A 112,279-nucleotide genomic window follows, 5' to 3' on the forward strand; every position below is an offset into this window, starting at 1 on the left:
TTCCGCGCTCTGTGGATCGCTCGTATCAACGCTGGTGCGCGTATCAACGGTCTGTCCTACAGCCGTCTGATCGCTGGCCTGAAAAAAGCGTCGATCGAAATCGACCGTAAGGTTCTGGCTGATCTGGCAGTGAACGAAAAAGCGGCGTTTGCTGCGATTGTCGAGAAAGCTAAAGCCTCGCTGGCTTAAGTACCCCGACAATCATCCGGCGTCATTTCCGGCGCCGGGTGTTAACGTCTTAATAGGGGAAGAGCCTGCGCTCTTCCCCTATTTTGTATCTGGAGTCTGTACATGGAAAACCTGGACGCGCTGGTCTCCCAAGCCCTGGAGGCCGTGGAACGCGCTGAAGACATCAATGCCCTGGAACAGATCCGGGTTCAATTCCTTGGCAAGAAAGGCGAACTGACCCAGGTGATGAAGACCCTGGGCAACCTGCCTGCCGAAGAGCGGCCAAAAGTTGGCGCGCTGATCAACGACGCCAAGGAACGCGTCACCGAGGTGCTCAACGCGCGCAAAGCGGCTTTTGAAGAAGCCGAGCTCAGCGCCCGTCTGGCTGCCGAGTGCATTGATGTGACCCTGCCGGGCCGTGGCCAGACCTCCGGTGGTCTGCATCCGATCACCCGCACCCTGGAGCGCATCGAGCAGTTCTTCACCCATATCGGCTACGGCATTGCCGAAGGCCCAGAGGTCGAAGACGACTACCACAACTTCGAAGCCCTCAACATTCCCGGCCACCACCCGGCCCGGGCAATGCATGACACCTTCTACTTCAATGCCAACATGCTGCTGCGTACCCACACCTCGCCGGTGCAGGTACGGACCATGGAGTCCAGCCAGCCGCCGATCCGCATTGTTTGCCCGGGCCGCGTGTATCGCTGCGACTCGGACTTGACCCACTCGCCGATGTTCCACCAGGTCGAAGGCCTGCTGATCGATCGCGACATTAATTTCGCCGACCTCAAAGGCACCATCGAAGAATTCCTGCGGGTGTTCTTCGAAAAGGAACTGGCGGTACGTTTCCGTCCGTCCTTCTTCCCCTTCACCGAGCCATCGGCTGAAGTCGACATCCAGTGCGTGATGTGCAGCGGCAAAGGCTGCCGCGTGTGCAAGCAAACGGGCTGGCTGGAAGTCATGGGTTGCGGCATGGTTCACCCGAACGTGCTGCGCATGTCTGGTATCGACCCTGAAGAGTTCCAGGGCTTTGCCTTCGGCATGGGCGCCGAGCGCCTGGCCATGCTGCGTTACGGCGTCAACGATTTGCGCCTGTTCTTCGACAACGACTTGCGGTTCCTTGCGCAATTTCGCTAGGTCGCGCACCCGTAACGAATCTTTCAGGAGAGCAGGATGAAATTCAGTGAAAAATGGCTGCGCGGTTGGGTCAACCCGCAGGTATCCCGAGATGAGCTGGTTGCTCGTCTTTCCATGGCCGGCCTTGAAGTCGACAGCGTCACCCCAGCTGCCGGTCAGTTCAGTGGCATCGTCGTGGGCGAAGTGCTGAGCACCGAACAACACCCAGACGCCGACAAGCTGCGTGTGTGCCAGGTCAGCAACGGCAGCGAGACCTTCCAGGTAGTGTGCGGCGCACCTAACGTGCGCCCTGGCCTGAAGATCCCGTTCGCGATGATCGGCGCCGAACTGCCGGGCGACTTCAAAATCAAGAAGGCCAAGCTGCGTGGCGTTGAATCCAACGGCATGCTGTGCTCGGCTGCCGAGCTGCAAATCAGCGAAGAAAACGATGGTCTGCTGGAACTGGCCGCCGATGCGCCAGTGGGCGAAGACATTCGCGTGTATCTGGATCTGGACGACGCCAGCATCGAGGTCGACCTGACCCCGAACCGTGGTGACTGCCTGTCGCTGGCTGGCCTGGCGCGCGAAGTGGGTGCCCTGTACGCAGAACCCGTGACTCGCCCTCAGGTGCCTGCCATCGCTGCCGTACACGATGAAGTGCGCCCGGTTGAAGTACTGGCGCCGGCGGCTTGCCCACGTTACTTGGGTCGTGTTATCCGCAACGTCGACCTGTCGCGCCCAACCCCGCTGTGGATGGTTGAGCGCCTGCGCCGTGCTGACGTGCGCAGCATCGACGCTGCCGTCGACATCACCAACTACGTGATGCTCGAGCTGGGTCAGCCGCTGCACGCTTTTGACCTCGCGGAAATCAACGGCGGCATCCGCGTGCGCATGGCCGAGGAGGGCGAGAAGCTCGTTCTGCTCGACGGTCAGGAAGTGGCGCTGCGCAGCGACACCCTGGTCATCGCCGACCACACTCGTGCCCTGGCGATTGCCGGCGTCATGGGTGGTGAGCACAGTGGTGTGTCGACCAAGACCCGCGACATCTTCCTCGAAAGCGCCTTCTTCGAGCCGATTTCCGTGGCTGGCAAGGCCCGTTCCTACGGCCTGCACACCGATGCCTCGCACCGCTATGAGCGTGGCGTAGACTCGCAGCTGGCCCGCGAAGCCATGGAGCGCGCCACTGGCCTGCTGCTGGACATCGTCGGCGGCGAAGCTGGCCCGGTGATTGAAACCGTCAGCGAGCAGCACCTGCCTAAGGTCGCGCCGGTCACCCTGCGTTCCGAGCGTATCAACCAGATGCTCGGCATGGACATGGACACCGCCGAAGTCGAGCGCCTGCTCAACGCCCTGGGTCTGAAAACCAGCGGTGAAGCCGGACAATGGCAGGTCGAAGTACCAAGCCATCGCTTCGACATCAGCCTGGAAGTCGACCTGATCGAAGAGCTGGCCCGTCTGTACGGCTATAACCGCTTGCCTGTGCGTTACCCGCAAGCACGCCTGGCCCCACAGGCCAAGGCCGAAGCGCGCGGCGAACTGCCAGCACTGCGTCGTCTGCTGGTTGCCCGCGGTTACCAGGAAGCGATCACCTACAGCTTCATCGACCCGAAACTGTTCGAACTGTTCAGCCCGGGCGTCGAGCCGCTGTTGCTGGCCAACCCGATCTCCAGCGACATGGCCGCGATGCGCGCCTCGCTGTGGCCGGGCTTGGTCAAGTCGCTGCAGCACAACCTCAACCGTCAGCAAGACCGCGTACGCCTGTTCGAAAGCGGCCTGCGTTTTGTTGGTCAGCTTGAAGGCCTCAAGCAGCAGCCGATGCTCGCGGGTGTAGTGTGTGGCAGCCGTCTGCCGGAAGGCTGGGCCAATGGCCGCGACACCATCGACTTCTTCGATGTCAAAGCCGACGTCGAAGCGCTGTTGGGCTTCTCCGGCTCCCTGGCCGAATTCAGCTTCGTCCCAGGTCAACACCCGGCGCTGCATCCGGGCCAAACCGCGCGCATCGAGCGTGACGGCCGTGAAGTCGGCTTCCTGGGTGCCATCCATCCAGAGCTGGCCAAGACCCTCGGCCTTGATCGTCCGGTATTCGTCTTCGAGCTGGTACTGGGTGAAGTGGCTGAAGGCCGCCTGCCGAAATTCAGCGAACTGTCGAAATTCCCGGAAGTGCGTCGTGACCTGGCTTTGGTCGCAGGACGTGATGTTGCTTCGAGTTCGGTGCTTGAAGTAATTCGTGACAATGCAGGCGAATGGCTTACAGACCTCAGGCTGTTTGATGTTTATCAGGGTAAAGGTATTGATCCTGATAGAAAAAGCCTTGCCGTAGGCTTGACCTGGCAGCATCCGTCGCGCACTCTTAATGACGAAGAGGTGAATACTGCAACGCAAAATATCCTCACCTCGCTTGAACAAAGGTTGAACACCACGTTAAGGAAATAGCGTATGGGTGCTCTGACGAAAGCTGAGATGGCCGAACGGCTGTACGAGGAGCTGGGCCTGAACAAGCGTGAAGCCAAGGAATTGGTTGAGCTGTTCTTTGAGGAAATCAGGCACGCTCTCGAAGACAACGAGCAGGTCAAATTGTCCGGATTCGGCAATTTTGACTTGCGAGACAAACGCCAGCGGCCGGGCCGCAACCCCAAAACCGGGGAAGAGATCCCGATCACGGCGCGTCGAGTCGTCACCTTTCGTCCAGGGCAAAAGTTGAAAGCCCGAGTTGAGGCCTATGCTGGAACCAAGTCATAACGACGAGCTTCCGCCGATTCCAGGCAAACGCTACTTCACCATCGGTGAAGTGAGTGAGCTTTGCGCGGTAAAACCGCACGTGCTTCGCTACTGGGAGCAGGAATTTCCGCAACTCAACCCGGTGAAGCGCCGCGGTAACCGGCGGTACTATCAGCGCCAGGACGTGCTGATGATCCGCCAGATCCGCGCGCTGCTATACGACCAAGGCTTCACCATCGGCGGGGCGCGATTGCGCCTCTCTGGCGATGAAGCCAAGGACGACACTACCCAGTACAAACAACTGATCCGGCAGATGATTGTCGAGTTGGAAGACGTGCTGGTGGTGCTGAAGAAGTAACCCATATCGGGCCGGGAATTCTGGAAAAAATGCTTCCATAATTCAAAAGGTTAGGGTACATTCTTCAACGTTCTCAGTAACTAGGAGAACATGCTTCAAGCCCAGTCGGGGCGTAGCGCAGCCCGGTAGCGCACTTGCATGGGGTGCAAGGGGTCGAGTGTTCGAATCACTCCGTCCCGACCATTATTTACTGAGTAAAATCAGGCACTTAAGCCGGTTATCTAAACCGGCTTTTTTGTGAGTGCGCAAAACTTGCGCAAAACTATCCGGCGAAATCGCCAATATCCAGGTCGGCTTCGACCTCGGACCACACCACATCCTCGTGCCCTTTTTGGTAGTTTCTGGTCATCCCCTCCGTGGTATGTCCGGTAATCTTCTGCCCGTCTTTGCCTGCTCGTTTGTACAGTGCAGGGAGAGGGCGCGCACTTCATGAAACCCCAGCATCCCTCGCATCAACGCCCATGACAGCCAGAAAAGTCCGGCACAGCAGGCCGAGGAATACGCACGCCAGCGCCAGGAGCGGCTGCTGGAGATCCAGCAGGTTCGCACTCTACAAGCGCATCTCTGAGATGACGCAGATCGGCGATCTCGCAAGTATGAATCATGGGGAACCAGTGAGCACAACGCTGGACTGCTTGCCAATCACGGCAAGGGCTATTCCTGCTGGATGTACGGAAATCCGCGCCGATCTGGCGAACTAACTATGCAAGAAAAGCGGGCGAACTTACTCCATATCGAATGGCAATCCAGAACCCGGCCATTGAGCCGGGCTTTTGCTTTGTGAATTGACAATCATCCTTCAACTGCAGGTTGCTTGTGGATTTTTTTGCACGTGGAAGAGTTGTAGATTTCCACCATGAGTTCGTGAGCCTCTTGGCTGTCGAGCTTATCAAGTCCCAACTTCTCTCTTCCTTCTAGAGCTATTTTTTTGATCTCTTCAGCATTCGGTAAAAAACCGGTGCTACGAGTAAATTCCTGCGCATAACTGGTAATTTCGTAGAGCGCCTGGCTTTGCGAGAGCCTTTGCGCAGATAGGTTGCACTTAATGATTTCCAGGTAGTCGTCTTCGTTATTGGAGCAGCCCGAGATTACTGCTGCCATAACCCCTAACATGAATGGCTTTTTCAATCTGCGTCCTTGATTCGAATTGCTGCTTGAGATACGAATGATCTCAGAGTGCTATCGGGCTTGTGAAGGTCTTGCCGTGGTGAACTGACCTCCTCGGCGTGCTCCGGTGCACATGGAAGATGCGATTCTCGGAAGGAGGGAAAGACTGCGTACCTATTCAGGATCTAGGCATTGATCGGGGCTTTTCTGTTTTCGGCTCTGGACTGCCTCGGAAAGGTAGACATCCCCGGCCTTTGATTTGAGCATAGGAGGAAGTCTATGAGTACCCAGCGATACACACCGGAATTCAGGCGGAAGCCGTCATGCAGGTGGTTGAACGCGGCTATTCAGTCGCGGAAATTGCCGCACGCCTCGGCGTCTCGACTCACAGCCTCTACAAATGGGTGAGCGCCGTCACCCCTGATAAATCAGAAAAGCAGGCAAGTGAATTGCTCGAGGCCAAGAGTGAATTCCCGCGATTATGGGCCCAAATGCGCCGCCTTGAAGAAGATCGGGATATCTAAAAAAAGCCGCGCAGTACTTTGCCAGCGAGCCCGAGTGAAGTGCCACTTCATGAACGAGCATCATCATCAGTATGCAATTATCACGATCTGCAGGGTATTGCGGATCGCTCGTGCCGGGTTCTACAAATGGCTGCACAAGCCCGTTTCTGAGCACGATCAGGAAAACGACCGCTTGCTGAAACTGATCCGCGATTCCTATGCGGCTAGCCGAGGGGTTTACGGTGCTCTGTGCGTCTATGCCTACAGGCAGTCGATTGCTGCGAGCGCCGAGTTAGGCACCGTATCTACAGGGGCTCCAAGGCTCATACACGCATGGGGTGTTGGTACGCTGTAAGGGATTCCAATCGCGTACCGAATTACGTACGGCTGAACAGGCTCTGTTCAAATAGACTTCATTGTGCCGCCGCATTTGCATGGTGACTCGTGCCGATCTGTTGCGAGTCCTGCGAATGGAAGGCATCAGAGAACATCGGAATCAAAACGTCTCCACCGTGCTCATTCAGGTGGTCGTCATCGACATAGATTGGTGTGCCATTGTGATCTCCATAGCACTTCCCATCGTTGCAGAGATAAGGGAGCGGGTTTAGAATTTTAGCGCCACATTTTTTGCTTGCAGCATCTTGCGCCTCCCACACAAAGTGGTTCCGTTGCATGTACTCTTCCATGCTTATGAACACACGCTTGTTATTGCCGGGGATGAAGGCTCTCCTAGCCATGGTTTTAGGTACGCTTATTTTAAGCTCCGGAAACGGCCGAACCAGGTACACAGGTCTTGTTTTCGCAAATTCGCACGCTGTAGTAATAATACCTTCTCGCATCTTGGCGAGTAGCTCTGGCGCACTTGGAGGGTAAGGTTTGTCTATATAAAATGTGGGGGTAGACACCTCGGACTTGCGGTCTGGCTCATTTGGACCGAACAGATAGCTCGACCAGCGATTGACGATGATGATTGGCACGTTGGTTGGCAGGGTTTTTTGCTTTGCTACAGCCAAGCTCAGGAATTCGCTGCACGTATTTTTGGGGTCGGTAATAAGCTTTAGACCAAGGATTGTCGCGCAGCTATGTAGCTCCCAATCCAATACATTCAAGCTTTTGCTGGGGAGTGATCGCTCCACTGCACGCACGATAGATGCTGCATGACTATCACCAATTACAATTGCACCTAGCTCATTGCCCCCATATGTGCATTGGGAGTTTATAATTTTATTTTTGCTGGCGTTCACAAAGCACTCTCTAAGTCTCGGGTTTCTTAGAGAACTATCTTGAAAGATTCGGCTGCTATTGATGGCGACTGGGCGGCTAGGTACACCGTCATTGTTTTTGACTAGCTGACTCGGGGTCAAGATGAGGACGGTAGCGGCTACGATCGTTAAGTAGGCAATTTTTGTGGTGCTGATTTCTAGGATGTTTTTGGATTTTAACTCTATTGCGCTGTAAGAGATATGGCCAAGTAAAAGGGTGATGAGCAAGCCTGCGGTGGTGGCTCCTACATCTTGACGAAGCTCGAGGTATACGAGCGCAGCAGCTATTGGCCAATGCCAAAGGTAGAGGGAATAGGAACGATCTCCGAGCCATTGGAGTACCGTGAGGTTGGTTAGGGGCGAGGCTTGATTTGCGGCTGCAATTACACAGGACGTACCTAGCGCTGGAATAAGTGCATACCAACCGGGCCACACATCGCTAGGAGAGATAAAGGCGATCGAATATGTAATCAGGGCGAAGCCAAGAAATGCAGTGCATTTGGTTGCAGTGCTAGACGTGGGGAGTCGCGTTGAAACTAGGAACACCAAGCCGCCGAGCAACATTTCCCACGCGCGCATTGGTAGTAGGTAGAAGGAGGCAGACGGGTAGGTGGAGGAGAGGGTTATAGAAGCGAGCAGCGAAGCGATGGCCACGGTAGATAGCACAACCAATGCGCTCAATCGGCCAGGTCTAAACTTCCATACAACCATCAAGATCAAGGGTAGAACTAAGTAAAATTGCCACTCGACAGAAAGTGACCAAGTGTGAAGTAACCATTTGTCGTAAGATGAAATGTCGAAGTATCCCGACTCCTTCCAGAATGTTGAGTTGGAGCTGAAGGTGAGTGCAGATATTACATGGTGTGCTAGGGTTTTGTATTCGCTTTGGGCTAGCGTAAACCAGCCGATAACCAATAGCGTTGTGCATAAGGCTAAAAGTGCCGGTAAGATTCTTTTGGCTCGAGCTAGGTAGAATTTGACTAGAGAAAGGCTGCGGCTTTCGAGTCCGGTGACGATGATAGAAGTCATCAAAAAACCAGATATCACGAAAAACACATCAACACCGACAAAGCCGCCTGTGAAACCTGGCACTCCGAAGTGGTAGAGAATTACAGCTACAACAGCCCAAGCTCTTAGACCGTTGATGTCAGTTCGGAACGCGCGTACATCGCGATTATTATGCGTCTGGCTCACAGATACCAATCCAAATAGGTGACGTGCGCTACGGTGCCCGCCAAGAAGGCGAAAAATTCTACAGGTAATGCTGCCATTCGGGCAGTGCGCGGGCCCGTGATGGTGAGCCACTTAGGCTTGGATAGGTCTCACTTGGTCGGTTAGTGAGCGGGTGGGCTAGGGAAGGTTGGCAGCACCACTCTCGGTTGTTTGGGGTAGCGATCAGTGCCGCTCAGGCGCAGATTTTTCAGGGAGATGAACTGTAGTAATTGGAATCACCAAAGTCGGCAGAGCGCCGGAGGAGGGGTGGTAACGCCGCGTGAGATTTGCGTGACTCTGCGTGACATTTGAGAGCGCCTATAGGCAGTCGATTGCAGCGAGCGCCAAGTTAGACACCGTATTTACAGGGGCTCCAAGGCTCCTGCACGCATGGGGTGCAAGGGGTCGAGTGTTCGAATCACTCCGTCCCGACCATATATTTCAACGACTTAGCCACCTTTGGGTGGCTTTTTCGTTTCTGCGTGTACCAACACGGCGAGTGACTTGGACGCACAGTTCAGGATCCCTATAGAGGAATACGCTGAAGTGGGAGCATGGGCACATTCCGTCGCCCCGTAAGAACTTTAGTGCTGATATTGAATCATATGGCTCATCAACCATCGCCCTCGGAGGCGTTCGAATAATGAGCAAACCCTTTGTAGCTGTCTTTGCATGTGCGCTTGCGCTAGGAGCAACGGCGCTCCTGCCTGCGGACTTTTCTCCTATAGGTTCAGCCTATGCGAAAGACGGTGGCCATGGTGGCGGTCATGGCGGCGGGCACGGAGGAGGACGGGGCGGTCAGGGCGGCAAAGGGGATGGTTTTGGCGGAGATCATGCGGGTAAGGCATCTCGAGACCATGGAGTAAGCGGTAATCACTACGGTAGCGCTCGGAATAACGATAGTGGTCATGGCTCCGCCACGTCTGGTATCGCCCACTCCAAGGACACTCGCGGCCTGTCAAAATCGACTGCCATTTCTCGAACTACGCCAGGCGATCATAATTCCAAAGGGTTGAGCAATGCAGTTAGCTCGTCCTCAAAGAATGACCGTTGATACGCCTATTTCTATTGTCCACCGGATGTAGAGTAATCCAGCCCAGCCCCGCGCTGGGCTTTTTGCTTCAGGCTAGTCTGATCTCCCTGCCTGACTTTGGCCGTAGTGTTCGAAGCAGTCCCTCCCGATTATTCCTCTGCTGCTGATGAGCGGAACTTTCCTCGTCAATACCGTCTACATTGCAGGACATACCCTTTTCTGAGAGAACGGAAATGATCAGATCCAAGTCGGTGATCGCTGTGTTCACCAGCCTTGTACTCCTTACGGGTTCTACTGCTGCGCTGGCTGATCCAGGTAATAGCAACGGCAAGGGTAACTCACAGAAAGCTCAAGCTCACGGGGGGCAAGCAAAAGCCAAGGGCCCGGATCGAAGTGACTGGAGCCATGGCCCCAGTGTTGATCGCGGCAATGTTCTGGGTGTGCTGTCGAGCTACCGTGACTATTGGAGCCCAGGCGCGGCACTGCCTCCAGGTATTCAGAAAAACCTGGCCCGAGGCAAGCCGCTACCACCCGGCATTGCGAAGAAGCTCGACGGGCGGTTGCTGGGGCATTTACCGCATTACGAAGGCTATGAGTGGCAGCAAGCTGGGGTGGATTTGATTCTGGTCGCTATTGCTACCGGCATCATTTATGAAGTGCTCAGTGGGGCGCTGGATTAAGGTGAGCGTGCCATTGTGTTTATGCTGGCGGTAGGAGCGGGCTTGACCCGCGATACAACGACGCCGGTAGACCGCAATCACGGTCAGGCCCGCTCCTAGCGTATTGTCGGTGAGGCATGTACCTGTATCGCTGGGCGCCTACGGGCTGACTTAGCCGCCTGTTTCGCCTAGGCAAGGGCTTTTGCCAAGCGCGACCGCCGCACTAATAGCCGCTCGGGCTTGAGGGCTGTTCTTCCAGCAAGTAGACCCCAATGCAGCTGAGGCTTGAGCCAGGATGTCACTGACATCTGCCCTACCAAGCTCAGCCAGCGAGTCGATACCCATTTGCTCAAGTCGGGTAATCACGGTTGGGCCCACCCCCTTGAGGGCGAGCAGTGCGGCGCGTTCTTGCGGTGGAAATGGCATTGTTGGAATCCTTTTCTGGCCAATAAGCCTGTGCAAGGTTGCCTCAAACTGGCAAGCACCTCAACACAGGCGGTAGGGGCCACCTCCGGTTTAGCGGGAATTCTGCGCAGACTTAAGCAAGGCCTGAAACTTCTCGGCGAATTCATTACGCCCTTCCTGCGCATAGGTGTTGAGGTGGCTCCGGTCATTATTGAAGTCAGCGGTGCAGCGTTGGAAGGTCTGATTGACCCAGTACTTCATTTGTTCGGGGTGTTGTTGCATCTGTACGCTGTTGCTGTAGAGCAGTGTTTGATACAGCCGCATGGCCTTGTCAGCGTCGGAATAGATGATAGAGGCGATGATGAACGAGGTTTCCATTTCGCTGCTACCAGCCTCGTCATATTTCACGCCTTTAGCCGTCGAAAATTCGCGAAGCGCGCCGACCACAGCTGCGCAATTGGCGTATTGGTCCGCCTTGGCGCCGACACGAGGACGCTGGGGTGCTACGGGTAGGTGTTCGATCATGGGTTGTTTTGGTTGGGCAGCCAGGTTGGCGGGAATGTTCTTGCCGTTGACCCGTTCGATCGACATCAGAAAACTGGCGCTGTCACTGCGCACCAGGGAGAGAAGGTTATCGAGGCCTTGTATTGCCGGCTGCAACTGCACGGTGTTGCACATCGACTGCAGCAGGTTGCGGTCGTTGCGCAGGTCTTGCTGGGCTGCCTGGCGTAAGGCAGTTACGCGGGCAGGTGTGGCTTGTGGTTCGATGTATTGCGGCTTTATGTCTTGCAGTGTCGAGGCTACAAGTGTGGGGTAGAGAAACACCATCGAGGCGCCGCAGGTTTCGTTGTTGGGCTCAAGCTCGTGGTTCATCAACGCAGCGGTGGTGCGCGTTCGAAAATCCTTGATGTCTTTGTAGCCGAGGCTGTTGGAGGAGTACGCAGGCAGGTTGGGGAAGCCAATCTCTTTGACGGCATTGATATAGGTGTCGCTGAGCCGGGACAAGTCGTTGAAGTTGTCGTTGGCAGATCCTGGTTGAACAGAACCAAGGGACTGAAAGTTCTTGATGTCACTCAACTGCTCGATCAGTGCGTTGTAAGAGGCCAGTTCGCTGCCATCAGTCACTTCCTCCCCGAACGATCCGTATTCATTGTCCGCAAAAGCCCCAGCAATAGTGCATGAAGCGGCGAGCAACAACGCACCAACTACCTGTTTTGTCACCACGAAGCGTCCCTTAGTGCCAGCCTTGGCACGTTGAAAAGTCAGTGTCTCGCTCAGTCACCAAGGCCAACAAAGAGGCTGGCCTTGGTGCCTCCCCACAGTAGGGATCGACGTGGGGCAGAGAAACTTGAGTACTGACCTTCAACAAACCCTGTAACCGAAGTGCATCAGAACTTGCTGCGAACGGTCAGCATGAAATTGCGCGGATCGCCATAGAAGTTGTTGTAAGCCGAGGTACCCACTGTCGAGTAATACTTCTTGTCGAACAGGTTGTTGGCGTTGAGCGTGGCTGACCAGTTTTTATCGATCTGGTAATCCAAGCTCGCGCTCCAGAGGGTGTAGCCCGACTGCAGGAACTTGTAGTTGACCGGGTCGCCGTCGAACTGGCCGGTGCTGGGGTTGAACGGCGACACCGTGCCTTGCTTGGAGGTGGCGCTCTGGCTGATCGCACCGAGGCCCAGTTTCCAGTCGTGCAGTTCGCCTGGCAGTTGATAAGTGCCCCAGACTTTGAGCAGGTGCTTGGGGGTGACGCCTTCGAAGGTGCTGCGGCCTTCGTCGGCGTTTTTGGCTTCGAGGCGGTTGTAGGTGTAGCCGGCCATCAGCTGTAGGCCCCTGGCAACTTCTCCGCTGATTTCAGCATCGAAGCCCTTGCTCACCACCTGGCCGGCGTTGAAGTAGCAACAGGTGGCCTCGCTGCCGATCGGACCAGTACCCAGCTCGTCATACACGGCGTTGTTTTCCTGCTCGATGCGGTAGACCGCGAACGAGGTGTCCATGCGTCCATCGAGCAGTTGGCCCTTGAGGCCGATCTCGTAGTTTTTCGACGTGGCGGGGTCGAGCTGGGTGCCGGTGGTGTCGGTGAAACCTGCCTGCGGGGTGAAGGTTTCGGCGTAGCTGGTGTAGGCGGTCCACGCGTTGTTCAGGTCGTAGGTCAGGCCAGCATAGGGGGTGAACACGCCGCGTTTGTGTTCGGTAGACGGGCGCGACGACGGCGCGTTGGCGAAGTCTTGTTTGTTCTGGTAGCTATAGTCGGAAAGACGGCCGCCAAGGATCAGTTTCAGCTCGTCGCTCAGCGCCAGGCGGGTCATGCCATAGGCTGAACGGCGGATCTCGGGCAGGTCCTGGCGTTTGGTCGGTGTGCTTCCCAGATCATCCGGCGGGTTGCGATCGCTCAGGTCCACCGGGATGCCCTGAATCCGCCCGGTGCGCTGGATGACGGTGCCGACAGTGTGGCTGTAGTCGACGCCAAACAGCACATCGTGGTGTAAGTCGAACGCGTCAAAGCCGCCTTTGACGTAGCTGTTGGCGGTTTTGCGCACGCTGCCGCCCTTGTTCGGAAACTGGTGCCAGTTCGGCCCGGTGCCGGTCAGCGGGTCGACGCCACCAAAGTAGTACAGGCCAGCGGAGTCGCGGTCGATATCGACGTAATTCAGGTCGGTGCTCAACGACCAGTCGGCGTTGAAGGTGTGCTCAACCCTGGTGTACAGCTGGGTGGTTTTTTCCCGCACCGTGTTCCAGTCGGCGGTATAGGCGGTGTGACGCGGCAGGTTCAAGTCGTCGCCATTGGTGTAGCGCGGCAAACCGGCGAAGTAGGGCACGCCATCATTGTCCTGGTAACTGCCGCCCACGCTTAAGGTTGTGTCGGCCGCCAGGTCGAACTCCAACGATCCGTAGGTCAGCGAGTTCTGCGTATCGACGTAGTCCATGAACGACTTGCTGTCCTGGTAGGCCATGCCCAGCCGCCCGCGAATGTCGCCGCTGGCAACCAACGGGCCGGTCAGGTCGAACTCGGTACGGTAGTTGTCCCAGCTGCCGGCCGAGGCCGAGAACGTCAACTGGTTATCGCGCAAGGCGCGTTTGCGCACCAGGTTGATGGTACCGCCGGGGTCGCCAGTGCTGGAATACAAGCCATCGACGCCGCGCAGGAATTCAACGCGATCGTACTGAGCCATATCGAGCTGGCTCAGCGAGCCGTAACCGGCGATCGAGGTGGTCAAGGGCGCGCCACCGTCGATGGTGGTGTTGGAGACGGCGAAACCGCGGGAGAAAAAGTTGCTTTCGTTGCCCATGGCCGCTTGGGATATGCCGCCTTTTTGTAGCGAGACGCCGGTCATTTTGCTCATGACATCGGTCAGGTTGTTGAGGTTCTGATCCTCGATGCGCTGGCGGGTGATGACCGACACCGAATGCGGCACTTCGCGTAGCGACGTCGCCACTTTGCTACCGACGGTCGTGGCGTTGACGCTGTAGCTTTTGGCGTCGGCTTGCAGGCTCTGGCTCTGGATGGTGGTTGCGCCCAGCTCAACTGAACCCCGGCTGTGCTGATTACCGATCAGCAGGTAGACGCCGTTGGCCTGGCGTACCGCCTGCAGTCCACTGCCGGCGAGCAGCAGTGCAAAGCCCTGATCGACGCTGTAATTGCCTTGCAGGCCTTGCGAGCGCAGCCCTTGGGTACTGGCACCATCGAACGACAGTGTCACCCCGGAGCGGCTGGCAAACTGGCTCAGGGTTTCGGTCAAGGTACCGGCGGCGATGTTATAGGTCCGCGCCTGGCTGCTTACCTGCTCGGCAAGCGAAACTCCAGGCCAGATGATGGCCGCACCTAACGAGAGGTGAACTGTCAGGGCGAATGCTCTGTGCGCCCGCTGCTTGTTGCTCATGTTTCCCTTCCCTAAAACATTCAGTTGCTCAGATGGAAGGGAGAGCCGAATGGGCCTGCACAAAAGTGCACATTCATGCGAAAAATAATCAGTCGCGCGCAGCCACCGTCACCCAGTAGCGGCTGCGGCGGTGCACGTCGAGGGGGAAAGCGCTTTGCAGCGCAGTCAGGGCCAGGTCGGTATCGGTGATCGAGAAGGCACCGGAAACCTTCAGCGCCGCCACGGCGGGATCGCAGAACAGCAAGCCCGGGCGATAACGCGACAGCTGAGCAAGCAGTGTGTCCAGGCGCTGGTTGATGGCGATCAGGCTGCCTTCCTGCCAGGCCCCCACCGAAGCGTCATTGCTGCGCACGTTGCCGATGCCCGTCGGCCCTACGCTGACCCGTTGACCGGCTTGCAGATGCACAGGCTGCGATAAGCCTGCCGACACCCGCACGGCCTTTTCCTGCACCGCCACTTCGCTGCCCTGATCATCGACGCTGACGATGAAGCGAGTACCCAGAGCAAGGACCCGACCAAAACGGGTGTCGACCATGAAGGGACGGGCAGAGGGATCGGCGGCGGTGCTGATTGCCAGCTGGCCGCGGTGTAACACCAACAGTCGTTGCTGCTCGTCGATGTGCACGTCAACAGCACTGTCGGTATCGAGCATCATCCGGCTACCATCCGCCAGTGTGAAGCTACGGCGCTCGCCTACGGAGGTGCGGTGGCTTGCCGTCCATACCTGGCGCATTTCACTGCGCCAGCCCAGCGTTGCAAAGGCACCGCCACCGAGCAGCATGGCCAGGCCGTAGAGGACTTGTCGGCGCGCGCGTCCGGCGCCCAACAGTGTCGAGGAGGCCAGCTGTCGGGGCAGGTGGCCGAGGGTGTTGCTCACCGCCTGCATGCGTTGCCAGGCCTGTTGGTGCAAGGGGTTGCTGTCGTACCAGCGCTGCCATTGGACCTGTTCGTCATCGCTGGCGGTGCCCGAAGATAGCTGCGCGTACCACCGGGCAGCGGCGCGGATGGCCTCGCGTTGAGCGGCTGAAGGCGTCTGGCTCACTCGCTCAATTCCCACTGCAACAGGCAGATATGCTCCATGGCTTTGGCCATGTGGTTGTTCACCGTACGCAGGGAAATGCCAAGCTGGTTGGCGATCTGCGGGTAGGTCAGGCCATCGAGTTGCGACAGGATGAACACTTGTCGAACCCGGGCACCGAGGCCAGCGAGCAAGCGGTCCAGTTCAACCAGTGTTTCGAACAGCATCGCTTGCGCTTCGGCGCTGGGTACTTGTGATACGGGCAGGCTGGCCAGGGTTTCGAGATAAGCCTGTTCCAGTGAGCGGCGGCGGAACAGGTCGATCATCAGGCCTTTGGCAACGGTGGTCAGGTACACGCGCGGCTCGCGGATATCCAAGGCGTTACGCGCCTTGATGATTTTGACGAAGGTATCTTGTACCAGGTCGGCGGCATCGCAGTGATTGGCCATGCGCTTGCGCAACCAGCCGCGCAGCCATGAGCTGTGTTCAGCATAAAGATCGCCGACAGCGGCGGGCAGGGCGGAGGACTCGGCCGACATGATGCAGGGCTCAAATGGGAATTGATCGCATTATTATTTATTCATGCGGACCTTGGCAACGGGTAGGAGCGGGCTTGCCCCGCGATTACGGTTTTCGCTCAGATCACATCGCGGGGCAAGCCCGCTCCCACAGATGATGCAAGACAGCCTTTACCGGGGGCGCTAGTTGTTAACGCGCTTGGCTATGTCGATTAGGCGCAACGGTTCTCTTGAAGGCCTGTAAGCGTACTAGCCTGAATGGATGGAAAAGAGTCTGTATCCATGAACACCATCCTAGCGACGGATTATCTGGTAATCGGCGCAGGGGCCACTGCGATGGCCTTTGTCGATACTTTGCTTGATGAATCCGATGCCCATGTCCTGATGGTCGATCGCCACGCCCAGCCTGGCGGGCACTGGAACGATACGTACGCGTTTGTCCGCTTGCATCAGCCGTCTGCTTTCTACGGGGTTAACTCGCGCGAACTTGGCTCAGGCCGAAAGGACGACTCCGAATGGGGCGGCGGCTTGTATGAGTTGGCGACGGGTGCCGAAATTGTCAGTTACTTCGACCAGTTGATGCACCAGCGCTTCTTGCCGTCTGGGCGGGTGCATTATTTGCCGATGCACAACTACCAGGGGGATCGTACGGAGAGCCATTGTGTTAGCTCGATGCTTTCCGGCCAAAGCAATGCAGTGCAGGTGCGCAAAAAAGTAGTGGATGCAACGATCGCCCAGACCGCCGTACCTTCCACCCACCCACCGCGTTACCAGGTAGCGCCGGGCGTGCGCTGCATTCCGTTGAACGACCTGATCAGAGTAGGGCAGCCCTATCCGAAATACGTAGTGGTAGGGGGCGGCAAGACCGGCATCGATGCCTGTTTGTGGCTGCTGCACAATGGCGTGCCACCGACACAGATTCAATGGATCATCCCCAACGATTGCTGGTTTCTCGACCGCGCCAATATTCAGCCGGGTCTGGAAAATGTAGTGCGCACAATCGGCAGCCTTGCCAACCAGTTCGAGGCAATTGGCGCTGCCGACTCGATTGCCGACCTGTTCCTCAGGCTTGAACGTGCGGGTGAACTGCTGCGCCTCGACGAATCTGTGGTTCCCACAGCCTTTCGTGCGGCGACCATCACCCAGGCTGAATTGAATGCACTGCGGCGCATACATGATGTTGTGCGTTTGGGCCGGGTAGTCGCTATTGAGGCCGGTAGCATATCCCTCGAGCACGGCAGCATCGGCGCAAATCCCGATGCCCTCTACGTTGACTGCAGCGCCAGCGCGGTACCGGTGATTGCTGAAGGCAGTCTGAAAGCCTTTGATGGCAAGCGCATCAATTTATTGACGGTCAGCAGTTACCAGATCTTGTTCAGCGCCGCGCTTATCGCTTATGTGGAATGTCACCTCACTGATGAAGTGCAGATGAACCAACTGTGCGGGTTTGTCCCTCCGCCTCGCTCACCGCAAGACTGGCTGAAAATGTGGGCCGCGTACCTCGATAATCAACGGCAATGGAAACACCATGCCGGGTTGTCCAGTTGGCTGGCGCGGTGCCATTTGCATCTGTTACCCACCGTCATGAAAGCCCTGCAAGAGGGCGATCCGCAAAAACTGGCGGTTTTGAATCGATTCGCTCAAACCCGCCGACAAGCCTTGGACAATCTACCCAGGCTCTTGCAGGCGGTGGCGGATTCAGCGCACAGGCCTTGAGCAATCATTTTGCTGCTACGCTTTGCTCACTAATCATTACTCGTGCGTTCACTTTTGTTTAAAGGTAGATGCCAGCATGTTGACTTTTGTATGTTGCGTCGAATACGGCCGTCTCGAACAACAAACACTGCTAATGGTGGAGTCGCTGAGGGCATTTGGCGGCAACCTCTCATCGTCGAGAGTGCTAGCGGTCAAAGGACGGCGGGGACCGGCGCTGGCACCCTCGACGCTTCGAGCATTCGAGCGACTGAATGTAGAGTTTGTTGACGCCAAAGACGGCGAGAATCTGCATCCCTGGCTCAACTACACAAACAAGGTAGTTGCCGTTCAAATCGCCGAGCGGCTGGCTAAAACAGACACTATTGCATGGATAGACAGCGATATTTTCGTACTGGGCGAGCCCAATGGCCTGTTGTTGAACGGTGAAGAGGCGTTCAGCGCCAGGCGCGAATGGTTGCCGCCGGCAATGTTCAAAGGTGACGCGCACTATGAGCCCTATTGGCGCGGCGTCTGCCAGGTGCTCGGCACTTCTCTGGACGATGTACCATGGCTCGCCACCGATGGCCGACGCGCAGAGCAGCTGGCTTACTTTAATTCCGGCCTGTTCTCGTGGAAACGCGGCAGTGGTCTCGCTGATGCCTATTATTCAGCTTTTTCGACGCTGCTGCGGAGCAAACTGGCGACACCAGAAGGACAGTTTTTTACCGCAGACCAAGTGATCCTAAGCCCGATTGTCGCCCGTCTGGGCCTGAAGTGGCGTGAGTTGACGCCTGATCAGCACAACATGGTGTTTCAAGGCTTGATCAGCGGTCCTGCTGCTGCGCCCTCCATGGCTAAATCATCCATCGTGCACTATTCCCGATCCATGGAGCATCCACATCGCGAGGAGTTTTTGCAAAGACTGGTTATCGAGCGTCCAGAATTTGCGAACTGGCTGACAAACTACTTGGCGGCTCATGAACAAAATGACTCCGGTTCCATGAGTACGAACAAGATAGTTGCAAAAATATTGCGTTTAGCACGAGGAATGCAATACCGGCTCTATGATCGATCAACGATCCGCTCAGCCTCCGGGAAAGCCCAATGACGCCGGGCACCTGACAGAGGGAGAGGCAGCCATCATGGCGCTGAACGAAAGTCAGGCGCTGTTAAAGCAGTTCGCTATGACGTTTAGACGCAACTGTTCTCTTGAACGACCCCAAACGCACTAGCCTGATTGGATAAAGCGCTGAGTCCATCGTGGTCAGCGCATATTCATGATCACTACTCCAACGCTGTTGCAAGCCATGGCAGGTTCAACGTAATCGCCTTTAGCAATCGCGCTGGTTTGCTCTCTTGATATCCATTTTTGCAGGGGGACATCGGAGGGTTCTTGCATGAAACGTTCAGCAGAAGTAGTGGCGTTCAAGTCGATCTTAAGCGGTTTTATCCCCTCGTTATTCATTGGCCTTTTCCTAATCGGTTGTGCACACAATCCTGATATCCGCATGGGGCAAGACAACACCTCGGGCACCACCGTGAACAATCCTTCCAGTTATCTGGGGTGTGTGCAGAGTGAGCTACCCAAAGGCGCCAAGGTCTATACGCAGCAGGAAAACAACGCGCTTCAACTCTTCGTCGATAGCACCGACCCCAACCAGGCCACGGGGCTTGTTGAAATCAAAAGCAGTGGTGTAGAGCACCACTATTCGGCTTATCAACGCGATGCCTGGTACGACCACGGTCGCCTGCTGGATGCGGCGCTCATGTGCTCCAGAGCCTAGGGAGGACCGGCAGTAAAGCACGACGATATCGGCCAACCGCGTGCTTCCAGCCCAGCCTTGCGCTGGGCTTTTTATGCCCACAGATTCGGGGCTGAGCAATCTGTGCGGCAGGGTGGCAGATTGTGACTATAGTCATTTCTTAAATAAGGCCAGAGAGGGTGCTATGCCTTCGATTGAGTTGTCGTCACCGCAGAGCCTGCGTAAGCGGGTGATCGGGGCAGGAGCGTTAAATATCGTAGCTATTCTGGCCTCCCAGCTGATACGGCTGGGTGGCAATCTGGTCATTACCCGATTGCTGGTGCCGGAAATGTTTGGGGTAATGGCGATTGCCACCACTGTTTCGGTGCTGCTGCTGTTGCTGTCTGATGTTGGACTACGGCAAAACATTATCCAGAGCCCACGGGGCGACGATCCGCTGTTTCTCAATACCGTGTGGTCTGTGCAGATCATTCGCGGGTTTGGCTTGTTTTTCATCATGCAGTTGCTGGCGCTCGGTAGCTGGTTCACCCAGCACATTGGCTTGTGGCCGGCGCATTCCACCTATGCGGTTCCAGAGTTGCCGCTGGTGTTGGCGATCACCGGCTTATTCGCGATTTTTCACGGCTTTCAGTCGACCAAAGTCGATGTCGCCGTTCGCGCCTTCCAACAAAAGCGAGTGGTGCTTGCGGAACTGATCGTGCAGCTTGTTGGCCTGGTGGTAATGCTGGTGGCGGGCTATCTGACGCGCTCCATCTGGGCGCTGGTGGCATCGGGGCTGGTCAGCACATTCGTGTTTACCATTCTCAGCCATGCCATGTTCCAGGGCCCCAACAACCGCTTGCAATGGGACCCGGCAGCTTGGCGCGAGATGCTCGCTTATGGCCGCTGGATCCTGTTGTCGTCCGCCGTCGGTGTGCTAGCCATGCAGGGCGACCGGATCTGGTTCGGCGGCAGCATGACGGTGGCGGAGCTTGGGGTTTATTCCATTGCCGTGAGTATGCTGGCCACGTTCCAGTCAAGTTTGCAGCGCCTGGCGGGGGCTGTGGTGTTGCCCGCCTTCAGTGAAGCAACCCGGGCAGACGACAAAGAACGTTTGCGCACGCTGTACTTCAATTTCAGGTTGGTGTTCGACTTTCTGTCGCTGTTTACCTGTGGGTTTCTGCTTGCCGCCAGCCCGTTGATCATCGGTTGGCTGTACGACGCACGCTATGCCGGCGCGGGCAACATGATGGCGATCCTTTCGCTGTCGTTCTTTACCTTGCGCTACAGCCTGGCACATCAGGTCTGGCTGGCTCTTGGCCTGACCAAGTACGTGGCCATCGACAACATCATTCGGGTGGTGTCGCTGTTCACCTTAATGCCGTTGCTGTTGGCGATCGGTGGGGTGACCTGGGCGTTGTGGGGCGTTGCCTTGCATACCTACACAACGCTGTTCCTTATTTTCAAGGTCAATCGCCAGTTGGGGCTATTGGACTGGAAGCGCGAACTGGTGGTGTTGCCTTCGCTGGCGATTGGTGCCTGCGCTGGGTGGGTGATAACCAGGCTGTTTGCCTGACCACGTTCAAGGAATGATTCCTATACTGCAACCAAACTGCTCTTAACGCCTGCGCAGAGGACCTGACGGATGAATGTGATCGACTACTTCGATCGAGCAAGAATCATCAATATCTCGTCAAGAAAGGACCGTCGTATAGAAACAACCGAGGATTTCACTCGCAACGGCTTTCACATTGATAACGACAAAACCGCTTTTTTTGAGGCCGTCACCCCTACTGAGTTGGAGGGCTTTCCGAGTCTTGGCGCCAGAGGCTGCTTTATGAGCCATCTCGGCATCATGGAAGAGGCCGTCCGTTCAAACCTGAACAACATCCTGATCATGGAAGACGACATTCAGTTTTCCAAGTGCATCGCCACTTATGGAAAACAGGCCGTCGCCGCGCTGGAAGGGATGGACTGGGACATCGTCTACTTCGGCCACCCGTTCGACGGCGATTCAAGCTCACCCGCCTGGAAAGTGGTCGATCAGCCGGTGCACCTGAGCCATTTCTATGCAGTAAACGGCCGGTGCATCGAGCGGCTGAGGGACTTTCTGCTGCAACTGCTGCAACGCCCGCCTGGGCATCCTGATGGCGGGCCGATGCATTACGATGCGGCGCTCAATACCCTAATCCACAGTCAAAAAGACGTGCGGGCGTATTACTTTACCTGGAACCTTGGTTATCAACGGCCTTCGCGGACGGACCTGCATGACCTGTCGTTCATGGACAGGTCGGCGTTGCTGCGACCGCTGATGACCCTGCTACGAAGGTTAAAGGCCAGAGGCCTGCGGGCTATCCGCTAGCGTGTAATCTGCGCCCTCGATGAGCAAGTGCAGCGGCAGGTGGGGCGGCGTATCAATCGATGAAACCTCGATAGCACCCACCACGAGAGGCTGGCGTGGGTGCACGGTGATCGATTCCTCCGCCAGCCTTTTGACCATTCTCGCGTGGTTCATTGCGATTTCATTGAGCGTTGACACGTTACATCTCCGATGACTGAGCAGGCGCTTGGTAAGTGCCCTTAAACGTTAATTTTGTTCGCGGCTGCGTCAGAATTACGTCTTTTCGGGCTGCTGGGGGCCGCTTGTGCAAGCGTCACGCCAGAAGAGATGGAAATTTGACTGTCGAGGATGAAAATGCGACGAGTGGACACTGACCCCCTTAGCTACTGGCAAAAAGCCGGTGTGCGTTAAGTGTTCGAATGATCAGAGTAGACGGCTGCGAAAAATCCATAAGTTGCATTGGCTTATCACAATTTTTTGAGTGTTTATTTCTACAGCGCCTGAATTCGAGCGTCTGGTATTAATAAATATCGTCGTTTGGCTCTATTTTTGTATGGCTGATATTTTTGTCAGTAGACAGCATTCCTGATTGATGCATCCAACATCGGAAGTGTGTTTTCTGTTCTCGCGACCTGATAAAAATGCCAGTAGAAAACAGCGTTCGGTAAGTATTCAATCAGTGCCACCTGTATGTTCAATGAAGAGGGTGGTAATCATGACGTTATCAGAAAAAGATGTAGCAAAGGATATGCGTGCGACGGCCAGCCCCAAGGCGTTGAAAGTCCTTGGCGCCCGTTCTGATCGCAGTACCTACGCAACATCGAGATCGCCTCGTCACCTGAGTGCTTTTAATGCAAAAGGCGAACCGTTGAAAGCTCAGTGGCAATACATCGGAGACAATACCTGGGAAAACGAAGAACGTTTTCTGGACAGTAAACCGCATTTGATCTTGGAAGTACGCTTTGGTGAAGACAGGTTGTACCTCAATCCAGCCAATATCATTGGCAACGGTACTGCTGGTGAGAGTGACGACAAAATGGGCAATGGTGCTTTCGTTGCGCTTCGCGATGATGGCCGCGTGGTTGGGTGGGGCACCCCAAGCTTTGGCGGTCAGGTGAGTGATGCGGTGAAGGCGCTGTCTGATGTTGTCGAGGTGAGTAGTACCACCAGTGCTTTTGCCGTACGTAGGCGTACTGGCCAGGTACATGCCTGGGGTAAGTGGGGCAATGAAGAATTTGGCGGCGATATGCGCGACGTACCGTCACAACAGTCTTTTACCTCGGTGATTGGCGGCGGCGATGTATTTATTGCTCTGAATGAAGCAAGCATGGTCGCTTGGGGTCATCCAAATTGGGGAGGTCAGATTCCCTCAGAGTATGCGGATCTGACTAACATCAAAAAGGTGGCGCTCGGCTCTACCTCCGTGACGGTTTTATATTCGCCGGACGAGAAAAAAGGGTCGGTTGTGGGTTGGGGGGAGTACGTTGACTTACCGGACGCGATCAAAGGTCTGATTAACATTGTTGATATCAAAAGCAGCTCAAAGGGCTTTGCTGCACTGTGTCGCGACCTCACGGTTGATGGAAAGGTCGTCGCTTGGGGGGACGAGAGTGCCGGTGGTGTGGTCAGCAAAGAGGTCGACCAGCTAACAGACATCGACGAGATCTTCTGCGCCAACCCCCAGGCTTTTGTGGTCAAACAGAAGAAGGAGGAATCCACACGTTTCTATGCGTGGGGTGATCAGTATTTTGGTGGGGAGATTCCGGAGGAGATAAAGCCCCTGGAGAATGTTGTTGAGATGGCCTCCACCGAGGGCGCATTCGCTGCGGTCAAATCCGATGGCTCGGTAGTTGCCTGGGGTAATAGCGGGGTGAACGGCTTCAAGGATGGGGGAAAAGTGCCGGCTGATATTGCTGCGCTCACCGACATTGTGCAGGTGACAGGCTCAGCGCATGCATTCGCCGTGTTGCGCCGCAACGGCCAGGTAAGGGTTTGGGGCGACTGGAGGTTAGGTGGCGATACCAAAGACGTTGATACTGAGCTTTACAACATTCAGGCGATTTACCGCAACGCCCATGGCTTCGTTGCCTTGAGGGAAGATCGCCGGGTGATTGCCTGGGGGTATCCGGACGCTGGCGGTGATCTTTCGGCAGTGCGTGGGGAGTTGGATGGCTGTGTGAGCTACCTTGCGACAGAGGAAGCGGTGAAAGAAGCGATTCGGAACAGTAAAGAAGTGGCTCGAGCATGATGAGCTGACAGTAGCTGTCCAGGTAACCCACGCTGAACGGCAATACCTTTCAGCGTGGGTGGGTATCGCTGGAGGGTTGCGTTAGAACGCCAGGGTGAAACCGGCGTAGAAGGTCCGGCTCAGCTCGATGTAGTCGCTGTCACGCGCGGCCGAGTCGCGTTTGGTGTCGCCGAGGTTTTTCACGCCGCCGTTCAGGCTCAATTGCGGGGTCAGTTGATACTGGCTGCCGAGGTTGACCAGGTGATAGGCGGCGCTGTCGACGTCGGTGTTGTTGATGGTGTTACGCAACACCTGGCTGCCGATGTACTGGTAGCCCAGTTGCGCCTGCCAGCGTTGGTTCACTTGCCAGTTAAGGTCGGCGTTGCCGGTATGTTTCGGCACCTGGCGCAGCTCTTCACCGGTGTCGCGGTCTTCGGCTTCGGTGTAGGTGTAGTTGGCGGTCAGCTTCAGGCTGTCGCTCAGTTGCGTGGTGGAGAACAGTTCGACACCCTGGGTGCGGGCGCTGCTGACGTTGTAGTAGGTCAGCACCGAAGGCGTGTGGCCACGTCGCCAGCCGTCGGCGAGGATCATGTCCTTGATGTCGTTGTAGAACAGGTTGGCACCCAGTTCGAGCGTTTCGCTCTGGTACATCGTGCCGATTTCGTAGGACGTTGCAGTTTCCGGCTTCAGGTCCGGGTTACCGGCCACCACACAGCGCCCGCGGCAGGCGGCAATCGCATAGCTGGGGTCGGACTGGCTGATGCTCGGGGCCTTGAACGCCTTGCCGACACCGCCTTTGACCACCCATTCATCGGTCAGTGAATACACCGCGTAGGCCCGTGGGCTGAACTCGGAGCCGAACGACTTGTGATCATCCAGGCGCCCGCCGAGGGTCAGGCGCAGGTCGCCGAGACCGATCTCGTCTTGCAGGTAGAGGGCGCGCTGGAAGTCAGTGCTCTCGCCATTGTTGAGGTTCTGGTTGTGCTCCAGCACGGTGTGGCGATACTCGGCGCCAGCCGTCAACAGGTGGTTATCGAGTTCGCCGCTGATCTGACCGTCGACAGTCTGGTTACGCTGACGGACATCACCGACCATGCCGCGCAGGCTGGTGGTCAGTTGCGAGTCGTCGTTGAGGTTGACCTGTTCGTGGTAGTAGCGCAGGCGGGTGTTGCCACCTTCCAGCTGGGCGTTGTGGGTCAGGCCAAAAGTGAAGCGTTCCATTTCCTGCTGGTTACGCGGGAAGTTGACGCCGGAGTTGTTCCACACACCGTCGCGCTGGTCGTTGCGGGCGCTGAAGTCCATCTCCAGGTCCTGGCTGTCGTCGATCAACCAGATCAGGTTGGACATCAGCGCCCAGTTCTGCCGCTGCTCGCGGGCGTGGGCGCGGTCGTCCGAGGTCATGCTCGACTTCCACGCGGCTTGGTCACTGCCATCGAGCAACAGGTTGGCGAGCAGGCGGTCCTTGATCAGCGGCCCGGCGGTGTAGATCGTGCTGTTGTGCACATCACCGCCCTCGCCAGACGGGGTGTGATGGTAGCTGTAGCTCAGCGAGCCCTCGGCCTCGTTGCCCGGGCGGCGCAGGATCACGTTGATCACCCCACCCATGGCGTCAGCGCCATACAGCGATGACATCGGGCCACGGATGACTTCAATACGCTCCACCGCATTCAGGGGAATGGCTGAGAGGTCGAAGTCGTTGGCGTAGTTGCTGGTCAGGGCGTCACGCGAGTTGATGCGCCGGCCATTGACCAGCAGCAGGGTGTAGTCGGAGTCGAGGCCGCGCATCTTGATCTTGTGGCGACCGTAGGTGGACGACGCAGCGATGCTCACACCGGGGACCTTGGCCACGGCTTCAGACAGGTCCAGCGCCTGCATCTGCTGCAGTTGCTCGCGATTGATCACACTGACGCTGGCCGGCGCGGTGAGTTCACTGTGCGCGGTCTGGGTGGCGGTGATCACCATGTTGTCCAGGTTCAGGGCGGTGCTGTTGGCGGGCTCCAGCGCCCAGATCTGCGTGCCGACCTGACGGGCCTTCAGCCCGCTGTCTTGCAGCAGGCGATCGAGTGCCTGTTTGACTTCGTATTCACCACTGAGGGCGGGTGCCTGCTTGCCTGCCAGCAGCGAAGGATCGAGGGGCAGGGTGATGCCGGCTTGCTGGGCGAACTGGCTGAGTGCGTCTTCCAGCGTTGCCGCCTGAACGTTGTAGGTTGATGCAGTGCTGGCAGCCAACGTGCTGGTACCTGGCAGACACAGTGCCCCTGCGGCCAGGGCAGCGTTGAGCACGAGCGCGAGGCGGTGTTTGCGATGTTGCATGAACGTGAAGCTCCTTCGAAAACGGTGTGTTTTTCTCGTTTGTCGAAGGACGCGCGCAAACCCGTAATCGTCGACGTAAAAAAATTCAGGCGGGCACGATTCGCGCCCACAGGCGGGTCAGGCGCTGGGTTTTTACTGGCAGCGAGGCGCTGAGCACATCCAGCGTGCGCTCGATATCGTCGAGCTGGAAAACGCCCGACACTGGCAGGTTGGCAATCTCGGCGGCGCACTGCAGCCAACCGTGGCGATAGCGCGCCAATTCCTCGACCAACTGCGCCAGGGCCATGCGCTTGACCACCAAGCGTCCCTGCACCCAGGTGCCAGGGGTCATGTGGGTGTCCGTCAGGGCCTGCAAGCCGTGTGCATTGGCCAGCCATTGCTGCCCCGCGCTCACGCGGGTCACAGCATGGTCGGCAATGCGCACATCGGCATGGCCTTCCAGCAGTGCCAGGCGCTGCTGTTGGCCCAGGCGCTGCAGGTCGAAACGGGCAGCACGGGTGTGCAGCAACAGTTCACCACTGCGCACCTGCAAGGGCGCAAGCCCTGGTGCGCGATGGGCGATTTGGATCTGGCCGTGCTGCAGGCCGACATCAAAGCCTGAGCGATCAATAGCGCTGTCGGTGTTGAGCCACAGCTGGGTGTGTTCGCTCAGGTTGATATGGCGGCGCTGGCCGACAGCGGTAGCAAAAGCGGCGGGTGCTGGGGGTGGAGTATCGAGCAACAGCCAGCTGGCACCGAACAGACCAAGCAGTTTCAGGGCATTGCGTCGGGAAACCGGCGAGCGCTGCGCATCGTTCAAGGCCTGGCTAACAATGCGGGCCTGGGCCGTCGGTAACTCGAACGCGCCCTCACTGGCCTGCAATGCCTGCCAGGCGGCTTCATGTTCGGGGCTTGCGCTACGCCAGTGGCAACAGGCCTGCCACAAATCGTGTGGCGCTTCACCAGAGCGCAGGCGCACCATCCAGGTGATGGCTTGTTCCAGCGCATCGTCATTCACTTGGCTGGCGCTCATGGCAGTTGCGCCTGGTAGCAGTGGCGGATGGCGGTTGCCATGTATTTTTCCACCGAACTCAAACACACCCCAAGCTGCGCGGCGATATCACGGTAGGCCATGCCCTCCAGACGCGAGAGCAAATACGCCGTGCGTACTTTACGCGGTAAGCCATCGAGCAGGGCATCGATGCGCACCAGGGTTTCAAGCAACAGCAGACGCTCTTCAGGGGAGATTTCGAATGCTTCCGGTTGGCTGGCGAGCACCTGCAAGTAAGCCTGTTCCAGGCGTTGGCGGCGCAAGCGATCGACCATCAAGCCCTTGGCCACCGTGGTCAACCAGGCTCTGGGCTGTTGCAGATCATCGCCCGCGCCTGGGCGGCCAAGCAGTTGCACGAAGGTGTCCTGCATCAGGTCTGCCGCGGTTTCGCGATGCTGCAGACGCTTACGCAGCCAGTTCAGCAGCCAGGCGTGATGATCGGTGTAGAGGTCGTGTAGTTGCTGACGACGCGCAGAGGACAAGGCTAGGGGCACCGAAACTCCTTGGTGCAGGCATGCTAATGAAAACGAGTCTCATTATGAATGTTATCGCCCTGCTTTGTCCAAGCCTTGATGGCACTGTCGCTCCTACAGCCGGACGATTTTGAACGTGGCGGTGGCCGTTGCCAGGATATTGTCGTTAGTGTCTTTGAGCATGCCGCAGGTGTACCAGTACTTACGCCCGCGCTTGACCAGTTTGCCAACGCCGATGATAGGGCCCGGCTTGGCGGGTTGCTTGAAGCAGGTGTTCAGCTTGACGGTCAGCGCTACCTGATTTTGTTCCAGGTTGGCATACACCGCAGGGCCCATGGTGTCGTCCAGCATGGCGGTAATCATACCGCCTTGAATCATCCCCAATGGGTTGGTGAGGGCGGCAGGTGCGTTGAACGAAACTTCGATTTGCCGGTGTTTATCTTCGTATTCGATGAACGACCATCCGAGCAAGTCGGCCGCGTTGGGTAGCGGGAGCTTGCCCTCTAGCATCCGCCAGAACAGATTTTCCCGGTCCATGTGTAGCCCCTCTGTTGTTCATGGGTGATGCCCGGTAAGCAGGGCCAAGACAAAGCCCGCAATCGTCAGCAGCGCTACCAGTACCCCAGCCAGCCACGGTGTTTTGGCACCGGTTTGCCGGTGCACGTGGGCACTGACAGCAATGACCGGCGCTATCATCAGCAGACAGAATCCTTGAAACCCCAGTAGTTGCAGGAGTCCGGGGGACTCAAAGAACACCAGGTAAAGAAACATCAGCGCCGCGCAGGTTGCCGCCAGCCAGGCCCAGCCGACGATTCTCATGAATGCCAGCATGAGCAGCTGGACGCGAGGGTCCAGCTCACTCCAGGGACGGGCTACGGCTTGGCTGTGATAAGGCATGAACTGCGCGCGGGTCAGGTAGATCGTCGCGAAGGCTGCGACGACTGAAAAGGCCAACAGGTAGGCGCTTAAAGCGAGCCAGGTTAACAGGGTCATCGCCAGACTCCGGTTAGGGTTGAGCGTGCTGGCCTATAGTGGTTCGTGCGGGCAGGGCGGTCTACTGGCAGAAATATCAGGTGCAGTAGGAGCAGGCTTGTTGTGGGAGCGGGCTTGCCCCGCGAGGCAGTGTGACTGGTACACCGCAATCGCGGGGCAAGCCCGCTCCCACAGGCGGTGCAAGACAATTCCCCCCCACCGGTCGTCAGTAAACGCCACCTCCCGTGGTGGGCAGCGGTGCGTCTTTGAAGGCGCTGACGAGCGTCTGCAAACCGCGCATCAGTACGGTGGTGTCTACGCCAACGGCGACAAAGCGCGCGCCCAGCTCGATATAGCGACGCGCCAGCGCTTGGTCGGCACTGAGAATCCCGGCCGCCTTGCCAGCCTTCTGAATGCGCACGATGGCATCTTCAATGGCCGCTTGCACTTCAGGATGCCCGGGGTTACCCCGATGGCCCATGGCGGCGCTGAGGTCGGCCGGGCCGATGAACACGCCATCAACCCCATCAACCGCGGCAATCTCATCGAGGCTGGCCAAGCCTGCAAGGTTTTCGATTTGCACCAGCAGGCACATCTGCTCGTCCGCCTGGTCCAGGTAGCCAGGGATGCTGTTCCAGCGCGAGGCGCGGGCCAGGGCGCTGCCGACGCCACGGACACCGTTGGGCGGGTAATGAATGGCGCGCACCAGCTCACGGGCTTGCTCGGCGCTTTCGACCATCGGCACCAGCAAGGTCTGCGCACCGATATCGAGGATCTGCTTGATCAGCGCCGTATCACCGACTACCGGGCGAATGATGGCTTGCGCGGCGTAAGGCGCTACGGCCTGCAGTTGGCCGAGCATACCGCGCAAGTCATTGGGCGCGTGTTCGCCGTCGATCAGCAGCCAGTCGAAACCGGCATTGGCCGCCAGTTCCGCACAGTAGGGGTCGGCCAGGCCTAGCCACAATCCGATCTGCGCCTCGCCGGACTGCAAGCGTTGTTTGAAGGTGTTGAGGGGCATTTGCATAACGGCACTTCTCGCAGGGTGGCTCAGACGAAGCGGCAGGCGATGCTGCCGAGCATGTCGTAGTCGACGTGGAAGGTGTCGCCGGGGCTGGCCGCGACCGGACGGGTGAAGGAGCCGCCGAGAATGATCTGCCCAGGCTCGAGGGTGACGTCGTAAGGCGCCAGTTTGTTCGCCAGCCACGCCACCCCTTTAGCCGGGTGGTTGAGCACCGCAGCGGACACCCCGGACTCTTCGATCACGCCGTTGCGATAGAGCACCGCCGGTACCTTGCGCAGGTCGATCTCGGTCGGGCGTACCGCACGGCCACCCATGACCACACCGGCATTGGCGGCGTTGTCGGAGATGGTGTCGAAGACTTTGCGTGTGGCTTTGCTCTGCGGGTCGATCTGCTGGATGCGCGCGTCGATGATTTCCAGCGCCGGGATCACCCACTCGGTGGCGTCGAGCACGTCAAACACGGTGACGTTCGGCCCTTTCAGCGGCTTGCCGAGAATGAACGCCAGCTCGACTTCTACGCGCGGCACGATGAAGCGCTCGAACGGAATGTCGCTGCCTTCATCGAACAGCATGTCATCGAGCAGGGCGCCGTAGTCCGGCTCGGTGATGTTCGACGACACCTGCATGGCGCGCGAAGTCAGGCCGATCTTGTGGCCGACCAGCTTGCGCCCGCCCTTGATCTTCGCGGCAACCCAGGCGCGCTGGATGGCGTAGGCATCGTCAATGGTGATCTCGGGGTAGTCGAGGGAGAACTGGCGTACCTGTTCCCGCGAGCGTTCGGCGGTGTCGAGGCGGGCAGCGGCCTGTTGGATGAGCGTGGCGTCAAGCATGGGAAACCTCAAAGCGTCTTGTTGAACAGGGGATGCAGGCTGCTGTGTTTACCGTCGTAGACCTGGCCTGGGCTTTCATCGATCTGCAGGGTGATGCCCAGCGGGCGTTGCTGCAGGAGGGTGTCGAGGTGGGCGCGCAGCACTGCCAACAGGCTGTCGCCCACCGCCTGGTGCACGGCGGACGTGCGTCCGGCGCCCATGCGCAGGTTGGCGTAGAGAAATCCGTAGTCGCCCTTGCCGTCGGCCACCGCGCAGTGCGTCGCCGGGTAGGCCAGGACACGGGTGCCGCCAGTGGGGAATACGGCTTTGCCACTTTCGTCACGCTGTTGCAGCATGCTGTCGGCCAGGGCCTGGCACAGGCCGGGCATATCGACCTGCTGTTCGAGATCAGGGGTGTAGAGCAGTACCAAGTGGGGCATGGTGACTATCCTGCGAAATGATCAGCCGGCTCACCGTTCGCCAGTGCGCGAACGGTGATCCTGTAGGGCTTGGGTCAGAGACGGCTGGCGGAGGCCACACCGCTCGGGTTGGAGGCCTGCGCCGGCGGCAGGCTGCTGCCGTCTTGCGGGGTGACCGGGAACACCGCGTTGATTTGCCCGGTGCCGGAAGCGGCGAAGTACGGGGTCAGCACTTCGGCTTTGGCGTCGTACTGCGACCAGCCCAGCGCCCCCAGGAGCATGGCGGTGTCATGCATGAAGCCTTCGCCGTGACCTTTGGCGGCGTATTCCGGCAGCATCGCGCAGAATGCCTCCCACTCAGCGTTTTCCCACATCTGAATGACGCGTTCGTCGAGGTTCTGCAGAAACGGGCTCCAGATCTTCGTGGCGAATTCCGGCGCCTGGCCGTTCTGGGCAAAACGGTGAGACAACGAGCCGCTAGCCAGAAACGCCACGGTGCCGTCGTACTGATCTTCGACCGCCTTGCGCATGGCCCAGCCGAGGCGTGCGCTGTCGTTCAGGTAGTGCGACGTGCACAGCGACGACACCGAGACCACCTTGAAGTGCTGGTCGGCGTTCATGTAGCGCATCGGCACCAGGGTGCCGTACTCCGGTGCCAGAGTGGTGGCATCGTGGGCCATGGTTTCGACGCCAAACTGGTTACAGGCCTCGGCGAGAATCTTGCCCAGTTGCGGATTGCCGGGGAACTCGTACTCCATGTTGCTGATGAAGTGCGGCAACTCGTTGCTGGTGTACAGGCCCTTGAAGTGCGGGGCGCAGTTGATGTGGTAATTGGCGTTCACCAGCCAGTGGGTGTCGAACACCACAAGGGTATCGACGCCCAGCTCACGGCAACGCCGGCTGATTTCGATATGGCCGTCGATGGCCGCCTTGCGAAAGCCCTGGCGCGGGCCGGGCAATTCGGACAGGTACATCGAGGGGACGTGGGTGACTTTGGCTGCCAGAGCAAGCTTGCCCATGGTACTTCTCCTAGCGTGGCCCCACAGGGCCTGGTTCTTGTGATTGGTCTGCACGCAGGAAACTGGCGACCCTTACCGGGTTATAAACCTGGTCGGGTCACTCTTGCGAGTGCAACCTCACACGCCCCAACGCGGAATGTGGTGGCTGCCCATGGAAATGCACACGTTCTTGATTTCGGCGAACACTTCAAAGCTGTATTCGCCGCCTTCACGACCGGTACCCGAACCTTTCACGCCCCCGAATGGCTGACGCAGGTCGCGCACGTTCTGGCTGTTGATGAACACCATGCCGGCTTCGATACCGCGGGCCAGGCGGTGGGCCTTGCCGATGTCCTGGGTCCAGATGTACGAGGCCAGGCCGTATTCGGTGTCGTTGGCCAGGCGCAGGGCTTCGGCTTCGTCCTTGAACTTGATCAGGCACACCACCGGGCCGAAGATTTCCTCCTGGGCGATGCGCATGCGGTTGTCGACATCGGCGAACACGGTCGGCTGAATGAACTGACCTTTGGCCAGGTGCGCGGGCAAGTTGGCCGGGCGTTCCAGGCCACCGGCGAGCAGGTTGGCGCCTTCCTCGATACCGATCTTGATGTAGCCGGTGACCTTGTCGTAGTGGGCCTGGGTGATCATCGAACCGACCTGGGTTTTCGGGTCGGTCGGGTCGCCGACAATCAGGCGTTTGGCGCGGGCGGCAAACTCGGCGACGAATTGGTCGTAGACCGTTTCCTGAATGAAGATGCGGCTGCCCGCCGTGCAACGCTCGCCGTTCAGCGAGAAGATCGTGAACAGCGCGGCGTCGAGGGCGCGATCAAGGTCGGCGTCGTCGAAAATCAGCACCGGCGACTTACCGCCCAGTTCCATCGAGTATTTTTTCAGGCCGGCAGACTGCATGATCTTGCGGCCGGTGGCGGTGCCGCCAGTGAACGAGATGGCGCGTACGTCAGGGTGGCGCACCAGCGCGTCACCGGCCGTTGCGCCGTAGCCTTGCACCACGTTCAGCACCCCCGGCGGGATACCGGCTTCAAGTGCCAGGCGGCCCAGCTCATTGGCGGTCAGCGGCGACAGCTCACTCATCTTCAACACGGCGGTGTTGCCCAGCGCCAGGCATGGCGCGGTTTTCCAGGTGGCGGTCATGAACGGTACGTTCCACGGCGACACCAGGCCACACACACCCACTGGCTGATACAGGGTGTAGTTGAGCATCTGGTCGTCGACCGGGTAGCTGTGGCCGTCCATGCGTGTGCAGACTTCAGCGAAGAAATCGAAGTTGTGCGACGCACGCGGGATCAGCACGTTGCGGGTCTGGTGGATCGGCAAGCCGGTGTCGAGGGTTTCCAGTTCGGCCAGTTGCGGCACGTTCTGGTCTATCAGTTCACCGAGTTTGCGCATCAATTTTGCGCGTTCCTTGGCCGGGGTGTTGGCCCACTTCGGGAAGGCTTCCTTGGCAGCGGCCACTGCCAGGTTGATCTCCTCGGCCGTGCCGCTGGCCACTTCACCAATGGCTTCGCCGGTGGCCGGGTTGTAGTTGGTGAAGGTGTCTTTGCTCTCGACTTCGCGGCCGTTGATCCAATGCTTGATCATGCTGTGTGTCTCTCGTGTTCTGGGGTTAGCCGCGCGCGGCAAAGAATTGGCTTTCACTGACGATGCGGTTGACCAGACGGCCCACGCCTTCGACTTCCACCACCACTTCATCGCCAGGCACGACATCGGCCAGGCCTTCGGGCGTACCGGTGGCGATCATGTCGCCCGGCTGCAGGGTCATGAAGCTGGAGAAGTATTCGATCAGGTAGGGGATGTCGAAGATCATGTCGGCAGTGCTGCCTTGCTGTTTCAACTCGCCGTTGATCCAGGTGCGCAGGGTGAGCTTCGACGGATCGGGTACGTCGGCGGCATCGACGATCCACGGGCCGACCGGGGTGGTGCAGTCACGGTTCTTAACCCGCAGGTTGGGCCGGTAGTAGTTTTCCAGATAGTCGCGAATGGCGTAGTCGTTGCACACGGTGTAACCGGCCAGGTAGTTCAGGGCATCCTCGCGCTTGACGTTGCGCGCCGGCTTGCCGATCACCGCCACCAGTTCGCACTCGTAGTGCATGTACTTGACGTCGTCCGGGCGCCAGGTGACCTGGTTGTGGCCGGTGTAGGTGCCGGGTGACTTGATGAATGCCAGAGGCTCGGTCGGTGCCTTGAATGCAAGTTCTGCGGCATGGTCGGCGTAGTTCAGGCCCAGAGCGAACATGCTGCCTTCGGCCGGCGGCAGCCATTGCACCTGGTCTTCGCCGAGCAGACGGCCGTCGGGCAGGCGAACGGCGTTGTCGGCTTCAACGGTGACGGCATACACCTGGTTTTCGTAGCGGATGCGGGCGTGTTTCATCGGTTTCTCCTTATTCCGCGACGATGGTGTTGGTCAGGCGGCCGAGGCCACTGATGTCGACGACCACCTGGTCGCCGGGTTGCACATCGACCCGGCCTTCCGGGGTGCCAGTGATCAGCACATCGCCGGCGTGCAGGGTCATGAACTCGCTGAGCTCGGCAATTAATTGGGGAATGCTGCGCACGAAGTTGGCGGTGGTGTTCTCCTGACGCACCTGGCCGTTGACCAGCAGGCTCAGGGTCAGGTTGTGCGCATCGGCCACGTCGCTCACTGGGATGACTTCGTCGCTCAAGGCGCAGAAACCATCACGGCACTTGGCTTTCACCGCCGGGCGGTAGTAGCTGTCTTCCGGCAGGCTGAATTCGTTGACGATCAGGTAGCCGGCTACATGGTCGAAGGCCTGCTCGACGCTGACGCGGCTGGCGTCTTTGCCGATCACCACACCGAGCGCCGGGCCGGGCTGCAAGCGCTCGCCGCTGGGCGCAACCACCGCCTGGCCATCGCCATTGCGGGTGTTGGGGGTTTTGATGAACAGCACCGGTTTGACCGGTGGTTGCTGGTACGGCGGCTGATTGAACTCGGGCAAACGGCTTTGCAGCAGGCCCTGGTAGTTCAAGGCAATGCCAAACAGGCTGCCGTTGGCGATTTCGCTGGTGGCGCGACGCATGCTTCACTCCTGGATCGGGCGGGGCAGACCCCGTTGATAGCGTTGGGCGATGCTCTGCGGGGAGGGCAGTCGCCGGGAGATTGTTAACATGCTAATGTTATAATTAATATGTTAACGATGGTCAAGCCATGGATGACATCGCAGCTCGCAATTGCCGGTTTGCGTCGCTTCAAGGTTGTTGTTTAAATCATTCACTGTTTCCTTTATTTGGCCGGAGAGCCGATCCCGTTATGCCTGTACCTCGTCCCTCACTGACATTGACCCTGTTGCAAGCGCGTGAAGCGGCCATGGGGTTCTTTCGCCCCTCGCTCAACCAGCACGGCCTGACCGAGCAGCAATGGCGAATCATTCGCATCCTGCGCCAGAACGGAGAGCTGGAGAGCTATCAGCTGGCCGAGCAGGCCTGCATCCTCAAACCGAGCATGACCGGCGTGCTGACGCGCATGGAGCGTGATGGCCTGGTGCGCCGCTGGCGATCGCCGCAGGATCAGCGCCGCGTGCATGTGGGGCTGACGGAGAAGGGCCAGCAGTGCTTTGTGTCCATGAGTGAAGACATGGAACGCAATTACCAGCGCATCCTTGAGCAATTCGGCGAAGACAAGCTGCAGTTGCTGCTTGGCCTGCTCGATGAGTTGAAGCAGATCAAGTACTGATGGCAGCCCGGCCGCCCATCCCCAACATCCACATCGGCCAGGCCTACGACCAGCGCTACGCCGATGCCCAGGTGCACTACGAGGCACTGGGTAAGCTGGCGGACTTTTTCGGCCGGAACATGCCGGTGCACCGGCACGACCGTTTTTTCCAGGTGCATTACGTCAAGAGTGGCACGGTCAGGGTGTACCTCGACGACCAACGTTACCTGCAGGAAGGGCCGATGTTCTTCCTGACGCCGCCGACCGTTGCCCATGCCTTTGTCACCGATGCGCAAAGTGATGGTCATGTGCTGACGGTCAGCCAGCAGTTGGTCTGGCCGCTGCTGGAAGAGAGCGTTGGCCTGGCAGCGGGGGCGCGCATTGCGCCGATCTGTGTGGCCGTGGGCGATCTTGATGAGGCGTATGCCGATGAGGTGGCGCGGCTGAACCTGTTGTTCGATCAATTGCGCAGTGAGTTCGCCGCCAGCCAGCCTGGGCGGGCGTTGAGCCTGGAGGCGCTGACGCGGTTGATTTTCATCAGCCTGCTGCGCCTGTCAGCGCGGTCGTTGACGGCGCAAGCGTCGCGCAGCGAAGACTTGCAGATTTTTCAGCGTTTCAATTTGCAGATCGAGGCGCACTACCTTGAGCATTTACCGCTCAGCCAGTACGCACAATTGCTGGGGGTGACCGAGGCGCGGCTCAATGATGTCTGTCGGCGCATCGCCGATATGCCTTCCAAGCGCCTGGTGTTCGAACGGCTGATGCAGGAGGCCAAGCGCCTGCTGCTGTTTACCGGCAGCACGGTAAACGAAATCTGCTATCAACTTGGCTTCAAAGACCCGGCGTACTTCAGCCGGTTTTTCACCCGCCATGCTGGCGTGACACCCGGCGAGTACCGCTTGCGCAGCCGAACCCTGTGAAATTGCTGTCCGGTGGGAGCGGGCTTGCCCCGCGATAGCGATTTGTCAGTCACATCGCATCGCGGGGCAAGCCCGCTCCTACACATCACATCAGCGGCAGGGTATAGCCGATGATGATGCGGTTCTCATCGATATCCGAGGTCAAACCGGCGCTGGAGCGGAAGGTGGCGTTGCGCAGGCGGATGTTGAGGTTTTTGAAGGTGCCGGACTGAAAGGCGTAGACCAGGTCGGTGTCACGTTCCCATTCTTTACCGCCACTGACTCTCGCTGTTTCAATGTTGCGGCCGTTGACGTAGCGGGTCATGAAAGACAGTCCGGGTACGCCAAGCGCAGCGAAGTCGTAGTCGTAACGGGCTTGCCAGGCATCGGTCTCGGCTTTGGTGAAGGTGTTGACCGTCACCAGGTTGACCGAGTACGGGTCAAGGCCCGGAAAGGCAAAGTCGCCATCACCGGACAGGCTCTGGTAACCCGCGCCGAACTTGTGCGCGCCGATGCCCAGGGTCAGCATGCCGTTGAAGAAGCGGTTGTCGATACGGCCGGCATCCACGCGCCCGGCGCTGCGATAGCGATGGTCGCCGCTTTCACCGGTGTCGAAGTAGCGCAGGTCGGTTTTCAGGGTAACGCCCTCGGCCAGGGTGGCGCTGTGCACCAGACCGGCAAAGTGCTGCTGATAGATGTTGTCCATCTGCGCGTAGTAATAGCTGACGATCAGGCTCGGGTTGAGCGCGTAGCTGCCGCCCGCCAGGTCAAGGTGCGCGCTTTCGACGCCGTTGTAGTTCATCTCGTCATTGCTCGACGAGTCGCGCTGGTTGATCTTTTCCAGGCGCCCGGCGTTGAGAGTCAGGCCGCCGATTTCCTGTGAGTTGAGCAGGGTCCCGGCGTAAGTGGAGGAGAGCAGGCGCGTGTCGTTGTAGGCCGCTACCGGCAGTTGCGGCTGCAAGGTGCCGACTTTCAATACGCTTTTCGACAGCCGCACTTTGGCGGTCAACCCCAGTTCACTGTAGGTGTCTTCCGGTTCCAGGCTCTCGGCGCCGTAGGCCAGCAGGCCGGTGCCGCGACGGTCACGGCTGGAGTCCAGCTTGATCGCCGTTTCACCGATAGCGTCCAGGCCAAAGCCAAGGGTGCCTTCGGTGAACCCTGACTCAACCCGCGCGGTAAAGCCTTGCGCCCATTCCTCGGCCTTGGCCTGGGGCGCGTTGCTTTGGCGAAAATCGCGGTTCATGTACATGTTGCGGGCTTCGAGGCTGGCTTTGGTGTCGCTGAAGAAGTCGGCAGTTGCCACCTGGCTGAAGCCGCAGGCGGTACCGAACAGGCAGACGAGTGCCGGGGTAGTGCGGGGCATCCTGATCATTGTTCTTGTCTCTAGGATTGGTGTTGGCGTGTCGAAACGGCATTGGGTCCTTGGGCCGTGCCCATATCATGTAGCCATATTGTTAAGTTATTAACAATAGTATTTTTCATGAGACGAAAAGATCTAAAAGGCCTTTTTTTGCCTTTTTTAATCGATAAATCATTGAAATTAAACGACTAAGAAGATTTTTTTGACGCAGCGTAGCGAGCGCTGAATCCCGCAGCCTGCTCGCATAGTGGTTGACAATCTCAGCCAAAAAATTAACTTATTAACGTATTGCGCTTCCTCAGAGCTATCGCGCCAGCGTGGCCACAACAACAACACGGAGCTAACACCATGAAAACAATGACAATTGCTGCCCTGTGCCTGGCCATGGCGGGCGCGGCGTCGGCTCAGGCTGAAACCGTCACCCTCAAGATTGCCCACTTCCTGCCTTCGACCTCCAACGCTCAGGCCAACATCATTGAACCGTGGTGCGAGCAGTTGCGTCAGGAGTCCAACGACCGCATCAAGTGCCAGCTGTACCCTTCGATGCAGTTGGGCGGGACTCCGGCCAAGCTGGCCGACATGGCGCGCAACGGTGTGGCGGATATCGTCTGGACGGCGCCTGCCTATTCGGCCGGTAAATTCCCACGTGTCGAGGCGCTGGAGCTGCCTTTCGTCCTGCCTTATGGCGGCAAGGCCGGTAACGAGATCATCTGGAAGTTCTACGAGCAGTACGCCCAAGACGACTTCAAGGGCTACAAGGTGCTGGTGGTACACGGCGATGGCGGTATGAGCCTGCACACCCGTGGCAAAGCCGTGCAGACCCTGGCCGACCTCAAGGGCCTGAAACTGCGGGCGTCGAGCCGTACCGCAGCGAAAACCGTCGAGAGCCTTGAGGCTACCCCGGTGAGCATGCCGCCGGCACAGATGACCGAAGCGATTTCCAAAGGTGTGGTCGACGGCGCCCTGGCCGCCTGGGAAGTGGTGCCGGCAACCAAGCTGGACGAAGTTACCCAGTATCACAGCGTCACCCCGGCCGGGCAGCCGGCCTTCGGTTACACCGTGCTGGCCATGCTGATGAACCAGCGCAAATTCGACAGCCTGCCGGCCGATTTGCAGGCAATCATCGAGCGCAACAGCGGTAAGGCGTTGTCGGAGCGTTTTGCCACGGCCTGGGACAAAGCTTCGGATGCAGCCTATGCCGCCACGCCGGCAGCGGGGCTGGTGAACATCGATGCCAAGGCCTACAGCGAAATGCAGGCGTCTTCGGCAGGGGCGGTGCAGCAGTGGATCAAGGAAGCTAACGACAAAGGCCTGGATGGCAACGCGCTGGTGCAGGATGTACGCAGCCTTTCCGGCCTGGCGCAGTAATCGCCATGCAAGAATCTTTGACCATAGAGTTTGATGCTGAACAGCATCGTGGCTGGGCGCGCCGCACCTTGTTGTGGCTGACCCAGGGTTTTGCCATGGCCGGTGGCGTGCTGTTGATCGGCTTGATTGCCATGTCGATGGTGTCGATTGTCGGGCGCAAGCTGTTCTCCGTGCCGGTGCGCGGTGACATGGAGCTGGTCGAGGTCGGGGCGGCGATTGCCATCGCCGCGTTCCTGCCCCTGTGCGAGCTGCGCGGCACCCACATCAAGGTCGACGCGCTGACCTCCTGGCTGCCTGCACGGGTGCGCGACACCCTGGATTGCATCGGCCACCTGCTGTGCTGCGCCGCCGCCTGGATTCTGGCCTGGCGCACCTGGCTGCAGATGCTGGAAAGCCGTGAGTTCGGTGACAGCACCACGCTGTTGTCGTTTCCGCTGTGGATTCCCTTGTTGCTCATCGTACCGAGCCTGGTGCTGTTGGGTTTGTGCGCCCTGGCGCGGGTGCAGGACATCTGTCGTAAAGCCGGGAGGCAGGCATGAGCGGTCTGGTATTGGGGCTGATCGCCCTGGGCATCACTACGACCTTGTTGTTACTGCGGGTGCATATCGGCGTGACCATGCTGGTCGGTGGCGCGGCGTGCTTCTGGGCAATCAACGACGGTGACCTGTCGAGCCTGTTGTACACCCTCAACTCGTTGGCCTACTCGCGCTTGTCCAACTACGACCTGGCGGTGATCCCGTTGTTCGTGATGATGGGCCAGTTCGCTACCCACGGTGGTTTGTCGCGCTCGATCTTCCGCTGTGCGGCGGCGTTCATCGGCCATTGGAAAGGCGGGATGGGGCTGTCGGCCATTGGCGCCTGCGCAGGGTTCGGCGCCATTTGCGGCTCGTCGCTGGCGACGGCGGCAACCATGAGCCACGTGGCGTTGCCGGAACTGCGTCGGCACAACTATTCCGGACGTCTGGCCACAGCGACCGTCGCCGCAGGCGGCACGCTGGGTATTCTGATTCCCCCGTCGGTGCCGCTGATCATTTATGCGGTACTGACCCAGGAGTCGATTGCCAAGCTGTTCGTTGCGGCCATCGTTCCGGGCGTAGTGGCGATTGTCGGTTACATGATCGTGCTGCGCATCATGGTCTCGCGTGACGAGAGCCAGGCGACCGTATCGCCCAAGGCCTCGGCGGTCGAGCGGGTCAAGGCGCTGGTCAGTGTATCGCCGGTCATTGGTGTGTTCCTGGTGGTGATCGTCGGCATCTACGGTGGCTGGGCCAACCCAACCGAAGCAGCGTCCATCGGTGCCGCTGCCTGTGGTGTGCTGGCGGTCTGGCAGGGCGGTATGCGCTGGAGCGGCTTCCGCGCCAGCATGCTCGGTACCGCTGAAACCACGGCGATGATCTTCCTTGTGCTGCTGGGCGCCGACCTGCTCAACTCGGGCCTGGCGCTGACCCAGATGCCGGGCGAGCTGGCGGCCTGGGTGATTGGCAGTGGTCTGGCGCCGATGCTGGTATTGCTGATCATCCTCGGTTTGTACCTGCTGCTCGGTTGCGTCATGGATTCGCTGGCGATGATCCTGCTGACCATTCCGATCTTCTACCCGATGATCATGGGCCTGGACTTTTTCGGCATGAGTGAGACGGACAAGTCGATCTGGTTCGGGATTCTCGCGCTGATGGTGGTGGAGATCGGGCTGATCCATCCGCCGCTGGGCATGAACCTGTTCATCGTGCAGCGTACGGCCGGGGATGTGCCGTATGGTGAAACGGCCAAAGGGATCGTGCCGTTCCTGTGCTCTGACCTGTTGCGTATTGCCTTGCTGGTAGCCTTCCCGGGGCTGAGCCTCTGGTTGTTGGCGTTTTAGCGTTTATCGCGGGGCAAGCCCGCTCCTACACGTTTCTTGTGGGAGCGGGCTTGCCCCGCGATTCCCGGAGTCCCCATGCCCCCTCGCTTGATTGTTCTACTCGCCGCCCTGGTGGCCTTCGGGCCACTGTCGATTGACATGTACCTGCCCAGCCTGCCGTTGATTGCCACCGATCTGGGGGCCAGTCAGCAGCAGATTCAACTGACCATCAGCCTGTTCCTCGCCGGTTTCAGCCTCGGCATGCTGTTCTATGGGCCGCTGTCCGACCGCTTTGGCCGACGCAAGCTGTTGCTGGCCGGGATTGTCTTGTACATGCTCGCCAGCATCGGTTGCGCGTTGGCCAGCGGTCCCGGTCAGCTGATCGGCTGGCGCCTGATGCAGGCGTTGGGCGGTGCCGCGGCGTCGGTGCTGGCGCGGGTCATTGTCCGCGACCTGTTCCCGCTCAACGACGCCGCACGGGTGCTGTCGTTGATGCAGCAGGTGACCATGATCGCCACCCTGGTAGCGCCGCTGCTGGGCAGCTACCTGATGCTGCTGAGCGGTTGGCGTGTGCTGTTTCTGGTGTTGTTCGGCTTTGCCGGTCTGTGCCTGCTGCTGGTGCTGCGCTACATCCCGGAAACTCATCCACCGCAGGCGCGCGGCGCTTCGCTGCTGAGTGTTTTCAAGGCCTATGCCGACATCGCCCGCAGCCCGCAGGCGCTGGGTTACATCCTGTGCATGGGCCTGACCTTCGCCGGTATGTTTGCCTTTATCACCGCCTCGCCGTTTGTCTATATCGAGTATTTTGGCGTTTCCGCCCAGCACTACGCCTGGCTGTTTGCCCTGAACATTGCCGGAATCATGAGCATGAGCTTTCTCAATGCGCGTTTGGTTCGGCGTTTGGGTTCGCAGCGTATGCTCGGTTTCGGTGCCACGCTGGCAGCCGGCTCAGGGATGGCCTTGCTGCTGTGTGCCGGTGCTGGCGTAGGCGGCCTGCCAGCGCTGGTGCTGTGTGTGTTGCTGTTTGTCAGCATTACCGGCCTGGTCGCGGCCAACTGCCTGGCCTGCCTGATGGCGATTTTCCCGCGTCAGGCCGGGGCAGCAGCGGGCTTGGCGGTGGCCATGCAGTTTGGCCTGGGCACCGTGGCCAGTGCCCTGGTCGGTGCTTTGTACGACGGCAGCCCCTGGCCGATGGCGCTGGTGGTGGGCAGCGCCGGTATCGGAGCGTTTCTGGCTTACCGCCTTAGCCGTGGCTGAGGGCAGGGCGGCGTACTGCCCAGGCACAGTAGACCAGCAGTAGCGCCCCGGCGCCGAGCAACACCATCGGGGCGCCCAGCCGCGCGGCGACCAGCCCGGCCAGCAGGCCGCCGATGGCGTCAAAACCGAAACGTGTCGATGTGTACAGCGCCACCACCCGGCCCCGTAGCGCTTCCGGTGCCTGGCTCTGCAGCAAGATGTTGGTGCCGACGTTGCACAGGGTGATGCCAAAGCCAAGTGCGGCCATGGCCAATAGCGACAACCACAGCTGGGTACTGACCGCGAACACCAGCATGGCCACTGCACTGCTGGCTGCACTGGCAAGAATCAAGCGCACCAGCGGAGTTGTGCTGCGATGCCCGGCCAGGACCACACTGGCCGCCAATGAGCCGAGCCCGGCAGCTCCCCATAACCAGCCGAGGGTGCGTGCGTCACCGGCGAAAATGTCACGGGCAAACACCGGCAGCAGCACCACATAGGTCGATGCGGTGAGGTTGATCACCATCACGCTGAGCATCAGTTGCTTCACCTGCGGGCTGTCCAGGGCATAGCGCAGGCCTTCGCGGAACACATTGGCAAATGAGCCGCTGGCGCGTGCCGTGGGCAGTTGGCGGACACAGGCAAGGCCGATCACCAGGGCCAGATAGGACACGGCATTGAGGCTGAAGCACACCGCTTCGCTGATCACCGCCAACAGCAATCCGGCCAGCGGCGGGCCGATGAAGCGCGACAGGGTGAACAGCATGGCGTTGAGGGCGAGGGCGTTGGGCAGGTCCTGACGGTCGTCGACGAACTGACTGAGCAACGACTGGCGCAACGGTGTATCTACGGCATTCAACACACCCAGCAAAGCGGCCATGAACACAATCAGGGTTGGCCCGATCAGTTCGCTGGCGGTCAAACCGGCGAGCACCAGCGCCTGCACCGCGAGTGCAGTTTCGACCATGATCAGCAGGCGCCGCTTGTCATGCCGGTCGATCCAGGCACCGGCAAACGGCCCGACCAGCAATTGTGGAATCAACGCGGCGAAGGTGGTCAGGCCGAGCAGGGCGACCGAGTCGGTCAGCCGGTAAATCAACCAGCTCAAGGCCACCTGCTGGATCCAGGTCCCGAGGGTGGAAATCGCGTGGCCAAAAAAGTACAGGCGGAAATTGCGGTGGCGCAGAGCGCGCAGGGAGCTGGGCCAATGACGCATGACAGAGAACGGCTCCGGTGCCGGGAGGGGGCGTTATGGTACTGGTTTCGTTGTCTTGTTAACAATTTTTCTGAGACACCCACACCTTCTGGTAGGAGCGGGCTTGCCCCGCGATCCGATGTGACAGGCAAACCACTATCGCGGGGCAAGCCCGCTCCTACCGGAGGGGGCTAGAAAGCCATGGAAAGTGCAATGCAGAGTCCGAAATGTCCATTTTTAGCGCTGTTCGGGCTGCGCATAATCCTCCTCAGAACTAAGCGAATTTCTAACAACAAGGTCGCTAACAATGAAAAAGCCAACGCCCCTCTTTGATGCCCTCAAGGAGATCCTCCCTGCCATCGCCGCCAATGCCGCGCAAGCCGAGCAGGACCGCATGGTCCCGGCCGAAAACATTGCCATGCTCAAAGGCCTTGGCCTGCACCGCGCCTTCCAGCCCAAGCCTTACGGCGGCCTGGAAATGTCGCTGCCGGATTTCTGTGACTGCATCGCCTTGCTCGCCGGTGCCTGTGCCAGTACCGCCTGGGCCATGAGCCTGCTGTGCACCCATAGCCATCAGCTGGCGATGTTCCCCAAGCAGTTGCAGGATGAAATCTGGGGCGCCAACCCGGATGCCACGGCCAGCAGTTCGATTGCGCCGTTCGGCAAAGTCGAGGAGGTCGAGGGTGGCGTCATGTTCAGCGGCCAGATGGGCTGGAGCAGTGGCAGCGATCACGCCGAATGGGCCATCGTCGGTTGCCGCCGGGTGAATGCCGAAGGGGCGCTGGACTACTGCTTCGCGGTGCTGCCACGCAGCGACTACCAGATTCAGGATGATTGGTACGCCGTCGGCATGAAGGGCAGCGGTACCAAAACCCTGTCGATCGGCAACGTGTTCGTCCCTGAGCACCGCATCCAGAAAGCCAAGGACATGATGGAAGGCAAGTCCGCCGGTTTTGGTTTGTACCCGGACAGCAAGATCTTCTACAGCCCTTATCGGCCGTACTTTGCCAGTGGCTTCGCGACCATCAGCCTGGGTATTGCCGAGCGCATGCTGGAGGCGTTCAAGGAGAAAACCCGCAACCGCGTGCGCGCCTACACCGGGGTCAATGTCGGGGCCGCTACACCGGCCTTGATGCGCCTGGCCGAATCCACCCATCAGGTGGCTGCCGCCCGGGCCTTCCTGGAAAAAACCTGGCGCGATCATGCCGAACATGGCGAGCGTCATGAGTACCCGAGCCGTGAAACCCTGGCGTTCTGGCGGACCAACCAGGGCTATGCGGTAAAAATGTGCGTTCAGGCCGTCGATCGCCTGTTCGAAGCCGCCGGTGGCACGGCCTGGATGGAGAGCAACGAGCTGCAGCGCTTGTGGCGCGATTCGCACATGACTGCCGCGCATGCCTACACTGACTACGACGTCTGCGCGCAAATCCTTGGGCGGGAATTGATGGGGCTGGAACCCGATCCGAGCATGGTCTGACGGCCTGTACTCTTTCTCGAATCGACCTGCCGGGTGCGCCCGGCACTGAGGACATCATGAGCAACCAACAAGAAGCGGGCTTCGATCCGCGTGCGTTTCGCCGTGCCTTGGGCAACTTCGCTACCGGTGTGACGATCATGACCGCCGCCGTCGGCGGTCGCAAAGTCGGCGTCACCGCCAACAGCTTCAACTCGGTTTCACTGGAGCCAGCACTGATTCTCTGGAGCATCGACAAACGCTCCACCAGCTACGACGTGTTCCACGATGCCAGTCACTTCGCCGTGAACATCCTGGCGGCGGATCAGATTGACCTGTCCAATCAGTTCGCCCGGCCCAAGGACGACAAGTTTGCCGGTGTCGACCACCAGGAAGGGGCGGGAGGGGCGCCGTTGTTCAGCGACTGCGCAGCGCGTTTTCAATGTGAAATGCACCAGCAGGTCGATGGTGGTGATCATTGGATTCTGATTGGCAAGGTCATCGCCTTTGACGACTTCGGCCGCTCGCCGTTGCTCTATCACCAGGGCGCCTACTCGTCGGTGCTGCCGCACCCGCGGCTGACGTCGCGTCCTGAAGGCGGTGGCAAGAGTGCCTTCCAGGGACGCCTGAGCCATAACCTCTACTACCTGATGACCCAGGCCGTACGCAGCTACCAGGCCGACTACCAGCCACGGCAGCTGGCTACCGGCCTGCGCACCAGTGAAGCGCGCATGCTCATGGTGCTGGAGAACGATAGCGGCCTGGACATGACCGGACTGCAGCGTGAAGTGGCGATGCCCATGCGTGAGATCGAACAGTCGGTCGACATGCTCAAGCGCAAAGGCCTGGTCGAAGACCGTGCGGCTGGCTGCTTCGGCCTGACGGCCGCCGGTGTCGAACAGACCGAAGCGTTGTGGGACATTGCCTGCGAACAGCAGACTCGAGTGTTTGCCGATTGCTCGCCGGAGCAGATCGAGACCTTCAAGCGCATGCTCAAACAGGTAATTGGCACCTGCTAAAGGCGTACCTCGGTGGGAGCGGCGGTGCGGCGATCCGACTTGCCCCGCGAAGCAGGCACTGCGGTGAATGGCACGGGCTTCGCCCGTGTTCGCGGGGCAAGCCCGCTCCCACCTGGGTGGTCACACCTTGAAGGTGGCCATCAAGCCTTGCTGGTGATTGGCCAGGCGGTTCAACGCCTGGCTGATCTGCGCCGACTCCTGTGCCTGCTCAGACAACGATTCGGTCACATCACGAATACTCGCCACATTACGGTTCACTTCTTCAGCCACCGCACTTTGCTCTTCGGCCGCCGAAGCAATCTGCAGGTTCATGTCGGTGATCACCGCCACCGCATCGCCAATCCGTTGCAATGCCGGTACCGCCTGTTCGGCCTGGGCCACGCTGCCCTGAGCCTGGCGGTGACTGCTGTGCATCGAACCGACCACCTCGCGTGTACCTTGTTGCAGGCCTTCGATCACGGTGCGAATCTCCTCGACCGAATCCTGGGTACGCTTGGCCAGGCTGCGCACTTCATCGGCCACCACCGCAAAACCGCGCCCGGCCTCGCCGGCGCGTGCCGCTTCAATGGCGGCATTCAAGGCCAGCAGGTTGGTTTGCTCGGCAATCGCGCGAATCACTTCAAGCACTGAGCCGATCTGCTCGCTACGGCTGGCCAGCTGTTGTACTTCTTCCATCCCCGCGTTCATTTCACAGGCCAGCTGTTCGATGGCGCGGCTGGTGGTGCGGATCAGTTCCAGGCCTTCGCGGGTGGCCAGGTCGGCACCGCGTGCCGCTTCGGCAGCTTGCGCTGCGTTGCGGGCGACGTCCTGGGCGGTAGCGCTCATCTCTTGCGAGGCAGTGGCCACCTGGTCGACTTCGCGGTATTGCTGCTGCATGCCGGCGCTGGTCTGGCTGGCAATTGCGGCCGACTGGTCAGCGGTGCCGCGTGCATCCTGTACCGAGGCTTTGACGTCGGCGATCACCGGTTGCAGCTTGTCGAGGAAGCGGTTGAACCAACTGACCAGTTCACCCAGTTCATCCTTGCCGACGTAGTCCAGGCGGCGGGTCAGGTCGCCTTCGCCACTGGCAATGTCTTTGAGCATCGCTGCCACGCCGAGGATCGGCCGGGTCACTCCGCGTGCGGTCATCCAGATCACGATCAGGCCCAGCACCACAGCACCCAGGGCCATCAGCAAACTGTTGAGGTTGGCGCTGTTGCTATGCGCATCAAGGCGTGTGGTGAGCTCAAGGGCGGGCGCTTGCAGCACCTGCTCAGGGACTTCCAGCAACACGCTCCACGGCTGCGCGCCCGGCACCGGGGCAAACGACTGGCTGACCTGAAGCATGCCATTGTCGTTCACTTCAGCCGCCTTGCCCGCGCGCATCTGTTGCGCCAGGGCACTGGCTTGCTGGCCGAACACCTCTTCGATTTTTTTGCTCAGCTGCTTGCCGTCGCGGCTGTGCCCGGCCAGCAGGCCAGCGGGGCTGACGATACTGACCTGGCCGTTGCCGTCGAACAGGTCCTGGCGGCCGTCCAGGCTCAATTGCTGCAGGTTGTCGAGGCTGATATCCAGGCCCATCACGCCAATCACTTTGCCGTCTTGCTTGAGCGGGATGGCGATGCTGGTCATCAGCGGCGTGCGGTCGCCGACGGTGTCGAAGTAAGGGTCGATAACACAGGCTTCGCCGCTTTCCAGCGGGCAGGTTAGCCAGCGGTTGTAAGCGAAACCGTTAGCGCCAAGGCTGGTATCGGCCAGCATCGACTCTGGCATGGCCTCCGACTCCAGCTGGCCCGGTTGCGGTTGCGACCAGTACAGCGAGAAACGTCCGCTTTCATTGCTGCCGAGCGCTGCTTGATCGATGAAGGCTGCGTCCTTGCCATCTAGCGCACCGGGTAGAAACACCAGGTACAGGCCCAGCAGTTCCGGGTTCTCTGCCAGTGCCGTCCGGGCTTGCTCGGTGAGCTGCTGACGCAGGTTATCGCCACCCTGGGTCTTGAGCACCATCATCAGGTGAGAGACGCCATTGCCATACAGGTAGGCGTCCTTGAAGTAGCGTTGGATGCGCACCGCTTGCAGTTGCGCATAGGTTTGCAAGCGCAGGCGCGCGTTCTGCTCAAGCATCTGCGTGCTGGCGCTGTTCACCAATGCCGCGCTGCGACTGGACTGAAACAGCGCTGCCGCCATCAGCACCCCCACGATGGTCAACAGGCACAAGCCGGCGAGCAGGGTGATCTTCCATTGAATGAGCAGGCGGCGCAGCAGCATGGTGACGTCCTTGTAGTTTTAAGGGTAGTGGACAGTAAAAGGCCCATCGAAATCGACGGGCCATTGGTCATGGTAGTTACTCGGCAATGAAACTCGGTGGCGCAACCTTGAAGGCTTTGGTCAGGTAGGCCAGGTACAGCACCCCTAACGCCGCCCACACGCCGCCAAACAGTAGCGAGTGTTCATCAAGGTCCAGCCAGAGGATGGCGATGATGCAAAAGCCAATGGTCGGGACCATTAGGTACTTGAACTTGTCGAGCAAGGTCTTGTTGCGGCCTTCACGCATGTAGCAGTGCACGATGACCGAAAGGTTCACAAAGCTGAAGGCGACCAGCGCACCGAAGTTGATCACCGAAGTGGCGGTCACCAGGTCGAAGAAAATCGCCGACAGTGAGATGAACCCGACAATCACAATGTTGATCGCTGGGGTTTTCCACTTGCCGTGCAGGCGGCCGAAGTAGCGTTTGGGGATGACGTTGTCGCGGCCCATCACATACAGCAGGCGCGACACGCTGGCTTGCGAGGCCAGGCCGGAGGCCAGGGTGTTGATGAAGGTGCAGCAGATGAAAATCGACTGGAACAGCTTGCCGCCGACATACAGGGCGATTTCCGGCAGGGCGGCTTCGTGATCCTGGAAGCGGTCCATGTTGGGGAAAAACGACTGGATGTAGAACGACACGACGATGAACACCAGGCCACCGATCAGGGCAATCAGGAAGATCGCGCGGGGGATGACTTTCTCTGCGTTTTCGGTTTCTTCCGACAGGGTGGTGACCGCATCGAAGCCCAGGAACGAGAAGCACAGAATGGTGGCGCCAGCGACCAGGGCATTGAGGTGGGTGTCCTCACCGGCGAACGGCAACAGGCTCCACGAGGTGCCCAGACCTTCGCCGTTGTGCAGACCGCGAATGGTCAGGTAGATAAACACGCCGATGATGACCGCCTGAATGGCGACGAACAGGGTGTTGAAGTTGGCCACCAGGGTGATGCTGCGGATGTTGATCAGGCTCATGATGGTGACAAAGCCCACCACCCAGGCCCAGGCCGGCACTTCCGGGAACATCACCGACAGGTAGAGTTTGGCCAGCAAGGCGTTGACCATCGGCAGCAGCAGGTAGTCGAGCAGCGACGACCAGCCGACCAGAAAGCCGACATGCGGGTTGATCGCCCGGCGGGTATAGGTATAGGCCGAACCGGATTCGGGGAAGCGCCGCACCAGGGTGCCGTAGCTCACCGCCGTGAAGAGGATGCCGAGCAGGGCCAGCACATAGGCGCTTGGCACATGACCATCGGTGATGCCGGAGACAATGCCGAAGGTATCGAACACGGTCATTGGCGCGATGTAGGCCAGGCCGATGATGACCACCTGCCAGAGTTTCAGAGACTTTTTGAATTGGCTGCCGGCAGCGCTGGTGCTGTTACTGTGCATGCTGAGCGTGCTCCTGAGTCCGGAAGGAGCGGGCGCTTGCAATCGCTGTCTGGCGGGGTGAAACGGTGAGAACGGGTCCTTTGTTCTGCTGCTTAGGTGCGCGTGAAGAGACTGGCATCATGAATGGCACTTGCCCGTATGTATTTGGAATTATTCTTTTTTTGCAGCGGTGAGGCAGAGGGAAAATAGAAAGTGTGATGTGGTGTGTCAATTAAATTCTGACAAATTGTTACTGGATTGTGTCGGGCTTGCGCCCGTTATCGTGCATTAGGTGCTCTAAACCAAAGGTCTTGGCGTTATTCGGATTTCATTGGATGTCGAATAAATTTGACACAGATATCGGTCTTTTTTTGTGGGAGCGGGCTTGCCCCGCGATGCGATGTGACTGAAGGATTGCGATCGCGGGTCAAGTCGCATCGCCGCCCCTACAACAAGGTTGCCTGCAGGGCTTCGAGAAACACCGCTTCAGCGCGGCTCATGCGTTGCTCGCGGTTCCACAGCAGGTGAATGTCGACATCGGCAATGCCCTCATGCGGTGGCAAGGGCCAGAGCAAGCCCGCTGCAACGTCCTCAGCCACCACGTGGGCGGGCAGGCAGCCAACACCGTACCCGGCAATGACCAAGCGGCGCACTTCTTCAAGGCTCGGTGAAGTGGCAACGATGCGCCCACTGAAGCCCTGTTGGTCACGGAAAATGGTCAGCGGCGAGAGCATGCCGCCAATCTGGTCACTGGCAAAACTGACGAAGTTTTCCCGCTGCAGGTCGCCCTCGGCAACGTCCTGTTTGCCGAACAATCCATGGTGTTTGCCACAGAAAAAGGCGTAGCGCTGGCGCAGGAACAGGCGCTGTTCCAGGCGCGGCTGAGGGCGGCGGTTGAGGCTCAGGCCAAGGGTCGCGGTTTTTTCCTGCAGGGCGCTGACGATGTCGGAACTGCGCATCACGTCGATTTCCAGATCAACCCGTGGATGCTGGCGGTGGAAGTCGGCGAGGAAGCTGTCGAACCGTTCGCAGGCGATCCGGCTGATCATCAGCAGGCGCACTTTGCCGATCACTTCGTCGGCCGGTTGCTCCAGCACACCACTGACCTGAGACATTTGCCCGTAGATTTCACCTGCCAGGTGGAAAATCTGCTCGCCCACTTCGGTTAGCGCAAAGCGTGGGCCGCGGCGGGCGATGAGCTGGCGCCCCAGTTGTTCTTCCAGACGCTTGAGCGCCTGGCTCACCGCCGGTTGCGTCAGGTGCAGGCGCGCGGCAGCCCGGCTGATACTCAGCTCCTGGCCGATGACGCGAAAGGTGCGCAGCAGGTTCCAGTCCAGACGGTCGTTGAGCAAGCGGTCAGGCATGGCAGGGTCCTGGGGTTTAAATATAAGGGCGGTTAATAGTGTGAATAATAAATAGAAAATTGACTAATCATAGCCTGCAGACGAAAAATCGTGGTCATACAGGCGTCATCGAGAACGCCCGAACGCACCGTTCCCTCCTGCCAGAAAAATAATCAAAGGAGCCTGACCCATGACGCCTACCGCATCGCCCCAGCCTCGCCGGGCTGCCGCTGCCGCCTTTATCGGAACCATGATCGAGTGGTACGACTTTTACATTTATGCCACCGCCGCCGCTTTGGTGTTCGGCGCCTTGTTCTTCCCCTCCGACGACAAACTGTTCAGCACCATGGCCGCTTTCGGCACCTTCGCCGTGGGCTTTTTCGCCCGGCCCCTGGGCGGCATTGTGTTTGGCCATATTGGCGACCGTATCGGGCGCAAGAAATCCTTGGTGATTACCCTGTTGATGATGGGCGTGGTCACCGTGTGCATTGGCTTGTTGCCGACCTATGCACAGATTGGTGCCACGGCGCCGGTGTTGTTGATTCTGCTGCGTATCGTCCAGGGCATTGCCGTAGGTGGTGAATGGGGCGGGGCGGTGCTGATGGCCGGTGAGCACGCACCCAAGGGCCGCCGTAACTTCTTTGCCTCGTTCGCCCAGTTGGGCAGCCCGGCGGGCTTGATCCTGTCGCTGCTGGCCTTCAGCGCCGTCACCCGCCTGCCCGAGGAAGACCTGATGAGCTGGGGCTGGCGCTTGCCGTTCCTGGCCAGTGCACTGTTGCTGCTGGTGGGCCTGGCGATTCGCCTGGGGGTCAATGAATCACCAGAATTCCTCGCCAGCCGTGAACAGGCCAGCAAGGCCAAGCGCAAAGAGCAGGCACCGGTGATGGAAGTACTGCGTACCGCCTGGCGCCCGCTGCTGCTGTGTATCGGCGCCAATACCCTGGGCATCGCCGGGGTGTATTTCACCAACACCTTCATGATTGCCTACAGCACCCAGCAACTGGCCTTGCCACGCTCGTTGATTCTCGAGTGCCTGTTCGTGGTGGCGATCATTCAGTTCTGCATCCAGCCGCTGGCGGCCTGGGTGGCAGAGAAGATCGGCGCCACGCGCTTCCTCTGCCTGGTGTCGCTGCTGGCCATGGCCTCGCCGTACCCGATGTTCGTGCTGGTCAGTTCCGGCCAGGCGCCGCTGATCATTGTCGGTATCGCCCTGGCGGTGGTGTGCATGGCGTCGTTCTATGCGGTGATCGCCGGTTACGTCAGCGGCATGTTCGAGACCCGCGTGCGCTACACCGCGATCTCCATGGCCTATCAGGTGTGCGGTGCGATTGCCGGTGGCCTGACGCCCTTGGTCGGCACGTGGCTGGCGCACAAGTTTGTTGGCCAGTGGTGGCCGATGGCGCTGTTCTACAGCGTGATTGCTGCCATCTCGTTGCTTTGCGTACTGGCCCTGGCGCGCCGCCACGCCGCCGCCCACCGCCTGGAAATGGCCTGATCTGTCAATGAATACTGGAGTAGTTGCGATGTTGAAAAGCAACGGCGAACGCCTGTGGGCGAGCCTGATGGCCATGGCCGAAATCGGTGCGACGGCCCGTGGCGGCAGCTGCCGCCTGGCCTTGAGTGAAGAAGACAAAGCCGGACGTGAACTGTTTGCCCACTGGTGCCGCGAAGCAGGCATGACGCTGAGCGTTGACCCGATTGGCAACCTCTTCGCCCGCCGCCCAGGCAGCGACCCGCAGGCCGCCCCGGTGATGATCGGCAGCCACCTCGACACCCAGCCTGAGGGTGGGCGTTTCGACGGTGTCTACGGTGTGCTGGCCGGGCTTGAGGTGGTGCGCTGCCTCAATGACCTGCAGATCCAGACGCGCAAGCCGCTGGAAGTGGCGGTGTGGACCAACGAAGAGGGTGCGCGTTTCACCCCGGCGATGTTCGGCTCGGCGGTGTTCACCGGCACGATGAAACTTGAAGACGCCCTGGCGGTGCGCGATGCCGAGGGTGTCAGCGTTGCCGAGGCGTTGCAGCGCACCGGCTATGCCGGCACGCGGCCTTTGGGCGGTGCGGTGGATGCCTATTTCGAAGCGCACATCGAGCAGGGCCCGATTCTTGAAGACAACGCCAAGAGCATTGGTGTGGTCAGCGGTGGCCAGGCCATTCGTTGGCTCGACGTGCAGGTCGAAGGCATGGCTGCGCACGCCGGCACCACGCCGATGCCGCTGCGCAAAGATGCCCTGTATGGCGCCGCGCCGATGATCCAGGCAATTGAACAGTTGGCCAGTGAATTTGCCCCCCAAGGGCTGACCACGGTGGGCGAACTGAGCATCAGCAAGTCGTCGCGCAACACCATTCCCGGGCGCGTGCAGTTCACCGTCGACCTGCGTCATCACCGCGACACGGCCATTGCCGACATGGAACAGCAGGTCACTAGCCGCCTGCACGCTATCGCTGCCCAGCGTGGCCTGAACGTCAGCATCAGCCGCCACTGGGTCAGCCCGGCAACGCCGTTCGATAGCGCGTGTGTGGCTGCGGTGCAGGCGGCAGTCGATGGCCTGGGTTACGCCCAGCAATCGATTGTCAGCGGCGCTGGACACGACGCTATTCTGCTGGCGCGCTACTGCCCGACAGCGATGGTGTTCATCCCCTGTGTCGGCGGCTTGAGCCATAACGAAGCCGAAGATGTGCTGCCCGAGGACGTACGCCAAGGCGCCGATGTGCTGCTCAACGCCGTGTTGGCCCGTGCCGGTCGTGTCGAATAAGGAGAAATCCATGCGTTGCTATTTCCACCCGGAACAACTTCTGCACCATCCGCGCAGCTACTACTCGCGCGGCCAGATGCGCACACCTCAGGAAGTGCCCGAGCGAGCTCAACGTCTGCTACAGGCCGCGCATAGCATGGGTTTTGACATCGTCCAGCCAAACGATGCCGGCCTGCAGCCACTGCTGGCGGTACATGGCGCGGCCTACCTGAGCTTTCTCCAGGAGGCGCACCAGCGCTGGAAGGAGATCCCCGAAGACTGGGGCGATGAGGTGATGTCGAACATCTTCGTGCCTGAGCCCAACGCCTTGCGTGGCGTGCTGGCCCAGGCGGCCCGTTACCTTGCCGATGGCAGTTGCCCGGTGGGCGAGCAGACCTGGCGTTCGGCCTACTGGTCAGCGCAAAGCGCAGTGGCGGGGGCCAAGGCCCTGCTTGACGGTGAACCTGCGGCCTATGCCTTGTGCCGCCCGCCAGGGCATCACGCCCGCGCGGAAGCGGCGGGTGGTTTCTGCTACCTGAACAACGCCGCGATCGCCGCCCAGGTACTGCGCGAACGCTACAGCCGTGTGGCCGTGCTCGACACCGACATGCATCACGGCCAGGGCATTCAGGAAATCTTCTACGAACGAGACGATGTGCTGTACGTCTCGGTGCATGGCGACCCCACCAACTTCTACCCGGCGGTCGCGGGTTTTGCCGAAGAGCGTGGCCAGGGTGCGGGTGAGGGCTACAACCTCAACCTGCCGATGGCGCATGGTGCCAGTGAGGCAGACTTCCTCAGCCAGCTGGACGTAGCCCTGGCAGCAGTGACCGGTTTCGGCGCCGAGGTGCTGGTGTTGTCGCTGGGCTTCGACATCTACGAACTGGACCCGCAAAGCAAGGTTGCGGTCACCCGTGACGGCTTTGCTGCCTTGGGCGAGCGGATTCGTGGCCTGGGCGTACCGTGCCTGATCGTCCAGGAGGGCGGTTACCACCTGGAAAGCCTGGAAGACAATGCCCGCGCATTTTTTGCCCGGTAGGAGCGGGCTTGCCCCGCGATAGCGATCTGTCTGTCACATCGCATCGCGGGGCAAGCCCGCTCCTACTGGCGGTTTCAGTCGTGGTTGATGACTTGGTTTCGGCCGCCTGTTTTTGCGGCGTACAGGCGCCGGTCTGCCGTGGCGACCAGGTCTTCCAGGCCCTCGCAGCCATCGCTGCGCAATTCCGCCACGCCGATGGAAACCGTCAGGTGAACCTCCAGTGACGGCGCACCGGCCAGCAGCGTGCCCGCTTCGGGCACGCAGACTGACTGTGCGGTAGCGACTCGCAAGCGCTCGGCGATTTGCGTGGCATCGGCCAACGTGGTGTCAGGCATCAGTACACAGAACTCTTCACCGCCATAGCGCACCACCAGGTCTTGCGGGCGCACCAGCGCCCGGCACAAGGTGGCCAGGTGTTTGATCACCTCGTCACCGGCACTGTGGCCCCAGGTGTCGTTGATGTTCTTGAAGCGGTCGATGTCGAGCATCCACAACGCCACCGGCTGATCGTCGCGCAGACGCCGGAGCAAACCGCCGAAGTCCGATTGCAAGCGCCGGCGGTTGGCCAGTTGGGTCAGGCCATCGACCAGGCCCATCTCACGCAATTGACGGTTCAGGCGCAGTTGGCCTTTGAACAGGCGATCAACGATGTACAGGGTGAAAAACATCAACAACGCCAGCAGCAACCAGATCGCAAAGAACAGCACGTCGATCTGCTGGTTCACCGCCGTGCGCAAGTCGCCAGTGCTGATGTAGTTGACCAGCATCAGGTCAATGCCTTGCAGTTCACGGAACTGCAAGTAACCCTCTTCGAGTTTCAGCGTGCCATGGTCGCGCTGAAACAGCATCGGCACGGTGATGCGCACCTTGGAGGCCGGTAGGCTCGACAGCCAGTCTTCACTGGGCGATTTGAACACCTGGTCACTGGAAGCAACCAGCTTGCCTTCATCGTCGATCAGGGCATGCTGTTCGTCACTGCGCGTGGACTGGTAGAGAAAGCTCTGAAACTTGGTCTGCGGTACGTCGTAGATCAGTGCGCCGCGCATCACGGCATTGAGGTACACCGGCGTGCTCAGCAGCACATGCGGCATGGTGCCGAGGTTGCTGTCGGGCAACGGATAGAAAGCGATGTCGAGGTCTTCGATATTGGCCCGGTTCAGTTCCATCAGCGGCGAACTGGTGAATTTGCGCAGAATCGGCTCCAGTTGCTCATCCCTGAGCGCAGGGTAGGCGACTACCACGCCGGAGGTGGCGAGGAACATGATCCGCGCCAGGACGGGCTCACTCTGAATCTGCGCGGGCAGCAGCTGGCTCATGACCCGTGACAAGTGCAGGTCTTCTTGCAACTGCTGGGGGTCGCGGCTCAGACCGGGGATGTCTGCCGCCGTGGCATCGCTGATGGCGCGCACCGGCGCATCGGACTTCGGCACCGCCAGCCCCCAGAGCGGTTGCTGGCTGTTGCGCAGGGCCGAGGTGATGACGTCGGTGTGGCGCACTTGCGGCTGGCTGTGCGCTTCGATCAACATCCGCTCGGCGATGTTGCGCAAAAATTGCAGCTGGTTTTTACCACTGAATACCACCGTTTCGATGGCCAGCGCCTGCAGCTGCAGACCATGCTCGCGCACTTGCAATTCGTGTTGTTGCAGCTGGTAGTACTGGCGCCCGGCAAGCACCAGGGTGATGGCAAAGGCGATGAGAAAACACAGGATCACCATGCGCCGTGGGCGTGCGCAGGCTTGCGGAAGAAAACGCCGGGGTTTCGGTGTGGCGGGCGATTGCGACATCAGAGGTTCCAACGGCAAATGAGCCGTGATTATAGATCCTGTTGGCGCAGTCGAAGGGTAGAAGCGGCGTGCTGTTGCCGTGGTGCAGCAGCACGCCAGCGTATTACTTGAGGGTTTTCAGGTACGCAATCAGGTTGCGCCGGGCCTGGGCGTCGGCTTGTCCTGGGAACATCATCATGTTGCCTGGTACCACCGTGGCCGGGCCTGTCAGCCAGCGGTCGAGGTTGGCGTCATCCCAGCGCAGCTGGCTGCCTTTGAGTGCTGCCGAGTAGTTGAAGCCCGCAACTTGGGCGCTAGCACTGCCGGCCACGCCATGCAGGCTTGGGCCCATCAGGTGTTTGCCGGCTTCGGTGCTGTGGCAGAAACCACATTGGCCATTGAACAGGGCTTTGCCCTGGGTGGCGTCACCTTCGGCCAGGCACAGCGGGGCAGCCAGCAGCAAGGCGCAGGCAGTGAGCAGGTGTTTGTCGATCATCGGTGTTCCTGTCAACGAAAGTCGCCCGCCAGGTGCAACCTGGCGGGCTAGCAAGGGCTTAGAACGGGTTGTTCAAGTCGATCCCGGATTTGCCCGGGGCGAGGATGTTGTTCGGGTCCAGTGCGCGTTTGATCGCGTGCTCGACCTTGCGTTTGACCGGGCCATAGCTCTGCGCAACGCGCTCCTGGAACGCGGTGTTGACGCGGTACACGGCGTAGCCGTTTTGCTCGAACACATCCAGCAGCTCGGCAAAACAAGCGTTGGCGCGTTGGGTTTCTTCCGGGTTGCTGCGGTCGTACAGCACGTCGATGACATGGTGCATGTCGCGCCAGCCGACGATGAACTCACCGACGTAGTCCAGGCCGTGTTTGTTGAGGATCTTTTTCGCCAGCGCTTGCTGTTTGTCGCACTCGCTGCCGCGTGCCTGGCTGACCGGCGCAAACCACATCGAACCACCACCGCCACGCCAGTTGTACAGGCCGAATTCCTGCAAGTTAGGCACGCCTGACATCAGCTGTGCGCGGTACTTGAACGGCTGGGTTTCACCGGCTTCTTCCTGGGTGACGATACGGCCCTTGCCCAATTGCTTGAGGGCTCCAGTGACGATCTGCCAGTTCACATCGACCTGTTCCTGGGTGCCGTAGAGGGCGGCGTAGACGTTCCAGGCGCCGAGGTTTTTGTCTTTCTGGATCTGCTTGAGGATCGCGTCGGAGGTGGCACCCGGCTCGCTGGTGTAATCACTGCGGCGGGTATTGCAGGTCGACGCTTCCCACAGCACACCGGCGATCACCACCGAGTTGGGGATCACCTGGGCGATGCGCAGCGGGCGGATGAATTCAACGATCTCGGCAATGTCCGACGGGTTGTCGAACTTGATTTCGAAAGGTTTGAACACCGGTGGCTTGGGCATCAGCCAGAAACCCATCTTGGTGCAAATACCGTAGTTGGCCTGGGTGAACATGCCGTCCAGGGTTGGGCCGTAGCCCCACTTGAACACCTGCCAGGCGTTGTCGCCTTTGACCCCGCCCATGCCGGTGCGGTAGACGTCGCCATTGGCCAACACCACTTCCATGCCGCACTGCATGAGGAAGTGTTCGCCATAAGGGGTGTAACCCACACCGCGGTCCATGGTGTTGCCCAGCGGTCCGGCAATCGCCGAAGGCGCCGAGAACGACAGCATCAGCGGCAGCTTGTGCTCCTGGATGTAGTCGTAAAGCTGCTGGTAGGTCACCCCCGGCTCGACCAGCGCGGTGCACAGTTCAGGGTCGACATGCAGGATCTTGTTCATTTTTTTCAGGTCAAGAATCACCTGGCCGCGTTGGCCCGGTGCGGCCGATCCGTAACCGAAGTTACGCCCGGTGGAGATGGTCCACACCGGGATCTTGAACTGGTTGCAGATCTTCACCACGCCTTGCACCTGTTCCACCGTGGTCGCGGTGACGGCAGCGGCGGGGGCATGTTCGGCGTTGTCCACGGCCATCATGATCTTGTTGTAAGGGATCAGCTGTTCATCCTTGACCAGCACATTGTCCTCGCCCAGCAGGGCACGGAACTGGGCAAGGGCTTGCTCGAAGTGGGCAGCATCGACGCCGCGAGGCAGCAAGGGAGTGGCAGTTGCTTGGCTCATGTTGGAATCCTTCAGACGTGGATCGAGAACGACACGTAGGTGCCGGTCAGTGCCGGTGCGCGGCGGGCAATCAGCGGGGCCTGGCCGGTGTCGGTGCTGCCCAGCACCGCCAGGGCGTAACCCAGGGTGGCGGCCCATTGGTCACCGCCCTGGCGATTGGCCGAGGTCAGCTGCAAGGCCGGCGCCGGGCTGTGCAGGCGCTGCTCGTGCAGCTCGAAGCCATGGCCGCAGCGGTTGAGCTGCTGCCCCAGGTGCAAGGCGCAGCCGTGTGCGGTCTGGGCACTGAGCAGGCGATGACGGGAGTGCCCGGCACTGGCGCTGTGTTGGCCGAGCCACTGGACGCGCGCGCCGGCGCTGCGCGCCAGGTCGATGATCAGCGCGGCGCTGGCATCGTCGACCAGGCCGATCAGGCGCTGGGGCTGGCCGCTGCTCAGGCGTTGTTGCAGGCCTTGTAGCTGCGCCAGGTCCAGGCCGCTGGCCATGATCTGTAGCTCAGGGGTAGCCGGGCTGGCCTGCAGGCCGTGGACGAAGGCACTGCGGGCAACCTGCGCGCTGACAATCGCCAGGCTCGCAGCGTGCGGCTGGCTTGATGGGCCCAGCACGCTATTGGCCAGGCTCAGGCTGGAGCTGCCCAGGGCAGCACCGGCCAGGCCGCCCAGGGCCATGCCCTTGAGCAGCGAACGACGTTCGACATTCATCATCACACTGCCCTCAGGGTTTGGCCGCTGGCGCAGGCGATTTGGAAATGTACTCGGCCATCTGGCGCAAGGCGTTGTCGTCGATGAACGAGGCCGGGAAGGCGGGCATGGCACGAAAGCCGTTGCGTACCACGGCGCTGATGTACTCAGGTGGCAATTGCCGGCCGGTGATCTGCGGGCCGACCTGGCCTTCATGGCAATGGCCGCAGACTTTGGCATAGACATTTTCACCGCCTTTCCACACGCCATCGCCATCGGCGGCGGCCGTGCCGGCAAGCACAATCAACGGTAGGGCAAGGCAACTGGTGATGGTCCGTCGCACAGCCTGGGGCTTGGGCAGTAGGGACATTGCGGACTCCTTATTGTTATCGGGTGTAGGCGTAGCAATCAGAACGGGTAGTGACGCGGTTGGTGTTGCACGCTGATCCAGTGATCAGTGGTGAACTCGTCGATGGCCCAGTCGCCGTTGAAACGGCCCAGGCCCGAGTTTTTCTCGCCGCCGAATGGCGCGTTGGGTTCGTCGTTGACCGGGATGTCGTTGATGTGGGTCATGCCGACATGCAGGCGCTGGGCGAACTGCACGCCACGCTCCAGGCTGGCGCTGAACACTGCGCTGGACAGCCCGTATTCACTGCGATTGGCCAGCTCCAGGGCATGTTCGGCATCGCGTGCGGCCTGGATCCCCACCAACGGACCGAAGATCTCTTCGTGAGCGATGTCCATATCGGCGCTGACATTGCCGAACACATGCGGTGGCAGCACATTGCCCTGGGCCTCGCCACCGAGCAGCAGTTGGGCGCCTTCGGCGTGTGCCGTGGCAATTTTTTCCTGCAGACCGGCCAACTGGCGGGCGTTGATCACCGGGCCGATCACCGTGCCAGGCAGGCTCGGGTCGCCGCAGGGCAGGGCTTTGACCCGCTCGACAAAGCGCTGGGTGAAGGCTTCGAGCAGCGGCTGTTCAACGATGATGCGGTTGACCGCCATGCAGATCTGGCCCTGGTGCAGGAACTTGCCCACCACCGCGGCATTGACCGCCTGTTCCACATCGGCATCGGCCAGCACCACGAACGGGCTGTTGCCGCCCAGTTCCAGCGCTAAATGCTTGAGGTGCTCACCGCCGCTGGCGATGCGGCCGATGTTGCGACCGACCTGGGTGGAGCCGGTGAACGAAATGAAGGCTGGCACCGGGTGCTCGACAAACGCATCGCCGATCTCGGCACCGGCACCCACCACCACGCTCAACGCCCCGGCGGGCAAGCCGGCTTCTTCGAAGATGCGCGCCAGCAGCAGACCGCCGCTGACCGGGGTGTCGCTGGCCGGTTTGACCACCACGGTGTTGCCCAGGGCCAAGGCCGGTGCCAGGGAGCGTGCGGTCAGGTGCAAGGGGAAGTTCCACGGGCTGATCACCCCGATCACCCCCAGCGGCTTGCGGTACACACGGCTTTCTTTGCCGGGCACATTGGAGTTGACGATACGCCCGTGCACGCGGCTGGGCAGGCTCGCCGACTCGAGGGTGATGGCGCGGGCGGCGCCCCATTCGATCTGGGCTTTGATCCGCGTGCTGCCGGATTCGCGGATGATCCAGTCAATGATCTCTTCGCGGCGTTCATCGAAAATGTGTACGGCTTGGAGCATCACCTGGCTGCGTGCTGCAGGCGACTGCGCGGCCCATTCGGTCTGGACCTGATGCGCACGGTGGTAGGCCGCGTCGAGGTCGTCACGGTTGGCCAAGGGGATCTCCAGCAGCTGTTGCTGGTTGTACGGGTCGAGCACCGTCAGCGAACGCTCGGCGCTGCCCGCACGCCATTGTCCGGCCAACGGCTGCAGGTGAAGATTCTGGTAGGCAGGGCGGGTAGGGGTCATCGGCTTCTCTCTTGTTGTGTCGAAAGGGTTTCGATGAACAGCCCATAACAACTATCGTGCCACCTCCGGCTTTGTGTAGAAAAACCAATAAAAACAAATAGATATGGATATTTTGTGATTCGAGCACAGCAATGTGCAGAGAGCAGGTGCGAATTTTTATGCAGAGAAGTCGCCGATTGCAGAAAGCTCGACGTTGGCCGGCGATTGCAAAATCCGGGCGGTAATCGGCCACTAAGGCAGTTCAGGGCGGCCCTAGGCTGACTGGCTAATTGACCCGGCGGCAGTGGGGGGCATACTGCAGGCTTAACTTCTGCCGTTGATATTGCCTATGACAACTACAAAGCCTGGCAAAGCTGGCCGCGCCGTGGATGAAGACTTTTTCAAACAGGTATTGGGCCGTCAGAAAAGCCTGATCGTCGACCGTACCAGCCAGTTCGGCAGTAGCGGACTGCCCTCGGCCGAACAACTGGCGCAGTCGGTGGCCTTTGCTCCGCAAGACGGCAGTATCTGGTTGTGTGGCCAGCGCATGATGCTGCTGCAAGGCTCAGCCTTCGGCGCAATCCGCCGCGAACTGATCGAGGCGCTGGGCCTGGACAAGGCCCGCGGTCTGCTTACCCGCATCGGCTGGCAAGCCGGTGCCCGCGATGCCGCGCAGGTCAGCGAGCAATGGCCCGAGGGTGATCACGCCAGCCTCTACAGCGCAGGGCCACGCCTGCACATGCTCGAAGGCATGGTCAATGTCGAGGTGGTGCGCTTCGAGATCGATTCAAGCGTTGGTCATTTCTACTCGGAGTTTCTCTGGCACAACTCGCTGGAAGTGGATGAGCACATCGCCGCCTATGGCCTGGGTGGCGAGCCCGCCTGCTGGATGGAGATCGGCTATGCCAGTGGTTATGCCTCCTCGCTGCTCGGTCGCCTGGTGGTGTTTCGTGAGCTGCAGTGCCGGGCGATGGGCCATGCCGCCTGCCGGATCGTCGGCAAGCCGGCCGAGCAGTGGGAAGACATCGATGTCGATCTGGCCTACCTCGACCCTGGTGACTTTCTCAGCCGCAGCACCTATACCTCGGCGGTCGATACCCGGGTGGCAGAGCTGGAGGTGCCGACCGATGCCAAACAGTTGGTGGGGATTTCCGCCAGCTTCGTCGCCGCCAGCCAGTTGTTGCAGCGGGTGGCGCCGACCCAGGCGACGGTGTTGCTGACCGGCGAGTCGGGGGTGGGCAAAGAGTTGTTCGCACACACGCTGCACCAGGCCAGCCGCCGTCAGCACATCCCGATGGTGGCGCTGAACTGTGCAACGCTGCCGGAAAACCTCATCGAAGCCGAGCTGTTCGGGGTTGAGCGCGGCGCCTTTACCGGCGCCGAGCGTTCGCGCCCGGGGCGTTTCGAACGGGCCAATGGCGGGACGCTGTTTCTCGATGAAATCGGCACCTTGAGCCTGCATGCCCAGAGCAAGATCCTGCGCGCCTTGCAGGAAGGCGAGATCGAGCGGGTCGGTGGCACCTCGGCGATTCAGGTTGATGTGCGGGTGATTGCCGCCACCAACCTGGACTTGCGCCGCGAGGTCGAAGCCGGGCGTTTTCGTGAAGACCTGTTCTATCGCCTGAACGTCTTCCCTATTCACTTGCCACCGCTGCGCGAGCGCCGTGAAGACATCCCGTTACTGATGAGCTACTTCCTGCATCGCTTCAGTCAACGCCATGGCCGCCAACTGGCGGGATTCAGCATGCGCCTGGTCAATGCGCTGCTGACCTACCGTTTCCCTGGCAATATCCGCGAATTGCAGAACCTGGTGGAGCGTGGAGTGATCGCCGCCAGCGATGGAGAGGTGATCGATGTGGTGCACCTGGCGGAAGCGGGAGCGTCATTGATGGAGTCGGCCATCGGTTTGACCGGTGAGGGGCGTCTGGCCGTCGAAACGGCGCAACCGCAGGCACGCCCGCCAGTCACTGAAGATGCGCCGGAATCAGCGGATGCCAGTGCGCCTGAGCTGGCCAGCCTGCAGGCGTTCTTTGCCGGGCAGGAGCGGGTGCTGGGCACGTCGCTGGAGGACATTGAACGGCGCCTGGTGCGCCTGGCGCTGGAGCGCTCGGGTGGTAATGTCACGGCAGCGGCGCAGATGCTCGGTATGAGCCGTGCGCAGGTCAGCTACCGGCTCAAGGGGAGCTGACCTGTACCACCGGTTACCGGTTACAGTGCTGTGGTGAATTTGAGCCAGTAGGTTTGCCCCTCGGCGCGGTTACGTACGCCGGATTCGTCTTGCCATTTGGCGCTGAACATCCAGCCTTGCTTGCTGCTGTACTGCACGGCGGGACCGATGGAGAACGAGCGGCCGCGGTTGCCGTCGGTGGCGTCGACCAGGGCCGCCGCTGAGCAGTCGGCAGCGCTGCACTTGTCGTCGCTGACCTGCTGATAGGCGTGGCCGCCGACGCCGATCACCCAGCCGTTGCCCAGGCCCCAGCCGAGGGTGTAGTCGGCGTGCAATTCGCGGCCTGACTGGTAGTTGGTGGCGCGGTTTTCGAAGTTGTAGTCGTACATCAGGCGCACATCGGCATTCAGGCCGGCCGGGTCCAGGTAGGTCATCGCCAGCACACCTTGCACGGTGTAGTAGTTGTTGCCGAGGTTGATCAGGTCGTCCTCGTCGTATTCGCTGGCGGTGGGCAGGACGAAATCGACACCGGTGGCGATGTGCAGTTTTTCACTGGGATGAAAGCCGATCACCGGCCCCAGGTGCGCATCACCGATGCCGCGCTTGTGATCGTGCGGGCCACCTTTGACGTTCAGGCGCATGTCGTTCAACGGCAGCAGGGCATGGAAGCCCAGATCGCCGCCGAGTACTTTCTGTTCGGTTACCCAGACAAAACGTGGGACCAGGGTGGTAACGCGCAGGTCGATATCGGCAGCCTTGGCGCCACTGTTGTCGCGCAGACTGTCGGCCAGGTAGTTGCCGACGAAAATCTGGCCGTAGGTACCCGGTGGCGGCAGGATACCCATGCCGTAAATCTCGATACCCATGGGCCATGAGGAAATACCGCCTTCAGTGGCCTGCGCCTGCCAGGCAGAGGCGCACAGCAACAGACTGGTAGCGAGGTGCAGCGGGGCGTGTTTGAACATGAGAGGGTCAACCTTATTGTTATGGGGCTGGCGCCGTGCAGCGACGCCTGGGCAGCCTCTCTCAAAATGCGTGCCAGGATTTAAAGCGTTATATATCAATAGGTTGCGTTTGTTGTTGGTTGGGGCTGGTGGTCGGGCGGAGGGAATTGTTAAGAAATTTCTGCAGGTTGCGGAAAAGTCAGAATCTTTTTCGCGGGGCAAGCCCGCTCCCACCGGCCGCTGTGGGAGCGGGCTTGCCCCGCGATCAGGAGACACCGGCCTGGCGAAAGGCATTCGGCGTCTGCCCGCACAGGCGCCGGAAGAACCGCGAAAAATAAGTCGGGTCACTGAAACCCAGGCTGTCGGATAGCTGGCTGATGGTCATGTTGGTGTAAATCAGGCTGCGCCGGGCTTCGAGCAGTACGCGCTGGTGAATGATCTGCAGCGCAGTCTGCCCGGCCAGTTCCCGGCACAGTGTGTTCAGTTGCACAGTGGAAATACCCAGACGATGGGCAAACAACTCGACCGACAGGTGTTCGCGGTAATGCTGCTCGACCAGTTTGATAAAGCGCGCCAGCAGTTGCTGGTTGCGTTCGTCGCGATTGCCCGACGGGCTGATGGCCTGGCTGCGACGGCTGATCCAGACCATCAGCGACGTCACCAGTGAGTGCAACAGCAAGTCACGCGCCGGGGCGCTGCCTTCGTATTCCTGATGCAGCACACGGATGAGCGTGTACAAGGTGCGCTGGTCGGCGCCCAGGCGATAGCAGCCAGCCGAGGCCAGCACGGTCAGCGGTGCACCGAGTTGTGCTTCCAGTTGCGCAACCAGCGGGGCGCCGAGGGTCAGTACATAGCCATCGATGTCTTCGGAAAACTGAAAACCGTGCACGGTCATCGGTGGAATGACCTGAATCGCCGCTTCGCGCACCACACTGCGTCGGCCTTCCAGCTCGATCTGTGCCTGACCGCGCCGCACGTACAGCAATTGGAACAGATCGGCATGCCGGTGCGGCTTGATTTCCCAGTGGTGCAGGCTGCTTCGTTTGGGGATCGATTCGCAGTGCAGCAGGTCAGGCGTTGGCCAGGCCTGGCTTTCGCCGTACAGCTTGAACACCGGGATTTTCGGCAGGCTGGAGCGTTTCATGATGGGCAATCCAGGGAGACTGAAGCAATTGACGGCTTGTCCGATAATCGAACCAAATTTATAAAAGTGCAATTTATCGGCGGAATATCACCTTTTTATCCGGTTTTTGTCAGCAAAAATGCAGGGGCACATAACAACAATAGCTGCCGGCACGCTCAGCTCCAAGCGCCTGCAGCCCCTAGCGAGACGAAAACAATGAAAACTCAGGTAGCCATTATCGGCGCCGGGCCTTCGGGCCTTCTGCTTGGCCAACTGCTGCACAAGGCCGGTATCGACAACGTCATCATCGAGCGCCAGACCCCCGACTACGTACTCGGCCGCATCCGCGCCGGGGTGCTGGAACAAGGCACCGTCGACCTGCTGCGCGAAGCCGGGGTGTCCGACCGCATGGACGCCGAAGGCCTGGTACACGATGGCGTGGAACTGCTGGTCGGTGGCAAACGCATTCGTGTCGACCTCAAGGCGCTGACCGGCGGCAAGACCGTCATGGTCTACGGCCAGACCGAAGTCACCCGTGACCTGATGGACGCCCGTGCGGCCAGTGGCGCACCGATCATTTATGCCGCCGACAATGTTCAGCCGCACGAGATGAAGGGCGAGCAGCCCTACGTCACCTATGAGAAAGATGGCCAGACCCACCGCATCGATTGCGACTACATCGCCGGTTGCGATGGCTTCCACGGTGTGGCGCGCAAGAGCATTCCAGAGTCGGTACTCACCCACTATGAGCGCGTTTACCCCTTCGGCTGGCTGGGCCTGTTGTCTGACACCCCACCAGTCAACCACGAACTGATCTATGCCCATCACGAGCGTGGCTTCGTGCTGTGCAGCCAGCGCTCGCTGACGCGTAGCCGTTACTACCTGCAGGTGCCGCTGACCGACCATGTTGATGACTGGTCTGATGAGCGCTTCTGGAATGAGCTCAAGGCGCGCTTGCCTGAAGAGGTTGGCCAGCGTCTGGTGACCGGCCCGGCCCTGGAAAAGAGCATCGCGCCGCTGCGCAGCTATGTGGTCGAGCCGATGCAGTACGGCAAGCTGTTCCTGGTCGGCGACGCCGCCCATATCGTCCCGCCAACCGGCGCCAAAGGCCTGAACCTGGCGGCTTCGGACGTTTGCTACCTGTACCGCATCCTGGTCAAGGTCTATCGCGAAGGCCGGACCGACTTACTCGACACCTACTCCGAGCTGGCCTTGCGCCGCGTGTGGAAAGGCGAGCGCTTCAGCTGGTTCATGACCAACCTGCTGCACGACTTCGGTGAGCAAAAAGACGCCTGGGACCAGAAGATGCAGCAGGCTGACCGAGAGTACTTCTTCAACTCGCACGCAGGTCTGGTCAACATCGCCGAGAACTACGTGGGCCTGCCGTTCGAAGCCATCGAATAAGCGAAGGAGGGTGGAGCATGGGAGTGTTCGACTGGAAACACTGGGTGGTTCTGCTGGTTGTGGTGGTGTTGGTGTTTGGCAGCAAGCGCCTGAAAACCCTGGGTAGCGACCTGGGCGAGTCGATCAAGGGATTCCGGCGCTCGGTGAACGCTGACGAAGCGCCGCAACCGCCAGCCAAGATCGATCAGGGGTGAGGCCTATCGCGGGGAAGTGGGAGCGGGCTTGCCCCGCGATGCATTCTCCAGAATCTTCACCATCGCCGAATAGCCCCGGGCCCGCGCATGGGCCAACGGCGTCACCCCGTCCTTGTCGGTAATGTTCACATCGGCCCCGGCTTGCACCAGCATCTCGACGATCTGCACATGCCGCGGGCCGCCATCACTGAGGACGATGGCTTCCATCAGTGCCGTCCAGTGCAGGCGGTTCAGGTGATTCACATCGACACCTGCCTCAATCAACGTGCGCACGGTGTCGACGTGCCCGCGCTCGGCTGCCGGGATCAAGGCCGTGCCACCGTAGCGGTTGGTGCTTTTGAGGTCGGCACCATGAGCCAGGGTCAGCTCGAGGATCTGGTTCAAGCCTCGCGCGCCGGCATACAGGTACGGGCTGTCGTCAATGTTGTCCTTGGCATTGACGTCGGCACCCGCCTCGATCAACACCCGTGCAGCGTCCACCTGATTGCGCTGGGTCGCCAGCAGCAGGGGCGTGCGGCCTCGTGCGTCCCGGGCTTCGAGTGCAGCACCTTGGGCAAGCAGGTTGCGGATGCGTTCGGCGTTGCCGCTCTCTGCCGCTTCCCTCAGCTGGCTTTCCAGTACTGCGCCTTCAGCGCTGGCAGTCAGTGAGGTCATCATGGCCAGCATGAATGCAAGCAAGACCTTGAAGTGTGCCAGGCGCATCCGCTTGTCTCCGTTTGTTGTCGAGTGGTTGGCGGCATGATAGAAATCGTACTTCCTATTTAGAAGTTAAATATTTACATGGATATCAGTGTAAAACCGAATAGGTCGTTGTTCGATCTGGACCTGCTTCGGGCGATTGTCGTGGTGGCCGATTGCGGCAGCTTTACCACCGCCGCCGCACGCCTGCATTCCACGCAGTCGACCGTGAGCCAGAAGGTGCGGCGCCTGGAAGACATGGTGGGCCATCGCTTGCTGGTGCGGGGCAATCGCGATGTATTGCCCACCGATGCCGGCCAGACCCTGCTCGGCTACGCCCGGCACATGCTAGCGCTGAACGACCAGATGCTTGAAGCCCTGGCCGGTGCCACGGTGGGAGTGACGGTGCGCTTGGGCGTACCGGAAGATTTTGTTGGCGGGCGCACCACCAATGCGCTGTCGGCGTTCAACCGCAAGTACCAGCAGGTCAAGCTGGAGGTCACCAGCGGCCTGTGTCGTGACTTGAGCCAGAGCTACGACAACGGTGAGCTGGACCTGGTGCTGCTCAAGCAGCGGCGTAACAGCCGCGAAGGCGTCGCCTGCTGGCCGGAAGAGCTGCAGTGGATCGACAGTGCCAGCACTCCTTCGATCGACCTCGATCCGATCCCCTTGGTGACCTTTCCACCTCGCGGCCTGTACCGCGATGACATGATCAACGCCATCGAAAGCATGGGCCGGCGCTGGCGTATCAGTTTCACCAGTTCCAGCCTCAGTGGCATCCAGGCGGCGGTCGCCGATGGCATGGGCATCAGCCTGCTGCCGCCCCGTGCGGCTACTCGCGAACACGCGGTATTGGGTACGCAGAACGGCCTGCCAGTGATCGACAGCTACGAGATTGTTATCGTCCATCGTCCCACCGCCGACCCGATGGTCAAGGAACTTGCCGGGGTGTTGGCCGGGTTGCTGCAGGCCCATGAGGTGTAGTCATTCGTCGGGCGCTGCTCGCAGCCCCTGGCGCTCGGCAACTGCGCGCAAGGTGCGTAGCGACACCATCGGCGCATCGATGACGAACTGATTGGCCAGCCATGAAGGAATATCGCCGGCCGGTTCGGCCTCCAGTTGGTAAGTCACCTCAGTGAGCTGCTCACCCTTGGCGATCAGGGTCCAGAGGCCTTTGAGCTGAGTGACGCGGATCAGCCCGGGCTGGCGCTCGACTTTACCGGAAACGGCGCTGAGGTGACGGATTAGGCCGTCATCGGTACGTTCAGTCTGCACTTGAATCACCATGTCGCGGGGGCTGGCCGGCCAGGGTAGCTCAGTGGTCAGGTACACCCAGGTGCTGTCGCCTTCGACGTCCAGCAGGCGCATGCTTTTGCAGCCATACAGCCATTTGCAGGCCACCCGCAGATTTTCCTGCAGATCACTCAAGGTGCGCACATCGGTCTTGATCAGGGTGACGCCGCGAAAGCGTTGATACTTCGAGCCCGGCACGTCATCCAGGTACACCTGAATGCCATCTTCGTCCTTTGCCAGGTGCCAGGCCTCAGCGTGGGCGATGCCAGTGAGCAACATGAGCAGCAGCGCGCTGTACAGGTACCGAGGCTTCATCGCACAGGCTCCACAGCCACCGACAAGTGCAAACAGCATAGGCCGGTGGGAGCGGGCTTGCCCCGCGATCCCTCTTCACTGACACACTGCGATCGCGGGGCAAGCCCGCTCCCACCAGCAAAAAGCCCGCCGGTGAGGGCGGGCTTTTTTGTGCCACTTAGCGCTGAGGGTTCAGCACCAGGTTCATGTGACGGTTTACATCTTTGTACAGCAGGTAGCGGAACGGGCCTGGGCCGCCGGAGTAGCAGGCTTGCGGGCAGAAGGCGCGCAGCCACATGAAGTCACCGGCTTCGACTTCAACCCAGTCCTGGTTCAGGCGGTACACCGCTTTACCTTCCAGAACGTACAGGCCGTGTTCCATCACGTGAGTTTCCGCAAACGGAATCACGCCGCCTGGCTGGAAGGTCACGATGTTGACGTGCATGTCGTGGCGCATGTCGGCCATGTCGACGAAGCGCGTGGTGACCCAGGCGCCGTCGGTGCCTGGCATCGGGATCGGCTCGATGTCTTTCTCGTTGGTAACGAACGCTTCCGGCAGCGCCAGACCTTCAACCACCTGGTAGTGCTTGCGGATCCAGTGGAAGGTGACGTTTTTGCCGCTGTTGTTGCGCAGGCTCCACTCGGCAGCCGGCGGAATGAAGGCGTAGCCGCCTTCTTTCAGGGTGTAAGGCTTGCCTTGCAGGGTGATATCGACTTCGCCTTCGACAACGAACAGTACCGCTTCGGCGTTCTTGTCCAGCTCAGGACGCTCGCTGCCGCCTTCTGGCGCCAGTTCGACGATGTACTGCGAGAAGGTTTCCGAGAAGCCGGTCAGCGGACGGGCGATAACCCACATGCGCATCTTGTCCCAGAACGGCAGGTGGCTGGTGACGATGTCACGCATCACGCCTTTAGGGATCACGGCATAGGCTTCGGTAAACATGGCACGGTCTGTCAGCAGCTCGGTTTGAGCTGGGTGCCCACCGTGAGGGGCGTAGTAAGAAGATTTAGACATGGACAGTCTCGACTTGTTGTTGTGTCCCCGTGCCTGGCAGCGCCGGCTGGCTCTGCGGGGGGAGGCATGGACACGATATAGACAAGGCTGTGCCATCCACAAATTAAATGTTGAAATACCCGGTATTTGATTAGTGAATGCTTACAGGGCTGAATTCGCCTACCCTACGCCGCATCAACACTTAACCTACACCGAGGTCACTCGTGAAATACCTGATCGCCCTGTTTTTCAGCGTGTCGTCGTTGCTGGCCCAGGCCGTCGAAGTTGGCGACCGCCTGGAGCCCTGGACCTTGCTCGACCAGCATGACCAGGCCTACAGCCTCAATGACCAGACCCGTATCTTGCTGGTGGCACGTAACATGGACGGTGCCAAGCTGGTTAAAGCGGCCCTGGCCGATCGTCCCAAGGGCTACCTGGAAGCGCGCAACGCCGTGTTTGTCGCCGACATCCAGCGTATGCCGGCGCTGATCTCGAAACTCTTCGCCATCCCGGCCATGCGTGACTACAGCTACCGCGTGCTGCTCGACCGCGAGGGCAGTGTGGCCGCGCGCTATGCCGGTGCCGAAGACAAGGTACTGTGGTTGCAACTGGACAAAGGACAGGTCGTCAGCCAGCGAGAGTTCGCCTCAGCCGACGAACTGCGCCAAGCCCTGGAACAAAACTAACCTGTAGGAGCGGCGGTGCGGCGACCCGACTTGCCCCGCGATTCTATGTGTCTGACACACTGCAATCGCGAGGCAAGTTGGGTCGCCGCCGCTCCTACCGAATCGCTACCTGCAGAGTCGATTTCACCCGCTCCAGCACCACAATGGTCCGAAACCACTTCACGTTCGGGTTGTCATGGAACAACCGCTGCGTCAGGGCCTGAAATTCACTCATGCTCGCCACGGTCAGCACCAGCATGAAGTCGGCATCGCCGGTGACGTAATAGCACTGCTGGATCTCAGGCCCGCAAAAGGCCTGCTTCATCACTTCAAGGTCAGCCGACTGGGTACGGTCGGCATGCACCTCGACCATCAAAGTAATCACCTGGCCCACTTTTTCCGGGTCGACCACCGCCACATTGGCCTGGATCACCCCGGCGTTTTCAAGCCGCTGGATGCGCCGCTGCACCGATGCGCTGGAGAGATGCACCTGCTCGGCCAGCTCGCGCAGGGGCATGCTGTTGTCCTGTTGCAAAAGGTTGAGCAACGCGAGATCGAAGTCATCCAGGGCAGGCTTCATGTGCAAAAATTTCTCATTTTTGGGGTGAAAATCGAGGGCACTTTTCAGGCGTGACGCAATAAATTATCACCTCTCCAAGCCCTCCCGTGAAGGACAACGCAATGCGCCAGCCCACCACCGCCAATGCCTCTCTGGGCGTCGTGCTCAACGTCCTGGCATCGCTGCTGTTTGCCGTGATGTACGCCTATACCCATCTGCTTGAGCCATTGGGCGGTGAAGAGATCTACGGTTGGCGAATATTGCTGACGGTACCCTGCCTGACCTTGATGGTGCTGGCCAGCGGTCACTGGCACGAAGTGCGCCGGTTGTTTCAGCGGCTGTTCGAGGAACGCCTGTTCTGGGCGGTGCGCCTGGTGTCGGCGGCGCTGCTGGGGGTGCAGCTGTGGTTGTTCATGTGGGCACCGATCAATGGTTATGGCCTTGATGTTTCCTTAGGCTATTTCCTCATGCCGCTGACCATGGTGGTGGTCGGTCGGCTGGCCTTCAATGACAGCATCAGCCGCCTGCAGTTGCTGGCCTGTGCGCTGGCGGCCGTGGGCATCATCAACCAGATTGCGATTGCCAAGGCGATTACCTGGCCGGTACTGGTCGTGGGGCTGGGCTATCCCTTGTATTTTTGGCTGCGTCGGGTCAGTGACAGCAACAACATGGGCGGGCTGTGGTTCGACATGAGCCTGAGCCTGCCGGTCAGCCTGTGGCTGGTGGTCAAAGGTGGGGTGGTGCTCAGCGTTGCAGCCAGTGGTTCAAATTTGCCGTGGCTGGTGTTGGGGTTGGGGGCGATCAGTGCCTCGGCGTTGGCCTTGCAAGCGCTGTCGGGGCCACGCCTTAACCTGACCCTGTTCGGCTTGCTGGTTTACGTTGAGCCAATCTTCTTGGTACTGGCGTCGATCCTGTTGGGTGAGAGCATTGCTGCGGCGCAATGGCCTACCTACATCGCCATCTGGCTGGCAATGCTGGTGTTGATGGTGGAGGGTGGCCTGAACCTCAACAGCAACCGCCGAGGTTATTCGCCCAGCCGCTGCTCACGGGAAGGCGGATAGCCGAAATAAGCGCTGTAGCACTTGCTGAAGTGCGACACCGAAACAAAGCCGCAGGCAATCGCCACGTCCATCAGCGGCAAGTCCGAGTACTGCAACAGGCGCCGGCTTTTGGTGATGCGCAGTTCCATGTAATAGCGACTGGGTGAGGTGCCCAGTTGTGCCTGGAACAGGCGGTCGATCTGGCGTCTTGAGCGGCCACTGTAGCTGGCCAACTGATCCAGGCTCAGGGTTTCTTCCAGGTTGTTTTCCATCAACTCGACAATGGTACGCAGCGGCGCGCTCATGGACTTTTTCGAGCTGCTATCGACCCGCCGGAAACGCGCGCCGGAGAACGCCAGAATCTCTTCGACGCCAGCTGCCAACGCTTCGCCCTGTTGCAGCTTGAGCAGCGCCAGCATCAACTCCAGCGCGCCGTTGGGGCTGGCTGCGGTCAAGCGGTCGCGGTCCAGTACATAGCTCGCAGGCGTGATGGTGCTTTGCGTACTGCGCTCGGCCAGGCTGGCCCGTTGTTCGGGGTGGATGGTGCAGCTGTACCCGGCCAGTACACCGGCGCGGCCAAGAAAATACGCACCGTTCCATAGCCCGCCCAGGGCCAGGCCGTGACTGGCGGCGTCGCCAAGCAGGCGGTCCAGCTCCGGGTACTTCAGCGGTGTGCGCAAGCCTCCGCACACCACCAGCATGTCCAGGTTATCCAGGCTGCTGCGCGCCAGCCCGGCGGCATAGACTTCCAGCCCGAGGTCGCTGATGACCCGTTCGCTGCCCAACGACAGCGGGGTAATCACGAACAGCTCGTTCTGCAACAGGTTGGCCGTCACCAGCACATCCATGGCCACGGTAAAGCTGGCCATGGAGAAGTTCTCCAACAGCAAAAAACCGACCCGATAGGCCGGTGACGTGGAGGCCTGCGGGTGCTTGAGGTTCAGCATGTTGCTGGTACTGGTTTTCTGGCTGAAGTGGCGGGGGGTGGGCAATGTCGGCTCCGCTGGGCATTAAAGGGCTAAAGCATGCGCCGTTGATCATGCCTGACATCTGCGGGGATGCGAATACACTGACGGCTGATCCAGCCACACACGTCATCAGGGAGATCTACATGTCGGTACAAGGGTTGATTGAAAAGGGATTGAGGTATGCGCAGGCAGACTATGTGTCGATTGCCGAACGCGAGCGGTTTGACGTCAAGCCCAAGGAGGACCAGATCAAATGCGCGTTGTACCGCTCGTTTTGCGAGGCGGGTTATCTGGTGCATGTTGAGGCGAGCTACCAACGTAATCGTGGCCGGTGCGACCTGTACGCAGTCTGTGGTACTAGTAAGACCCGGGTAGCCATTGAAATCAAAACGGCCTGGGCAGGTAACGGTTGGACCAACAAGCCAGGCGAGCAGCAAAGCGCCTGGGAAGCCGACATACAGAAGATCAAGGGCGCTGAGGGCACGCAATGGGCTGACAGCGGGTATTTCATCCTGTGCTTCGCCTATGAGCGTGGCAGCGCTCATGAACACAGGCTACGCGAACGAATGCTGGGCCTTGGCGGTCAATGCATGCCGGCCTTCGCCCTGGCTGACTGGAATGGGCTCAACGAAGCGCAGTTTTGCCTGGTAAACGTATTCGGTGACTGAAACCGCTCCTAATCACAGAGTCGTGACATGCCTTCATCTCACCTCGACCCGCTCCGCCGCGAGATTGAACAGCGCCAGGTCGCTCCAGCCCCGGCGCCCTGGCAACTCAAGGCGCAGTTGACCGTCGCCGGCTTGCTTGAGGTCGGCTTCGACCATGACAGCGAGCTGTTGCTAGTCGCCTCCAGCTCCGGGCGCAGTGTGATCGATTGCCAGAGCGGGGCGAAGGTTGCCCGCGACCGCACCGACAACCTCGGCAGTGATCGTTACCTGCAAACCCGTGGTATCGGTCCGCTGCACGAGCGGGTCATCCATATGGCCGGAATCAACGGCGGCGGCCTGCCGTTGGCCACCGCAGATGGCTGGATGGTCGAGGACATCACCCTGGCATGGCCCGAACAGCACCTGTTGTTGGTGGAGCCGGGGTCGTGGCTGCACGGTGCGCGTTACAACCGGCCCGCGCTGTTTCACAAGCTGGCGGTGGAGTTGGAGGTGAGGGCGTTTGGCTTTTCCTACACCGGCTTGAGCCTGGTGATTGCCACTGCCGGCGACTTGCTGGTGTATGGACGTTGCGCTAAATCCTTGTCGACTTGAACGTCTGACCCCGCGTTGGCACGCCCCTCGTCAGTTTTCCGCGCAATTTTTCCCACTTAGTGGGAATCCTGTTTCACCCTTTGGGAAAACCCTGTGCACCATGTTCACAAGGAGCCCATATGAACTACAACACGCCCACCGATCGCTTGCTGCAGATTCTCGTTGCCCTTGGCCAAGCCAATGAAGCCGTGTCGGCCAAGGAACTGAGCCTGCAACTGGAACAACCGTTGAGCAGCACCTACCGGCACCTGAAAACCCTGCTGCGCTGGGGCCTGGCCGAAGACAACGGCCATGGCCGCTATTTGCCGGGGCCAGCCTGTTTGCAGTTGGCCAACCGCTTCGATCGCGAGGCGCTGCTGGTGTCACAGGCGTTGCCCGAACTCAAGCGTCTGGCGGAGTTGAGCCGGGAGAGCGTGGCACTGATGGTGCCCAGCAACGGCCAGGCGATTTGCATCGAGCTGATCGACAGCCCGCAACCGTTGCGTTGCTGCTATCAAAAAGGCCTGGCCCAGCCCCTGCTGGTCGGTGCTTCGGCGCGGGTGCTGCTTGCCCATATGGCGCCTGAACGCAGTGAAGCGATCCTGCAGGAGCAGGGCGTTGAGGCAGACGCTATTGAAGCGTACCAGCAGAGCTTCCTGCCCATTCGCGCCCAGGGCTACGCCGTCAGCCTGGGCGAGATCGATGAGGGCATCTGGGGCGTCAGCGCCCCGGTGCTCGACAGCCGTAACCGCCTGCACGGCGCAATCAGCCTGATGGCACCCGCCTTTCGCGCCGAGCAAAACAGCGAACGTCTGACCCGCTGGACGCGCGAAGTCGCCCTGCGCGTAGGCGCGCGGCTGGACTGAATTTACCTGGAGTACCCCGCATGACTACACAACTCGCCATGCCCGAGTGGCAAGGCCGTATCGACGCAAACGAAGGAGCGTCGGCGCTGCGCTGGCACCAGTGGGTGCAGCCCTATCGCAACACGCAGCCCACGGGCAGCGCCTTGCTAGGCCTTGCCTGCGACGAAGGGGTCAGCCGCAATCAGGGCCGCAGCGGTGCTCGCCAGGGCCCTCTGGCCTTGCGCAAGGCCTTGGCCAACCTGGCCTGGCGCGGCCAGCGACCGGTGTACGACAGCGGCGATATCGCCTGCGACGGCAATGATCTGGAAGGGGCGCAGCTGACCTACGCCGAGCGCGTCTGCCAATTGCTCGACCAGGGTCATTTGCCGTTGGGCCTGGGTGGTGGTCATGAAATCGCTTATGCCAGCTTTCTCGGCCTGGCCATGCACCTGCGCCAGCAGCCAGCGCCGCCGCGTATCGGCATTCTCAACTTCGATGCCCACTTCGACTTGCGTCACGCCGCGCAAAGCAGCTCTGGCACGCCGTTCCGGCAAATTGCCGAGTACTGCCAGCAGGCCGGCTGGGCCTTCGACTATTGCTGCCTGGGCGTGAGTGAACTGAACAACACGCAGGCACTGTTTGACCAGGCCCAACGCCTGAATGTGCGCTATCGCCTCGACCGCCAGATGCAGCCGTGGAACGTTCCGGCCATCGAGGCATTTGTCGCCGAGTTTCTGAGTGGCATCGATCACCTGTACATGACCGTCTGCCTCGATGTGCTGCCAGCCAGCCAGGCACCCGGCGTCAGCGCGCCGTCAGCTCACGGCGTCGATCTGATGGTGGTCGAGCATCTGGTCCGCCAGGCCAAGGCCAGCGGCAAGTTGCGCATGGCCGACATCGCCGAACTGAACCCAAGCCTCGATCAGGACCAGCGCACCGCCCGTATCGGCGCACGGCTGCTGGCCTGCCTGGTCGATTGAACCTTTCCCCTAATAATCCAAGTATAAAAACAAGAGTGCTTATCCATGCTGACCCTGCAACTCGATGCATTGACCACCGTCGCTTTGGCGCTTGTGCTGCTGGCGATGGGTGCGCAACTGAAAAAACACAGTTACTGGCTGCGCCAACTCTGTGTACCGGCCCCGGTGATCGGCGGCTTTGGCTTTGCCCTGGTGGTGTGGTTCCTGCGTAACCAGCAGTGGCTGGACATCAAACTCGACACCGCCATGCAAACCCCGTTGATGGTGGCGTTCTTCACCACCGTTGGCCTGGGCGGTAGCCTTGGCCTGCTGCGTCAGGGCGGCAAGATCCTGTTCATCTACCTGGGCGCTTGCTGGGGCCTGGCCCTGGTGCAGAACCTGGTGGGCGTCGGCATGGCCAAGGCGTTGGGCATCGACCCGCTGCTGGGGATCATGGCCGGTGCGGTGTCGCTTGAAGGTGGTTTTGGTGCGGCTGCCGCCTTCGGGCCGATTGCCGAGAGCCTCGGTACTGCGGGCGCCACCACGGCGGCACTGGCTTCGGCGACCTTCGGCATGATCGCCGGTGGTTTGCTCGGCAGCCCGCTGGCGCGCTACTTGATCGACCGTAAAAAGCTGGTGGTCAAGGCCGATCAGGACGTCACCCTGCAAGCGCTGGGCAAAGCCAATGAAACGCTGAGCGTGCCCCTGGATGCGGCGGTGCTGTTGCGCCTGCTGACCTGCATGCTGGTGATCATGGTGCTGGGCTTCTGGATCGGTAACGCCCTGAATGAGCACCTGGGCATCGTCCTGCCGGTGTACGTCGGCGCGATGTTTGTCGCCATCATCCTGCGCAACTTCAACGACCGTGCGCGGGTCATCGACATTCCTGACAACGCGGTCAGCACCGTGGGCGATATCAGCCTGGGCATGTTCCTGACCATGGCGATGATGAGCCTGAAGTTCTGGGAACTGGAGCAGTTGGGCCTGCCTTTGCTGGTGATTCTGGTGGTGCAGGTGGTGATCATGGTGTTGCTGTGCATCTTCGTGCTGTTCCGCCTGTTCGGTGGCAACTACGATGCTGCGGTGCTGTGCGCCGGCTACATGGGCCACGGCCTGGGCGCCACCCCCAATGCGGTGGCGAACATGGGCGCGATCTGTGACCACTACAAAGTGTTCTCCTACAAGGCCTTTATCATCGTGCCGCTGTGTGGCGCGGTGCTGATCGACATCGTTGCCTTGCCGTTGATTACCTGGTTCATCAACGCCTTTGCCTGATTGGCTGAATGCAATCGCGGGGCAAGCCCGCTCCCACCAGGGCACACTACGCCCGGTGGGAGCGGGCTTGCCCCGCGAAGCGATGTGTCCGATAGAAAGGGCCAAAACCGGGCCCGCACGACCACTGACTTGGCGAAAAGCGTTTTTCTCCCTTTCGATAACTATCGAGGAAGGGCACAATGCGTGTCCTTTTTTTGGCCGGCCTGGCCGGGGGCCTCGAAATGATCAAAACGCCGTACTACCTCATCGACAAAACCAAGCTGCTGCGCAACATGGAGAAGATCGCCTACGTGCGGGAAAACTCCGGCGCCAAGGCGCTGCTGGCACTCAAGTGCTTCGCCACCTGGTCGGTCTTCGACCTGATGCAGCAGTACATGGACGGCACCACGTCCTCTTCGCTCTACGAGCTCAAGCTGGGCCGTCAGAAGTTCGCTGGTGAAGCGCACGCCTACAGCGTGGCCTGGGCCGACGACGAAATCGGCGAGATGGTCGAAAACTGCGACAAGATCATCTTCAACTCCATCGGCCAGTTGCAGCGCTTTGCCGAACAGACCGAAGGCACTGTGCGTGGCCTGCGCGTCAACCCGCAAGTGAGCAGCTCCGACTACCTGCTGGCCGACCCGGCACGCCCGTTCAGCCGCCTGGGCGAATGGGATCCGGTGAAGGTCGAGGAAGTCATCGGGCAGATCTCCGGCTTCATGTTCCACAACAACTGCGAGAACGGCGATTTCAACCTGTTCGACCAGATGCTCGGCACCATCGAAGAACGTTTCGGCCACCTGTTGCACAAGGTCGAGTGGGTGAGCCTGGGCGGCGGTATCCACTTTACCGGTGAAGACTACGCGCTGGACGCCTTCTGTGCGCGCCTGAAGGCGTTTTCCGAGCAATACGGCGTTCAGGTCTACCTGGAGCCGGGCGAAGCGGCCATCACCCAGAGCGCCTCGCTGGAAGTCACCGTGCTCGACACCCTGTACAACGGCAAGCACCTGGCCGTGGTCGACAGCTCCATCGAAGCGCACATGCTCGACCTGCTGATCTACCGCCTCAACGCCAAGCTGGCACCAAGCGCGGGCGAGCACACCTACATGGTCTGCGGCAAGTCGTGCCTGGCCGGGGACATCTTCGGCGAATACCAATTTGATCGTCCGCTGGCCATCGGCGATCGGCTGTCGTTTGTTGACGCAGCGGGTTACACCATGGTCAAGAAAAACTGGTTCAACGGCCTGAAAATGCCGTCCATCGTAGTGAAACAACTCGACGGTAGTGTTGAGGTGGTTCGCGAGTTTGGTTTCGAAGACTACTTGTCCAGCCTGTCTTGAGCTGGCAGTAAAGGAGAGATAGAGAAATTGAAGAAGAACGTTCTTATCATTGGTGCAGGAGGTGTCGCCAAGGTGGTGGCCCACAAGTGCGCGCAGCACAACGACGAACTCGGTCGTATTGCCATCGCGTCGCGCAACATCTCCAAATGCCAGGCCATCATCGACAGCGTCATTGCCAAGGGCAGCCTCAAGCAGCCTGCTGAAATCAAGGCATTTGCGCTGAACGCTCTGGACGTCGAAGCGACCAAAGCACTGATCCGCGAAACCGAATCGCAGATCGTCATCAACGTTGGCTCTGCCTTCCTGAACATGTCGGTGCTGCGTGCCTGCATCGATACCGGCGTGGCCTACCTGGACACCGCCATCCACGAAGAGCCGGGCAAAATCTGCGAAACCCCGCCGTGGTACGGCAACTACGAGTGGAAACACCTCGAAGAGTGCCAGCAGAAGAACATTACCGCCATTCTCGGCGTAGGCTTCGACCCAGGTGTGGTCAACGCTTATGCAGCATTGGCGCAACAACAGTATTTTGACCGCATTGATTCGATCGACATCCTCGACGTCAATGCCGGTTCACATGGCAAATACTTTGCCACCAACTTCGACCCGGAAATCAACTTCCGTGAGTTCACCGGACAGGTATGGAGCTGGCAGAACAGCCAGTGGACCAGCAACACCATGTTCGAAGTCAAGCGTACCGACGACTTGCCGGTAGTGGGTTCGCAGAACCTGTACCTGACTGGCCACGACGAAGTGCACTCGCTGTCGAAGAACCTCGACGTGCCGAACGTGCGTTTCTGGATGAGCTTCGGTGAGCACTACATCAACGTGTTTACCGTGCTGAAAAACCTTGGCCTGCTCAGCGAGCAGCCGGTGAAAACCGCCGAGGGCCTGGAAGTCGTGCCGCTCAAAGTGGTCAAGGCAGTACTGCCAGATCCATCCTCGCTGGCGCCGGGCTACACCGGCAAGACCTGCATCGGTGATCTGGTCAAAGGCACTAAAGATGGCCAGCCTCGTGAGATCTTCATCTACAACGTCGCTGACCATGAAGAAGCCTACGCCGAGACCGACAGCCAGGGCATCTCCTACACCGCAGGCGTACCGCCGGTAGCGGCAGCCTTGCTGGTTGCGCGTGGTGAGTGGGATGTACAGCGCATGGCCAACGTTGAAGAACTGCCGGCTGAGCCGTTCCTCAAGGCACTGGACGTGATGGGCCTGCCGACTCGCATCAAAGACGAGAACGGCGACCGTCCCTGGAACTGATAGTTCTTCAGTTCACAGGTGGTGACCAAGCGGGATTGACGCAGAGACTGCGTCAATCCCGTTTTTTTGCATTCGCCAGTGGGAGCGGGCTTGCCCCGCGATGCGATATGGCTGACACACCGCGCCTACAGGTGGCGTACCGCCCCCAGGGTCACCATGCCAGCCAGGCCCAACAGACAAATGATCCCCACCGCATAGGCAATCGTGCGCCAGGGCTGCCAGCGCGCCAGGTAGGTCACGGTATGCATCACCCGGGCAGCGGTGAACACCACCATCAACCCGACGGTAAGGGTGAACGGTGGGTAGTACACCAGGCACAGAGCACCAAGGACAAAAAACACCGGGATGCTTTCAAGGTCGTTGGCCCAGGCCTGCGCCGCGCGGCTGACTTGTGGCAGCTCTTGCGCGCTGGCCGGGCGCCCGACAAAACTGGCGTCTTCGGCGTTTTTGAAGGTTCGGCGGCTGATGCGGTAATAGCCCTGGTAACAGGAAATCGCCAGCATCTTCAAAAAGAGTACGACGACACACAAGGCAAAGACACTCATCAAATCGTGCATGTTCATTCCATTGACAGCGGGGGGCGTGATCATCGCCCAACCCGCTGTGCCACGTACAGCCCTTGCCTCAGTCGTGATGAATATCGCGGTCCTTGGTTTCCGGCAGGAAGAAGATGCCGAGGATGGCCGTCATCACCGCGATCACGATCGGGTACCACAGCCCGTAGTAGATATCGCCGGTAGCCGCCACCATGGCAAACGCCACGGTCGGCAGGAAACCACCGAACCAGCCGTTACCAATGTGGTAGGGCAGTGACATCGAAGTGTAGCGAATGCGCGTCGGGAACAACTCCACCAGCCAGGCGGCAATCGGGCCGTAGACCATGGTCACGTAGATCACCAGGATGGTCAGCAGCAGCAACACCATCGGGTAGTTGGTTTTGCTCGGGTCGGCTTTTTCCGGGTAACCGGCGTCTTTCAGGGCGGTGGTGAGGGTGGCGACGAAGGCATCATTCTGGGTTTTGAAGTCGGCGGCAGGCATGCCGGTGCCTTCGAAACTCTGCAGGACTTTATCGCCGATGCGGATCTGCGCGACGCTGCCCGGCTCAGCCTTCATGTTTTCGTAAGGAATCGCGCGCTTGGCCAACACGCTTTTCGCCAGGTCGCAGGAGCTGGTGAATTTGGCCTTGCCCACCGGGTCGAACTGGAACGAGCACTGGTTGGGATCGGCGATCACCGTGACCGGGTTTTTCTCCTGGGCAAGGAACACATCGGGGTTACCGTACTCGGTCAATGCCTTGAAGATCGGGAAGTAGGTGAGGGCGGCGATGATACAGCCGGCCATGATGATGCCCTTGCGCCCGATGCGATCAGACAAACTGCCGAACAGGATGAAGAACGGCGTACCGATCAACAGCGAACCGGCAATCAGCAGGTTGGCGGTTTGCGGGTCGATCTTGAGCATCTGCAGCAGGAAGAACAGCGCGTAGAACTGCCCGGTGTACCACACCACCGCCTGGCCGGCGGTGCCGCCGAGCAGGGCCATGATCACCACTTTAAGGTTGTCCCAGCGGGCGAAGGATTCGGTCAGCGGCGCCTTGGAGGCTTTGCCTTCGGCCTTCATCTTCATGAACACCGGCGACTCGCTCAGTTGCAGGCGGATGTACACCGAAACAATCAGCAACAAGATCGACAGCAGAAACGGAATACGCCAGCCCCAGGCTTCGAAGGCTTCGGTGCCCAGAATCGTGCGGCAGGTCAGGATCACCAGCAACGACAGGAACAGGCCGAGGGTCGCGGTGGTTTGAATCCATGAAGTGAAGTAGCCGCGCTTGCCTTGCGGGGCGTGTTCGGCCACATAGGTTGCCGCGCCGCCGTACTCACCGCCCAGGGCCAGGCCCTGGAGCAGGCGCAGGGTGATCAGAATGATCGGCGCCGCTACCCCGATGGTGGCGTAGCTGGGTAGCAAACCGACAATCGCGGTCGACACACCCATGATCACAATGGTGATCAGAAAGGTGTATTTGCGCCCGATCATATCGCCCAGGCGGCCGAACACAATGGCGCCGAATGGCCGTACGGCAAAGCCTGCGGCAAAGGCGAGGAGGGCAAAGATGAACGCGGTGGTTTCGTTGACGCCGGCGAAGAAGTGCTTGGCGATGATCGCGGCGAGTGAGCCATACAGGTAGAAGTCGTACCATTCGAACACGGTGCCCAGGGACGAGGCAAAAATTACCTTGCGCTCTTCTTTGGTAATCCCGCGGTTGGGCGTGCTGCCGCTGGACGTACTGTCGATTGCCGCCATGACTGTTCTCCGACTTGTTTTAATAGGCCGGAGCACCTACTCGAATTACCGCACCCTGGCCCTGGGGTTCGCGGTCTTGCATTACTGCAAGGTTGTTTGAAGCATAATCAGCTTTTTGCAGATATCCACTGACTTGCCCCGCGATCGCGGTGGGACTGACACACCGCGATCGCGGGGCAAGCCCGCGCCTACCAGGGGGATGTTTAGAAGCTGTAGTCGATGGTTGCCAAGTACGAGCGCGGTTCACCCATCAGCCACTGCTCGCCACTGTGGGCAGTCGCGGCGTAGCGGCGATCGAGCAGGTTGTTCAACTGCAGGCCCAGGCGCACATCGGGCAGTACCTGCCAGCCGAGGTTGGCATCGACCACGGTGAAGCCCGGGACGGTCTGGGTGTTGGCGGTGTCGGCATAACGCGCATCAACGTAACGCACGCCCATGCCGGCATCGACACCGTAGCCCAGGCCTTTGTTCAGCCACAGGTTGGCAGTGCGTCGCGGTACGTTGCCTGGACGGTTACCCGCACGCGAGACCGACTGGCCGTTGACCGTTTGCTCGAAGTCATCGTATTTGGCGCGCACCACCGAGGCGTTGGCCGACACTTGCCATTGGTTGGCCAGGGCCAGTTCCAGGGTTGCTTCTATACCGTCGGAGGTCTGTTGTCCGGCTTGTTCCTTCTGGTGGGTCACCGGGTTGTCGACCAAGAGTTTCTTCTTGACGATGTGATAGGCCGCCAGTGTCCACTCACCACGGCCGTCCCAGAACAGCTGCTTGATGCCGAACTCGGTTTGCCTGGCTTCTGTCAGGTCGAAATTTTGCTGGCTGGGGCTGAGAGTCACCAGGTCGCTGACGCCATCTTCACTGGTGGAGTACTGCCCGTACAGCGACAGCTCGTCGGTCATGGCAAACACCAGGCCGGCACGCCAGTTACCACCGCTGAGGCTGCGGTCGCTGCGGCTGTCGTTGACCAGATTGTCACGGTCGATGTGGTTCTGATCACGGCGCACGCCGGTCACCAGCGACCAGCGCTCAGACAGCTGCGTGCGGTTTTCCGCGAACAGGGCGAAGGTGCGGGTAGTGCTCTGGGACTGCGGGCGGGTCGGGCTGGCGCTGTGGAAGTCGCCGGGTGCCGGGTTCCACGGGTCGATAGAATCACCGCCGATGTCGTTGTACGGCGAGTTGCTGTTGATGCCGAAACGAATACGGTTGTACTCGGCGCCCACCACGGTTTTGCTGTTCAGGCCTAACAGGTTGTGGTCGAAGGTAAAGCTCTGGCGGTCGCCGATTTGTTCCTGGTCGTGCTTGATCTCCAGGTAGCTGCCACGTTGCAGTTGCCCCAGGCTGCTGTCCCAGGTGTAGTCCTCGGCGTTGCGCCAGTGTCGGCGGCTTTTCAGGTAGTACAGCTGGTTGCTGGCGCTGATCGAGTCACTCAGGGTCCAGTCGCTGTTCAGGCGAGTCCACTCATCGTGGTAGCGCTGCACGTCGTTCTGTACGTTGTAGTTCTTCTTGCGCAGGCTGTCGCGGTAGTGGCCGTCGATCAGCGGGGTGCCGAAGTAGTTCATCGGCTCGGCGTCGCCACGCTCGTGGGCGAGGGTAAAGCTGAGGCTGTCGCTGGCGTCGAAGCGCAGGGCGGCGCTCATCGCCAGGTTCTTCGAATCGCCGCGATCCACCCAGCCGTTGCTCGCCTGTTGGTTGAGGGTAAGGCGGTAGCTCAGGCGTTCACTCAACGAACCACCACTGTCCAGGCCCAGTTGTTGGCGGTCGTAGGAACCGTAGCCGAGGCGCAGGTGGTTGTGGATCTCGCCCAGAAACGGTTTTTTCGGGATCACGTTGATCACTGCACCGGTGGCGCCTTCACCGTAGAGCACCGACGCCGGGCCGCGGATGATGTCGATTCGTTCGACCATCCAGGGATCGACCGGAAAGGTCTGGGTACCAGCACCGGTGTACATGCGCGAGCCGTCGAACAAGGTCATCACCGAACCGTGGCCTTGAAATCCACGGGCCGAGAACGCGGTGTTGCCGTTGCCTGGCGTTGCCACCGAGGTGATGCCCGGCGAGCGGCTGACGGCGTCTTGCACGGTCTGGTTGTTGCGCCCTTCGATCTGTTCGGCGCTGATACTGCTGGTGCTGGCCGGGGTGTCCATGGCGCTGAGGTTCAGGCGCGAGCCGGCCGGCAATGGCGTGGCCAGGCTGATCGCTTGGTTGTCGCTGGTGCTGGTAATGGCCGTCGATGGCAGGGCCAGGGTGCCGGTTTCTGCGGCGAAGGTCGGCAAGGAGAATGCCAGGCAGGGGGCCAGGGCATTGGCCGCCAGGGTGTGAAGCTTGGAGTTACGGGACATGTCGTTCCACAATCTTTGGAAGGAATGAATCCCGGAGGGAACAACGCATGAAGGAATTGCGCGCGCAGGCGCCCGCAAACCGGCCTGCGCCCGCCCACCGCGGGGTTGCCAAACAAAGCTTCAGGCCGGTCTCCGGGCTTGCGAGGGTCATGAAGGCCTTCACCTTCCCATGCCGGAGCACAGTGGTGTATCGAAGGCTTCGCTCGCTTACCGTTGCGGGGGCAGCGCCGGACTAGTCACTTTGAGTGATGCACCGGCTTCCCGTTTCACCCTGCGCACGGCGGCGCAGGACACCTGAAACTGGCGCGCATCTGAACATTGAAAGCCTTTGCAGTCAATGAGTTGCGCTTAAGTCTGTGGGAGCGGGCTTGCCCCGCGATAGCGATCTACCTGACACCGCAATCGCGGGGCAAGCCCGCTCCTACCGGAATAATCAGCGGCCGCGTTTGCGCGACACCACCGCCTCGATGTTCTTGCGCCCGATCAGCATCGGCTGCTGCGGTTGTTCCAGCCACTTGTACATGATCAGGCAATCCACCAGGCCCAGACGCGCATGCCGGTAGGCGCGCGGCAGGCGCCCGACCACGTCGAAACCGAGCTTTTGCCACAAGCCCACCGCCACCTCGTTACTGGCGACCACCGAGTTGAACTGCATGGCGAGAAAACCCTGCTCACGCGCCAGACGCTGCGAGTGCTCGCACATCAAGCGAGCCACACCGCGGCCGCGCGCAGCCTCGCTGACCATGTAGCCGCAATTGCTCACATGGCTGCCGGGGCCTGCGGCATTGGCCTTGAGAAAGTACGAGCCCAGGAGCTGGTCATCCTCTTCGGCCACCAGCGTATGCAGCGGTGATTCCAGCCACAGCTGACGCGCCTGTTCCTGGCTCATGGCTGGGTCGAAGGCATAGGTTTCGCGGGCCGCGACAATGGCCTGGAAGGTGGGCCAGAAACGTTCGAAGTCGGCGGCGGTCATGGGGCGGATGTGAATCATGGCGGTTCCTGGCAGGGTGAACCGCAAGTCTGAAAGCGTTAATGCCGGCATGCAACTGTTTGTGCATGCCGGCACGGCTGGCGCTACTGCTCGACCTTACCCACGGCATCCAGCGCTCGCGCCGAGTACACCAGTGCGGCGCCGGCATTCATGGCGACGGCGACACCCAGCGCTTCGGCGATTTCCTCACGGCTGGCCCCGTGTTTGACGGCTTGCGCCGAGTGCACCGCAATGCAGCCGTCGCAGCGGGTAGTGACCGCCACCGCCAGCGAGATCAGCTCACGGGTCTTGGCATCCAGGTGGTTGGTTTTGGCCCCGGCGCCGCTGGCGGTAATATAACCGTTGACGGTGTCAGGGGACAGTTGCTTGAGGTCGCCGATACCGGCCATCAACTGCTTACGGTAGGCGTCCCAGTCCATCATGCTCATCGTTTTCACCTTGTGCGGTTGGCAACATGAACAGTGAAGCTAGTTTTTTTCTCTGTGGGGCGCCGTTGGTCGTTGGGCGCAGTTAATCAGTACTTTGGTGGGGGGCGGGTACAGCAAGAGGATGTGGAACGGGGTGGGGTGCGCCGCGATAGCGTGCAGATCAGATGTAGATGAACAGCAACAGCAACGCCGCCACCACTGCCCATTTTTCCAGGTAGTAGCGTGTGCGATTACGCTTTTTCAGCGCCTTGCCACGCTGACGAATCTTGTAGATGCGGGTGAACAGACGGTTGATGCCGCCGGTTTTGTCACCGGCATCGTTCGGCGCAGCCGCGGCGGCCATGACGTTGCGGCTGAACCAGCGGTTGAAGGCGGTGGCCCAGCGGTATTTGAGCGGGCGCTCGACGTCGCAGAACAGGATGATGCGGTTGTGTTCGGTGTGGTTGGCGGCGTAGTGAATATAGGTTTCATCGAAAATCACCCCTTCACCGTCACGCCAGGCGTAATTCTCGCCATCCACGCAGATGTAGCAGGCATCGTCGTTAGGCGTGTCCAGGCCCAAGTGGTAGCGGTAGGAGCCGGCATACGGGTCGCGGTGGCGTACCAGCTTCGAGCCTGGCGGCAGGGTGGCGAACATCGCCGCTTTGACCGTACCAATGCCTTGCAGCAATTCGGTGGTGCGCGGGCAGAGCTTCATCGCCGAAGGGTGGCTTTCGCCGTACCACTTCAAATAAAAACGCTTCCAGCCGCTCTTGAAGAAGGAGTTGAAACCGACGTCGTCGTAGTTCTGCGAGCTTTTGATTTCGCCGACATGCAGCAGTTGCTGGGCTTCGGCGCGAATCTCTTGCCAGTTGTCCTGCAGTGGCTTGAGTTCAGGAAAGGACTCAACCGGCAGATAGGGCTTGGCCGGCAGTTTGGAGAACAAGTAGAGGAACGCGTTGACCGGGGCGAGGAAGCTGGAATGGTCCCCCAGTTGACGGGTGATCTTGTGCCGGACCTTGCCGCGAAAATGCACGAAGGCAATCGAACAGACAAACAGCAGAACGAGGAAGATTTTCATGGGCGGATACTTGTCGGTGTGGCGATGCGCCATGGCATGAGCTCGCCAGCATAAACAATCATGGCCGGGGTTTGTACTAAATGTTACGCGATCCGTGTCCGACATTAGTCCCACGCGCAAAGGTTTGCGCTGCGTGATTTTTACGGCAAATGTAGTCCGGGCCCATTGCCTTGCGGCAGACTGAGCATTACCACCAGCGAGAAGGAGGACAGGGCATGGTGCAAGGCATTCGCGAAACGGGCGAGCCGTTCAAGCGGCTGTTTTTCGCCCTCGATTGCACCGCGGATCAGCGCCGGGCGCTGGCCCAGTGGCGCAGCGAACTGAGGATGGAAAAAGGGCGACCTGTGCCGTCGGCGAACTTTCACCTGACCTTGATGTTTCTCGGTTCGGTGGATACCGCTCAACTGCCGGCAATCCTGGCTGCCGCAGGCGCCGTCAAGGTGCCTGGCCAGAGCATTACGGTAGCCCTCGACCGTCTTGAGGTATGGCGTTCGGCCAAGGCCTTGGTGCTGGCCCCCAGTGAGACCCCGGTAGCGCTGCGGCAGTTGGTCTACAGCCTGCAACAGGCGCTGCTGCCGCTGGGATTTTCCGAGGCGCCACGAGAGTATCGGCCACACCTGACCCTGGCCCGCGACTATCAGGGGCCGCCCCCGGAGGCGCTGGTGGCGGCGGACTTTGTTTTGCGTGCCCGTCACTTCACCTTGTACGAATCACGCAAGGGGCGTTACTGGCCGCTGGCGCAGTACTCGGTAGGAGCGGGCTAGCCCCGCGATGCGTTGTGACTGACACAGCGCTATCGTGGGGCAAGCCCGCTCCCACAACTTGGCCGTTAGACGATAGGAATCAGCGGGTCGGCTGCCGCCAGGGCGGTGGCGCGGTCGGCCGCTGGTGGGTAGATCCACACGGAGTTGATCTGGGTCTTGAGCTCTTTGGCTTCTTTACGCAGCAGTTTTACCTGACGGTCCCAGCCTTCGGTGTACACCGCACCCCAGGCGCCCAGGTCCAGGCAGGTGACGTACTTGGGCTGGCTGTAAGGCACCGGCTCGACACCGAGCAGGTCCGCCGCCACGTTGTTGCCACTGTGACGCCCGAGGACAATGGCGTGCTGGCAGGACATCACGGCGAAGTTGCCCTCGTCATCGGTGGCGGCGTAGGCCACATCACCGGTGGCATACACATGCTCCTGGCCTTTGACCTTGAGGTTGCGGTCTACATGCAGGCGCCCTTGTGCATCACGTTCAGCGGGCACTTGCGTGGTCAGCGCGCTGGCGCGAACGCCCACGGTCCAGATCACGGTGTTGGCCTCGATCCGCTGGCCATCGGCGAGGGTTACGCCGTTGGCGTCTACGCTCGCCACCGAGGCATTGACGCGCCACTCCACGCCCAGCGCTTCGGACGCTTCGATGATCGTCGGGCTGATGCCTTCGCCCAGCGCCGCACCAATCTTGGCGCCACGGTCAACGATGATCACCCGGATGTTGGCGTCGTTACCGAGGATTGCACGCAGGCGGCCAGGCATTTCGGTTGCGGTTTCGATGCCGGTGAAACCACCGCCAGCCACCACCACGGTGTTGCGTGCCGCTGAGACGGGCAGGCTGGCCAGCGACTTCAGGTGCTGTTCCAGGCGCGCTGCCGATTCGATCTGGTCCACATCGAAGGCGTGCTGCTCAAGGCCGTCGATGTCAGGACGGAACACGCCGCTGCCAGCGGCCATTACCAGGCGGTCATAGGCAATGTCGCTGCGCAGGCCCTGGGCGTCGGTGTAGCTGACGCGCTTGCCGGCTACGTCGATCTGCTCGGCAGCGCCCTGGATAAAGGTGACACCCACGGCGTTGAACAGCTCGGCCAGCGGCGCTTTCATTTGATGCACTTCAGGCTCGTAGAAGCGTGGACGGATGCGCAGTTCGGCTTGTGGCGCCAGGACGCTGATGGCGACATCGCTGCGGCCATGTTGATCCAGCAGGCGGGCGGCGCTCAGCGCGCTCCAGACCCCACCAAAACCTGCGCCGACAATCAGAATGTGCTGTTTCATTTAGCTGCTCCACAGTGAAAAGAGGGTGACGGTGCGTGGCCGCAAAGCAAGGCTGGTCAGCGCCGAACAACTACGACTCTATTGGTCGTAGTTGTTCGGCGCAAGTATTTTTTTCTGTCGATCCCCGCAGCGATCCGGCTAACCTTGCTCAGGCGCCGCTCTATTTCTGGGTTTCTTTGCTGAGTTAAGGGCTGTGGTGCACCGCTGAAAGCCGACACACGGTAGGTGCTGGAGACGGCTGGATTTCGAAAAGTCGTTAAAGACTGATATTATTGCGATAAAGTTAGTCGGAGATAGACATGTCACTGTACAGCGCTGGGGTGGAGTACGGCATCCATTGCCTGGCCTTCCTGGTTGATGACCTGGGCGACAGCCGTGAAGCCAGTGTGCGCGACCTGGCGGAGTTGCAAGGCGTGCCTCAAGAGTACCTGGCCAAGGTCTTTACCAAGCTGGCCAAGGCCGGCCTGGTGGTCGCCACTGAAGGCCTGCGCGGCGGGTTCCGGTTGGCGCGGCCTGCCGACGAGATCAGCGTGCTGGACATTGTCACGGCCATCGACGGGCGCAAGATGATCTTCGAGTGCCGCGATGTACGGGATCGCTGTGCGCTGTTTGACGGCTCGCCACCGAGCTGGGCGCAGGAGGGCACCTGTTCGATTCATGCGGTGATGCTCACTGCGCAAAAGCGCATGGAGGAGGCGCTGGCCCAGCAAACCATCCTCGACATTGCCCGACGCGTGGGCCGCAAGGCGCCGCCGGAATTCGCTACGCAAGTGGCCGACTGGATGAGCGATCGCCGCGCGGGCAAGCCAGCGGGGGATATTTCGCTGCTGGAGGTGCCCTGATCGGCTTGGCGACCTGATTTATGCTGTTTGATTGCTATCGCGGGGCAAGCCCGCTCCTACCGTCGGGTGCGTTAGCGCGCGGTGCCGTTGCGCGGTTTGTAGAATAGAAAGTCACTGGTCTCGGTGGTCTTCACATAGGCCCGCGCCCAATCGGGCGAAACGTGGCGGTCATGGAAGTACAGCGCACCACGGGTGCGGTCATCGAGTTGGCGGTTCAGCGCTTTGCGCGCGATTTCCTTGGCAATGGCATAGCGGTTTTCTTCTTGAACCGTGTCGGAGCGCCCGTCACACCACCACGAAAACTGGCAATTGCCGCTCTCGGAACCCTGCTTGACCACGCCGCACACAGTGTCTGGAAAGCCCTCATGACCCAGTCGGTTCATCACCACACTGGCAACCGCTTCCATGTCTGGCGCCTTGCCGCCTTTGGATTCCCAATAGATGCTGCGTGCCATGCAGGTGATGGCGTCGTCCAGGGCTGCCGCTCCGGCGGGGTCCACGGCCTGGACTTCACTCTGGGTGATGGCTTTACTCTTGGGGGCAGGTGGGGCATCGGGTTGTGCGGCGGCCTTGTGTTCCAGTACTTGGGCTTTGTCTTCGGCCACCTGCGCCTTGGGTTCGGCGGCAAGGGTCAGGGGCGCTGAGCAGGCCAGCAGCAGGCAAGTGACAATCGTTGGCAGGCGCATGGCAAACCTTCTTCAGGTAAGGGAGTTAGCACTTCCCGTTACAGGGTCGACCACGCAGCGCTCAAAACATTCCAGCTGTTCGACGACGGGCGATTTCGCGCATCATAGGCGCCGTCCATTCACGGGAGATCTTCATGCGTGTCCTGTCATCCGCTCTGTGCTTTGTCAGCTTGCCGCTGGCCCTGTTGGCGACCACCGTTCAGGCCAGTGAGCCGTCGCAATTGATCGATTCGATCAACAGCTACCGTAGCCAGGCCCAGCGCTGTGGCGGGCAGGCCTCGCTGGAGCTGCCGCCACTGGCCAGTGATCCGCGTCTGGTGCTGCCAGCGTCCGGAAGTGTGGACTTGCGCAGTGCATTGTCACAGGCCAATTACCCGATGGTGAACGTCCAGGCCATCACCCTCAATGGCCCCCGCGATGCCCAGGCGGCAATGAAAGCGGTGCAGGAAAGCTTCTGTCAGGTAGTGCTCGATCCGCAATTCGTGGATGTCGGTGTCAGTCAGGAGGGGCGTGATTGGCGCATCGTGCTGGCGCGGCCACTGCTGGCCGGGAAGCTCGGCGATTGGCAGGCTGAGGGCCAGAAGCTGCTGACCCTGATCAACGGTGCCCGCAGCCAGCAGCGTCAATGCGGCGGTCAGGCGTTTGCCGCGGCAACGCCGCTGGCCTGGAATGCGACCCTGGCCGGTGCCGCCGAAACGCACACCCGGGCCATGGCCAATCAGAACTTTCTCGACCACGTGGACCGTGACGGACGCACACCCGGCGACCGCGCGGAACTGGCGGGCTATGCCGGGCAGCAGACCGGCGAGAACATCGCGGCCGGGCAAGACACGCCACGCAAGGTGGTTGACGGCTGGCTGGCCAGCCCTGGCCATTGCGCCAACCTGATGAATCCGCAGTTCACCGAGCTGGGCGCTGCCTATGCGGTCGATCCTAAAAGCGACGCCGGGATCTACTGGACCGCGATGTTCGGCGCCCCCTGAGTACCTTGCTCAGTTGTCGTGCAGTCCGGTGCGCTTGAGCAATTGCTTGCAGCGCTCGGACAGGTGCACCACACGCAGGTGCTTGCCGTTGTTGCTGTAACGCTCGCGCAGGGTCTTGAGCGCGGTGATCGCTGAGTAGTCGACGAAATTCAGGTGCTGGCAATCGAGGGTCACCTGAGCCGGGTCGTTGGCCGGGTCGAACTGGTTGAGAAAGGGCGTGGTCGAGGCAAAGAACAAGGTGCCGTGCACCCGGTAGAGTTTGCTGCCATCCTGTTCCAGGTGGCTGTCGGCGTACAGTTCACGGGCTTGTTGCCAGGCAAAATTGAGCGCGGCGATAACGATGCCGAACAGTACGGCAGTGGCGAGGTCGGTGAACACGGTGACCAGCGTCACCGCAATGATCGCCAACATGTCGTTGAGCGGCACCTTGTGCAGCACCCGCAGCGAAGCCCAGGAAAAGGTCTGCTGCGCCACCACGAACATCACCCCGACCAGTGCCGCCAGCGGAATGCGTTCGATCAGTGGCGAGAGGAACAGCACAAACATCAGGATCATCATCCCGGCCACTACCCCGGACAGACGGCCACGGCCACCGGAGCTGAGGTTGATGGCGGTCTGGCCGATCATCGCGCAACCACCCATGCCGCCGAACACACCTGAGGTCATGTTGGCCACGCCCAGGGCCACGCATTCGCGATTGGGGTAGCCGCGGCTCTCGGTGATCTCATCGGTGAGGTTGAGGGTCAGCAGGGTTTCCAACAGGCCCACCAGCGCCATCAGCAGTGCGTAGGGCGCGATAATCTGCAGCGTTTCAAGGTTCCATGGGACATCCGGCCAAGCCAGTGCCGGCAGGCCGCCAGCGATGTGGGCAAGATCGCCCAGGGTGCGGGTCGGCAGATCGAGCAGATACACCCCGACACCCACGCCGAGAATCGCAATCAGCGCCGGAGGCACGCTGCGGGTCAGGCGCGGCAGCACATAAACCACCGCCATGGTCAGCGCCACCAGGCCTAGCATCACGTACAGGGCCGAGCCGCTGAGCCAGGCGCCGTCGTGTTTGAAGTGCTCAAGTTGCGCCAGGGCGATAATGATCGCCAGGCCGTTGACGAAGCCGAGCATCACTGAGTACGGCACCATGCGCACCAGCTTGCCCAGGCGCAGTACGCCGAAAGCAATCATGATCAGGCCACCGAGCAGCACAGTCGCCAACAGGTACTGCACGCCGTGCTGGACCACCAGCGCAACGATCACCACCGCCATGGAGCCAGCGGCGCCGGAAATCATCCCCGGGCGACCGCCGAGCAAGGCGGTCAGTGTGCAGATGATAAAGGCACCATACAAACCCATCAGTGGATTGAGGTGCGCCACCAGGGCAAAGGCGATGCACTCGGGCACCAGGGCAAAGGAGGTCGTGAGCCCGGCCAGGACATCGGCGCGCAGGGAAGTTGCTTTCATGGAAGGAGAGGCTGCCAGCGGAAAAAGGGCTAGGATGCTACGGAAGTTCGCGGCAGTGAGCCAGTCTTCATAGGGAGATGAAGCAGTGAAATGTGTAGTTGTTACACAACATAGAAGTGAATTCCCGCAACCCCCGGTCAGTGCAGTGGTTGGGTGCCGTTACAGGTGTTGCTGGCGCTGTCGCGGGACACGTAGCAGCGACGTGCCCCGCAACAGCGAATCCGAATCAGGCCATCGCCGCCAGCATCAACTCCAGGTTTTGCACCGCAGCGCCTGAGGCACCCTTGCCCAGGTTGTCGAACACCGCCGTCAGCAGCACCTGGCCATAGGCCTCATTGGCAAACACCGCCAGGCGCAGGTTGTTGCTGTCATTCAGGGCCTGCGGATCGAGCATGGGCGCCGTTTCGCCATGCTCGAGCGCTGCCACTTCAACGTAGCGCGAGCCGTGATAGTGCTGCTTCAGGCAATCATGCAACTGCGCCGCACTGACCCCGGTCGGCAGTAGCCGCGTCTGCAGGGCGATGGTCAAGGCGATGCCCTGGCGGTAACTGCCATAACTGGGCACGAATACCGGACGCTCGGACAAGCCGGCATGCGCCTGGATTTCCGGAACATGCTTGTGATCCAGGTTCAACCCGTACACCAGCACCCCCTGGCTGGCTGGCACACCCGGCGTTTCGTGGCGTTCAACCGCCGCCCGGCCGCCACCGGAGTAGCCTGACACCGCGTTGATGGTCAGTGGGTAGTCAGCCGGCAGCAGCCCGGCGCCGAGCAACGGCCGCAACAAGGCAATGGCACCGGTCGGGTAGCAACCCGGATTGCTCACACGCTTGGCCTGGGCAATGCGCTCGGCCTGGTGTTCGTCCAGTTCCGGCAAGCCGTACACCCAGCCGGCGCTGGTACGGTGTGCGGAGCTGGCATCGATGACCCGCACCTTGGGGTTGCTGATCGCCGCGACCGCCTGGCGTGCGGCGTCGTCGGGCAGGCACAGAATCGCCACATCGGCACTGTTGATCGCTTCGCTGCGACGCTGCGGGTCTTTGCGCTGGTTGTCGGGCAGGGTGAGCAAACGCAGGTCAGTACGCCCATTCAGGCGGGCGTGGATCTGCAGGCCGGTGGTGCCTTGGTCGCCATCGATAAAGACAAGAGGCTGGTGCATGGTGTTCTCAACGGATCGGTACAGGAAGTGCCTATGCTCGCGCTGTTCTGGACGAAAGAAAATTTGAATATCATGATGCTGATATTCATAAATACTGAATGACATAGACCATGCGTGAAATCAGCCTCGACCGCCTGCGCACCCTGGTGGTAATTGCCGACCTGGGTTCGTTTGCCCAGGCTGCCCGTGCGCTTAACCTGGCACCACCCACGGTCAGCCTGCACATTGCCGACCTGGAGGCGCGAGTCGGCGCCGCGTTGTTGTCGCGCAAGCGCGGACAGATTCATCCCACCGCGATTGGTGAAACCCTGCTTGAACGAGCGCGGCGCTTGTTGGCCGATGCCGAGCAGGCGCTGGATGAAGTGCAACGTCAGGTACAAGGACTCAGTGGCCGCGTGCGTCTGGGCGCATCAACCGGTGCCATCGCGCATTTACTGCCGCAGGCGCTGGACACGTTGGGCGTGCGTCATCCCGGCATTGATGTGCAGGTACAGGTACTGACCTCGCGTGAATCCCTGGCGCGTCTGCAAGACGGTACCCTGGACCTGGGCTTGGTGGCCTTGCCGCAGGCGCCCGTCAAAGGTGTGCAGATTCAGCCCTGGCGCCGCGATCCGATCATGGCGTTTATCCCCAGCAGTTGGGCGCCGCCGTCGCGTATCACCCCTGCCTGGCTGGCCAGCCGGGCGCTGATTCTCAATGACAGCAGTACGCAGCTGTCACGGGTGACGGGTGACTGGTTTGCCACGGCAGGCCTGCAACCGGAGGCGCGGATTCAGCTCAACTACAACGACGCGATCAAGAGCCTGGTGGCGGCTGGCTACGGCGCGACCTTGTTGCCCCATGAAGCCAGCTCGCCGGAACCTGACCCGCGCCTGTGCATGCGCCCGTTGCGCCCGGGGTTGTGGCGGCATCTGGGGATTGCCAGCCGACACGGGCAGGTCGAACAGAGCACGGCGTTTGTTTTGCAGGTACTGCTAGGCCTGGAGAGCTGCACGCCGGTAGGAGCGGGCTTGCCCCGCGATGCGATGTAACGTGACGATCGCAATCGCGGGGGATCAGGATCAAACCGTGAAGAGGCGTACGGCCGTACCACGCTGCTGCCAGCCCCGCTCACCCAAGCGCTCCTGAACAACCGCCTGGGCCTTGCGTTGCAACTGATCGAGGTGGCGGTCGCGTTGTTTCTCGGCATCGACCATGGCCCGCTTGCCATGCTGTTTGAGCAAATAGCTGTGGATCTGCTGCACCTCCAGGGTGCGGTAGATCGGTGCGGTATCGAGCATTACCACCGCACCTGCGCTGCTGTGATCGCGAGTATTCATCAGCACTTGCGGTCCGCGTGCGGCGATAACGGTAAAGCCCATGGCTTCGAAGCAGCCGACCTTGCCCGGCGTACACGCCAGTTCTGCATGGGGGTAGCGCTCGGTCATGGCGGCCAGCAAGGCGCGGGCGATGCCCTGGCGGCGCTGCTGGCTGTGCACGGCGAGGTAGGCCACGCTGCAGGCCTGGGGATCGTCTTGCACGGGCAGGTAGAGGAGAAAGCCGCTGACGTTCTGCGGGTTCTGTTGGTCGTTGGCTACCAGCAATTCAACCTGCAGGTCGCCAGAACCGCCCATAGCCTCGAGGTAGCGGTGTACCTCGAAGCCGATGGCGTATTGGTACAGGCTGTACAGCGGGTTGCTCGGCGGCAGGCCGAGCGCGCTGATGTCGGTCAGGTTATCAACCACTAGTTGCAGGATCTGGCTCTTGATCGACTCCTCGGGTGGGGCGACAAAATGGCTGAGGGCGAACATGAGGGCAAACTCCGCTGACTGGCTTGGCGGGCCAGTTTACAGGGCCGGTTGCGGTGGGGCTATCGTGGGGCAAGTCGGGTCGCCGCACCGCCGCTTCTGCCAGTAGTGTTACCCCTGCTTTTTAATGATCGCGTCTGCTATGCTCGCTGGCGCTTCGGCGTATTTGGTGAACTCCATGGTGTAGCTGGCCCGGCCCTGGGTCATCGAGCGCATCTGCGTGGAATAGCCAAACATCTCGCCCAACGGTACTTCCGCCCGCACTATTTTGCCCGCCGGGGTTTCGCCACCTTCCTGGATCATCCCGCGGCGCCGACTCAGGTCACCCATGATGTCGCCCTGGTACTCTTCCGGGGTCACCACCTCGACTTTCATCACTGGCTCCAGCAGTACCGCGCCGCCTTTTTGCGCCAGTTGCTTGGTGGCCATCGACGCCGCGACTTTGAAGGCCATTTCGTTGGAGTCGACGTCGTGGTACGAACCATCGAATACGGTGGCCTTGAGGCCGATCAGCGGGTACCCGGCGAGGACGCCGTTGTGCATCTGTTCTTCAATGCCTTTCTGAATGGCTGGGATGTACTCACGCGGGACCACGCCGCCGACCACTTCATTGACGAACTCCAGGCCTTCCTTACCTTCGTCGCCCGGTGCGAAGCGAATCCAGCAGTGGCCGTACTGACCACGGCCACCCGATTGGCGGACGAACTTGCCTTCGATCTCGCAGGTGTTGCGGATTTTCTCGCGGTACGCCACTTGGGGTTTGCCAATGTTGGCCTCGACCCCGAACTCGCGTTTCATCCGGTCGACGATGATGTCCAGGTGCAACTCACCCATTCCCGAGATGATGGTTTGCGCGGTTTCCTCATCGGTACGCACCCGGAAGGACGGGTCTTCCTGCGCCAGCTTGCTCAAGGCGATGCCCATTTTTTCCTGGTCGGCCTTGGTTTTCGGCTCTACCGCCACCGAGATCACCGGGTCGGGGAAGTCCATGCGCTCCAGGACGATCGGCTTATTGATGTCGCACAGGGTGTCGCCGGTGGTCACATCTTTCATGCCGATCAACGCTGCGATATCACCGGCGCACACGGCTTTAATCTCGGCACGTTGGTTGGCATGCATCTGCACCATGCGGCCCACCCGTTCCTTTTTGCCTTTGACCGAATTGAGCACCGCATCACCGGAACTGAGCACCCCGGAATAGACACGGGCGAAGGTCAGGGTGCCGACGAAGGGGTCGGTGGCAATCTTGAACGCCAGGGCTGAGAAGGGTTCGTTGTCGTCGGCGTGACGTTCCAGGTGTTTGTCTTCGTGGTCGGGGTCGGTGCCGTTGATCGCCGGGATTTCCGATGGCGCAGGCAAGTAGTCGATCACCGCATCGAGCATCAGCGGCACGCCCTTGTTCTTGAACGAGGAACCGCAAATGGCCGGGACGATTTCATTGGCAAGGGTGCGTTGGCGCAGCCCGGCCTTGATCTGTTCGTTGCTCAGTTCCTGGCCATCGAGGTAAAGCTCCATGAATTCGTCATTGGCCTCGGCGGCGGCCTCGATCATGTGCGCGCGCCATTCGTTGGCCAGGTCCAGCAATTCGGCGGGGATCTCTTCTTCGCGGTAGCTGGTGCCCTGGTCGTCTTCGTTCCAGTAGATGGCCTTCATTTTCACCAGGTCGATCTGGCCTTTGAAGTTTTCCTCGGCGCCAATCGCCAGCTGGATCGGCACCGGATGGTGGCCCAGACGCTGGTCGATCTGTTTGACCACCCGCAGAAAGTCGGCGCCCTGGCGGTCCATCTTGTTGACATAGGCCAGGCGCGGCACATGGTATTTGTTGGCTTGGCGCCAGACCGTCTCGGACTGTGGCTCGACACCATCGGCGCCGCTGAACACCACCACTGCGCCGTCGAGCACGCGCAACGAGCGTTCTACTTCAATGGTGAAATCGACGTGGCCGGGGGTGTCGATGATGTTGAAGCGGTATTTGTCCGGGAACTGCTTGGTCGAGCCCTGCCAGAAGGCGGTGGTGGCTGCCGAGGTGATGGTGATCCCGCGTTCCTGTTCCTGGGCCATCCAGTCCATGGTCGCGGCGCCGTCGTGCACCTCGCCCATCTTGTGGTTGACCCCGGTGTAGAACAGGATGCGTTCGGTGGTGGTGGTCTTGCCGGCGTCAACATGGGCAACGATGCCGAGGTTGCGGTACAGCTCGATGGGGGTGGTGCGCGCCATGATGGGTCACCTGTAGCCGATGCGTAAGTCGAAGAGGCGGGTATTCCCAAGGTAGCAGAAGTGCGCTGTTCTGCACGTGAGCGCATGGATGAAGGAGGATCATCTGTCGGCCTCGAAAGCATCGGTTGTCATGCACCCGGCGCCTGACGCTTAATCGCGCTATTCGCTTGCCAATGGAGTATCACAATGCCGCTGGAAAAACCTGTAAGTGCCTGGTGTCAGAGCCACCCGCTGATTGCCGACCTGGTGGCGTTACGCCCAACCCGTTGGTTCAATCCTCAGCTTGCAGCCACAGCACAAGCCCTGGGCGATGTGCCGCTGAGCCAGCAGGATGTGCGCGAGGCCAGTGAGCGTTTGCAGCGTTTTGCTCCGTTCATCCGGTCGGCGTTTCCCCAGACAGCCGACAGCAACGGCATTATCGAGTCGCCAGTATTGCCGTTACCGGCCATGCAGGCGCTATTGCAAGCCGAGCTTCAATTCGCCGAAGGCGGCGCGTTGTGGCTGAAAGCCGACAACCTGTTACCGATTTCCGGGTCGATCAAGGCACGTGGCGGCATTTATGAAGTGCTCAAGCACGCCGAAGACCTGGCACTGGCGGGCGGCTTGCTGCAGCCGGGCGATGATTACGCCAAGCTCGACAGCGATGCGGCACGGGCATTTTTTGGCCAGTACAGCATTGCTGTAGGTTCTACCGGCAACCTGGGCTTGTCGATTGGCATCATCAGTGCGCGCCTGGGCTTCAAGGCCACGGTGCATATGTCGGCCGATGCCCGCCAATGGAAAAAGGATCGCTTGCGTGCCCATGGCGTTGAGGTGCGTGAATACAGCGCCGACTACAGCGTGGCGGTGGAGCAGGGGCGTCGCGAAGCTGAAGCCGACCCGCTTTGCCACTTCGTCGACGACGAAAATTCGCGCAACCTGTTCCTTGGTTATGCGGTGGCGGCCGAGCGTCTGCAGCGTCAGTTGCAAGAGCAAGGTATCCAGGTGGATGCCGAGCATCCGTTGTTCGTCTATCTGCCCTGCGGTGTAGGCGGAGGCCCGGGCGGTGTGGCATTTGGCTTGAAGCTGGTTTTTGGCGACGCGGTGCACTGCCTGTTTGCCGAGCCGACCCATTCGCCGTGCATGTTCCTTGGTGTGTATACCGGGCTGCACGATGAGGTGTCGGTGTACGACTTCGGCATCGATAACCAGACCGCTGCCGACGGCCTGGCGGTGGGGCGGCCATCGGGCTTTGTCGGGCGAGCCATGCAGCGCTTGATCGACGGCTACTACACCGTGGACGACGCCACCCTGTACCGTTTGCTGGCGCAGTTGCAGGCTTGCGAAGGCCATGCCCTTGAACCGTCGGCGCTGGCGGGCATGCCCGGCATGTTGCAGGTACTGCAGGAACAACAAGGCTACCGCCAGCGCCTGGGTCTGACGCCCGCGCGCATGGCCCGCGCCACTCATCTGGTGTGGGGCACGGGAGGCAGTATGGTGCCGGCGGCAGAAATGGACGCTTACCTGGCCAAAGGCCGCAGCATGATGGCCGGGCACTGATCATGCTCAACCTGCCACCGCGCCTGGGGCCGCGTCTGACCGGGGCGCACCTTAGCAACCTGCACACCTTTGCCGTGGCCGCACGGCATTTGAGCTTCAGGCTGGCGGCCGAGGAGTTGTACCTGACTGCCAGTGCGGTCAGCCACCGTATCGCAAAGCTTGAACAACTGCTGGAGCAACGCTTGTTCGAGCGCCTGACCCGGCGCATCCGCCTGACGGCCGAGGGTGAGCGTCTGTATCAGTTGGTGCAGGGGATGCTCGAAGAGCTTGAGCAGGCGCTGCAGCCGCAGTCTGCCAGCAGCCTCAGCGGTGCACTGACCCTGTACGTGCGGCCGTCCATGGCCCAGTGCTGGCTGGTGCCGAAGTTGGCCGATTTCCAGCAACGCTATCCGCAGATCAGCCTGGATATCCGCACCGGTAACGAAGCGGTGGACTTCCGCGCCCGCCACATTGACCTGGCGCTGCTGTATGGGGAGGGCGTGTTCCCGGGGCTCAGCAGTGAGTTGCTGATGCCTGAGCACGTTGCGCCGGTGTGCAGTCCTTGGTATGCCGAGCGTCATGGCCTGATCAACGCGCCGCAGCAGTTGCAACACTGCACCCTGCTGCACGATGCCCTGGCCTGGGAGCATGCCGCCTATGATGCCGAGTGGCAGCATTGGGCCGGGGCGCACAGCGTGCAGGCGCATCTGCCCAGTGGCGGCCTGACCTTTGACCGTGCTGACCTGTGTGCGCTCGCCGCGAGCCAACATGTGGGCGTGGCCATGGGCCGACAGCGATTGGTGCAGCCGCTGATCGAGCAAGGTCAGTTGATCCTGCCGTTTGCTGATTTTCAGGCCGCAGGGCAGGGCTATTACCTGGTCTATCCGGCGCGTGAGGCGATACCGCTGCGCCTGCAGGTGATGATCGAGTGGCTGCGTGAGGTTAGCCGCCAGTCATGTTCATGAAGCGCAGGATCTGCACTTCGCCATGAACATCGAAGTGATGCTGATAGGGCTTCAGGGCCATGGCATCGCGAATCGCTTGGTCCAGACGTGCAGAGTCGCCGGGGTGGGCGCGCAGCACCTGCTTGAGGTCGCTGGCGTGTTCGTTGCCCAGGCACAGCAGCAAACGTCCCTCGACCGTTAGCCGCACCCGGTTGCAGCTGGCGCAAAAATTATGGCTGTGCGGCGAGATGAAGCCGATGCGGATCTGCGGTGCTTCGGCCAGGCGCCAATAGCGTGAAGGGCCCTGGGTGGATTCCGCCGACTCGATCAAGGTGAACTGCTCGGCAATGCGTGCGCGCACTTCATCGCTTGAGCAGTAGGACTCGCTGCGCTGGTGCTCGCTGATGGTGCCCAGGGGCATTTCCTCGATGAAGGAAATGTCCAGCTCACGGTCGATGGCAAAGCGCACCAGATCGTTCACTTCACTGTCGTTGCGGCCTTTGAGCACCACGCAATTGAGCTTGGTACGCCGAAAGCCCGCCGCGCGGGCGGCGTCGATGCCGGCAATCACTTGTTCAAGGTCGCCGGTTCGGGTGAGGGAGTTGAAGCGTTGCGGGTCAAGGCTGTCGAGGCTGATGTTCAGGCGCGACAAACCGGCATCGAACAACGGCTTGGCCAGGCGCCCGAGCTGGGAGCCATTGCTGGTCATGCACAACTCGCGCAAGCCCGGCAACGCTGCGACCTTGGCGCACAGCTCGACAATACCGTTGCGTACCAGTGGCTCACCACCGGTCAGGCGGATTTTGCGGGTGCCCATACTGACGAAACGTTCGGCCACCTGGTACAGCTCTTCGAGGGTCAGGATGCGCTGGCGCGGCAAAAACTGCATGTCTTCGCTCATGCAATACACGCAACGAAAATCGCAGCGATCGGTCACTGATATGCGCAGATAGTCAATCTTGCGATTGAATCCGTCGATCAATGCCGAATGGCCCGCGTTGTCGTTCGAGGGTGTTTGCAAGGCGTGTACACAGGCTGGTGATTTTCATCGAGCATAGGGAGGCGTCGCAAGAGGGTCAAATTGCTTTTAGTGACCATTCGATAAGCGTCGTCTATCGGTATCAATCCCGTCGTTTTTAGCGCGCTTGATGAAATCGCACAGATCCGTCGGCGAGTGCACCAGGCTTATGGTTATGATGTTGCGAAATATTACAGAGCTGGGTGAGGAACATGCCGCTAAAGGATTTGCTGTTGGCACTGGTGGTCATCGTTGTCTGGGGACTTAACTTTGTGGTGATCAAGGTCGGCCTGGACGGCTTGCCGCCGATGCTGCTGGGGGCCCTGCGCTTTGCCTTGGTGGCGTTTCCGGCGGTGTTTCTGATCAAGCGCCCGCAATTGCCCTGGCGTTGGCTGATCGCCTACGGCGTGACCATTTCCCTGGGGCAATTCGCCTTCCTGTTTGAGGCGATGAACAACGGTATGCCACCGGGGTTGGCCTCGTTGGTGCTGCAGTCGCAAGCATTTTTCACCTTGTTTTTTGCTGCGATTTTCCTGGGCGAGCGACTGCGTGTGGCCAGTGTCGTCGGGCTGCTGGTCGCGGCCGGGGGGCTGGCGCTGATCGGTAGTGAGAACAGCGCCCAGGTGCCGTTGTTTGCCTTGCTGCTGACCTTGTGTGCTGCGTCGATGTGGGCCATGGGCAATATCATCACCCGGCGTTTCGGCAACATCGACCTGGTGGCCCTAGTGATCTGGGGCGGGCTGATTCCACCGCTGCCGTTTTTTGCCCTGTCCTGGTGCATGGATGGGCCGCAGGTGATCGAAACTGCCCTGCGCGGCATCAGCTGGAGCTCGATCCTGTCGCTGATCTACCTGGCATTTATTGCCACCATGCTCGGCTACAGCCTGTGGGGCCGCTTGTTGTCTCGTTACCCGGCGGGCAAGGTGGCGCCGTTTTCGCTGCTGGTGCCGGTGGTGGGCCTGAGCTCATCGGCGCTGCTGCTCGACGAGCGCCTGACCGCACTGCAGGGCTGGGGCGCGTTGTTGGTCATGGGCGGCTTGCTGATCAATGTATTCGGGTCGCGTTTGCTGGCGTCGCGTAGCGCTGCACAGGGCAGTGCCTGAGCCCGCCAGGCGCTGATCGAAGTATCTGCCACGGTGACTTGAGCCAGGCACACAATCTGCAAGTACCCAGCCCGACCGGTTGATCCACTGGTCGGGCTTTTTGCTTTTTGTCCGGTCGGTCCGTAAATGACCGGCTAGTCTCAAGGTCACTTGGTTCGGTATCTCACTGGGCAATCACCTGTTTGCCAGTACCGGACCGCCATAAAAGGGAGCAGGGGCATGAGTGAATCCTACTTTGAGGATGAAGGTGATGAATTTCCGGTGAACAGTCAGGTGCGGTGTGGTCAGGCGGCTTTTCGCCTGGGCTTCGCCCACATGACCCAGAACGAAGCCGACAACGCTAAACCGTGTCACTTACAACGCGCCAAGAAGGGCCGCTTCATGCCCAGGTATCCGGTTAAAAAGTGAACCGGTTCACATCACCCCGCCATCTGTTGCGGGGTTTTTTCTGCATTGATTGACCTCGCTCAACGCTTGAGGGATGGGCGCTCGCATGGAGTGCGCTTGTATGCGTTACTTATCCGGATGCATTCACTACAGGGGGGTAAACGATGCGAATCAGGGAAGAAACTTACTGGGAGTGGGCAGACCCACAGCTACATAGTCGTAGCCACGATGAATTGCTCAGTGATGGCAGCAGCATCGATGTACAGGTCAGGCTATCGCGCACCGGCGCCACGCAGTTGTTCCTGGGCGTGTACGCCAGCCATGGCAAGGCGATGGTCGAGGAGTACTACAAAAACCGTCCGGGTGAGTCGATGACCCGGGCGATGGTCTGGGGCGTAGACCGGGCCCGGGCTTTACTCACCGGTGGGCTGCCTGTGGCGCAGCCAGCGTTGCGGCGTCAGGCCTGAGCGTGACGGTTGCGGCTGGCCTGGACAATGCGCTGGGCCGGCACGCGCAACTGGCGGAGCAGGTAGTCGGCAAATTCTGCCGAGTAGTTTTGCAGGCTGATGGCTTGGGCCATGCACTGCAGCCAGATTTCACTGTGCGATTCGTCGATCGGCCATTGGGCATGGAATGCCGGAATGGCGATCGGTCCGTAGCGTTCGCTGAACAGTCTGGGGCCGCCCAGCCAGCCACTGAGAAAGCAGGCCAGTTTGTCGCGTGAACTGTCGAGGTTGTCCGGGTGCATCTGACGGACTGGGCGGGCGTCTGGGCGCTGGTCCATCAATCGGTAGAAATCATCGACCAGTTGGCGTAAACCCTCGATGCCGCCTGCGGCCTGATAAGAGGCATCACCGGTGCCGAATGCCGGGCTGTTCATGGGCAGTCTCGCTTGGACAAAACGCGATTGTAGCTACTGTTGGTGCCAATAGAACAAGGTTCTTTAGTGGTGGAGGGAGTTTGTGGCGCAAGGCCGTTTCCAACCAAAATAGGGAAGGGTTGGCTTTGGCTTTGGCTTTGGCTTTGAGGGCTGTGGGCTTATCCATTTGCTGGGGGGCTTTGCTGGCCCCTTCCGCCCTTACGGCGGCTTACTTTTTTCTTGGAAAAAGTAAGCAAAACCGCTGGCTCCTGCATCCGGCCCTACGCTGCGCTTCGGGTCCCCTCGCTCCGGCGACTTCCAGGCCCGCGCGGCCTACGACTTGCTACGCAAGTCTACATCTCGCGCCTTCGGCTACGCCGAAGGGTGCTGCGCACCTGGCCCTCCAGTCACCTACACTCGGCCTCCTGAAGTCGCTAAGTTACGGGCGGCGCCCGGGCTGGCGTTAGCTTCGCTAGTGGCGGCTTGGATGACCTGTACGCTTGTGGCTTGTGGCTTGTGGCTTGTGGCTTGTGGCTTGTGGCTTGTGGCTTGTGGCTTGTTGTTTTGCTTTTGCTTTGTGCGCGCGTTAGTTCAAACGCCGCGATCTGCGACTTCAGAAGGCTGAGTGTAGGTGACTGGAGGGCCAGGTGCGTTAGCACCCTTCGGCGTAGCCGAAGGCGCGAGATGTAGACTTGCGTAGCAAGTCGTAGGCCGCGCGGGCCTGGAAGTCGCCGGAGCGAGGGGACCCGAAGCGCAGCGTAGGGCCGGATGCAGGAGCCAGCGGTTTTGCCTCCTTTTTCCAAGAAAAAAGGAGGCCGCCGTAAGGGCGGAAGGGGCCGGCCCAGCCTCCCCAACAAATGGATAAGCCCATAGCCCTCAAAGCCAAAGCCAATTATTCCCCGACAATCCGTGAAGAGCCAAAAAAAGCCCAGTGCTCGCACACTGGGCTTTGCATATCGTCAATCAGGGTTTCAGCAGAGGCGATCGATGACCGCTACGCCGGGCTGGTTTTGCAGCGCCGCCCACTCACTTTGCAGGGTCTGCAGAACACGTCCGACATACTGGGTGTCGGCGGCAGCTTTCTTGCCGACATAGCCCTGGCCACGGCGGTACATCTTCAACCGGGCACGCATGTTCGGTGTGCGTTGCTCGAACTGTGCTTCGTCGGTCAGCGAGCCCAGTTTGTCCAGGCGTACTTCACCGGCTTCGCAGACCCAGAGGATGTGGCTGTCGAGCGTGTCTTTACGCGCAGCGAACAGTTGGGCCAATTCGTCGACAGTTGGTTGATTGTTCAGATTCATCATAAAGCCCCCTAAACCATTGGTAGTTGAGTTCAAACTCGGCGCACGTCATGTAGCGTTGAAAGAAAGCTGCTACAGCAGCGTCACAACTGGGGGCTTTTACACGCTGCCTTTTGGGCAGTACCCATCCGCATACAGCTCATGGATCCTTCGAGCTGCCTGGAACACCCTTGCCAGTGTCCCCGATCGGGGAGACGGCCTCATCATGCAAGGGCCGACGAACGGCGTCAATAGGTTTTGTAGTGATTTTTTTATTGCACTACATCTTGTCCGACAATACTCGATTTCAGGGCTGTTGATGCGTGTCAGTCCAGGCGTCAGGCAACTGTCCGATCATGTTCGTTCATGTATTGCAGGGAGAGGCCCATGAGTTCGTCGGCAAGTACACCGGGTGCACAATCCACCCGGGTCAAGATTCCGATTGGTTTGTTGCTGGGGATAGCAGCCCTGGTGGGCGTGTTGCTGCTGCCGTTGCCGGCTGACTTGCCGGTTGCCGGGCATCGCATCCTGGCGATTCTGGCCTTTGCGGTGGTGGTGTGGATCAGCGAGGCGGTGTCGTACGAAGCCAGTGCGATCATGATCACTTCGTTGATGGCGTTTCTGCTCGGTACGGCGCCGACGGTGGCCGACCCTTCGGTGACCTATGGATCTTCGGCAGCCATCAGCCTGGCGTTGACCGGCTTCTCTAACAGTGCCCTGGCGCTGGTGGTGGGGGCGCTGTTCATTGCCGCCGCCATGACCCACACCGGGCTGGACCGGCGCATCGCGCTGGTGACGCTGTCCAGTGTCGGGGTCAGTACCCGGCGCATTTTGATCGGTGCGGTGGCGGTGACCATTCTGCTTAGCCTGGTAGTGCCGAGCGCTACCGCCCGCAGTGCTTGCGTGGTGCCGATCATGATGGGAGTGATTGCCGCTTTTGGCGTCGACAAGCGTTCGAACATCGCCGCCGGGATCATGATCATCGTGGCCCAGGGCACCAGCATCTGGAACATCGGCATTCAAACCGCGGCAGCGCAAAACCTGCTGACCGTGGGCTTCATGGACAAGATGCTCGGTGCAAGGGTGTCGTGGATCGACTGGCTGATCGCCGGGGCGCCGTGGGCGGTGATCATGTCGGTGGTGCTGATTGTGATTGTGTTGAAGCTGTTGCCTCCGGAAAGTGACAGCATCCCCGGTGGTAAAGCTGCGGTCAGCAAAACCCTGGCCGAGTTGGGGCCAATGAGCGGGGCGCAGAAGCGTTTGCTCGGGGTTTCGTTGCTGTTGCTGCTGGCCTGGGCCACCGAGGGTAAGTTGCACGCCTTCGACACCACCTCGACCACTTATGCCGGGCTGGTGATCCTGTTGCTGCCGCGCATCGGGGTGATGACCTGGAAAGATGTGCAGGCGCGGATTCCCTGGGGCACGGTGATTGTCTTCGGGGTCGGTATCAGCCTGGGCACTACCTTGCTGACTACCCAGGCCGGGCAGTGGCTGGGGGCGCAGGTGGTGGCCAATACCGGGCTCGATCAGCTGGGGACGTTGGGCGTGTTTTCGATCCTGGCGGCGTTTCTGATTCTGATCCACCTCGGCTTTGCCAGTGCCACGGCGCTGACGTCGGCCCTGTTACCGATTCTGATCGCGGTGCTGCAGACCTTGCCGGGTGATTTCAGCCGCCTGGGTATGACCATGGCCCTGGGCTTTGTGGTCAGCTATGGCTTTATCCTGCCGATCAACGCCCCGCAGAACATGGTGTGCCTGGGGACCGAGACCTTCAGTGCCAAACAGTTCGCCCGGGTCGGAATCCTGGTGACGGTGATCGGCTACCTGCTGATGCTGGTGTTTGCCGCCACCTGGTGGCACTGGTTGGGCTGGATGTAGGAACGGGCTTGCCCCGCGATGCGATGTGACTGACAGATCGCTATCGTGGGGCAAGCCCGCTCCAACAGGGTGATAGGGTCAGAAGTTCGCCGGGGTGTTGGCGCTGATGATTTCCGCTTCGTCCTGGCCGATGTTCTTGAAGCTATGGGGCAGGGTGGTCGGAAAGTAGTAGCCATCCCCGGAGTTGAGGATGCTGACCTGGCCATCAACGCGCAGTTCGATGGTGCCACGGGTCACCAGGCCACACTCTTCGCCTTCAGCATGCACAATCGGCTCGTCGCCGGAGTCGGCACCTGGCGCGTACAATTCACGCAGCATGCGCATCTGCCGACCTTCGACGCTGGCGCCCACCAGCAGCAAACGCAGGCCGCTGTTGCCCAGGTCAGGCTGTTCGGTGGAGCGGAACACGAAACGCTCCTCGCGCGGCGGCTCGTCGAAGCTGAAGAACTCCGCCAGGGTCATGGGGATACCTTCAAGCAGCTTTTTCAGGGAACTGACCGAGGGGCTGACGCGGTTCTGCTCGATCTGTGAAATCGTCGAGTTGGTCAGCCCACTGCGGCGGGCCAGCTCCCGCTGGGAGAGTTTGTTGCGTTCACGCACCAGTTTGAGTCGTGTCCCCGTGTCCATAGCCGCCTTATATATCGAAAATTTTTTGGCGGAGCATTAAAGCACATTCCGTGATGCTTTAGCGGCCCGCCTGTGCGGATCGATGAGACGGCTGTGGCCATAGCCCGACCAGCAGCAGAAGCACAGCCACCAGCAGGTACGGCAGGCGCGGGTCAACGGCGTAAATCAAGGTGCCCGCCAAGGGGCCGATGACTACGCCCAGGCCTTGCGCTGCGCCAATGGAACCGGCGGTGGCACCTTGCTCGGAGGCGTCCATGGCGTTGGCGGCCAGGGCGGAAAAGGCGGGGAACACCCAGCCCATGCCGCAGGCCGAGACAAAAAAGCTGGCCCACAGCATCGGCGCGCTGGCGGCAAAGGCTGCGGCGGCAAAGGCCAGGGCCGAGAGGCTGGCGCCGACGCGGATCATCCGCAGTGGCGGCCACTGCAGTTTGCGCACCAGCAACTGCGCCAGGATCAGCGCCACACCGACCATGGTTAGGGCGATGCCTGCGGTTTGTGCAGCGTCTGCCGGGTTCATGCCCAGGCGATCGAGGGCAAAGAAACCGACGGTAATCTGCGCCACAGACACGCTGAGCATGGCCACGAACGCTACCAGCAGCGGCCGGCGCAACCGTGGATCGGCCAGGCGCACCGGGCGCGGGGCTTGCTTGAGGTGCAGCTCCTGGCGTTTGAGTTTGCGCAACAGTATGACGAACGCCAGCATCGGCAACAGCGCCATCACGTAGAACGGCAGGCTCAAGCTGTAGCGCGCCAGCAGCGCCGCCAGCGCCGGGCCAAGCACCAGGCCAACGGCGTTGGCCGCACCCAGCGAGGCCAGGGTGCGGGCGCGCTGCTGGGGCGGGACGTTGTCGGCAATCAGTGCCGCACCACCCACCGGCAGGGCGGCGTAGAAGGCGCCGATCAGGCCACGGCCGATCATCAGGCCAACGAATGCCAGGGTCGCGCTGGGCAGCAGGTGCAAGGCGCTGTCGATGAACAGGCACAGGGCCCAGTACGCCAGGCTAAAGCCTGCGGTACCCAGCAACAGTACGCGGCGTCGGCCGAGGCGGTCGCTGGCCTGGCCCCAGGGCCGCGCCAGCAACATCCAGATCACCCCAGCGACCGTCACTGCCGCCCCGGCCTGCCAGGTCGCCAGGCCAAGGGTGCGGGCAATCGGGCCGATCAGCGAGACGAACGCCATCATCGCCATGGTGCAGGCCATGTTGGCGATCAGCAGCGGGCGCAGGTCAAAACGCTGCTCGGTGGTGTCGGGCGCGGCGAGTGGGGTTGGGTCCTGTGCGCTGTTCATGGCTATCCAAGGCTGTAGAGGCAAGCCTGGCATTGTGCCGCAGGGGCCAGGCAAACTGAACGAAACCGGCGCAAATAATTCGCAATTACGCGTTTTTGGCTGCTGTCTGATGAAGGTCAGGTATGCTGGCGTTTTGATGATTAGCCAACTGCAGAGGATGGCGTTGAGCATGGGTGGGGCGCGGGATACGGGAGCAAACCAGGTCGCTGACGACAGTGCGGCGTTGGCCAATACGCAGGCAGGCCATGACGCCGCCCTCTCTTCGGCTGATGAAGACGGTCTGGATCGTTTATCGCTTGCCCGCTCGATGTATCGCACCATCAAGGCCACGCCTGCGGGGTATTCGACGCGCATTGGCCTGTACGGCGAGTGGGGGGCGGGCAAGACCACCGTGCTGAACTTCCTCAGCGAGATCGCGCATCGCCACGATGATGTAGTGGTGCACATTTCCGCCTGGCGCGCGGTCGATGCAGACAGCTTCGTCAGCTCGCTGAGCGAGAAAATGCGCGACAAGATCAAAGCCTTGAAGATTCCGGTACCCCGTTACCAGAAATGGAAACAATGGCTGTCCAGGCTGTCGTCCGGAACGGCGAGCGTGTCCCAGGCGACAGGGCAGGCCGCCGGCAAGATCGACAACGATCTGGGCACCCTGGTAACCATGGGTGCGGCCTTGACCGGCTCGGTTGCCAACCTGGTGCAGCAGCGACTGAGCCTCGATGTGGCTGACCTTGAGCAGTTGCGCGTGCTGCTTGAGGCTCATCAGGTGATTGTGTTCATCGATGACCTCGACCGGGCCGACCCGGTGATCTTGCCGAAAACCCTGATGGCCTTGCGCGAATACCTCGACTTGCCCGGCTTTGCCTTTGTTCTGGCGTTCGACAAGGCCATCATCACCCAGTCGTTACAGGCTTATTCGCAGGCGTTTGCCTCGTCGCGCCAGGCATTTCTCGACAAGATCATCGATTTCGAATTTTCGCTCGACGCGTTGGCGCACAACCTCTCCACCCGTTTTGCTGCCCAGACTCTGGCGCAGTACTGCGCCTTTATTCCGCTGAAGGACCGAGAAGCCGCAGCCGAGTGGTTCCCCGACAACCCTCGGCTGACCCGTACCCTGGCCCGCGAGTTGGGCAGCCTGAAAGACGTCGCGCTGCGCCACGGCCCGGACGAGCTGCGCTGGGAGGCGATCATTCTGCAGACCCTGTTGCGCCGTGAGGCGCCGGAATGCGCGCGGATTGTCGAAGCAAAGTTGCTGGGGCGCGGCGCATCGGCGTTGCCAATGGCGTTCAGTCAGGCGCAAAAGAGCGACGCGATGGCGCTTCTCTCCAACGCAATCGCGGCCTCAGGTTTTCAGCCGGAGAGTGAGGCGTTTGGCCGTTACACCCGACTGGTGATCAAGCTGCAGGGGCTGCGTACCTTCGATACTGCGGAACGAATCCGTGCTGAGATGTTCAGCACCCGCGCGCCCAGTTTCACTCAGAAGGAGCTGCTGGAGCTGATCGCGCGTTGGGACCAGTCCCGGGACGCTCGTCACCTGACTGAGGCGTTGCAATTTGCCAGCGAAGCGGCCTGTACGGACCGGCTACAGGCCGCTATCGCGCTGATGAACCTGACATTGGCGCATTACGACCGCTGTATCCAGCGCATCTCTGAGCAGAAGGCTACGGCTCAGCGTCACCGCTGTGTGCAGGAGGCAGAACAGACTGCGCGGTTTCTCGGGGGGTTACTGCAAGCAGATGATCAGGACGCGCTGTACCGCGCCAGCACGCAGGCTAGCCTGTGCAATCGAATGCTTGAGCTGTTCAGGAGTAACGCAGCGCGCGAGTTCAAGCCGGACGAGCTTTGGTTGCGCTGTATCGAAGGCAGGATGCTGCTGGACATGGCGGTACGTTGCGAGGACCCGGTTGCGCTGTTCTACCGCTGCAAAAAACAGTACGAGGTAAAAGAACGCGGTCCGCAAAGCATGCCGCCATTGGTCGGGCAAGTGTATGCGCTTACGGCCCCTGCTGCGATTGCAGACCTGCTCACGCTGTTTACCGTCACCAATGCCATTCATCTGTGCAGTTTTGAGGACGCTTCATCGCCACGCCTGGAGATGTTGCGCAGCACAGGTTCAATGCTTTATTGCGCACCGCACAAGCAAGCCCTGCTGGCAGTGCTTGAAGGTGATGAAGACCGTGAGCAGCATTACGTACGGGCCAAAAATGCCCTCGACTACCTGAGTCTGCAGCTCGACAGAAACGCTGATCTGCCGGAGTTCTTTGCGGCTCATCCCGAGGTACTGAGCAGTTGCTGGCGCCTGGTGATCGGCGAGCAATGGCTTCAGGACACCCATGAAACGCTGCAGTGGATGTACAGCCGGCTACAGCAACGAGGCATTCATGTAGCCGGCTTGCCGGAGCCGCCTGGCAGGCAGGTTGAGACCGCTGGTTAATCGTGCCCGGAGCACATGCTGCGCAACACGCCGTCACGTCGAACCAGGGCATGCACCAGTGCCGCGCCCAGATGCACCAGCACCGTCGCGAACAGCAGATAGGCCAGCCAGCCATGGGCCTGACGCAGCCGGGCATACAGCGTCAGGTCATGCTCGACGATGGCAGGCAACTGCAGGGGCAGCGGGTAAC

At 60.3% G+C, this 112,279-nt stretch carries 102 protein-coding genes, 1 tRNA gene, 4 pseudogenes and 1 riboswitch (2 of these 108 cut by a window edge); of the genes and pseudogenes, 50 read left to right on the forward strand and 57 right to left on the reverse strand.

The features are described from left to right. The 6 genes from rplT to ACVWSC_RS10675 all read left to right on the forward strand — a co-directional run. A protein-coding gene (rplT, locus tag ACVWSC_RS10650; RefSeq protein WP_010222414.1) for a 50S ribosomal protein L20 crosses the window boundary here: on the forward strand, positions 1-189 show its 3' portion. The gene continues 168 nt to the left of window position 1, outside the view; the window shows 189 of its 357 coding nt (coding positions 169-357); its start codon lies beyond the left edge, outside the window; it ends in the stop codon at positions 187-189. Between the two features lie 102 nt (positions 190-291). Next, positions 292-1,308: a phenylalanine--tRNA ligase subunit alpha gene (gene pheS, locus ACVWSC_RS10655; protein ID WP_133216125.1), complete on the forward strand. Its 1,017-nt coding sequence runs from the start codon at positions 292-294 to the stop codon at positions 1,306-1,308. 36 nt (positions 1,309-1,344) lie between these two features. Then, positions 1,345-3,720 carry a phenylalanine--tRNA ligase subunit beta gene (pheT, locus tag ACVWSC_RS10660; RefSeq protein ID WP_442113596.1) on the forward strand — a complete coding sequence of 792 codons (2,376 nt, stop codon included), beginning with the start codon at positions 1,345-1,347 and terminating at the stop codon, positions 3,718-3,720. A 3-nt stretch (positions 3,721-3,723) separates the two neighbouring features. After that, positions 3,724-4,026 carry an integration host factor subunit alpha gene (gene ihfA, locus ACVWSC_RS10665; RefSeq protein WP_002553164.1) on the forward strand — a complete coding sequence of 101 codons (303 nt, stop codon included), beginning with the start codon at positions 3,724-3,726 and terminating at the stop codon, positions 4,024-4,026. After that, on the forward strand, positions 4,007-4,363 hold the full coding sequence (locus ACVWSC_RS10670; RefSeq protein WP_010222411.1) for a MerR family transcriptional regulator: 357 nt from the start codon (positions 4,007-4,009) through the stop codon (positions 4,361-4,363). Before ihfA ends, ACVWSC_RS10670 begins: the two co-directional genes overlap by 20 nt. Before the next feature lie 106 nt (positions 4,364-4,469). Then, positions 4,470-4,546 (forward strand) — tRNA-Pro (locus tag ACVWSC_RS10675). Positions 4,547-5,155: 609 nt separating this feature from the next. Here ACVWSC_RS10675 and ACVWSC_RS10680 read toward each other — a convergent pair. Then, positions 5,156-5,491 (reverse strand): hypothetical protein, encoded by a 336-nt coding sequence (locus ACVWSC_RS10680; RefSeq protein ID WP_442113597.1) that lies wholly within the window; start codon positions 5,489-5,491, stop codon positions 5,156-5,158. 258 nt (positions 5,492-5,749) lie between these two features. Here ACVWSC_RS10680 and ACVWSC_RS10685 point away from each other — a divergent pair. Continuing rightward, positions 5,750-6,217 (forward strand): annotated as a pseudogene (locus tag ACVWSC_RS10685) (transposase); the annotation flags it as partial. A gap of 169 nt (positions 6,218-6,386) precedes the next feature. On the opposite strand, the gene ACVWSC_RS10690 reads toward ACVWSC_RS10685, so the two are convergent. Then, positions 6,387-8,429, reverse strand: coding sequence for an acyltransferase family protein (locus ACVWSC_RS10690; RefSeq protein WP_442113598.1), 2,043 nt, complete (start codon positions 8,427-8,429; stop codon positions 6,387-6,389). 748 nt (positions 8,430-9,177) lie between these two features. Beyond that, entirely contained in the window at positions 9,178-9,357 is a 180-nt protein-coding gene (locus tag ACVWSC_RS10695) for a hypothetical protein (protein WP_442114399.1), read from the reverse strand. Here ACVWSC_RS10695 and ACVWSC_RS10700 point away from each other — a divergent pair. Further along, positions 9,343-9,501, forward strand: a pseudogene (locus ACVWSC_RS10700) (hypothetical protein); the annotation flags it as partial. The gene ACVWSC_RS10695 and the pseudogene ACVWSC_RS10700 overlap by 15 nt on opposite strands. 212 nt (positions 9,502-9,713) lie before the next feature. Then, complete coding sequence (locus ACVWSC_RS10705) at positions 9,714-10,160, forward strand: anti-virulence regulator CigR family protein (RefSeq protein ID WP_442113599.1); 447 nt, start codon at positions 9,714-9,716, stop codon at positions 10,158-10,160. A 150-nt stretch (positions 10,161-10,310) separates the two neighbouring features. Here ACVWSC_RS10705 and ACVWSC_RS10710 read toward each other — a convergent pair whose 3' ends face one another. The 5 genes from ACVWSC_RS10710 to ACVWSC_RS10730 form a co-directional block, all read right to left on the reverse strand. Next, positions 10,311-10,565 carry a helix-hairpin-helix domain-containing protein gene (locus ACVWSC_RS10710; protein WP_442113600.1) on the reverse strand — a complete coding sequence of 85 codons (255 nt, stop codon included), beginning with the start codon at positions 10,563-10,565 and terminating at the stop codon, positions 10,311-10,313. 90 nt (positions 10,566-10,655) lie between these two features. Beyond that, positions 10,656-11,669: a hypothetical protein gene (locus ACVWSC_RS10715; protein ID WP_442113601.1), complete on the reverse strand. Its 1,014-nt coding sequence runs from the start codon at positions 11,667-11,669 to the stop codon at positions 10,656-10,658. A gap of 263 nt (positions 11,670-11,932) precedes the next feature. Beyond that, positions 11,933-14,425 carry a TonB-dependent siderophore receptor gene (locus ACVWSC_RS10720; protein WP_442113602.1) on the reverse strand — a complete coding sequence of 831 codons (2,493 nt, stop codon included), beginning with the start codon at positions 14,423-14,425 and terminating at the stop codon, positions 11,933-11,935. Positions 14,426-14,513: 88 nt separating this feature from the next. Next, the gene (locus tag ACVWSC_RS10725; protein ID WP_442113603.1) at positions 14,514-15,467 is read right to left on the reverse strand and encodes a FecR domain-containing protein; all 954 of its coding nucleotides are present in this window, start codon (positions 15,465-15,467) and stop codon (positions 14,514-14,516) included. After that, positions 15,464-15,982: a sigma-70 family RNA polymerase sigma factor gene (locus ACVWSC_RS10730; RefSeq protein ID WP_442113604.1), complete on the reverse strand. Its 519-nt coding sequence runs from the start codon at positions 15,980-15,982 to the stop codon at positions 15,464-15,466. The genes ACVWSC_RS10725 and ACVWSC_RS10730 overlap by 4 nt, the downstream gene beginning before the upstream one ends. Before the next feature lie 261 nt (positions 15,983-16,243). Here ACVWSC_RS10730 and ACVWSC_RS10735 point away from each other — a divergent pair, with 261 nt between their 5' ends. From ACVWSC_RS10735 to ACVWSC_RS10760, 6 genes are all read left to right on the forward strand, one after another. Further along, a complete protein-coding gene (locus tag ACVWSC_RS10735; RefSeq protein WP_442113605.1) occupies positions 16,244-17,677 on the forward strand; it encodes an NAD(P)-binding protein in 1,434 nt (477 codons plus the stop codon). Positions 17,678-17,753: 76 nt separating this feature from the next. Further along, a complete protein-coding gene (locus ACVWSC_RS10740; RefSeq protein ID WP_442113606.1) occupies positions 17,754-18,764 on the forward strand; it encodes a hypothetical protein in 1,011 nt (336 codons plus the stop codon). A gap of 289 nt (positions 18,765-19,053) precedes the next feature. After that, complete coding sequence (locus ACVWSC_RS10745; protein ID WP_442113607.1) at positions 19,054-19,440, forward strand: hypothetical protein; 387 nt, start codon at positions 19,054-19,056, stop codon at positions 19,438-19,440. 163 nt (positions 19,441-19,603) lie between these two features. After that, entirely contained in the window at positions 19,604-20,974 is a 1,371-nt protein-coding gene (locus ACVWSC_RS10750) for an oligosaccharide flippase family protein (protein ID WP_442113608.1), read from the forward strand. A gap of 69 nt (positions 20,975-21,043) precedes the next feature. Beyond that, a complete protein-coding gene (locus ACVWSC_RS10755; protein ID WP_442113609.1) occupies positions 21,044-21,760 on the forward strand; it encodes a glycosyltransferase family 25 protein in 717 nt (238 codons plus the stop codon). Positions 21,761-22,454: 694 nt separating this feature from the next. Next, positions 22,455-23,987, forward strand: a complete 1,533-nt coding sequence (locus ACVWSC_RS10760; RefSeq protein ID WP_442113610.1) for an RCC1 domain-containing protein — start codon at positions 22,455-22,457, stop codon at positions 23,985-23,987. 81 nt (positions 23,988-24,068) lie between these two features. Here the strand turns inward: ACVWSC_RS10760 and ACVWSC_RS10765 are convergent, their stop codons facing one another. The 12 genes from ACVWSC_RS10765 to ACVWSC_RS10820 form a co-directional block, all read right to left on the reverse strand. Beyond that, complete coding sequence (locus ACVWSC_RS10765) at positions 24,069-26,279, reverse strand: TonB-dependent receptor domain-containing protein (protein ID WP_442113611.1); 2,211 nt, start codon at positions 26,277-26,279, stop codon at positions 24,069-24,071. An 85-nt stretch (positions 26,280-26,364) separates the two neighbouring features. Continuing rightward, positions 26,365-27,291: a DUF4880 domain-containing protein gene (locus tag ACVWSC_RS10770; protein ID WP_442113612.1), complete on the reverse strand. Its 927-nt coding sequence runs from the start codon at positions 27,289-27,291 to the stop codon at positions 26,365-26,367. Beyond that, a complete protein-coding gene (locus ACVWSC_RS10775; RefSeq protein ID WP_442113613.1) occupies positions 27,288-27,803 on the reverse strand; it encodes a sigma-70 family RNA polymerase sigma factor in 516 nt (171 codons plus the stop codon). The genes ACVWSC_RS10770 and ACVWSC_RS10775 overlap by 4 nt, the downstream gene beginning before the upstream one ends. A 93-nt stretch (positions 27,804-27,896) precedes the next feature. Further along, positions 27,897-28,319 carry a PaaI family thioesterase gene (locus ACVWSC_RS10780; RefSeq protein WP_442113614.1) on the reverse strand — a complete coding sequence of 141 codons (423 nt, stop codon included), beginning with the start codon at positions 28,317-28,319 and terminating at the stop codon, positions 27,897-27,899. 18 nt (positions 28,320-28,337) lie between these two features. Then, entirely contained in the window at positions 28,338-28,775 is a 438-nt protein-coding gene (locus ACVWSC_RS10785; RefSeq protein WP_442113615.1) for a hypothetical protein, read from the reverse strand. Positions 28,776-28,980: 205 nt separating this feature from the next. Continuing rightward, complete coding sequence (gene hpaI, locus ACVWSC_RS10790) at positions 28,981-29,781, reverse strand: 4-hydroxy-2-oxoheptanedioate aldolase (RefSeq protein ID WP_442113616.1); 801 nt, start codon at positions 29,779-29,781, stop codon at positions 28,981-28,983. A gap of 23 nt (positions 29,782-29,804) precedes the next feature. Then, the gene (hpaH, locus tag ACVWSC_RS10795) at positions 29,805-30,608 is read right to left on the reverse strand and encodes a 2-oxo-hept-4-ene-1,7-dioate hydratase (RefSeq protein ID WP_442113617.1); all 804 of its coding nucleotides are present in this window, start codon (positions 30,606-30,608) and stop codon (positions 29,805-29,807) included. A gap of 8 nt (positions 30,609-30,616) precedes the next feature. Beyond that, positions 30,617-31,027 carry a 5-carboxymethyl-2-hydroxymuconate isomerase gene (locus tag ACVWSC_RS10800; protein ID WP_442113618.1) on the reverse strand — a complete coding sequence of 137 codons (411 nt, stop codon included), beginning with the start codon at positions 31,025-31,027 and terminating at the stop codon, positions 30,617-30,619. A 74-nt stretch (positions 31,028-31,101) separates the two neighbouring features. Beyond that, positions 31,102-32,025, reverse strand: coding sequence for a 3,4-dihydroxyphenylacetate 2,3-dioxygenase (gene hpaD / locus ACVWSC_RS10805; RefSeq protein WP_442113619.1), 924 nt, complete (start codon positions 32,023-32,025; stop codon positions 31,102-31,104). A gap of 117 nt (positions 32,026-32,142) precedes the next feature. Then, the gene (gene hpaE / locus ACVWSC_RS10810; protein WP_442113620.1) at positions 32,143-33,603 is read right to left on the reverse strand and encodes a 5-carboxymethyl-2-hydroxymuconate semialdehyde dehydrogenase; all 1,461 of its coding nucleotides are present in this window, start codon (positions 33,601-33,603) and stop codon (positions 32,143-32,145) included. A gap of 25 nt (positions 33,604-33,628) precedes the next feature. Next, on the reverse strand, positions 33,629-34,393 hold the full coding sequence (locus tag ACVWSC_RS10815; RefSeq protein ID WP_442113621.1) for a fumarylacetoacetate hydrolase family protein: 765 nt from the start codon (positions 34,391-34,393) through the stop codon (positions 33,629-33,631). Positions 34,394-34,403: 10 nt separating this feature from the next. After that, positions 34,404-35,060 carry a fumarylacetoacetate hydrolase family protein gene (locus ACVWSC_RS10820; RefSeq protein WP_442113622.1) on the reverse strand — a complete coding sequence of 219 codons (657 nt, stop codon included), beginning with the start codon at positions 35,058-35,060 and terminating at the stop codon, positions 34,404-34,406. A 230-nt stretch (positions 35,061-35,290) separates the two neighbouring features. On the opposite strand from ACVWSC_RS10820, the gene hpaR reads away from it, so the two are divergent. Next, positions 35,291-35,713, forward strand: a complete 423-nt coding sequence (hpaR, locus tag ACVWSC_RS10825; RefSeq protein ID WP_442113623.1) for a homoprotocatechuate degradation operon regulator HpaR — start codon at positions 35,291-35,293, stop codon at positions 35,711-35,713. Next, entirely contained in the window at positions 35,713-36,612 is a 900-nt protein-coding gene (gene hpaA, locus ACVWSC_RS10830; protein ID WP_442113624.1) for a 4-hydroxyphenylacetate catabolism regulatory protein HpaA, read from the forward strand. Before hpaR ends, hpaA begins: the two co-directional genes overlap by 1 nt. Before the next feature lie 85 nt (positions 36,613-36,697). Here the strand turns inward: hpaA and ACVWSC_RS10835 are convergent, their stop codons facing one another. After that, positions 36,698-37,954, reverse strand: a complete 1,257-nt coding sequence (locus ACVWSC_RS10835; RefSeq protein WP_442114288.1) for an OprD family porin — start codon at positions 37,952-37,954, stop codon at positions 36,698-36,700. A gap of 345 nt (positions 37,955-38,299) precedes the next feature. Between ACVWSC_RS10835 and ACVWSC_RS10840 the strand changes: the two genes are divergently transcribed. From ACVWSC_RS10840 to ACVWSC_RS10855, 4 genes are all read left to right on the forward strand, one after another. Next, positions 38,300-39,319 (forward strand): TRAP transporter substrate-binding protein, encoded by a 1,020-nt coding sequence (locus ACVWSC_RS10840; RefSeq protein ID WP_442113625.1) that lies wholly within the window; start codon positions 38,300-38,302, stop codon positions 39,317-39,319. Positions 39,320-39,324: 5 nt separating this feature from the next. Next, the gene (locus tag ACVWSC_RS10845; RefSeq protein WP_442113626.1) at positions 39,325-39,858 is read left to right on the forward strand and encodes a TRAP transporter small permease; all 534 of its coding nucleotides are present in this window, start codon (positions 39,325-39,327) and stop codon (positions 39,856-39,858) included. Further along, on the forward strand, positions 39,855-41,177 hold the full coding sequence (locus ACVWSC_RS10850; RefSeq protein WP_442113627.1) for a TRAP transporter large permease: 1,323 nt from the start codon (positions 39,855-39,857) through the stop codon (positions 41,175-41,177). Before ACVWSC_RS10845 ends, ACVWSC_RS10850 begins: the two co-directional genes overlap by 4 nt. Positions 41,178-41,252: 75 nt before the next feature. After that, on the forward strand, positions 41,253-42,413 hold the full coding sequence (locus ACVWSC_RS10855; RefSeq protein ID WP_442113628.1) for a Bcr/CflA family multidrug efflux MFS transporter: 1,161 nt from the start codon (positions 41,253-41,255) through the stop codon (positions 42,411-42,413). Here the strand turns inward: ACVWSC_RS10855 and ACVWSC_RS10860 are convergent. After that, positions 42,400-43,608, reverse strand: coding sequence for an MFS transporter (locus ACVWSC_RS10860; protein WP_442113629.1), 1,209 nt, complete (start codon positions 43,606-43,608; stop codon positions 42,400-42,402). The genes ACVWSC_RS10855 and ACVWSC_RS10860 overlap by 14 nt on opposite strands. Positions 43,609-43,894: 286 nt before the next feature. Between ACVWSC_RS10860 and ACVWSC_RS10865 the strand changes: the two genes are divergently transcribed. Together ACVWSC_RS10865 and ACVWSC_RS10870 are read left to right on the forward strand one after the other, a co-directional pair. After that, positions 43,895-45,064: a p-hydroxyphenylacetate 3-hydroxylase oxygenase component gene (locus tag ACVWSC_RS10865; RefSeq protein WP_442113630.1), complete on the forward strand. Its 1,170-nt coding sequence runs from the start codon at positions 43,895-43,897 to the stop codon at positions 45,062-45,064. 56 nt (positions 45,065-45,120) lie between these two features. Further along, positions 45,121-46,059, forward strand: coding sequence for a p-hydroxyphenylacetate 3-hydroxylase reductase component (locus ACVWSC_RS10870; RefSeq protein ID WP_442113631.1), 939 nt, complete (start codon positions 45,121-45,123; stop codon positions 46,057-46,059). A 120-nt stretch (positions 46,060-46,179) separates the two neighbouring features. Here the strand turns inward: ACVWSC_RS10870 and ACVWSC_RS10875 are convergent. The 4 genes and pseudogenes from ACVWSC_RS10875 to ACVWSC_RS10890 all read right to left on the reverse strand — a co-directional run. Then, a pseudogene (locus ACVWSC_RS10875) lies at positions 46,180-46,722 on the reverse strand (methyl-accepting chemotaxis protein); the annotation flags it as partial. 315 nt (positions 46,723-47,037) lie between these two features. Continuing rightward, positions 47,038-48,306, reverse strand: a pseudogene (locus tag ACVWSC_RS10880) (methyl-accepting chemotaxis protein); the annotation flags it as partial. Between the two features lie 76 nt (positions 48,307-48,382). Beyond that, positions 48,383-49,735 carry an APC family permease gene (locus ACVWSC_RS10885; protein ID WP_442113632.1) on the reverse strand — a complete coding sequence of 451 codons (1,353 nt, stop codon included), beginning with the start codon at positions 49,733-49,735 and terminating at the stop codon, positions 48,383-48,385. A 425-nt stretch (positions 49,736-50,160) separates the two neighbouring features. After that, positions 50,161-51,078, reverse strand: a complete 918-nt coding sequence (locus tag ACVWSC_RS10890) for a LysR family transcriptional regulator (RefSeq protein WP_442113633.1) — start codon at positions 51,076-51,078, stop codon at positions 50,161-50,163. Between the two features lie 169 nt (positions 51,079-51,247). Here ACVWSC_RS10890 and ACVWSC_RS10895 point away from each other — a divergent pair, with 169 nt between their 5' ends. From ACVWSC_RS10895 to ACVWSC_RS10905, 3 genes are read left to right on the forward strand one after another with little or no spacing between them, the layout of a single operon-like run. Then, entirely contained in the window at positions 51,248-52,552 is a 1,305-nt protein-coding gene (locus ACVWSC_RS10895; RefSeq protein WP_442113634.1) for an MFS transporter, read from the forward strand. A gap of 28 nt (positions 52,553-52,580) precedes the next feature. Beyond that, positions 52,581-53,810 (forward strand): Zn-dependent hydrolase, encoded by a 1,230-nt coding sequence (locus tag ACVWSC_RS10900; protein WP_442113635.1) that lies wholly within the window; start codon positions 52,581-52,583, stop codon positions 53,808-53,810. Between the two features lie 10 nt (positions 53,811-53,820). Beyond that, a complete protein-coding gene (locus ACVWSC_RS10905) occupies positions 53,821-54,828 on the forward strand; it encodes a histone deacetylase family protein (RefSeq protein ID WP_442113636.1) in 1,008 nt (335 codons plus the stop codon). Between the two features lie 74 nt (positions 54,829-54,902). On the opposite strand, the gene ACVWSC_RS10910 is transcribed toward ACVWSC_RS10905, so the two are convergent. From ACVWSC_RS10910 to ACVWSC_RS10935, 6 genes are all read right to left on the reverse strand, one after another. Continuing rightward, positions 54,903-56,612, reverse strand: coding sequence for a diguanylate cyclase (locus ACVWSC_RS10910; RefSeq protein ID WP_442113637.1), 1,710 nt, complete (start codon positions 56,610-56,612; stop codon positions 54,903-54,905). Positions 56,613-56,715: 103 nt separating this feature from the next. Continuing rightward, positions 56,716-57,087 carry a c-type cytochrome gene (locus tag ACVWSC_RS10915; protein ID WP_442113638.1) on the reverse strand — a complete coding sequence of 124 codons (372 nt, stop codon included), beginning with the start codon at positions 57,085-57,087 and terminating at the stop codon, positions 56,716-56,718. 58 nt (positions 57,088-57,145) lie between these two features. Beyond that, positions 57,146-58,714 (reverse strand): FAD-binding oxidoreductase, encoded by a 1,569-nt coding sequence (locus ACVWSC_RS10920; protein ID WP_442113639.1) that lies wholly within the window; start codon positions 58,712-58,714, stop codon positions 57,146-57,148. An 11-nt stretch (positions 58,715-58,725) separates the two neighbouring features. After that, the gene (locus tag ACVWSC_RS10925) at positions 58,726-59,415 is read right to left on the reverse strand and encodes a hypothetical protein (protein ID WP_442113640.1); all 690 of its coding nucleotides are present in this window, start codon (positions 59,413-59,415) and stop codon (positions 58,726-58,728) included. 10 nt (positions 59,416-59,425) lie between these two features. Then, complete coding sequence (locus ACVWSC_RS10930) at positions 59,426-59,761, reverse strand: c-type cytochrome (protein ID WP_442113641.1); 336 nt, start codon at positions 59,759-59,761, stop codon at positions 59,426-59,428. A 38-nt stretch (positions 59,762-59,799) separates the two neighbouring features. Continuing rightward, complete coding sequence (locus tag ACVWSC_RS10935; RefSeq protein WP_442113642.1) at positions 59,800-61,275, reverse strand: aldehyde dehydrogenase family protein; 1,476 nt, start codon at positions 61,273-61,275, stop codon at positions 59,800-59,802. 328 nt (positions 61,276-61,603) lie between these two features. Here ACVWSC_RS10935 and ACVWSC_RS10940 point away from each other — a divergent pair, with 328 nt between their 5' ends. Next, positions 61,604-63,442: a sigma 54-interacting transcriptional regulator gene (locus ACVWSC_RS10940; protein ID WP_442113643.1), complete on the forward strand. Its 1,839-nt coding sequence runs from the start codon at positions 61,604-61,606 to the stop codon at positions 63,440-63,442. 20 nt (positions 63,443-63,462) lie between these two features. Here ACVWSC_RS10940 and ACVWSC_RS10945 read toward each other — a convergent pair whose 3' ends face one another. Together ACVWSC_RS10945 and ACVWSC_RS10950 are read right to left on the reverse strand one after the other, a co-directional pair. Then, positions 63,463-64,386, reverse strand: coding sequence for a SphA family protein (locus ACVWSC_RS10945; protein ID WP_442113644.1), 924 nt, complete (start codon positions 64,384-64,386; stop codon positions 63,463-63,465). A 244-nt stretch (positions 64,387-64,630) separates the two neighbouring features. Then, positions 64,631-65,509 (reverse strand): helix-turn-helix domain-containing protein, encoded by an 879-nt coding sequence (locus ACVWSC_RS10950; protein WP_442113645.1) that lies wholly within the window; start codon positions 65,507-65,509, stop codon positions 64,631-64,633. A 195-nt stretch (positions 65,510-65,704) separates the two neighbouring features. On the opposite strand from ACVWSC_RS10950, the gene pobA reads away from it, so the two are divergent. Together pobA and tatA are read left to right on the forward strand one after the other, a co-directional pair. Further along, positions 65,705-66,892 (forward strand): 4-hydroxybenzoate 3-monooxygenase, encoded by a 1,188-nt coding sequence (gene pobA, locus ACVWSC_RS10955; protein WP_442113646.1) that lies wholly within the window; start codon positions 65,705-65,707, stop codon positions 66,890-66,892. Positions 66,893-66,909: 17 nt separating this feature from the next. After that, positions 66,910-67,086 (forward strand): twin-arginine translocase TatA/TatE family subunit, encoded by a 177-nt coding sequence (gene tatA, locus ACVWSC_RS10960; protein ID WP_442113647.1) that lies wholly within the window; start codon positions 66,910-66,912, stop codon positions 67,084-67,086. 3 nt (positions 67,087-67,089) lie between these two features. Here the strand turns inward: tatA and ACVWSC_RS10965 are convergent, their stop codons facing one another. Next, positions 67,090-67,752, reverse strand: a complete 663-nt coding sequence (locus ACVWSC_RS10965; RefSeq protein WP_442114290.1) for an ankyrin repeat domain-containing protein — start codon at positions 67,750-67,752, stop codon at positions 67,090-67,092. A 114-nt stretch (positions 67,753-67,866) separates the two neighbouring features. Between ACVWSC_RS10965 and ACVWSC_RS10970 the strand changes: the two genes are divergently transcribed. Then, positions 67,867-68,748, forward strand: coding sequence for a LysR substrate-binding domain-containing protein (locus ACVWSC_RS10970; RefSeq protein WP_442113648.1), 882 nt, complete (start codon positions 67,867-67,869; stop codon positions 68,746-68,748). Here ACVWSC_RS10970 and ACVWSC_RS10975 read toward each other — a convergent pair whose 3' ends face one another. Together ACVWSC_RS10975 and ACVWSC_RS10980 are read right to left on the reverse strand one after the other, a co-directional pair. Next, complete coding sequence (locus tag ACVWSC_RS10975) at positions 68,749-69,372, reverse strand: START domain-containing protein (RefSeq protein WP_442113649.1); 624 nt, start codon at positions 69,370-69,372, stop codon at positions 68,749-68,751. It lies immediately after the preceding gene. 157 nt (positions 69,373-69,529) lie between these two features. Then, the gene (locus tag ACVWSC_RS10980) at positions 69,530-70,366 is read right to left on the reverse strand and encodes a bifunctional allantoicase/(S)-ureidoglycine aminohydrolase (protein WP_133212404.1); all 837 of its coding nucleotides are present in this window, start codon (positions 70,364-70,366) and stop codon (positions 69,530-69,532) included. 203 nt (positions 70,367-70,569) lie between these two features. Between ACVWSC_RS10980 and ACVWSC_RS10985 the strand changes: the two genes are divergently transcribed. Further along, positions 70,570-71,031 carry an FAD/FMN-containing dehydrogenase gene (locus tag ACVWSC_RS10985; protein ID WP_442113650.1) on the forward strand — a complete coding sequence of 154 codons (462 nt, stop codon included), beginning with the start codon at positions 70,570-70,572 and terminating at the stop codon, positions 71,029-71,031. Between the two features lie 94 nt (positions 71,032-71,125). Here the strand turns inward: ACVWSC_RS10985 and ACVWSC_RS10990 are convergent, their stop codons facing one another. Next, positions 71,126-71,590: an Lrp/AsnC family transcriptional regulator gene (locus tag ACVWSC_RS10990; protein ID WP_442113651.1), complete on the reverse strand. Its 465-nt coding sequence runs from the start codon at positions 71,588-71,590 to the stop codon at positions 71,126-71,128. Between the two features lie 101 nt (positions 71,591-71,691). Here ACVWSC_RS10990 and rarD point away from each other — a divergent pair, with 101 nt between their 5' ends. Further along, on the forward strand, positions 71,692-72,630 hold the full coding sequence (gene rarD, locus ACVWSC_RS10995; RefSeq protein ID WP_442113652.1) for an EamA family transporter RarD: 939 nt from the start codon (positions 71,692-71,694) through the stop codon (positions 72,628-72,630). On the opposite strand, the gene ACVWSC_RS11000 is transcribed toward rarD, so the two are convergent. Then, the gene (locus ACVWSC_RS11000; RefSeq protein ID WP_442113653.1) at positions 72,594-73,601 is read right to left on the reverse strand and encodes a GlxA family transcriptional regulator; all 1,008 of its coding nucleotides are present in this window, start codon (positions 73,599-73,601) and stop codon (positions 72,594-72,596) included. The two genes, rarD and ACVWSC_RS11000, sit on opposite strands and share 37 nt — an antisense overlap. Between ACVWSC_RS11000 and ACVWSC_RS11005 the strand changes: the two genes are divergently transcribed. The 7 genes from ACVWSC_RS11005 (at position 73,601) to ACVWSC_RS11035 (ending at position 80,476) form a co-directional block, all read left to right on the forward strand. Continuing rightward, positions 73,601-74,245, forward strand: a complete 645-nt coding sequence (locus tag ACVWSC_RS11005; protein WP_442113654.1) for a hypothetical protein — start codon at positions 73,601-73,603, stop codon at positions 74,243-74,245. The genes ACVWSC_RS11000 and ACVWSC_RS11005 overlap by 1 nt on opposite strands. Positions 74,246-74,272: 27 nt before the next feature. Next, on the forward strand, positions 74,273-74,836 hold the full coding sequence (locus ACVWSC_RS11010; RefSeq protein WP_442113655.1) for a hypothetical protein: 564 nt from the start codon (positions 74,273-74,275) through the stop codon (positions 74,834-74,836). A gap of 119 nt (positions 74,837-74,955) precedes the next feature. After that, complete coding sequence (locus tag ACVWSC_RS11015; protein WP_442113656.1) at positions 74,956-75,681, forward strand: IclR family transcriptional regulator; 726 nt, start codon at positions 74,956-74,958, stop codon at positions 75,679-75,681. Positions 75,682-75,701: 20 nt separating this feature from the next. Beyond that, positions 75,702-76,640 carry a formimidoylglutamase gene (gene hutG / locus ACVWSC_RS11020; protein ID WP_442113657.1) on the forward strand — a complete coding sequence of 313 codons (939 nt, stop codon included), beginning with the start codon at positions 75,702-75,704 and terminating at the stop codon, positions 76,638-76,640. Positions 76,641-76,685: 45 nt separating this feature from the next. After that, the gene (gene gltS / locus ACVWSC_RS11025) at positions 76,686-77,894 is read left to right on the forward strand and encodes a sodium/glutamate symporter (RefSeq protein ID WP_442113658.1); all 1,209 of its coding nucleotides are present in this window, start codon (positions 76,686-76,688) and stop codon (positions 77,892-77,894) included. Positions 77,895-78,115: 221 nt separating this feature from the next. Next, positions 78,116-79,213, forward strand: a complete 1,098-nt coding sequence (locus ACVWSC_RS11030) for a carboxynorspermidine decarboxylase (RefSeq protein WP_442114291.1) — start codon at positions 78,116-78,118, stop codon at positions 79,211-79,213. 27 nt (positions 79,214-79,240) lie between these two features. Further along, positions 79,241-80,476, forward strand: coding sequence for a saccharopine dehydrogenase family protein (locus tag ACVWSC_RS11035; protein ID WP_442113659.1), 1,236 nt, complete (start codon positions 79,241-79,243; stop codon positions 80,474-80,476). 125 nt (positions 80,477-80,601) lie between these two features. Here ACVWSC_RS11035 and ACVWSC_RS11040 read toward each other — a convergent pair whose 3' ends face one another. The 6 genes from ACVWSC_RS11040 to lpxO all read right to left on the reverse strand — a co-directional run bounded on the left by ACVWSC_RS11040 (position 80,602) and on the right by lpxO (position 87,595). Beyond that, entirely contained in the window at positions 80,602-81,033 is a 432-nt protein-coding gene (locus ACVWSC_RS11040) for an MAPEG family protein (RefSeq protein ID WP_442113660.1), read from the reverse strand. A gap of 67 nt (positions 81,034-81,100) precedes the next feature. Continuing rightward, positions 81,101-82,777, reverse strand: a complete 1,677-nt coding sequence (locus ACVWSC_RS11045; protein ID WP_442113661.1) for an MFS transporter — start codon at positions 82,775-82,777, stop codon at positions 81,101-81,103. Between the two features lie 203 nt (positions 82,778-82,980). Beyond that, positions 82,981-85,116 carry a TonB-dependent receptor gene (locus ACVWSC_RS11050; protein ID WP_442113662.1) on the reverse strand — a complete coding sequence of 712 codons (2,136 nt, stop codon included), beginning with the start codon at positions 85,114-85,116 and terminating at the stop codon, positions 82,981-82,983. Between the two features lie 106 nt (positions 85,117-85,222). Next, positions 85,223-85,429: riboswitch (cobalamin riboswitch) on the reverse strand. 120 nt (positions 85,430-85,549) lie between these two features. Continuing rightward, complete coding sequence (locus tag ACVWSC_RS11055; RefSeq protein ID WP_442113663.1) at positions 85,550-86,107, reverse strand: GNAT family N-acetyltransferase; 558 nt, start codon at positions 86,105-86,107, stop codon at positions 85,550-85,552. Positions 86,108-86,190: 83 nt separating this feature from the next. Next, the gene (locus ACVWSC_RS11060) at positions 86,191-86,535 is read right to left on the reverse strand and encodes a carboxymuconolactone decarboxylase family protein (RefSeq protein ID WP_442113664.1); all 345 of its coding nucleotides are present in this window, start codon (positions 86,533-86,535) and stop codon (positions 86,191-86,193) included. A gap of 160 nt (positions 86,536-86,695) precedes the next feature. After that, a complete protein-coding gene (lpxO, locus tag ACVWSC_RS11065; protein ID WP_442114292.1) occupies positions 86,696-87,595 on the reverse strand; it encodes a lipid A hydroxylase LpxO in 900 nt (299 codons plus the stop codon). A 215-nt stretch (positions 87,596-87,810) separates the two neighbouring features. On the opposite strand from lpxO, the gene thpR reads away from it, so the two are divergent. Continuing rightward, positions 87,811-88,359, forward strand: a complete 549-nt coding sequence (gene thpR, locus ACVWSC_RS11070; RefSeq protein WP_442113665.1) for an RNA 2',3'-cyclic phosphodiesterase — start codon at positions 87,811-87,813, stop codon at positions 88,357-88,359. Positions 88,360-88,424: 65 nt separating this feature from the next. On the opposite strand, the gene ACVWSC_RS11075 is transcribed toward thpR, so the two are convergent. Then, entirely contained in the window at positions 88,425-89,627 is a 1,203-nt protein-coding gene (locus tag ACVWSC_RS11075; RefSeq protein ID WP_442113666.1) for an NAD(P)/FAD-dependent oxidoreductase, read from the reverse strand. Positions 89,628-89,926: 299 nt separating this feature from the next. Here ACVWSC_RS11075 and ACVWSC_RS11080 point away from each other — a divergent pair, with 299 nt between their 5' ends. Beyond that, positions 89,927-90,469: an RrF2 family transcriptional regulator gene (locus ACVWSC_RS11080; protein ID WP_442113667.1), complete on the forward strand. Its 543-nt coding sequence runs from the start codon at positions 89,927-89,929 to the stop codon at positions 90,467-90,469. Positions 90,470-90,540: 71 nt separating this feature from the next. Here ACVWSC_RS11080 and ACVWSC_RS11085 read toward each other — a convergent pair whose 3' ends face one another. Next, positions 90,541-91,155 carry a cell wall hydrolase gene (locus ACVWSC_RS11085; protein ID WP_442113668.1) on the reverse strand — a complete coding sequence of 205 codons (615 nt, stop codon included), beginning with the start codon at positions 91,153-91,155 and terminating at the stop codon, positions 90,541-90,543. Positions 91,156-91,289: 134 nt separating this feature from the next. On the opposite strand from ACVWSC_RS11085, the gene ACVWSC_RS11090 reads away from it, so the two are divergent. After that, complete coding sequence (locus ACVWSC_RS11090; RefSeq protein ID WP_442113669.1) at positions 91,290-92,138, forward strand: CAP domain-containing protein; 849 nt, start codon at positions 91,290-91,292, stop codon at positions 92,136-92,138. Positions 92,139-92,147: 9 nt separating this feature from the next. Here the strand turns inward: ACVWSC_RS11090 and ACVWSC_RS11095 are convergent, their stop codons facing one another. Further along, complete coding sequence (locus tag ACVWSC_RS11095; RefSeq protein WP_442113670.1) at positions 92,148-93,593, reverse strand: SulP family inorganic anion transporter; 1,446 nt, start codon at positions 93,591-93,593, stop codon at positions 92,148-92,150. A gap of 226 nt (positions 93,594-93,819) precedes the next feature. Then, complete coding sequence (gene argC, locus ACVWSC_RS11100) at positions 93,820-94,752, reverse strand: N-acetyl-gamma-glutamyl-phosphate reductase (RefSeq protein ID WP_442113671.1); 933 nt, start codon at positions 94,750-94,752, stop codon at positions 93,820-93,822. Between the two features lie 110 nt (positions 94,753-94,862). Between argC and ACVWSC_RS11105 the strand changes: the two genes are divergently transcribed. Next, the gene (locus tag ACVWSC_RS11105; RefSeq protein ID WP_442113672.1) at positions 94,863-95,783 is read left to right on the forward strand and encodes a LysR family transcriptional regulator; all 921 of its coding nucleotides are present in this window, start codon (positions 94,863-94,865) and stop codon (positions 95,781-95,783) included. A 30-nt stretch (positions 95,784-95,813) separates the two neighbouring features. Here the strand turns inward: ACVWSC_RS11105 and ACVWSC_RS11110 are convergent, their stop codons facing one another. Then, the gene (locus ACVWSC_RS11110; RefSeq protein WP_442113673.1) at positions 95,814-96,542 is read right to left on the reverse strand and encodes a GNAT family N-acetyltransferase; all 729 of its coding nucleotides are present in this window, start codon (positions 96,540-96,542) and stop codon (positions 95,814-95,816) included. A 108-nt stretch (positions 96,543-96,650) separates the two neighbouring features. Continuing rightward, positions 96,651-98,756: an elongation factor G gene (gene fusA, locus ACVWSC_RS11115; protein WP_442113674.1), complete on the reverse strand. Its 2,106-nt coding sequence runs from the start codon at positions 98,754-98,756 to the stop codon at positions 96,651-96,653. Positions 98,757-98,942: 186 nt separating this feature from the next. On the opposite strand from fusA, the gene dsdA reads away from it, so the two are divergent. Further along, entirely contained in the window at positions 98,943-100,295 is a 1,353-nt protein-coding gene (gene dsdA / locus ACVWSC_RS11120) for a D-serine ammonia-lyase (protein WP_442113675.1), read from the forward strand. 2 nt (positions 100,296-100,297) lie between these two features. Continuing rightward, entirely contained in the window at positions 100,298-101,239 is a 942-nt protein-coding gene (gene dsdC, locus ACVWSC_RS11125) for a DNA-binding transcriptional regulator DsdC (RefSeq protein WP_442113676.1), read from the forward strand. On the opposite strand, the gene moaA is transcribed toward dsdC, so the two are convergent. After that, positions 101,217-102,239 (reverse strand): GTP 3',8-cyclase MoaA, encoded by a 1,023-nt coding sequence (moaA, locus tag ACVWSC_RS11130; protein WP_442113677.1) that lies wholly within the window; start codon positions 102,237-102,239, stop codon positions 101,217-101,219. The two genes, dsdC and moaA, sit on opposite strands and share 23 nt — an antisense overlap. Positions 102,240-102,448: 209 nt before the next feature. Between moaA and ACVWSC_RS11135 the strand changes: the two genes are divergently transcribed. From ACVWSC_RS11135 to ACVWSC_RS11145, 3 genes are all read left to right on the forward strand, one after another. Further along, the gene (locus ACVWSC_RS11135) at positions 102,449-103,339 is read left to right on the forward strand and encodes an EamA family transporter (RefSeq protein WP_442113678.1); all 891 of its coding nucleotides are present in this window, start codon (positions 102,449-102,451) and stop codon (positions 103,337-103,339) included. A gap of 219 nt (positions 103,340-103,558) precedes the next feature. After that, positions 103,559-103,747 (forward strand): hypothetical protein, encoded by a 189-nt coding sequence (locus tag ACVWSC_RS11140; protein WP_442113679.1) that lies wholly within the window; start codon positions 103,559-103,561, stop codon positions 103,745-103,747. 143 nt (positions 103,748-103,890) lie between these two features. Next, positions 103,891-104,193: a hypothetical protein gene (locus ACVWSC_RS11145; protein WP_442113680.1), complete on the forward strand. Its 303-nt coding sequence runs from the start codon at positions 103,891-103,893 to the stop codon at positions 104,191-104,193. Here ACVWSC_RS11145 and ACVWSC_RS11150 read toward each other — a convergent pair. Then, a complete protein-coding gene (locus ACVWSC_RS11150) occupies positions 104,184-104,606 on the reverse strand; it encodes a group II truncated hemoglobin (RefSeq protein ID WP_442113681.1) in 423 nt (140 codons plus the stop codon). The genes ACVWSC_RS11145 and ACVWSC_RS11150 overlap by 10 nt on opposite strands. Before the next feature lie 950 nt (positions 104,607-105,556). After that, positions 105,557-105,889 carry a hypothetical protein gene (locus ACVWSC_RS11155; protein WP_442113682.1) on the reverse strand — a complete coding sequence of 111 codons (333 nt, stop codon included), beginning with the start codon at positions 105,887-105,889 and terminating at the stop codon, positions 105,557-105,559. A gap of 363 nt (positions 105,890-106,252) precedes the next feature. Between ACVWSC_RS11155 and ACVWSC_RS11160 the strand changes: the two genes are divergently transcribed. Continuing rightward, positions 106,253-107,743 carry a DASS family sodium-coupled anion symporter gene (locus tag ACVWSC_RS11160; protein WP_442113683.1) on the forward strand — a complete coding sequence of 497 codons (1,491 nt, stop codon included), beginning with the start codon at positions 106,253-106,255 and terminating at the stop codon, positions 107,741-107,743. 78 nt (positions 107,744-107,821) lie between these two features. On the opposite strand, the gene ACVWSC_RS11165 is transcribed toward ACVWSC_RS11160, so the two are convergent. Both ACVWSC_RS11165 and ACVWSC_RS11170 read right to left on the reverse strand, forming a co-directional pair. Then, the gene (locus tag ACVWSC_RS11165) at positions 107,822-108,370 is read right to left on the reverse strand and encodes a cupin domain-containing protein (RefSeq protein WP_442113684.1); all 549 of its coding nucleotides are present in this window, start codon (positions 108,368-108,370) and stop codon (positions 107,822-107,824) included. 58 nt (positions 108,371-108,428) lie between these two features. Continuing rightward, positions 108,429-109,658, reverse strand: a complete 1,230-nt coding sequence (locus ACVWSC_RS11170; protein WP_442113685.1) for an MFS transporter — start codon at positions 109,656-109,658, stop codon at positions 108,429-108,431. Here ACVWSC_RS11170 and ACVWSC_RS11175 point away from each other — a divergent pair. Continuing rightward, entirely contained in the window at positions 109,657-112,089 is a 2,433-nt protein-coding gene (locus ACVWSC_RS11175; protein WP_476461728.1) for a KAP family P-loop NTPase fold protein, read from the forward strand. The two genes, ACVWSC_RS11170 and ACVWSC_RS11175, sit on opposite strands and share 2 nt — an antisense overlap. Here ACVWSC_RS11175 and ACVWSC_RS11180 read toward each other — a convergent pair. Further along, on the reverse strand, positions 112,086-112,279 hold the end of the coding sequence (locus tag ACVWSC_RS11180) for a cytochrome b (protein WP_442113687.1). 334 nt of this gene lie beyond the right edge of the window; 194 of the gene's 528 nt are visible here — the last part of the coding sequence; the start codon falls outside the window, past its right edge; it ends in the stop codon at positions 112,086-112,088. The genes ACVWSC_RS11175 and ACVWSC_RS11180 overlap by 4 nt on opposite strands.

This window comes from Pseudomonas sp. NUPR-002, assembly GCF_056322725.1.

Coding starts and splice junctions, on each gene's coding strand:
- pheS (WP_133216125.1), top strand. CDS start 292: ATGGAAAACCTGGACGCGCTGGTCTCCCAAGCCCTGGAGGCCGTGGAA.
- pheT (WP_442113596.1), top strand. CDS start 1,345: ATGAAATTCAGTGAAAAATGGCTGCGCGGTTGGGTCAACCCGCAGGTA.
- ihfA (WP_002553164.1), top strand. CDS start 3,724: ATGGGTGCTCTGACGAAAGCTGAGATGGCCGAACGGCTGTACGAGGAG.
- ACVWSC_RS10670 (WP_010222411.1), top strand. CDS start 4,007: ATGCTGGAACCAAGTCATAACGACGAGCTTCCGCCGATTCCAGGCAAA.
- ACVWSC_RS10695 (WP_442114399.1), bottom strand. CDS start 9,357: ATGACCACTATCGTTATTCCGAGCGCTACCGTAGTGATTACCGCTTAC.
- ACVWSC_RS10705 (WP_442113599.1), top strand. CDS start 9,714: ATGATCAGATCCAAGTCGGTGATCGCTGTGTTCACCAGCCTTGTACTC.
- ACVWSC_RS10710 (WP_442113600.1), bottom strand. CDS start 10,565: ATGCCATTTCCACCGCAAGAACGCGCCGCACTGCTCGCCCTCAAGGGG.
- ACVWSC_RS10720 (WP_442113602.1), bottom strand. CDS start 14,425: ATGAGCAACAAGCAGCGGGCGCACAGAGCATTCGCCCTGACAGTTCAC.
- ACVWSC_RS10730 (WP_442113604.1), bottom strand. CDS start 15,982: ATGTCGGCCGAGTCCTCCGCCCTGCCCGCCGCTGTCGGCGATCTTTAT.
- ACVWSC_RS10735 (WP_442113605.1), top strand. CDS start 16,244: ATGAACACCATCCTAGCGACGGATTATCTGGTAATCGGCGCAGGGGCC.
- ACVWSC_RS10740 (WP_442113606.1), top strand. CDS start 17,754: ATGTTGACTTTTGTATGTTGCGTCGAATACGGCCGTCTCGAACAACAA.
- ACVWSC_RS10745 (WP_442113607.1), top strand. CDS start 19,054: ATGAAACGTTCAGCAGAAGTAGTGGCGTTCAAGTCGATCTTAAGCGGT.
- ACVWSC_RS10750 (WP_442113608.1), top strand. CDS start 19,604: ATGCCTTCGATTGAGTTGTCGTCACCGCAGAGCCTGCGTAAGCGGGTG.
- ACVWSC_RS10755 (WP_442113609.1), top strand. CDS start 21,044: ATGAATGTGATCGACTACTTCGATCGAGCAAGAATCATCAATATCTCG.
- ACVWSC_RS10760 (WP_442113610.1), top strand. CDS start 22,455: ATGACGTTATCAGAAAAAGATGTAGCAAAGGATATGCGTGCGACGGCC.
- ACVWSC_RS10765 (WP_442113611.1), bottom strand. CDS start 26,279: ATGCAACATCGCAAACACCGCCTCGCGCTCGTGCTCAACGCTGCCCTG.
- ACVWSC_RS10770 (WP_442113612.1), bottom strand. CDS start 27,291: ATGAGCGCCAGCCAAGTGAATGACGATGCGCTGGAACAAGCCATCACC.
- ACVWSC_RS10780 (WP_442113614.1), bottom strand. CDS start 28,319: ATGGACCGGGAAAATCTGTTCTGGCGGATGCTAGAGGGCAAGCTCCCG.
- ACVWSC_RS10785 (WP_442113615.1), bottom strand. CDS start 28,775: ATGACCCTGTTAACCTGGCTCGCTTTAAGCGCCTACCTGTTGGCCTTT.
- hpaI (WP_442113616.1), bottom strand. CDS start 29,781: ATGCAAATGCCCCTCAACACCTTCAAACAACGCTTGCAGTCCGGCGAG.
- hpaH (WP_442113617.1), bottom strand. CDS start 30,608: ATGCTTGACGCCACGCTCATCCAACAGGCCGCTGCCCGCCTCGACACC.
- ACVWSC_RS10800 (WP_442113618.1), bottom strand. CDS start 31,027: ATGCCCCACTTGGTACTGCTCTACACCCCTGATCTCGAACAGCAGGTC.
- hpaD (WP_442113619.1), bottom strand. CDS start 32,025: ATGGGCAAGCTTGCTCTGGCAGCCAAAGTCACCCACGTCCCCTCGATG.
- hpaE (WP_442113620.1), bottom strand. CDS start 33,603: ATGATCAAGCATTGGATCAACGGCCGCGAAGTCGAGAGCAAAGACACC.
- ACVWSC_RS10815 (WP_442113621.1), bottom strand. CDS start 34,393: ATGAAACACGCCCGCATCCGCTACGAAAACCAGGTGTATGCCGTCACC.
- ACVWSC_RS10820 (WP_442113622.1), bottom strand. CDS start 35,060: ATGCGTCGCGCCACCAGCGAAATCGCCAACGGCAGCCTGTTTGGCATT.
- hpaR (WP_442113623.1), top strand. CDS start 35,291: ATGCCTGTACCTCGTCCCTCACTGACATTGACCCTGTTGCAAGCGCGT.
- hpaA (WP_442113624.1), top strand. CDS start 35,713: ATGGCAGCCCGGCCGCCCATCCCCAACATCCACATCGGCCAGGCCTAC.
- ACVWSC_RS10835 (WP_442114288.1), bottom strand. CDS start 37,954: ATGCCCCGCACTACCCCGGCACTCGTCTGCCTGTTCGGTACCGCCTGC.
- ACVWSC_RS10840 (WP_442113625.1), top strand. CDS start 38,300: ATGAAAACAATGACAATTGCTGCCCTGTGCCTGGCCATGGCGGGCGCG.
- ACVWSC_RS10845 (WP_442113626.1), top strand. CDS start 39,325: ATGCAAGAATCTTTGACCATAGAGTTTGATGCTGAACAGCATCGTGGC.
- ACVWSC_RS10850 (WP_442113627.1), top strand. CDS start 39,855: ATGAGCGGTCTGGTATTGGGGCTGATCGCCCTGGGCATCACTACGACC.
- ACVWSC_RS10855 (WP_442113628.1), top strand. CDS start 41,253: ATGCCCCCTCGCTTGATTGTTCTACTCGCCGCCCTGGTGGCCTTCGGG.
- ACVWSC_RS10860 (WP_442113629.1), bottom strand. CDS start 43,608: ATGCGTCATTGGCCCAGCTCCCTGCGCGCTCTGCGCCACCGCAATTTC.
- ACVWSC_RS10865 (WP_442113630.1), top strand. CDS start 43,895: ATGAAAAAGCCAACGCCCCTCTTTGATGCCCTCAAGGAGATCCTCCCT.
- ACVWSC_RS10870 (WP_442113631.1), top strand. CDS start 45,121: ATGAGCAACCAACAAGAAGCGGGCTTCGATCCGCGTGCGTTTCGCCGT.
- ACVWSC_RS10885 (WP_442113632.1), bottom strand. CDS start 49,735: ATGCACAGTAACAGCACCAGCGCTGCCGGCAGCCAATTCAAAAAGTCT.
- ACVWSC_RS10890 (WP_442113633.1), bottom strand. CDS start 51,078: ATGCCTGACCGCTTGCTCAACGACCGTCTGGACTGGAACCTGCTGCGC.
- ACVWSC_RS10895 (WP_442113634.1), top strand. CDS start 51,248: ATGACGCCTACCGCATCGCCCCAGCCTCGCCGGGCTGCCGCTGCCGCC.
- ACVWSC_RS10900 (WP_442113635.1), top strand. CDS start 52,581: ATGTTGAAAAGCAACGGCGAACGCCTGTGGGCGAGCCTGATGGCCATG.
- ACVWSC_RS10905 (WP_442113636.1), top strand. CDS start 53,821: ATGCGTTGCTATTTCCACCCGGAACAACTTCTGCACCATCCGCGCAGC.
- ACVWSC_RS10910 (WP_442113637.1), bottom strand. CDS start 56,612: ATGTCGCAATCGCCCGCCACACCGAAACCCCGGCGTTTTCTTCCGCAA.
- ACVWSC_RS10915 (WP_442113638.1), bottom strand. CDS start 57,087: ATGATCGACAAACACCTGCTCACTGCCTGCGCCTTGCTGCTGGCTGCC.
- ACVWSC_RS10920 (WP_442113639.1), bottom strand. CDS start 58,714: ATGAGCCAAGCAACTGCCACTCCCTTGCTGCCTCGCGGCGTCGATGCT.
- ACVWSC_RS10925 (WP_442113640.1), bottom strand. CDS start 59,415: ATGATGAATGTCGAACGTCGTTCGCTGCTCAAGGGCATGGCCCTGGGC.
- ACVWSC_RS10930 (WP_442113641.1), bottom strand. CDS start 59,761: ATGTCCCTACTGCCCAAGCCCCAGGCTGTGCGACGGACCATCACCAGT.
- ACVWSC_RS10935 (WP_442113642.1), bottom strand. CDS start 61,275: ATGACCCCTACCCGCCCTGCCTACCAGAATCTTCACCTGCAGCCGTTG.
- ACVWSC_RS10940 (WP_442113643.1), top strand. CDS start 61,604: ATGACAACTACAAAGCCTGGCAAAGCTGGCCGCGCCGTGGATGAAGAC.
- ACVWSC_RS10945 (WP_442113644.1), bottom strand. CDS start 64,386: ATGTTCAAACACGCCCCGCTGCACCTCGCTACCAGTCTGTTGCTGTGC.
- ACVWSC_RS10950 (WP_442113645.1), bottom strand. CDS start 65,509: ATGAAACGCTCCAGCCTGCCGAAAATCCCGGTGTTCAAGCTGTACGGC.
- pobA (WP_442113646.1), top strand. CDS start 65,705: ATGAAAACTCAGGTAGCCATTATCGGCGCCGGGCCTTCGGGCCTTCTG.
- tatA (WP_442113647.1), top strand. CDS start 66,910: ATGGGAGTGTTCGACTGGAAACACTGGGTGGTTCTGCTGGTTGTGGTG.
- ACVWSC_RS10965 (WP_442114290.1), bottom strand. CDS start 67,752: ATGCTGGCCATGATGACCTCACTGACTGCCAGCGCTGAAGGCGCAGTA.
- ACVWSC_RS10970 (WP_442113648.1), top strand. CDS start 67,867: ATGGATATCAGTGTAAAACCGAATAGGTCGTTGTTCGATCTGGACCTG.
- ACVWSC_RS10975 (WP_442113649.1), bottom strand. CDS start 69,372: ATGAAGCCTCGGTACCTGTACAGCGCGCTGCTGCTCATGTTGCTCACT.
- ACVWSC_RS10980 (WP_133212404.1), bottom strand. CDS start 70,366: ATGTCTAAATCTTCTTACTACGCCCCTCACGGTGGGCACCCAGCTCAA.
- ACVWSC_RS10990 (WP_442113651.1), bottom strand. CDS start 71,590: ATGAAGCCTGCCCTGGATGACTTCGATCTCGCGTTGCTCAACCTTTTG.
- rarD (WP_442113652.1), top strand. CDS start 71,692: ATGCGCCAGCCCACCACCGCCAATGCCTCTCTGGGCGTCGTGCTCAAC.
- ACVWSC_RS11005 (WP_442113654.1), top strand. CDS start 73,601: ATGTCGGCTCCGCTGGGCATTAAAGGGCTAAAGCATGCGCCGTTGATC.
- ACVWSC_RS11010 (WP_442113655.1), top strand. CDS start 74,273: ATGCCTTCATCTCACCTCGACCCGCTCCGCCGCGAGATTGAACAGCGC.
- ACVWSC_RS11015 (WP_442113656.1), top strand. CDS start 74,956: ATGAACTACAACACGCCCACCGATCGCTTGCTGCAGATTCTCGTTGCC.
- hutG (WP_442113657.1), top strand. CDS start 75,702: ATGACTACACAACTCGCCATGCCCGAGTGGCAAGGCCGTATCGACGCA.
- gltS (WP_442113658.1), top strand. CDS start 76,686: ATGCTGACCCTGCAACTCGATGCATTGACCACCGTCGCTTTGGCGCTT.
- ACVWSC_RS11030 (WP_442114291.1), top strand. CDS start 78,116: ATGATCAAAACGCCGTACTACCTCATCGACAAAACCAAGCTGCTGCGC.
- ACVWSC_RS11040 (WP_442113660.1), bottom strand. CDS start 81,033: ATGCACGATTTGATGAGTGTCTTTGCCTTGTGTGTCGTCGTACTCTTT.
- ACVWSC_RS11045 (WP_442113661.1), bottom strand. CDS start 82,777: ATGGCGGCAATCGACAGTACGTCCAGCGGCAGCACGCCCAACCGCGGG.
- ACVWSC_RS11050 (WP_442113662.1), bottom strand. CDS start 85,116: ATGTCCCGTAACTCCAAGCTTCACACCCTGGCGGCCAATGCCCTGGCC.
- ACVWSC_RS11055 (WP_442113663.1), bottom strand. CDS start 86,107: ATGATTCACATCCGCCCCATGACCGCCGCCGACTTCGAACGTTTCTGG.
- ACVWSC_RS11060 (WP_442113664.1), bottom strand. CDS start 86,535: ATGAGCATGATGGACTGGGACGCCTACCGTAAGCAGTTGATGGCCGGT.
- lpxO (WP_442114292.1), bottom strand. CDS start 87,595: ATGAAAATCTTCCTCGTTCTGCTGTTTGTCTGTTCGATTGCCTTCGTG.
- thpR (WP_442113665.1), top strand. CDS start 87,811: ATGGTGCAAGGCATTCGCGAAACGGGCGAGCCGTTCAAGCGGCTGTTT.
- ACVWSC_RS11075 (WP_442113666.1), bottom strand. CDS start 89,627: ATGAAACAGCACATTCTGATTGTCGGCGCAGGTTTTGGTGGGGTCTGG.
- ACVWSC_RS11080 (WP_442113667.1), top strand. CDS start 89,927: ATGTCACTGTACAGCGCTGGGGTGGAGTACGGCATCCATTGCCTGGCC.
- ACVWSC_RS11085 (WP_442113668.1), bottom strand. CDS start 91,155: ATGCGCCTGCCAACGATTGTCACTTGCCTGCTGCTGGCCTGCTCAGCG.
- ACVWSC_RS11090 (WP_442113669.1), top strand. CDS start 91,290: ATGCGTGTCCTGTCATCCGCTCTGTGCTTTGTCAGCTTGCCGCTGGCC.
- ACVWSC_RS11095 (WP_442113670.1), bottom strand. CDS start 93,593: ATGAAAGCAACTTCCCTGCGCGCCGATGTCCTGGCCGGGCTCACGACC.
- argC (WP_442113671.1), bottom strand. CDS start 94,752: ATGCACCAGCCTCTTGTCTTTATCGATGGCGACCAAGGCACCACCGGC.
- ACVWSC_RS11105 (WP_442113672.1), top strand. CDS start 94,863: ATGCGTGAAATCAGCCTCGACCGCCTGCGCACCCTGGTGGTAATTGCC.
- ACVWSC_RS11110 (WP_442113673.1), bottom strand. CDS start 96,542: ATGTTCGCCCTCAGCCATTTTGTCGCCCCACCCGAGGAGTCGATCAAG.
- fusA (WP_442113674.1), bottom strand. CDS start 98,756: ATGGCGCGCACCACCCCCATCGAGCTGTACCGCAACCTCGGCATCGTT.
- dsdA (WP_442113675.1), top strand. CDS start 98,943: ATGCCGCTGGAAAAACCTGTAAGTGCCTGGTGTCAGAGCCACCCGCTG.
- dsdC (WP_442113676.1), top strand. CDS start 100,298: ATGCTCAACCTGCCACCGCGCCTGGGGCCGCGTCTGACCGGGGCGCAC.
- ACVWSC_RS11135 (WP_442113678.1), top strand. CDS start 102,449: ATGCCGCTAAAGGATTTGCTGTTGGCACTGGTGGTCATCGTTGTCTGG.
- ACVWSC_RS11140 (WP_442113679.1), top strand. CDS start 103,559: ATGAGTGAATCCTACTTTGAGGATGAAGGTGATGAATTTCCGGTGAAC.
- ACVWSC_RS11145 (WP_442113680.1), top strand. CDS start 103,891: ATGCGAATCAGGGAAGAAACTTACTGGGAGTGGGCAGACCCACAGCTA.
- ACVWSC_RS11150 (WP_442113681.1), bottom strand. CDS start 104,606: ATGAACAGCCCGGCATTCGGCACCGGTGATGCCTCTTATCAGGCCGCA.
- ACVWSC_RS11155 (WP_442113682.1), bottom strand. CDS start 105,889: ATGATGAATCTGAACAATCAACCAACTGTCGACGAATTGGCCCAACTG.
- ACVWSC_RS11160 (WP_442113683.1), top strand. CDS start 106,253: ATGAGTTCGTCGGCAAGTACACCGGGTGCACAATCCACCCGGGTCAAG.
- ACVWSC_RS11165 (WP_442113684.1), bottom strand. CDS start 108,370: ATGGACACGGGGACACGACTCAAACTGGTGCGTGAACGCAACAAACTC.
- ACVWSC_RS11175 (WP_476461728.1), top strand. CDS start 109,657: ATGGCTATCCAAGGCTGTAGAGGCAAGCCTGGCATTGTGCCGCAGGGG.
- ACVWSC_RS11170 (WP_442113685.1), bottom strand. CDS start 109,658: ATGAACAGCGCACAGGACCCAACCCCACTCGCCGCGCCCGACACCACC.